Below are 113755 nucleotides of genomic sequence, written 5' to 3' on the forward strand. Positions count from 1 at the left end.
TCGACTTCTACAACAACCCGCTGAACGCCGAGCGCTCGTACGGCCTGCTCAATGCCTCGGTGGCCGTGGCGACCGCCGATCGGGACTGGTCGCTCTCGGGATGGGTCCGCAACGCGGCGGACAAGCGGTACGTGACTCAATCCAATACCCGGGTCGCGGCCAACCCGTCGCGGATCGGGTCGATCGGGACGCCGCGGATGTACGGTGTCACGCTCAGCCGCCAATTCTGATCGGCGCTCGGCTGGGGAAGGTCCCGATGATCAACCGCAGAGGGTTGGCCGCGATCGCGGCCCTGGCGACGGCCTTGCCGGCCAGCGCCAGCGCGGCGAAAGCCGCGAGGGGCGAACCGCAGGTCGACCGGTTGCGATCCGAGTCCGTCCCCGGCGAGGTCGCCGTCGGGATCTACCTTCCGCCGGGATACGGCGCGACGCCGGGCAAGCGATATCCGCTTCTCCTGCTTCTGCATGGCGGGGACGGGAGCGAACGGGATCTGGCCCGTTTCGCACCCGTCATCGATCAAGCCATCGGGGACGGGCGCACCCCGCCCTTGGTGGTGGCCATGCCGAGCGCGCGCCGGTCGCTCTATATGGACTACCGCGACGGCTCCGAGCGTTGGGAGACCTTCATGGTGTCCGAGCTGCTGCCGCATCTGCACGCGACGCTCGACGTCTCGCCCGCGCGCAAGGACACGCTCGTGGGCGGATGGTCGATGGGCGGGCTGGGCGCCTTGCGACTGGCGTTCAAGCATCCGGAAATCTTCAGCGCCGTCGCCGCGCTGGAACCGGCGATCGAGCCCGCCCTGACCTGGGACGCCATCGGTCCGCGGGTCAAGTTCTGGCGGTCGGACGACATCTATCGGCGGGTCTTCGGCGCGCCGGTCGATACCGCCTTCTGGGCCGCGAACAATCCCGCGACCATCGCTCACCGCGACCCGCGACGGCTGATCGACCTCGGCGTCTATCTCGACGTCGGCGACCAGGATCTGCTGTATCTCAACCAGGGCGTCGAGTTCCTGCACCGGGTGCTCTTCGACGCCGGCGTCGCCCATGAGTACCGGCTCGTTCAAGGCGGCGAGCATGTGGGACCGTCCCTGTCGCCGCGCCTCGCCGACGCCCTCGGCTTCATCGGCCGGCGGCTCGATCCGCCGGCCTGGATCGACGCCACGGTCCTGGCGACCAGGGCCGTCATGGACGAGAAGAAGCGCGCCGCCGGTCTCCCGGTGGAGATCGTGGACCCTCGCCGGATCCGAGGCTCGTGATCTCCAGCCCCGCCATGCGCGACACATGTCGCATCTCGATAGGGAAGTATCTGATGTCCAACCGACAAGCTCCCGATCGGCGTGAACGCTTCTACGCGGCTCTGCGACGAGGTGTCGCCCTGGCGGTGGCTGCGTTGGCATGGGGCATGGCCTCCCAGAGCTGGGCGGCCTCATGCGAGGCGCTCGCCGACCTGCAATTGCCAGACACGGTGATCAAGAGCGCGACGACGGTTCCGGCGGGCGGGATGCCCGGCCTCACGCTCTCGCCTGAGACGCCCGCCTTCTGTCGCGTGGTGGCTTCGGTGAGGGCGGCGCCGGACTCCGACGTCGGCGTCGAGGTGTGGCTGCCCCTGACGGGATGGAAAGGTGTCTTCCACGGCAACGGCAATGGCGGCTTCGGGGGCGTTCTCCCCGCCGGATACGGCGCCATGGCCGCAGGTGTGCGCCGAGGCTACGCCAGCGCCGTGACCGATACCGGAACGGCGCCGGCGACGCCGCTCGAAGGCGACGCCCTGATCGGTCACCCTCGCAAGTGGCGAGATTGGGGGCGGCTCTCGGCGCACGTCATGACGGTCACGGGCAAGGCGATTGCCCAGGCCTACTACGGCGCAAAGCCCGAGCGCGCCTTCTACACCGGATGCTCCACCGGCGGGCAGCAGGGCCTGATCGAAGCGCTGTACTATCCGGAGGACTACGACGGCATCCTGGTAGGCGCGCCGGTGATCAATCGCACCTGGGGACACGCGGCGGTGCTGTGGAACGATCTGGCGGCCAATCTGTGGCCGGGAAGCCACCTGTCGGACGCCAAGTTGCGGACCCTCAACACCGCGGTTCTGGCGCGGTGCGGTGGTCGCGGAAGCGGTCTCGCCAGCGATCCGTTCCTGGGGGATCCGCGCGCCTGCCGGTTCGATCCGGCCACGCTTCTCTGCAGGGGCGGGGACGGTCCCAGTTGCTTGACACGGCAGGAGGTTGCGACCGTCCGCGCCTTCTATTCGGGACCCACGGATCGCAGGGGGCGCGCCAAGTTCTTCGGCTGGCCGAAGGGCAGCGAAGCGCCGGGACACTTCGGTTGGGACTTCCTGCAGTCGCGGCCCAAGGGGCAGCCACCGTTCGTCAGCCTGTTCAAGTGGGTGTTCGGGGCCGATTGGAACTGGGCGGGATTCCAGGTCGAGCGCGACATGCCCAAGGTCGACGCGGCGCTGGACGCGTCGGTGAACGACGCCACGCGGGGCGATCTGCGAGCCTTCCGCGCGCGCGGCGGTAAGCTGATCGTCTATCATGGGTGGGCCGACAGCCTGGTGCCGCCGGACCAGACCATCGCCTTCTATGACCGCGTCGCCAGGGACGCGGGCGGCATCGAGAAGGCGCAGAGCTTCGCCCGGCTGTTCATGGCCCCGGGCGTCGCCCATTGCGGCGGCGGGCCGGGGCCGGACGCTTTCAACGCCGCCAACGGCGTCGTTAGGCCGCCGCCATCGGCAACGCTTCAATACGATCTGTTCACGGCGCTTTCGGCGTGGGTCGGGAGGGGCGCCGCGCCATCCCGGGTCATCGCAACGCGATATGTCGGCGCCGCGCCAGCGGAAGGCGTCGCGCTGCAGAGGCCGCTCTGCGCCTATCCCGCCAAGGCTTGGTATCGCGGCGTCGGCGACACGAACGACGCTCGCAACTTCGTATGCTCGGTGGCCAAGCCAGCTTTGTCGAAACAGCCTGACGGACCGTCTCGGGGCGGCGTGGACTAGTCGCCGCGCCGTCGATGTCTGCTTTGCGCGCCGACGCCAACTTCCACTATTGGCGCACCGTGGTTCATCGAGGCCACGGGGCCAGGATGCTTATCAGCTCGTGGTTCGACACCCGTAGAAATCTATCGCCCGACTCTCGCGATCAGGTGCTTGAGCGCGCGCGAGATGTGCTTCTCGACCGCGCTTCGCGAAATTCCAAGTTGCTCAGCCGTTTGGGCGTGGGTCAATTCTCCGAACTTATGCAGCCAGAAGACGCGCCGCGTCTTGAGCGGTAAGTCGGCTAGCGCCTCGGTCAGCCGCTTCAGGCGCAGGCGAGCGCAGACGGCGGCTTCGGCGTCCGGTGTGTCCGCGATATCGGATCCGCCTAGGCTCGTGTGGCTTACGCGCCGCCAGGCGGCGTCGCGAGCCTCGGCGCGTCGCTGACTGCGCAGCTGATCCAACAGCAGGTTCGATGCAAGTCGATAGAGGTAGGCGGACGGGTTCTCGATCACTTCGCCCTCCACCCGTTGGACCTTGAGGTAGAGATCCTGCATCAGGTCCTCCACCTCTCCGCGTCGGCCGGTCCGGACGGAGAAAAAGCGACGCATGTCCTCACGTCGCGCGAGATAGGCGAGGACCAGGGGACGCGTCGATGGCGTAGGGGGAGCGTTCACGGCGCGGGGCGTTGGGCGGAGGATGCGGGGCTGAAGCGGCGGGCGAGCGGCGCGCCGCGCGTCACGTCATGCGGCCGAGCACGTCGGTCTCGCCGCCGCGATCGGTCAGGCGGTGTTTCAAGGCGCCCACGACATGCAGGAGCGCGAAGCCCAGCAGCGCGTAGGCTAGAATCCTGTGAAGCCACTGGAAAACCGCGAAGCCTACATCGCTCTTGGGCAGCAGTTCCGGCAGCCTCGTGAAGAGGAATGGCACGCCGTCGCTGTCGACGTAGGAACTGGACATCGCATAGCCCATCAAGGGCACGACCAAGGCCAGGACCAGCAACGCCCGATGGGTGATATGCGAGAGGATCGCCTCCCAACGCGAGAGGCCGCGCGGCTCGCCGGGAAAGGTCGAACGCCCGCGCACGATCAGCGCCACGATCGCGATCAGGAAGACCGTGACGCCCAGTTGCTTGTGCACGGGATAGAGCGCGAACTTGATCGGGGCGGCGTCCGGAAGGCTCGTCATCCACCATCCCAGGGCGATCAGGCCGAGCAGAAGGATCGCGCGAAGCCAGTGCAGGGCGCGCATGGAGGAGGGGTAGCGGCGCGGCGTCGCGTCTTCACTGGGAGAGGTCATCAAATTTCTTCCTTCGATACCCATCGCCAGGCCGGATCCAGTCCGCCGCCGAGCGCGGCGTAAAGCTGGATCATGGCCGCAAGCTGGTCATGCCTGAGCGCCAACAGCGCCTGCCTGGCCGCGTAATCGGCGCGCTGTGCGTCGAGCAGTTCGAGACGGCTGTCCAGGCCGGCGCGATATCTGAGATCCGACAATTGCAGACGCCGACGCGCCGCTTCCGTGACGCCCTCCTGGACATATGTCTGGTTGGCGTAGGTGGCTTGCGCGGCCAGACCGTCGGCCACGTCTCGGAAAGCGACCTGGATCTGTCGCTCGTAGGCCGCTACGGCGATCGACTTACGAGCCTCGCTGAGGGCCAGCGCCCCCCGCAACTGGCCTCCCCGGAAGATGGGCTGGGTGATCTGGGGCGCGAAAGACCACGCTCGGCTCGCCGGATTGAATAGCGCGCCAAGGTCCGTGCTGGCGCCGCCGAACGCGCCGCTCAGGGTGATCCTCGGCAGAAAAGCGGCGCGCGCGGCGCCGACATCGGCGTTGGCGGCGCGCAGGGCGTGCTCGGCCTGGGCGATGTCCGGTCGTCGCGTCAGCAGCTCGGCCGGCAAGCCGGGCTCCAGCTGTGTCGGGAGCGGCTGACCGGCGAGCGGGATCGGGGCGGCAAGCGAGGGCGACGCGGGGCCGCCGATGACAAGCGCCAGGGCGTTGCGGGCCTGAGCGAGGCCCCGGCGGCCAGCCTCCCGGTCGGCCTCGGCTTGGCGGACCAAGCCTTCCGCCTGGGCGACGTCCAGGCCGCTCGCCTGCGAGGCCGCCTTCAGCCGTTGAGCGATGTCCAGCGAGGCGCGCCAGTCCGCCAGGGTGGACTCGGTCAGGGCCAGTTGTTCTTCGGCCAGCCGCTCGTCGAGATAGGTCGTCGCGACCGCCGAGATCAGCGCGATCCGGGCGGCGCGCGCCCCCGCTTCGCTCGCCAGGTAGCGTTCAAAGGCCGCGCTGGATTCGGCGCGCACACGCCCGAACAGGTCGAGTTCGAAGGCGGTCAGCCCGACATTGGCCGCATAGGTCATCGACCGCCCTTGAGCTGGGGACCGGTCTTCGGTTCGCGACAGGTTGGCCTCCAGTCCAGGGGCCTGGGCGGCGCGGGCGATGCGGCTTTCGGCGCGCGCGGCCTCGACGTTCAGCAGGGCGGTGCGCAGGTCGCGGCTTTGGTCCAGCGCCTGGTCGATCAGGGCCTGCAGTCTGGGATCGCCATAGACCTGTCGCCAGGCCAGCGACCGCGCCTCGGGCATGCCCGTCGCCACGCCGCCTTCAATGACGGGGTAGGCGGTCGCGACCGCCGCCGCCGGCAAGTCCAGGCGCGGCGTGGTGGAGCAGGCGGCCAGCAGCGCCGCGCCGCACAGGATCAGGCAACGCATGGATCAGGCCTCCTCGGCCGGGGCGGCCCGGCGGCGATCGGACAGGCGCTCGGCGGCGCCGACGACCAGGACGAAGAACAGGGGGACCAGCACGACCGTCAGCACGGTGCCGGTGATCATGCCGCCAAAGACGCCGGTGCCGATCGCGTGCTGGGTCTCGGCGCTGGCGCCCGAGGCGATCACCAGCGGAACGACGCCCAGGGTGAAGGCCAGGCTGGTCATCACGATGGGCCGCAGGCGAAGCTTGGCGGCATGGATCGCCGCCTGCGAAAGGGCCATACCCTGGGCGCGGCTCGCCTTGGCGAATTCCACGATCAAAATGGCGTTCTTGGCCGACAGGCCGATGATGGTGATCAGACCGACCTTGAAAAAGATGTCGTTGGGCAGGCCCCGAATGAGCACCGCGGCCAAGGCGCCAACCAGGCCAAGCGGAATGGCCAACATCACCGACAGGGGGATGGACCAGCTCTCGTAGAGGGCCGCAAGCACCAGGAAGACGACCAACATCGACAGGGCAAGCAGGGCAGGAGCCTGAGCGCCCGCGAGCTTCTCCTGCAACGATTGGCCGGTCCAGGCGACCGTGTAGCCCTGGGGAAGCTGGGTCGCGAGGCGTTCCAATTCAGCCATGGCCTGGCCGCTCGAGGCGCCCGGCGCCGGCGACCCCGTCAGCCTGACCGACGGATAGCCGTTGAAGCGCGTCATCTGGGCCGGCGCCGTGGTCCAGACCGGCGTCACCACCTCGGAAAGCGCGACCATCCCGCCGGTCTCGTTCCGAACATACAGCTTCAGCACATCGCTCAATTGCATTCTGAACGGCGCGTCGGCCTGGACGATAACCTGCTGCAGGCGGCCGCCATTGACGAAGTCGTTGACGTAGCTGGACCCCAGCGCCGTCGAGAGGGTGTCCGCGACCGCTGGGAAGGACACGCCGAGAGCCTGGGCCTTCTGGCGATCGATCTCCAGCCGCGCCGTCGAGCCGGGCGGAAGCCCCTCGGGATAGACGCCGGTGACGAGCTTGCTCTGGGCCGCCAGCTCCAGCAGCCGGGCCTGCGCCTTGCCCAAGGCTTCGGGACCGCGGTTGGCGCGATCCTGCAGCGCCAGGGTGAAGCCGGAGGAATTGCCCAGTTCGTCGATCGACGGCGGCATCACCGACATCACCTGGCCCTCGCGCTGGACCATCATGGCCTCGGTCGCGGCCTTGACCTCGCCGGCGCTGGTCGCGCTGTCGCGGTTCTTCCAGTCTTTCAGCATCGTGAAGACCATCGCCGCGTTGGGGCCCTGGCCGGCGAAGCTGAAGCCGGTGACCGCCTGGGTGGTCTCGATGCCGGGGCGTGTACGGGTGTAGTGCTCGAAGCGCGAGACAGCTTCGTTGGTGCGCCGGGCGGTCGCGTCGGCCGGCAGCTGGAACGAGGTGATGAAGTAGCCTTGGTCTTCCTCGGGCAGGAAGGCCGAGGGAATGACCGCAAAGCCGGCGGCCACGATCGCGACGACCACGGCGAACGCCGCCATGGCGCGCCCGCCACGGCGCAGGACGCCGCCCAGCAGACGCTCATAGCGCTCGGTCAGCCGGTCGAGGTGGCGGTCGAACCAGGCGAAGAAGCCCGTCTTCGGCGCGTGACCGTCGATCGGCTTCAGCAGGGTCGCGCAGAGAGCCGGGGTCAGCGATAGCGCCAGGAAGGCCGAGAACAGGATCGAGACGGCCATCGACAGGGTGAACTGGCGATAGATCGCGCCGACCGAGCCGTCGGCCAGGGCCATGGGAATGAAGACCGCCGACAGCACGGCGGTGATGCCGATGATCGCACCTGTCATTTCCGACATGGCCTTGCGCGTGGCTTCCTTGGGCGAAAGACCCTCGGTCGCCATGATGCGCTCGACGGCCTCGACCACGACGATGGCGTCGTCGACGATGATGCCGATCGCCAGCACCATGCCGAACATGGTCAGAACGTTGATCGAGAAGCCGGCGGCCAGCATCACCGTGAACGCGCCCAGCAGCGCGATCGGCGCGACGATGGCCGGGATCAGCGTGTAGCGGACCTTCTGCAGGAATAGGAACATCACCAGGAACACCAGCGCCATGGCCTCGACCAGGGTCTGGACGACCTTCTCGATCGAGACTCGCACGAACGGCGCGGTGTTGAACGGGATGCCTAGTTTCATGCCGGCTGGAGCAGCCCTCTGAAGTTCGTCCAGCCGGGCCTGGATCGCCGCGGCCGTCCGCACGGCGTTGCCGCCCGGCGAGAGCTGAACGCCCAGCGCGGTCGCCGGCTGACCGTTCTCGCGGCTGGCGAAGTTGAAGTTCGCGGAGTTCAACTCGATGCGCGCCACGTCACCCAAGGTGACGCGCGCACCCGAGGTGGCGGCGCGCAGCACGATGGCTTTGAACTGCTCGATGGTCTGCAATTGACCGTCCGCGGTCAGCGGCACGGTCACGCGCTGGTCCTGGACCGTCGGTTCGCCGCCCAGGGCGCCGGGCGCCAGCTGCTGGTTTTGCGCCGCGATCGCCGCGGTGACGTCGCTCAGCGAAAGATTGAGGCCGGTGAGCTTGTTCGGATCGACCCAAATCCGCATCGCGCGCTCCGAGCCAAACATCTGAACGCGTCCGACGCCGGGAATGCGCTTCAGTTCGTCGGCGACGTTGCGAACCATGTAGTCGCTGAGCGCGACCTCGTCGTCGCGCCCATCGACGCTCCGCAGGCTGACCATCATCAGGAAGTTCGACGCGGCGCTCTCGACGCTGACGCCCGTCTGGCGCACGGCCTGGGGCAGGCGGGGCTCGACCGTCTTCAGACGGTTCTGGACGTCCACCTGGGCGAGTTCGGGATTGGTTCCCGGCTTGAAGGTCGCCGTGATGGTCGCCGAACCGGACGTGTCGGTGGAGGCTTCGAAGTAGAGCAGGTTCTTGACGCTGGAGAGTTCGCGTTCGATCAGGCCGACGACGGAGTCGTTCATGGTCTGCGGCGTCGCGCCGGGATAGCTCGCGTAGATGCTGACCGTGGGCGGGGCCACGACGGGGTAGCGCGCCACGGGCAGGCGCGGAATGGCGATCAAGCCGGCCAGGATGATCGCGATCGCGATGACCCAGGCGAAGATCGGGCGCTCGATGAAGAACTTGGGCATGGGACTAGCGCGCCTGGGTTTGGAACGAGACGGTCTTGACCCGAGCGCCGGCGGCGACCCGGTCCTGGCCTTCGACGATCACGCGCTCGCCGGCTTTCAATCCCCGGGTCACGACGTAACGACCATCCACGACGTCGCCGACCTCGATGGCGCGGGTCTCGACCTGCCCTTTGGCGTTCACCAGGCTGACGTTCGGCTTGCCCCCGCTGTCGCGCAGCACGGCTTGCTGAGGCGTCAGCACCGCGCCCTGGATCGGCGCACGTGGCAGGCGGGCTCGGACGAACATGCCGGGCAGCAGCGCGCGATCGGGATTGTCGATCTCGACGCGGGCGACGGCGTCGCCTGTCGCGGGATCGACCGTAACGCCTGAGAACAGGATCTTTCCCTTGCGGGGATAGGGCGCGCCGGATGGCGTCAGGATTTCCACCTCGCGACCGGCTCCGCCGCCCGCCATGGCGCGCAGCGCTTCGAGACGCGCGGACGGCTGGCGCACGTCGATATAGACCCTGTCGATCTGGTTGATGGTCGCCATGGGAGCCGCACCCCCTGTGGCGACCAAGGCGCCCTCCGTGACCTGGGCCTCGCCGATCCGCCCAGCGATCGGCGCCGTGATTGTCGCGAAGCTCAGTTCGACGCTGCGACGGCGCAGAGTCGCGCGCGCCTCGGCCAGGTCGGCCTCCGCCTGCGCCTTGGCCGTCACGGCGTCATCATAGCTCTGGCGGCTGATGGCGTCGGCTTCGACGAGCGGCGCCAGGCGCGCGACTTGCGCCCTAGCGCGGTCCGCGACGGCGATCGCGCGAACCAGCGCCGCCTGGGCGCCGGCGGCTTCGGCCCTGTAGGGAGCCGGGTCTATCTGGAACAACGGCTGGCCGGCCCGGATCTCGCTGCCTTGCGTAAAGTATCGCTGTGTCACCACGCCTGACACCTGCGGACGGATCTCGGCGGTCCGGAAGGCCACGACGCGAGCTGGCAGCTCATCCACCGGGGTGACGGTCGCGATCTCGGCGGTGGCCACCGCCACGTCGGGCGGCGGCGCGAGGGCACCGACTTCCGCCTGGCCGCAGGCGGAGAGCATGGAGGCTCCCAGCAAGAGGGCCGTGGCGGCGCGACGACGATGGCGATCCATGAGAAACGGGCTCCGAGCCCCGCCTTCCGGGGCGCCGAGGCCTATGCCCGAGCGCGGTTGCGCGACCATGGAGGCTGTGTTGCGACTTCGTGGAGAGCTCTGGCGTGGACCGGGGAAGGGTGGTTAGTGCCTGGACGATCCGGTCACGGCCGCATTGGAGACCTTTTGAACGCCCTGGTTCTGATCGTGGAAGACGAGCCCGAGATCGCGGAAATTCTCGTGGGCTACCTCGAACGCGAAGGGTTCAGGATCGTCACGGCGCGGGATGGTCTGACGGCGGTCGACCTCCACCAGGCGCTTCGCCCCGACATCGTTCTGCTCGACGTCGGCCTGCCGAAGCTGGATGGCTGGGAGGTGCTGGCGCAGCTCCGCAGGCGAGGCGGCACGCCCGTCATCATGCTGACGGCCTTGGACCAGGATCTAGACAAACTGCAAGCGCTGCGGATCGGCGCGGACGACTATGTGGTCAAGCCCTTCAATCCGCTGGAGGTCGCCGCCCGCGCCAAGGCCGTGCTGCGTCGCGCCTCGGGCAGGGACACCGCGTCCGTGGCGCGAGCCGGGCCCCTGGACGTCGATCCCGTCAACCACACCGCGACGGTGAACGCGCCCGACGGCCCGCGCCGCCTGACCTTGACCCTCACCGAATTTCGTTTGCTGCTCCACATGGCTCAGGCCCCGATGCGGCTCTACACGCGCGCCGAACTGCTGGACGCCTGTCTGTCCGGAGGTGACGCGCTGGAGCGAACGGTGGACAGCCATCTGAGCAAGCTGCGCAAGAAACTCGAGGCCGCGGGCGCTCCGGCGATGCTCGGCAATGTCCGGGGGCTCGGATACCGCCTGCTGGGGGACCAATGAAAGCGCAGAGCCTTTCGCAACGTCTCAACCTGGCGATCGTCGGCATCACGCTGGCGACCCTGATCCTGAGTTTGGTGTTTGTCTTCGCGGCATATGGATTGCTCTTTCAGTTCGCGCCCAAGCTGATTTCAGCCGAGAACGCTTTGTTTCCCGCGCCTGTCGAGTGGGCCATCTACTCTGTTTGCGTCGTGCTCGGCAGCATCGCCGCCAGCGTTGTCGCCACGCGTGTCGCCCGACGGATGGTCGAACCGCTCGAGACTCTGGCGGAGGCGGCGCGCGCGATCGCCGACGGAAATCTGTCGGCCAGGGCGACGCTCGTCGCTCCGGCGCCGACCGAAGCCAGCCAGATGATCGCCGACTTCAACGCCATGGCCGATCGCCTGGAGAAGGCGGTCGACGACATCGTCACTTGGAACAGCCTGATCGCTCACGAACTGCGGACACCGGTCACGATCCTGAAGGGCCGCCTTCAGGGTATCGCGGAGGGCGTCTTCCAGCCTGACCCAGCGCTTTTGCAGTCGCTTCACCAGCAGGCCGACGGCCTGGCGCGCCTCGTGGAGGATTTGCGGGTCGTTAGCCTGCTCGACAGCGGGCGGCTGCAACTACGGCCGGTCGAAATCGACTTGGCCTCGGAGATCGAAGGTTTGGCGCGTCTCATCGAGCGCGATCTCGACAAGGCGGGCTTTGGTCTGCGCATGACGCTCACCAGCGGCCGATGTGTCGCCGATCCCGTGCGCCTTCGCCAGGCCGTGCTCGCCCTCGTCGACAACACGCTGAAGTACGCGGAGCCCTGCGTCCTGGAGATCGCGGCGCGCGTGTCGGACGCCGAAGTCGTGATCAGCGTCATCGACCAGGGGCCCGGAATGCCGGAAGGTTTCACAAAGCGCGCGTTCGAGCCCTTCCGACGCGCGGAAGACGTCGACGGCAAGAGCGGGTCGGGTTTGGGCCTCGCCGTGGTCCGCGGTATCGCCGAAGCTCACGGAGGGGAGGTGACCTACGAGCGGCGCGACGGCCTTTCAGCCTTCACGATCGTGATGCCCAGGATGAACCGGTCCGGTCTGGGAGCCGAATAGGTTCGAATATGTCGCCCAGGCTGTCCCGCGCGAAGCTGGCCCAATAATCGGGCGTAACGTCGAACAGATGACGCTGGGCGGCGTGAAGCCGTCGCCAAACTGACACGTCCGGCCGCTAGTGCAGCGCTTCGAGGAGCCGACAGTGGTAGTCGGCGGAGCGTGGCGCGATGGCTTGGCTGCGAGACATCGACAAGTGGTTTGGCGAGGCGGTCCTGCCCTTCGCGCCGACCTATCGCGCCTACGCCCGCAAGCTCACCGGGGATCCGGTCGAGGCCGAGGATCTGGTGCAGGAAGCCTACGCCAAGGTGCTGGGCCTGCCCGACTGGCGGCGGCTGGAGCAGCCGGAGCGCTTCGTCCTGACCATCATCCGCAACTTGGCCTTCGAGCGGTTCCGCCGGGCCAAGGTGGTGGGCATTCGCCAGATCGGGGTGCTGGAGATGGAGGCTCTGCCCGACCCAGCGCCGGACGCGCACGCCGTGGCCAGCGCCCGCGAGGAACTGCTCAGGGTGCTCGAGGCGGTCGATCGGCTGCCCCAGCAGTGCCGAAAGGTGGTCACCCTGCGAAAAATGGAGGGGCTCTCGCCGGGGCAGATAGCGGTTCGGTTGAACTTGTCCATCTCTACCGTCGAGAAGCATTTGGCCAAGGGGCTGGCGTTGCTGACCAAGTCTCTGGCGGCGAGCGAAGGTCGAAGGATCGGGAGTAAAGCGGGTTCATGGAGCAAACGGGCGATCAAGACAGAGACGCGCTGATCGCCCAGGCTTCGGAATGGCTGGCGCGTCTGGACGCCGGCCGCGCCGACCCCGCCGAGTTCGAGGCCTGGCGCGGCGCCGAACCGCGCCGCGCCGCGGCCTTCGCCGAGGTCGCGGCCGCCTGGAGCAAGCTGGACGCCCTGCGTGGCGCCGAACCGCGCCGGCGGCCGGCGATGAGCCGGCGCGCCTGGCTGGGCGGAGGCATGGCCCTGGCCGCCGGTCTGGCCGGCGCGGCCTATCTGGGGCGCGACCAGCTGTTGCGCGCTCGCACCGTCACCGGGATCGGCGAGCGCCGCACCCTGGCGTTGCCCGACGGCAGTTCGGTCGAACTGAACACCGACACCGAGGTCCTGTGGAGGTTTGATCGCCACCGTCGCCGCCTGTGGCTGGAGCGCGGCGAGGTCGCCCTGACCGTCGCCCAGGATGCTCTGCGGCCGTTTGAGCTCTTCACCCAGCAAGGCCTGGCGCGGCTGGCCTCGGGCCAGTTCAACGCCCGTCTGCGGCCAGCGGGTCTGGACCTGATCGTCTTGGCCGGCCAAGCCGCGATCAGGACCGCCGCCGGAGAGGCTCGGGCCGCCGTGGAAAGCGCTACCGACGCTCGCCAGGCCCTGGCCGTCACCGCAACGGGGGTCGCCATCGCCGCCGCGCCCGAGACCGAGGTCCAGAACGTCCAGGCCTGGCGCCGCGGTGAAATCGTTTTCGAAGGTCAGCGCCTGTCCGAGGCGATCGAGGAATACAACCGCTATCTCGTGCGTAAGCTGGTCATAGAAGACCCCAAGGTCGGTCGTATGCGCCTAGGCGGCCGTTTCCTTACGGATAATCCCGAAACCTTCCTGGAAGCCCTGAGGACAACGTTCGGTCTACGGATCATCGAGGATGGTCCGTCACGAATTCTTCTCAAATCCCGATAGAGGTTTCTCGCGCCCCTTTCATCTTGTCGAGCGAGACGCCGATTTTCCGGCGGCGACAATGGGGCGAATACGATGACCAAGTCTTGGGCGCGCATGGGCGCCTGTCTGCTTCTGGCCACGACGGCGCTGGCCACCGTGGTTCCGGCCGTGGCTCACGCCCAGGCGGCCGCGCGGGTGGAGTTCAACATCCCGGCGGGCGACACCGCCCAGGCCCTGACGGCCTTCTCGCGCCAAGCCGGCGTACAGATTCTGTTTCCCTACGACGCGGCCTCCAAGCATCGATCGGCCGGCCTGCAGGGGACCTTCGGCCGCGAGGACGCGGTCCGCAGGCTGATCGAGGGCAGCGATCTGGAGGTCGCCTCGGCCACTGCCCAAGTGATCACCTTGCGCCAGCGGGGCGTCGGCCCTTTGGCCGCCGGCTCGGCCGCCACTGAGGTGTCGACGGTCGAGGAGCTGATTGTCACCTCACGGGCCGGCTCGGACGCCCGCACGCGCCTGGCCACCAGCTACGCCGTCACCACCATGAACGAAGAGACCTTGCGCCTGCGCTCGCCGATGGGCGTGGCCGACGCGCTGAAGTCGGTGCCCGGCTTCTGGGTCGAGGCCTCGGGCGGCGAGGCCAGCGCCAACATCCGCGCCCGTGGCATCCCGCAGGAAGGCTTCTCGGCCATCGCCCTGCAGGAAGACGGCGCGCCGGTCCAGCATGACGGCGGCCTGGGCTACCTGAACGCCGACCAGTCGTTCCGGCTGGACGAGACCATCGACCGCATAGAGGTGGTGCGCGGCGGCCCGTCCTCGATCTTCGCCTCGTACGCGCCCGGCGGCACCGTCAACTTCATCACCCGCAAGGGCGAGGCGCAGGAAGGCGTCGTGAAGGTCCAGGCCAGCGACTACGGCCTCAAGCGCGTCGACGCCTACTATGGCGGTCCGGTCGGTGACTGGCGCATGGGCGTCGGCGGCTTCTGGCGCGAGGACGACGGTATCCGTGACCCGGGGTTCACGGCCAACAAGGGCTACCAAATCCGCGCCTCGGTCGGCCGCGACTTCCAGCGCGGCAGCTTCGACTTCAACATCAAACACCTGGACGACAACGTCATCCTGTTCGCGGGCGTGCCGTTGAAGTTCAACGCCGCCGGCGAGCCCAGCGCCGCCCCAGGCTTTGATCCGCTGACCGGCACTTTGTCGGGGCCCGAGACCAACAAGCTGACCCTGCGTGGCCCCAAGGGACCGTTCGACTGGGACCTGTCGCGCGGCACCGAGGTCAAGCTGACCCAGGCCACCGCCGCCCTGAAGTACGAGATCGCCGACGGCTGGCACCTGCAGGAGACGCTGCGCTACCGGACCTCGGAGTCCAAGCGCATCGGCCTGTTCCCGAACACGCCGGTGACCGGCGCGGCCCGCATCGCCCAGTACAGGGCCCAGATGCTCGCGGCGACGCCAGGCGCGGTCGACGTGCAACTGCGCTACGCGACCAATCCCAGCGAGGTGTTCAGCACCGCTGGCGCCGGGCAGAACGGCAACGGCCTCGTGCTGGACGGTTCGTTGCGCTACGTCTCGGTGCCGCTCGATGAACTGATCAGCGACACCCGGCTGGTCCACAAGTTCGACTTCGGCGGTCAGACTCACGACGTCGCGGTCGGTTTTTACCGCGCCCATGTGGAAGAGGCCTTCAACCGCTACTCGGCCAACGCCCTGCTGGACGTGCGCGAGAACGCCCGCCGCCTGGACCTGCTGGCCGTCGACGCCTCGGGCAAGATTCTGTCCAGCCTGACCGAGAACGGCATCAGCCGCTACGGCGCCGAATTCGCCAACGGCGACGGCAAGTCCAACACCACGGCGCTGTACCTGACCGACGAGTGGCAGGTGACGCCGGCCCTGCGCATCGACGCCGGCGTGCGCTGGGAGCGGACCGAGTTCGAAGGTCGCAGCGAACGCACGGCCACCATCAACCTGGGTCAGTCGGCCTCGGCGGCCGACGACACCGTGCTGGCCGGTTCGGGCGTCTATGACCGCCTGGACAGGAAGTTCGAGCACAGCGGCTGGACCATCGGCGTCGACTACCGGATCAGCCCGCACATGGGCGCCTTCGCCCGCTACACCTCGGCCTTCCGTCTGCCGTCTCTGGGCGACTACATCACCAACGCCACCAACGTCTCACCGTTCGTGCAGACGATGGATCTGATGGAAGCCGGCTACAAGCTGACCACCGGCAAGCTGGACCTCTACGCCACCGTCTTCCACACGGCCTATGACGCCCTGACGTTCGGCAGCGCGGTGTTCAACCCGACCACCGGCTTCTACGTCACCCAGACCAGCATCACCGATACCAAGACCCTGGGCCTGGAACTGGAAGGCACGCTGCGTCCGACGCCGTGGTTCGACCTGGGCTTCAGCGCCACGATCCAGAACCCCGAGTTCGGCGACTACAAGTTCGAGGAAACCTGCACGATCTCGGCCTCGGATCCGACCTGCCTGGTCAAGCCGCCGGCCACCACTGCCAGCCGCACCCGCGACTTCACCGGAAACCAGCTGATCCGCGTACCCAAGACGGCCTTCCGCCTGACGCCTGGCTTCAACCTGATGGATCGCCGGCTGCGGATCGAGAGCAGCATCGAGCGCTATGGCGACCGCTTCTCGGACGCGGCCAACACCTCCAAGCTGTCGGCCTACACCCTGGTGGGCGCGACGGTGCGGTTCAACGTCAACGACGCGCTGTCGGTCTATGTCTACGGCACGAACCTAACCAACGAGCTGGGCCTGACCGAAGGCAACCCGCGCGCCGGCCAGATCATCAGCGGCGAGGCAGGGGCTCTGTACGGCATCGGCCGTCCGGAGTTCGGCCGGGCCTTCAAGGCGGCTCTGCTCTACCGTTTCTGATGAGCGCCGCCTGACTTCCTTCCCCTGAAACTTGGGCGGCCGCAGCCTCGGCCGCCCATCTTTTCTGGACTTTCGACATGCTCCGCTGGCTCGCCTTCGTCCTGCTGCTCATCGCGTCTCCGGCTCTGGCGCGGGAGATGGCCAAGCCCGACCTCGTCCTGACCGGCGAGATCACCGGCGCCGATCACCAGACCTACAAGCCGGTGACCTTCGACGTGCCAGCCGGCGTGACGCGCCTATCGGTGGCCTTCGACTACACCGGTCGCGAGAACCGGACGGTGGTGGATCTGGGCCTGCTGGATCCCGTCCGCTTCCGAGGCTGGAGCGGGGGCAACAAGAAGGCGTTCTTCGTCTCCGCCGAGGCGGCGACGGCCAGCTATTTGCCGGGTCCGCTGCCCGCCGGGAAATGGACCCTGCTTCTAGGCGTGCCCAATGCACGGCCGAACTCCAAGGCGACCTATCAGGCTAGGGTCTGGTTCGAGCGGACGCCCACGCCGCTGCCCGCTGCTCTGCCCCCAAACACCTTTCCCAGGGCCACGACGCCCGGCTGGTATCGTGGCGACCTGCATATGCATACCGCCCACAGCGACGGCGGCTGCGTGACCGGCGATGCCCCACGCGCGCCGTGCCCAGTTTATCGCACGGTCCTGGCCGCCCAGGCCGCCGGCCTCGATTTCGTCGCCGTCACCGATCACAACACCACCAGTCAGGCCGAGGCGCTGGCCGAGCTGCAGCCGTCGTTCCCTGACCTGCTGCTGATGAGCGGCCGCGAGATCACCATCTTCCAGGGCCACGCCAACGTGTTCGGCCCGACGGCCTTCATCGACTTCCGCCTGGGCTCAAGGACCGTGCCGACCATCCGCGACCTGCAGCGGGCGGTGAAGGCGGCTGGCGGCGTTTTCTCGATCAACCACCCGGCCGTGCCGTCGGGCGAGCAGTGCATGGGCTGCGGCTGGACAGCCAAGGACACCGACTACGACGCCGTCCAGGCCATCGAGGTCGCCAATGGCGGCAACGAGAAGGCGCAGGGCGGCTTCGAAGGCCTCCTGTCAGGCGTGCCCTTCTGGGAGGCCCAGTTGAACCAGGGGCGCCGGATCACGGCCATCGGCGGCAGCGACAACCACGACGCAGGCATCCCGCACGACCAGCCCACGGCCGTTGGTCGCCCAACCACGGTGATCCATGCCGAGGGATTGTCGCCCGAGGCTCTGTTGGCGGGACTGCGCGCGGGCAGGGTGTTTATCGACCTCGACGGGACCCGCGACCGGGTGCTGGATCTCTCGGCCGCCGTCGGAGGGCGCGGCGCGGTGATGGGCGGGGCGCTGACGGCCAAGCCCGGCGAAACGGTGACCTTCGTCGCCAGGGTCGCCGGCGTCGATCCGGCCGGTCTGGAGGTGATCCAGGACGGCGCCAGGATCGCCCCGGCGATCTCGGCGGCAGGCGGGTTCGAGGTTCGGATGGGCGCGCGAGCCGGTTGGGTGCGGGTCAATGTTCGCGATAAGGCCGGCCGGCTGCTGATGATCGGCAACCCGATCTATCTAACGGTGGCGCACTAGGTCCTGCGAAGGTCCGCATCGCTAAGATCGAGATGGATCCGCGACAAAGACCATATCGCGACCGACACGGCGCGAGCTCTTCGAGGCGCCGGACGGGCGTCGTCGGTCCGTTCGGCGCGAAGCGGGCCGTGATCGTGGCGATCGACGAGCCCACCGATGTAGTCGTCGTCGACATCAATCTCGGATCGTCCGTTCGTCCGACGGGGTCAGGAGGGGGTGTCGGCCACCAGGTAGTTCAGGGCGAACAAGGCGTCCGGCTGGTGGATGTTGGGCTCGCGTTCCTGAAGCACCAGGCTGCCGGAGATGGTCTGGTTCCAGCTCTGCCGGCGCGACAGGCAGAGCGCGAAGGCGCGGGCGTCCAGGTGCAGGCGCAGCTTGGTCGGCTGGACGGTCTCCGCGTCGGTGCGGACCGAGAGGTCGAGCTGCTTGCGGTGCGCGCCGGCGCGCGCCCGCTGCTCGGTCAGCTCGTCGTAGAGACGGAATTCGTAGTCGACGTTGAGTCGCACGCGTCGGGCGGCCAGCATGGCCTCCAGCGCCGCTTTGGCGCGGGCGAAGGCAGCGTCGAGCTGGTCGTCCTCGGGGACCGGGTCGGCTTCATAGGGATAGGGCTCGGCGGCGTGCGCGGCCTGAACTTGGCCCAGTTCGCTCAGGGTCGGGGTCAGGTCCGGCGCGACCTCGCCCGTCCCGACGTTCAATCTCCGGCCGCCTTCGAGGGCGACGAACGGGACGAAGGCGCAGCGTTCCGCCGCCTGGTCCGGGGTCGGCTGGGCGATCAGGCGGGACAATTCGGTCAGTCGGCCCGGAATGAAATAGGATCCGCCGGCCAGGAACACTCGCTTGGGCCGAAGGATGCGCAGCGAGGCCTCGAGCTTGGCGAGGGCGGCGTCGATGATCCGCGCCTGTTCGGCCTTGCGGTCAATGTTCAGGAAGCATTGCGGGTACTCTCCCGCGGCGCCGCAGACGAGGGCGGCGACGTCGATGGGCCCGAACTCGCGATCGCAGAAGGCCTTGATGGCCTCGAAGTGGGCGGCCGCCATTGGGTTGTCGACCTGATTGAAGAAGACCTGGCCGTCGGCGGCGACGATCAGGCTGGTGTCCAGATCGTAGTCCAGGTCGGTCTCGACGCCGGCGTTGCTGGTCTGGAACTGCGGCACGACCACGAGCCGCAGATCGCGCACCTCTAGAGGCGTGAAGGGCTCCGCCTCGATGACCGTCCTAGCGCCCAGCGCCCGGAGACGACGGCGCAGGGTGTCGTTGGCGTAGGTCTTGATCAGGAAGGGCGCCTCGAGCAGACCCGAGTCGGCGAGGAAGTCGGGGTCGAAGTGATCGCTGTGGATGTGGGAGATGTAGACGAGGTCCGCGCCACGCACGCGATCGATCAGGTCGCGCCGGTCGAACTCGGGATACGAACGCCAGCCGCCGTGGTTGGCCTGGCCCACCCAGGGATCGCAAACCAGCTTGGTCGTCGCGGTTTCGACGATCAGGAACGAGTTGGAGACGTGAGTGATGTCCATGCGCGGGCCCATTCGTGGTGGTTCGGTGCGTCGCTCGGAACAGTGTCATGAGTCCGCTCGAGGCGGTTGTCATCCTATTTGTCGTCGAGTCCGCAACGCGAGAGCCAGATCCTCCCGAGTATAGATGGCCATCGTCGGCGATCTGGCGCTAACGTGTGCTCGGCTGATTTGGGAGGGGCGCGACGCCCCGGATCGACCTCCCGAAATGGCGGATCAGGATTTTGAGAGACGCCGCATGAACACCCCTTCCTTCGTCGACCAACTGGACGAGATGGAGGAGCGATGCCGCGCCATGCCCGAACTCTATCCCGAACTCGAGGCGTTGTGGGATCATCTGGTCTCGGAGATGCCCAGCACCCAGGTGCTCGTCGAGCGCAATCGCTTTCGCCTGCGAAACCTGCCGCACATGCGCCAGCGACGGCCGCGTCTGCTGATCGGCCTGATCAACGATGGCGGCTATCCGAATTTCCAGACCTTGCCGCTGCTGCGGTTCGCCGATGTCGTCACCTTGACGACGCAGGCGGAGCAGCAGGCGCACGCCGACCGTCTCCATCTGAACCTGCTCGGCACGCCGCTTCCCGAGGTCATGCGGGCCCTGCCCGAGGGGTTCACGCCCGACTTCTACATTGATCCGCAAATCTGCGGGGCCAGTTTCCCGCCCTTGGGTCTGGAGGACATGCCCTGCGTGACGATCGCCGGATTCTGTCACCACTTCCGGGCGCTGCATCTGCACAATACCGGCTATCTCTATGACGTGATCGCGCCGCTGTCGCCGCTGTTCAGTCGGTTGATCGCTCCCATGCTGCCGGAGCGGGTGGTAGTGGATACGCCCTTCGGCGCGAACTGGGGATCGTTCGAGCATATCGCCCGGCCCTCCGGGCCGCAGTCGGAACGCGACATCGACATGCTGATCTGTTTCGGCGAGTCGCAGTCGGAACTCTATGGCGACTACCGGAACCTGTGCGTGGCCCTGGCGCGGCGGTTCCAGGCGGCGCACGGCGACCGATACAACATCGTGTTCACGAGCAACCTGTCCAAGATGGACTACTTCTCTCACCTGGCGCGCGCGAAGATTTGCCTGAACGCGGTGGGTCTGCACGGTCCCTACAACTATCGGAACCTCGAGGCGGTCAATCACGGCGCGGTCGTGATGCAGATCGAAAGCCACTACGAGGTCGGCGAGCAGCCGCTGGCGGAGTTCTTCGTCCCGGACGAGGAAGTCGTTCTGTTCAACGCCGACGATTTCGAAGCCAAGGCCCTCGACTTGCTGGAGAGCGAGGCGGATCGCTCGCGCATCGCCGCGGCGGCCCAGGCGCGCGCGGCGCGGGACTACACCTATCAGGCCGTCTATAGCGGCTTGATGAGCAAGGCGATGGAGGCCGTCCAGGCGCGGGGGACCTTGCCGCGTTGCGCGCCGGGCGAGAGCCAGCTTCGGCGGGCCTTGTCGCTGTTCCATGCCGACGACGCGGACAAGCGGCTCGCCGGTTTCCTGGCCGCCCTGGGCGACGTTCCGAGCATGGGGGCGTCGGAATACTCCCTGATCCTGGCGTTTCATGACGTGCTGTCTCTCGCGCCGGACCACCTGCGCAAGGCGGTCGCCGAACGATACGGTTTCCCCGTCGGGGCGGCTCCATCGCCGCGGGCCGTGTTCGCGCGGATCGCCGCGCCGGGGCCGGTCGATCGTTGGAACCTGCTCATCCAGACCTGGGTGGCGTCGGGCGAGCTTGATCTTGAGGGCGCCCGCGACGTGCTCGAGGCGTTGGCGCGGACGCCGGGCGGCCTGAAGGCCGAGCGGAGCTTCGTGGCCTTCCCCGCGGCGCTGGAGACGCGTCTCGGGCGGCCGTGGGAGAAGCTGAAGCTGCATCATCTGTGCAGCCGTTTTCTGCATTCCGGCGCGAGCGACGCGCAAAAGGACGCGATCTTCGTCGACTGCATGCGGGATCTCGTGGATCTCATCGACACGTCCGCCAGCACCGAGGTCGCCTGATCAACCTCGCGCCGCTCAGGCTACGCGGGAAGAGCAGGCGGCCCTGAGGGTCCGGCGTCCGGTGGTCCAGCCGTTCGGGCGGTCCTCCTACACGCCGGCCGCCGACGGCCTGGTCGAGAGCGCCCGCCGCGACGCCGATCGTCGCCGGGCGGCGATCGAGGCGGACCTGCAGGCCAAGCTGGCGGCTCTCGGTCCCGCCTCCGACGGCGCGCCTCGCCGCTGTCCGCCGACGCCTCGCCGCTAGAATCCAGCTCTGCTTCAAAGCTCGGCATTCCAAGCGCGGTCGAAGTGTTGTCCTAGAGTGCGATATCGTGAGCGTAGTTCTCTTCTTCCTTCAGCTGCGCGCCACTTCACCTAGCGAACGTCTGGTTTCTGGAGGCGGTCCAACGTCGGCTCTTGGCGCTGCCGCGCTCGCCCCCATCAGTTCGTTGATCTTCGTCATGGCGTCGACGAATGTGGGAGGCAGACTCGTCCGACGAGGAGGTCTTCGATGCGCGCTGTTCATCGCCACACTGAGCGTCACCGCGTATCGCGGATCGGCTGGCTTCGCGCTGCGGTGCTTGGCGCCAATGACGGCCTGGTCTCCACAGCCAGCCTGATCGTCGGTGTGGCGTCAGCGGCCAAGTCGCCGGGAGAAGTGGTCGTCGCGGGTGTCGCGGCGGTGGTGGCCGGCGCGATGTCCATGGCGGCCGGCGAGTATGTGTCGGTGAGCTCGCAAGCCGACACCGAGAAGGCGGAGCTGGCGCGCGAGGTCGCCGAACTGCGCGATCTTCCCGAGGCCGAGCACGAGGAGCTGGCCCAGATCTACATCGGTCGGGGCGTCGAGCCGGACACCGCGCGCCTGGTCGCCACCCAGCTGATGGCCAAAGACGCCTTGTCGGCCCACGCCCGGGACGAGCTGGGTCTTTCGGATCTCACCGGCGCGCGGCCGATCCTGGCGGCCCTTTCGTCCGCCGGCAGCTTCGCCGCCGGCGCCGTGCTGCCGTTGGTTATTGCGGTGAGCGCGCCCCGCGCCACCCTGGGCGTCGCCGTGACGGTCGCCTCGCTCTGCGGCCTGGCCGTCCTGGGCTATGTTGGCGCTCGGGCTGGGGATGCGCCGCCTTGGCGCGGCGTCGTCCGGGTCACGCTCTGGGGCGCCGTGGCGATGGCCGTGACAGCGTTGATCGGCCGTTTCGTGGGCGCGGCGATCTGATCGACGCGCCCACCCGGTTCTAGTGGAGCTTGGCCTGGGCCTGGCTCAGGAGCGCCGCGGCCTGGGCCTTGCGGCCCTTGTCGGCGACCTCCCGTCCGGGACGCGCCGGCGCGGCGATCGCCTTCTGCAAGGCCTTGCTGGCGCCGGCGTAGTCGTTCTGGCGCATCAGGAAATCGCCGTAGAAGAAGTTCGAGTCGACGCCGTTGGGATTGGCCGCCAGGGCCTTCTGGAGGTAGCCACGCGCCTTGCCGGGATCGCCGAAGCCGATCGGGAAGCCGGGCACCTGGGCGTAGAGCGAGCCGAGGCTGGTGTAGACCGAGCCGTCGCCGAGCGCGGCGGGATTGATCCTCTCGGCCCGTTCCAGAAGCGATCTGGACTCCTTGGCCAGAGCCAGGCCGCCGAGCCCGCCCTTGGCGCCGGCCTGGGTCGCCTTGGCGATGGCTTCCCAGACCAGGGGCTCGGCGCGGCCGGGGTTCTGCTTGGCCAGGGCGTCGGCGTCAGCGGCGACCTGCGCGGCGGCCTCGCCCTGGGCGCCCTTGTCGGTGATTTCGTAGTTGGCGTGGGCCCAGGCGTGGGCCAGGCCATCGAGGCGAGTGTCGAGCGCATCGGCGCGGGCGGCTCCGGCCAGAAGCGACAGGGCCAGGCCGAGGGCGAAGAGAGGTTTCCGGGTCATGTAGGGTCCTGGAGATCTAGCGGGCGAAGAGCTGTGCGGCCTTGCGATCGTTGGCCGACAGGGCGCGATCGACGAGGCCCGGCAGCAGGGCGTTGAGGCGGACGAAGAAGGCTTCGGGAAAGCCCAGATAGACGTCGCGACGACGGGCGCGGATCGCAGAGACGATCCGGCGGGCCGTGGCCTCGGGCGGGTCAATGTGCATTTGGGTGAGCTTGGCGAACTCCAGCACGCGGTCCGACACCATCGCCGTGCGAACCGCGCGCGGCGCCACGTAGGTGACGTCTACGCCCGTCCCGGCCAGCTCCCGGCGCAGGGCCTGGCTGAAGCCGCGCAGACCAGCCTTGGCGCTGGAATAGGTGGCGAAATGCGCGAAGTTGATGGAGCCGAAGATCGACCCGATGTTGACGATCTGGCCGGCGCCCCGCGCCTTCATCCCCGGGGCCGCCGCCTGGGCGAGCCGGACGGGCGCGACCAGGTTGATCAGATAGCCCGACAACAGGTGCGCCGGATCTTCCTGCTCCACCGGCCCGAAGTGCTGGACGCCGGCCAGGTTTACCAGGATGTCCCATTGACGGCCTTCGATGGCCTGGGCGGCGGCCTCGATCCCACTGGGCGTGGAGAGGTCGTGCGGCAGGAACTCCGCGATGTTCGCGTCCGGTCGCGAGCGACCCAGCGCGACGACGCGCGCGCCCTCCGCCGTCAGCTGATTGGCGACCAGGCCGCCCAAGCCGCCGGAGGCTCCCGTGATCAGGACGGTCTTGCCCTCAAGCATGGGCGACCTCGCGGGTGTGCGGGATCGAGAGGAAGACGTTGGCGAAGCGTTCGAAGATCGCCTTGGCCACCTCGATGATGGCGGCCTGGTCGGCAGGGTCGTCGACCTGATCCATCAGCTTCTGGAAAAAGGTCAGGTGCTCCATGTCCAGCGCCCCATGCGAGGTCAGGTAGCTGAAGCATTCGGGACCTAGGCCCAGGTTCTTGGCCACGGCCTCGGCGCCTTGGGTGGCCAGGCGCACGCTGGTGCCCTCCAGCACGAAGACCATGCCGAAGAAGCCCATCGGATTGGCGTTGCGGATGTAGTCGTAGGCGTAGTCGGTCATGGCCAGGGTCGCCGAACGCGGCGCGCCAGTCCGTACGGCCTCGGCGTCGCCGCCGCAGTTTTTGATGTCGCTGAGGATCCAGTGTTCGTGGCCGGTCTCCTCGACGATGTATTCGTCCAGGGCCTCGACGAACCGCTGATGGGCCTCATCCATGCCGGCGCGGGCCTCGCGCATCAGCGGCACGGTGTGCTTCACGTGGTGATAGGCCTCCGTCAGGTAGGCGATGTAGGTCTCGCGCGAGATGCGGCCCGTCAGGCCATCCTGGATCTGCGGCGTCGAGGCGAGGGCCATCTGGCCGTCGACCGTCTCGGTCACGAGGCGTTGGTAGAAAGTCACGCGTGGTCTCCTGTCGTGGAAGCTTCCAGGAAGTCTCGATGACGGGCGTTGAGCACCGCGCGCCGAGGACGTCCGTTGTTGGTGAGTTCGCCGGCGGCGGGGTCGAGCGCGTCCCGGAGGAGCCAGCGGCCAACCCTGGCGTACGGCGGAAGGTTGGCGTTGGCCCGGCTGACAGCGCCGGCGATGGCCGCTTCGTCCATGCCCGGAATGAGCGGCACGATCAGCGCCGAGAGTTCGGCCATGGCCTCGCCGAGCACCACGGCCTGGCGGATCTCGGGCTGGGCGGTCAGCTCGCTTTCGACCCACTCCGGCGCGACGTTGCGCCCGTGGCTCGTGATGATGGTGTTGAGGCGGCGACCCGAAATGCGCAGGAAGCCATCGGCGTCGATCTCGCCAAGGTCGCCGGTGAAGACGGGACCGTCACGCGTGACTCCGCCCGCGTAGCCGAGAAAGCCGGAATTCCCGACGACGATCTCCCCATCGTCGATCGTCACCTGAAGGTGCGGCAACGGACGCCCCACGGTTCCGGCCTTGCGTGCCGCGGGCGTGTTGAGCGCGACGACCGAGGCGCACTCGCTGAGCCCGTAGCCCTCGTAGACGGGCAGGCCCAGCTCGTCGGAGCGAGCCAGAAGCGAGGGGGCGACCTTGGCGCCGCCGACGGCGACCAGTTTCAGCTCGGGCAGGCGGACGCCGGTGAAGGTCATGACCATCATCAGGGCGCGAAGCAGCTCCGGCACCAGGATCAGGCTATTGGCATGCTGCTCGGCGATGGCCCCGGCAAGTTTCGGCAGGTCGGGCCGGAACGGATCGGCCAGGCCCAACTGGTCGGGCGGCAGAATGTGATAGCGGCCGCCGGCCAGCAGGGTCGTGTAGAGTCCGGCCACGTTCTCCAGCAGGATGGACAGCGGTAGCAGGGGCAGGTGCAGGCCGGCATAGTCCGCGCCGATCGCTTCGACGAGGCCGCCAGCGACCGCCTCCATGTGCTGGCGCGACAGGCAGACGCCCTTGGGCTGGCCGGTGGAGCCGGAGGTGTAGGTGACCTTCGCTGTGCCTGGCGGCAGCGGGCGGGCGGGCAGGTTCAGCGGCGTCACGCGCAGCGGAGTCGAGGCGATGTTGAGGTCGCAATTGGCCGCGTCCGAGAGCTCGACCAGCAGGCTGGCGCCGGCGTCTTCCATGGCGTGGTGACGCTGGGCGTCGGTGAAGAAGCCGGGCAGGGGAAGGCTGGCCCAGCCCAGACGGGTCAGGGCCAGGTCCAGGATCACCCAGGCGGGGCCGTTGGGGAGCCGCACGGCGACCGGCGAGCCGGGCCGGAGCAGCGGCGCCCACAGGAAGAGGTCCCGAGCGGCCGCCGCGATGGCGGTCTCGAGCGCGCCGTAGGTGAAGGCGGTGGTCTGGTCGCTTAGCGCGATGGCGCCGTCGTTCAGGCGGGCTCGCTGGGCGACGGCGGCGAGGACGCGGCTCATGGGCGATTTCCCAGACGGGGGTGTAAACGGGAGCAGACGCCGTCGATCGCGGGCGGCTGAGTCATCAGCAGCTGGGTCAGCGGGGCGAGGGCCGGGGCAATGGCGCCGGCCAGCACTTCGGGATCGCGCTCGTAGTAGCCGCCCCAGTCTTCGGCCTCGGCGCCCAGCCGGGCGGGATCGGCTGTGGTCAGTCGTCGGGTGGGAAAGCCGATGCGGCTGAAGGTCCGGCGCAGCTGGCGTGTCGCGGTGGCGACGGCATGGTCGCAGCCTTGCTGATGCAGATGCCGAGCAAGGGCCATGAACAGGAAGAACGAGGCGCCCGCGCTGGCGGAAGCCAGGTTGCCGATCTCTGCAATACCGTTGCGAGCGGCGCCGAGCGCCACTTCAATCGGTTCATCCAGATAGCGCTCGAGGAACAGCGGCCCCGTTCCCGCCAGCCGGAAGCCGACGGCGGCATGGATCTCGCCACGGGCGTCCTGGACGCTCATCAGGGTGGGATAGTGCGTCCGGATACGGCTGCTGAAAGCCTCGGCGTAGGTCGCCTCGATATAGGCCTCGACCCGTTCCCGCTCGGGACGGAAATGCTGGTGGATCGAGATGACTCGCGGCTCGACCGACGTGAAGCGGCGCACCCGATCGGCGTCGAAACACAGACTGCCGATGTTAGCGCCGTCGTTCATCATCGTGACTTCAAGCAAAGGGACCTCCTGCCTAGGGGCGGCGCTCAGGCGCTTTCGACCGGCAAGGACGACGCGCCGGGGAGGGCGCCTCAAAACTTTCGGTGGTTGCGCCACGCTGGAGGTTCGGAAAGATTGTCGCAGGCGCGGATTCCCGGCGCCGCCCCTTCGAGGAGCGCGACCGCGCCTTGGACGACACCGACGTCCATCCCCTGCTTTCCGCCTACATGGAGCGGCGCGAGGACCTGCTGCGGTATTTTCGCGTGCGTCTGCGGTCCGAGGAGGCGGCCGAGGATCTGGTTCAGGACATCTATCTGAAGATCGTCGACCGACGGGGCGAGGTGATCGAGAACCCGACGGCCTACCTCTACCGCCTGGGCACGAACCTGATGCTGGATTGCATCAAGGTGCGACGGCGAGCCGAGGCGCGTGACGCCCAGTGGCATGGGGCGAATGTGTCTGACGTGGGGGGCGCCCAGATCGCGGAGGAAGCGCCAGCCGACGAGGCCGCGGCCGCAAGGCTGCAGCTCTCCAGGATCCTGGAAGCCGTCCAGGCCCTGCCGCCTGCCGCCCGAGAGGCGTTCCGCCTGCACAAGCTGGAGGGCCTGAGCCACGCCGAGACGGCGGCGGCGATGGGCGTGTCACGCTCCAGCGTCGAGAAGTACATGATGGCCAGCCTCAAGCTGATCATCGCCAAGGTCGGGCGATGGCCATGAGGGGGCCATGAGTGGGGCCATGAACGCGGCGCGCGAAATTCTTTTGAGGCGCCTGGGGCAATATGGCGTCTTTGGGGCGAAGGGCGAGGCGGATGGCCTCCCAGAAAACGGCGAAGTCGGATGAGCGGTCAGGATCTGGAGACGAAGGAGGGGGCGCGCGACGAGGCCGTCGCGTGGCTGCTCCGCGTCCAGTCGGAGACCGCGACGGCCGAGGATTGGACCGCGCTCGCCGACTGGCTGGAGGGGTCTGAAGCGCGACTGGCCGCCTTCGAAGAGGCCGAGCTGATCGCAGCCGATCTCGAGCTGAGGAAGGCCGAGATCGCACAGGGCCTCATGCCACCCGCGTCGAACGTCGTGAACTTCCCGAAGCGCACGCCGGCGCCGGCGCGGCGCGCCTGGATCGGCGGTTTAATCACCGCCTCGCTGGCCGTGCTGGTTGGCGGGCCGGCGTTATGGACGGCTTCGCAAGGGCGCAGCGTCACCTACGAGACCAGGCCTGGCGAGACACGTCGTATCGATCTTGCCGACGGCACCCGGATCACCCTGGACGGCGGTTCCAAGCTCGTCGTGCGGCTGGGGTGGCGGAAGCGTCAGGTGGAAATGGGTCTTGCCCAGGCGAGTTTCGATGTCGCCAAGGATCCGTCTCGCCCGTTCGTGATCGGGGTCGGCGACCAACGCGTGCGGGTCGTGGGCACCGAGTTCAACATCCGTCGCGACGACAAAAGCGTCCGCGTCACCGTGCGGCGCGGGGTGGTCGAGGTCGCGCAGCGGGGCGGGCAGGGCGCCGCACCGGTTCGCCTGACGGTGGGTCAGGAGCTGCGACACGTTCAGGGCGCGCCGGGATCGGAGATCCGGCGGGTCGCGCCGGACGGCGCCTTCGCGTGGGCGCAGGGTCAGCTGGTCGCCGACAACGAGACCCTGGGCGACATAGTCGCCGATCTCAATCGCCGCTTCTCGACGCCGGTCCGGATTTCGCCCCAGGCGGCGGCGCGCCGGTTCTCAGGCGTCATCGCGCTGGACGACGAGGACGTGGCTGTCCAGGTATTGGCGCGTTACGCCGGTCTGACTGTTGATCGCGTGAATGGGGAAATAGTCCTAAGGTGACGCCCTGACCGTGTCGAAGGGGCGTGATCTTGCATAACCTCGCGCGACGGCGCCTGGGCATGGCGTCGGCGGTCGGCCTGATCGTCGCGCCTGTGTGTGCGTGGGCCGGTGAGGCCGCGCCCTTCGCCGTGCCCGCCGGCCCGTTGAAGGCGGCCGCGACGGCGTTCGCCCTGCAGGCGCGCGTGTCGATCGACCTCAGTGCGGCGCAGGGGTGCGGGCTGTCTCCCGGCTTCCAGGGGCGCGCGAGTCCGGACGAGGCGCTGAAGGCGCTGCTGCGCGGAGCCGGGTGCGAGGCGCGCCTGATCGCGCCGAGAGCATACAGGATCGTCCCCACGTCGGCGCCGGCGCGCGTCCTGGCGCGTCCCGCGGCGCCGGCGCTCCAGCAGCCGAGCGAGGACGCGCCGCCGCTGTCCGAACTGGTGATCGTCGCTACGCGCCGGCTGGCCGTGGCCGATCGTCTGGCCTATTCGGTCAGCGCGCTGGACGAGCGCGCCATCGCCGCGCGCGGCGTCCGTGACGCCGCTGACTTGGCCTTGACGGTTCCCTCCATGACGGTGACCAACCTCGGACCCGGACGCGACAAGGTGATCCTGCGCGGCCTCTCGGACGGTCCCCTGACCGGCCAAACCCAGTCGATGGTCGGCATCTATCTCGATGATGTACGGCTGACCTACAACGCGCCCGACCCGGATCTCCTGCTGGTCGACATCGGCCAGGTCGAGGTGCTGCGCGGCCCGCAGGGCGCCCTCTACGGCGCGGGGTCGCTGGGCGGGGTTCTGCAGCTCAGAACCCATGCCGCCGATCCGGAGGCCTTCGACGCTTCGGCTTCGCTCACGGCGTCGACCACCCAGGGCGGCGAGGCCGGTGGACTGGCGTCGGCCATGATCAATCTGCCGCTGCTGAACGGTCGGGCCGCGGTGCGGCTGGTCGGCTATGCCGAGCGGGACGGCGGCTATATCGACGACCTGGGGCAGGGGCGGTCGGACGTCAACACCACCCGCCGCAGCGGCGCTCGTCTCTCGACACGGGTCAAGCTTGGCGCCGGCTGGACGGCGGAGGCCGGAGTGACCAGCCAGTGGATCAATTCGAGGGACACCCAATACGCCGAGCGTGACGTGGGGACCTATGCAAGGCGCAACCAGATTGCCGAGCCTCACGACAACGACTTCCTCGAGGTCCACATCGGCGCGCACGGCGGCCTGCTGGGGCAGGACGCGAAACTGACCTTAGCGGCTGTCCGGCATGACTTGTCCAGCCGCTACGACGCCAGCGCCTCGCCGCCGGTTTCAGTCCCCCTGGGCGCGGCGGTGGCTTTCGATGACGACAACCACGTCGGCGCGGTGGTGGCCGAGGCGTCGTTGGCGTCGCGGCCGGGCCGGCGAATCCAGTGGCAGGTCGGCGCTTTCCTGGCCCGCACGCGCCAAGGCCGTGACGGTTTGATCTTCCTGGCCGATCAGCCGACCACACCCCTGGCGCGCGAGACCCGCCGCGACGTGCTGGGCGAGGGGGCGCTGTTCGGAGAGGCGATCGGCGATTTGGGTCGCGGCTGGAGCCTGACCTTGGGCGGACGCCTGTTCGCGACCCGGTCCGAGGTATCCAGCCACGCAACGGCGGCGGGCGCGGGGGCGCTGTTCCGGGACGCCCAGAGCTATGTCGGCTTCGCGCCCAAGGTGGTGGTGTCGTTCGCGCCGAGCCCCTCGACGCTGATCTACGCGCAGGCGGCGGAGGGCTATCGATCGGGCGGCTTCAATACGGCGGCGATCCCGTCGCAGACCTTCGACACCGCCGGCGGCGAGCCGCAGCGCCGCTATGACGGCGACGAGCTCTGGAGCTACGAAGGCGGGGCGAAGGCGGCCTGGCTGGATGGACGGCTGCGCGTGAGGCTGGCGGCGTTCCTGGCCTCTTGGAAGAACATCCAGAGCGACCAGCTCCTGCCCTCGGGACTGCCCTACACCGCCAATCTCGGCGACGGACGCAATGTCGGGGTCGAATTCGAAGGCGGCTATGTGCGCGGCGGCCTGCGACTGGACGCCAGCTTCCTGCTGAACCATCCGGAGCTGGAGTCGGTGAACGCCGCCTTCCCGGGGCGCAAGGATCTCGGTCTGGCGGGGGCGCCGAGAGGTTCCGCCTCGCTCGCGGCCAGCTACGAGCGGTCGGTAAGCCAGGTCTGGCGAGCGGGCGTCGATGCGCGGGCGGCCTATATCGGTCATTCCCGCCTGAGCTTCGACGGCGCGACCGCCCCGTCCATGGGCGGCTATGCAACGACCCGGGTCGCCGCGCGGCTGTGGTCGGACCGCCTGAGTCTTGGCCTGACTGTCGACAATCTGTTCGACAGCGCGGGGGACACGTTCGCCTACGGCAATCCCTTCACCTTGAAGCAGTCCAGGCAAAGCACACCCCAAAGGCCAAGGACGGTGTCTCTCCAGATCTACGTTCGCTACTGATGAGCATGCGTTAGTCTCGACGGCGCGCTGTTCATATCACTGACGTGCAGGTCGATGAGGTCGCCGGAAGTCTGAATGCCTTCCAGCTCGCGGGAGATTGGCTTGATGCCGAGGTCCGGAGCCCGTTTTCCGCGACGAGCCCAAGCCTTCAGGCTCCGCTCTTAGCTTTTCGAATTTGCCCGGCGAGCATCCGCAGGAGCCTAACAGTGGCGTCTGCCGGCACGGTCTCATACTTCAACGCATAGCTGAAGGCTGCGGCAAGAACAGCTAGGTCGCCGCTAGCAGCATCGTGAGCCCATTCACGGCAGGCGCCAGAGCCGCGTTGGTTCGCAGCAGGCTGGCGCTTCGATTGCGTCGGAGCAGATCGGTGGCGAGGGATGGTCGGTGGGGCTTCATCGGGAGGGGCCAGGTACATAGCGAAGGCGACCGACGCCGCGACGCTAGGCCCGATACAATTCGTGGCGGTTTGAAGGGTTTGTACGCGGTGGGACCGCGATGAGGGCTCTGCTTTACGGGCCGGAACATCAGACTTGACGGGCCTTTACCCCACTTAACGACAAACGGGCGCGCGCCTCTCCTAGGCTGCTGGACGACACCAAACCCAGCGGAGGGGACGCCATGCGCCAGTTGGAAACCGTATCGATCCCAGGCTTCATGCTCGTGCCGGCGAACGCGCCGAACCTGGCCGTTTTCATGCCTCCGGGCCGTGGGGCCATGGCGCCGGGAGCGGGGACCGTCGATCGTGATTGGCCCGGCCAAGATCAGGTCGCCATCCCGTCCGACCGAGGGCCGGGGCTGCTGCCGTGGCAGACCAAGCGCGTTCACGACTATGTCGATGCGGAACTGCATGGCCGGACCTCTCTGAACGTGGCGGCCGGCCATGCGCGCCTGAGCCCCGGCTATTTTTCGCGATGCTTTCGCCGCACCTTCGGCGTCACCTTCTCGCGGTTCGTGGCCAGCCGGCGCATCGAACGCGCGCAGGACCTGATGATGCAGGGGGGCGGGAAACTCTGCCAGATCGCTCTGGCTTGCGGCTTCGCCGACCAGGCGCATTTCACCCGTATCTTCGGCGGCTTCGTCGGTTGCTCGCCGGCCCGCTGGCGACGCCAGTTCGCACCGCCCGGGGCTGCGCTCGAGATTTGAACGCGCCGCCGGTGAAGGGGGCGTTTGCGGAAACCTTGAGTTTCAAGCCGCTCACTCGCGGCGCCGACTTGCACGGGCTAGATGGCCGCTAGGCGTGGGGCCGCGTCGCAGTTGTTTTTCAGGAGTATGAGTATGACCACCAGCCACTGGACCCGCCGACACGTCCTGACGTCCGGCGCGGGCGTCCTGAGCGCCGCCATCATCGCGCCTACGGGGGCGGCCTTTGCCGCGGCGCCCCAGTCCGAGGGCTATGCGACTGTCCCAGGCGGCAAGATCTATTGGCGGAAGTTTGGATCAGGCGGCCAGACGCCGCTGCTCACGCTGCACGGCGGACCGGGCTCGTCGCACAACTATCTGCTGCCGTTGCAAGCCCTGGCGGACGAGCGTCCCGTCATCTTCTACGATCAGCTGGGCTGCGGCCGCGCCGACGCGCCCGAGGCCGACAGCGCCTACTCGATCCAGCGGTCTGTCGAGGAGGTGGACGCGGTGCGCTCCGCCCTGGGCCTGGATCGGGTCGTGCTGCTGGGCCATTCGTGGGGCGCCCTGCTGGCCGTCGAGTATCTGTGCCAAGGCCGGGGTAAGGGCGTCGATCGCCTTATCCTGAGCGGCGCCATGGCCAGCATTCCCCAGGTCATGGCCGGCTTCGATCGCCTGTTCGCCACCATGCCGGACGGCTGGGGCGACAAGATCCACACGCTGGAAAAGGCCGGCAAGACGGGCACGCCCGAATATGCCGAACTGGTGCAGAAGTTCTACGACACCTTCGTTCTGCGTGTCCCGCCGAGCCCCGAAGTGCTGGCGACCCTGGAGGCGCTCTCCAAGTCGCCCGCCTATCGGGTGCTCAACGGCCCCAACGAGTTCACCATCGTCGGCAAGATCAAGGACTGGGACCGTCGCAAGGACCTCAAGGCCATCACCCAGAAGACCCTGATCACCACCGGCGAATTCGACGAGGTCACCCTCGACTGCCACGAAACCCTTCGCGACGGTATCGCCGGCAAGGCGCGCCTGGCGGTGATGACCGGCTGCTCGCACCTGACGATGAATGAAAAGCCCGCCCAGTATAACGCCCTGCTGCGCGGCTTCCTGAACGAAGCTTGAGGCGACCGGCCGGCGGCGGGACATCCGCCGCCGGCTCGGCGCTCAGCTCTGAGGGATCACGCCGGACTTGGCCAGGCGATCGGCCATGCGCACGAGTTCGGGCAGGGATTCAGCCTCCATCTTCTTCATCACCTGGCTGCGATGGAGTTTGACCGTCGCTTCGGTGATCGCGGCGCGCTCGGCGATCTGCTTGTTTAGGAGCCCCGCCGCCACGAGGCCGAAAACCTGTCGCTCACGTTCCGACAAGGTGGCATAGCGCGCGTGCAGGGCCTGATTGAGCTTGGCCTCGCTGCGGCGCGCCTGGTCATTGGCCAGGGCTCGGTTGACCGCTTCCAGCAAATCCTGCTCGCGCACGGGCTTGGACAGCACGTCGACGGCGCCGGCCTTCATCGCGCGCACGGCCATCTGGACATCGACGTGAGCGCTGATCAGCACGACCGACTGGGCCATGTCGGTTCGAGCCAGGGCCTCCTGGAACTCCAGACCGCTACGGCCCGGAAGCCGAATATCCAGCACGATGCAGCCCGCGCGCTCCACGGGACCTGCGTCGAGAAACGACTGCACCGATCCATGGATCTCGGTCGCCAGGCCCACGGACTGGAAGAGCGCCCTCAGGGCCTCGCGGACGCTTTCGTCGTCGTCGATGACGACCACGAGGGCCTCGCTGTCCTTAGCGTTGGGAAACATGAACGCCGTATCCTTCCGCCAGGGGCAGGGTGAAACTGAAGACGCCGCCTCGCGTCGCACTATTGGCCGCCCAAATCCGACCTCTATGGGCCTCGATGATCGACCTGCAGATCGCCAGGCCCATCCCGATACCTTCGGCCTTGGTGCTGAAGAACGCCTCGAAGAGCCGATCGGGATCGTCGGTCCCCAGACCTGGCCCGGTGTCGGTCACGCTCACCAACGCTTCGCCGTCTCGGGTTTTTCCGCGGACCGTCAAGCGCCGGGTAGCGACGGCCGTACCGGCCATCGCCTCGACCCCGTTCATGATCAGGTTGAGGAGCACCTGCTGAAGCTGGGTTGCGTCACCAAGGATGGCGCTGGCCCCTTCGTCCAGCTCGGCCTTGGCGACGACGCTATGACGCTTGAACTCACCTTGCAAGAGATCGAGGACCGGCTGGACGACGTCCTCCAGGCTGACCCGGTCCATCCGAGGCGCGGACTTGCGGGCGAGGTTGCGAAGACTGGTTATGATGTCGCCCGCACGGTGGCCGTCGCGCACGATGCGCTCCGCGGCCTGGCGAGCCATGGCGATGTCCGTCTGGGCGCCGTCGAGCCAGCGCAGGCAGGCGCCGGCGTTGGTGACAACGGCCATCAACGGTTGATTGACTTCGTGGGCGATCGATACGGCCAACTCGCCGATCGTGGTCATCCGCGTGACGTGGGCCAGATCGCTCTGACTTTGCCGCAGATCCTCTTCGGCGCGCTTGCGGTTCTCGATGTCGACATTGACACCGAACCACTGGGTGAGATTGCCCTGCTCGTCGAAGAACGGGCAGGCGCGGATCAGGAACCAGCGGTATTCTCCGTCCGCGCGGCGCAGGCGTAGCTCGGCTTCGCCCGGTTCGCCCGCGGCGATAATCCCGGCCCACATCTCCATGATGGGCTCGCGGTCATCGGGGTGAATGTAGTCGGCGAACTTGAAACCCAGGACGTCGTCCAGCTCCGCGCCTGCATAGTCGAGATACTGCTGGCTCCAGAACCGCGTGGCGCCCTGCGCGTCGGACGACCAGGTCAGGCCTGGGATCGACGAGACGATCTGCTGGAGCTCGCGTTCACTGTCGCGTAGCGCCACTTCGCTGCTGGAGAGGGCGTCTTGGGCGTCCTTGCGATCTTCGATGTCAATATTGACCCCGAACCATTCCACCACGCGTCCGTAGCAGTCGACATGTGGGCTGGCCCGGAAAAGCATCCAGCGATAACTGCCGTCCGCCCGACGCAGGCGCGCCTCGTGCTCGTGCGCCCGCTCTTCGGTCATGGCGGTGACCCATGCGGCCAGCAGACCTGCGGCGTCATCGGGGTGCAGGGCGTCGGCCCACGCGCCGGCGAGGGCGCTTTCGGCGTCGACACCGATGTAGTCCAGATACTGCTGGCTGAGGAACGTGATCGCGCCGTCGGCGCCCGCCGACCAGACCAGGCCAGGAACCGCGTTGATGATGTGCTCGAGGCGGCGCTCGTTGTCACGCAACGCAGCCTCGCTGGCGAGTAGGGCGCCCTCTACGCGCTTTCTATCCTCGATATCGACGACGATGCCGTACCATTTGAGGACGTTCCCATCGTTGTCCAACAGCGGGTTCTGCCGAAACGCGAACCATCGGTATTGGCCATCGCGGCCCCGCATGCGGCCTTCCGTTTCCTGGGGGCGCTTTGAGCCGACGACCTCGTTCCAGGTCGCGCGCAGGGCCTCCAGGTCTTCAGGATGGAAGAGGCGATAGAAGCCATCGCCCTCGATCTCCTCGAAGGCGACGCCCGCGAAATCCAGGAACGGCTGGTTCCACGAATCCAACATGCCATCGGGCTCTGTCGACCAGACCATAGCGGGGATGGTGCTGATCGTCAGGCTCAGCGCCCGCTCGCTCTCCCGCAGCGCGGCCTCGCTTTCTCGCAGCGCGTTCTCGGCGCGCTGCAGATCCTCGATGTCGAGATTGCATCCGAACCAGCGGACCGCCCCGTTGGCGTCGGTGATTTTGCGCCCCGCGAAATAGAACCGCCGGTACTCCCCGTCGAACCGGCGGATCCGGGCCTGGGCAAGCGAGGAATCCTTATCCTGCGCTTCGCGCCAGGCCGTCAAAAGGCCGTCGACATCGTCGGGATGGATGACGTCGGTAAAGCCGAAGTCCAGGATCGCCTCGGCAGGACGACCAACGAAGTCGAGATATCTCTGGTTGGCGAAGTCGGCGGCGCCGCCGTCCTTGGCCGACCAGATCAAGACCGGAAGGGAGTCGAGGATCAGGCTTACATTGCGTTCGCTGGCCACGAGCGCAGCCTCGGCGCGTTTGCGATCCTCGATATCCATGTTGACGCCGTACCAGCGAACAACATCGCCCTCGGCGTTGAGCAGTGGACTGCAGCGGCAGATCAGCCAGCGATACTCGCCGTCGGCGCGCCGCGAACGGCCCTCGATCTCGCCGCCGGTCTTTGACGCCATCATCGCTTGCCATTCGGCGAACATCCGATCGACGTCGTCAGGATGGAACTGCGCGAGGAAACCCGTGTCCATCAGCTCCTCTGCGGAGCGACCGGTGAAGTCGACCATGTTCTTGTTGAACATGTCGGCATAGCCCTCGGCCGTCGTCGACCAGGCCATGCCAGGAATGGTGTCGAGCATCATGCTCAAGGCGCTCTCGCTCTCGCGCAGGGCCGCCTCGCTGGCCCTCAGGGCGTCTTCTGCCCGCTGCAAGTCCTCGATATCGACGTTGCAGCCAAACCAGCGGACCAGACCGTTGGCCTGGGTGAGCTTGCGACCGGCGAAATAGAACCAGCGATACTCCCCGTCGGCCCCGCGGATGCGGCCCTTCAGCGCGGTCTGGTCGGCCTCGGCCAAATCCCGGGTCCAGATCTCCATCATCCCTGGCACATCGTCGGGATGGTAGAGGTCCAGGAAACCCCATTCCAGAATCTTGTCGGCCGGCTCGCCCGCATAGTCGCGCCAGCTCTGGTTTATGAACTCGGCGCTACCGTCCGGGCGGGCCGACCACACCAGGACGGGCAAGGAATTGACGATGAGGTCGAGGTTCTGCTCGCTCGCCAACAAGGCGGCCTGGGCTTCCTCGAGCGCGCTCTCGGCGCGCTTGCGGTCCTCGATATCGGTGCCGACGCCGTACCACTTGATGACATTGCCGTCGGCGTCGAGCAGCGGGTTCTGCCGCAGCACGAACCAGCGGTACTCACCATCCGCGCGACGCATTCGTCCCTCGACATCGCGCGGTCGCTTGGTGGCCATGATCTCCTGCCAGGAGGCCAGCAGGTGGGCGGTGTCATCGGGGTGAAAGATCGGCCAGAATCCCTGGCCGCTGATCTCCTCGGCGGTCCAGCCGACATAGTCGACGAAGTTCTGGTTGCAGAAATCGATCAGGCCGTCCGGCGTCGTCGACCAGGCCATCGCCGGGATGGTGTTGATCGTCAGGTGCAAGCGCCATTCGCTCTCCGCCAAGGCTTGGGCGGAAGGTGGCGCGGCGCGCTGGTCCTTCGGCGGGCGGCGGTCGCTGAGTTCGCGCATCTCCCGGCAGGCGAGGCTGGTTTGCGCGGCGGCGATCTTGAGCTTCGAGCGCTCCTGTCCGGTTGGGAAGGCCTCGCGGCGCGCGCCGGCGAGAATTTCGCCGATGCCGGCGCTAACGCCCAACGGACATCGAACCACCGACACCGATTGGCCGCCCAGAGGAAGCTGAACCCCCAGTTCGCCGTGGTCGGACCAGGCCTCCAGCGCCACGCGGATGTCTTCTGAGGAGCATGTGCGGGCGAAATCCGGCGCGAGGCGCAGAAAGACGTGCGTGGTGTCGTTGAAGCGCAAACCCACGAAATCCAGCGCGAGCATTTCGAGCAAGGTCTCGAGCACGCTTTCGGCGATGGAGGTGGGGTCCAGGCCTGTCCAGGCGTCGGGCAGACCTCCCAGGCGCTCAAGGTCGTATTCGAGCTGTTGCAGGGTCCGACTTTCGGCCGACGGCGGCATGACGTGCGGAGGTGCCACAAGGAGCCCTTTGTCTTGTCTCTCCGACGCAGGCTTAGACTATCGTGATCAAAGCGCGGCTTCCACCTCAACCAAGGTCTAGTCAGGCTCGACGAAAGGCTAGGCGCCGAGGGCGAGGCGCAAGGTTTCAAGGGGTGTGGAGAGGCCGGTCGAGGCGCAGCGGTGTCGGATTGGGCTTCTCCTGCGGAGCGCCTTTTGGGGTTTGCTTCGGCCTGGCCATAGGGGAACTAGACGAAGGTCGAGTCCTATATGCCTAAAGGCGAGAAAGGCGCGACCATGGGCGAATTGAAGCTCGATGCTTGTGAGCGCTACCTTCGGTTATCAGGACTCAAGGAGGGTGGCGTGTCGAACCGTTCGAATTCCACCCACCCGGCCTGCGACGACGCGGCCCTGCGCCGCATCATGGTGTCCGGCTCATGACGCCCGCGCCGACCTTCACCTTCGGAGACTATTTGTTTGTGCCAGGACGCCAACTGCTCCTGAAGAGCGGTGAGGTCGTCCGCGTCGGCTGCCGCGCGCTGGATCTGTTGACGGCTTTCGTCCAGCGGCCGGGGGAGCTTCTCACCAAGCAAGAGTTGCTGGAAGGGGCCTGGCCCAGCACCACCGTCGTCGAGGGCAACCTGAAGGTCCACATCGCGGCTCTGCGCCGGGCGCTCGAAGATGACGTCGACGCCGCCCGATACATCGCCACCGTGAATGGCCGAGGCTACCGCTTCATCTCGCCGGTCGAGACAGGGGAGGCGCTATCTGCGGGCGGGGCGGCGGAGAGAACGTTGACCGGAGAGGTCGAAACCGCGCCAGTTGGTCCAGCACCCGGAAGCTTTGAGGACGTGATGGCGTTGCTGGCGCGGACGATGCGCTCCATGGTCATCGACGTGCCGGGCCAGCCCGACCGGGAGAGCGCCCAAGGCGCATCGCGCCGGATCCTGTTCATCGAACTGACGTCCAGGGAAGAGGCTTGGATAGAGGACCTGTTCGCACAACGTCTACGAAGAGTATCCGCGACGCGGTGAGCGTCGCGGATGTCTTAGGAGTCCCGACCGGTCTTACTTGGCGACCTTGCGATCCAGGAAGTCGTGGATCAGCGGGGCCATCTCGCCGAGGCGATCCTCCAGGGCGAAGTGGCCCGAGTCGAGAATGTGGACTTCAGCCTTGGGCAGGTCGCGCAGGTAGGGATGGGCGCCGGCCTCGGGGAAGATCTTGTCGTTCTTGCCCCAGACGATCAGCATCGGCGGCTGGTAGTCGCGGAAGAACTTCTGGAAGTCGGGATAGAAGGGCACGTTGGAGCCGTAGTCGCCGAGCATGTCCAGCTGGACGTCGCGATTGCCCGGACGGTCCAGAAGCGCCTGGTCGTGCACCCAGTTGTCGGGGCTGATGCGGCTCACGTCGCCCATGCCGTCGGTGTATTGGAACTTGGTGATGTCCAGGGTGACGAGGTTGTTCAGCGCGTCGCGGTTCTTCTGCGAGCGGTCCTTCCAGTAGACCTTGATCGGATCCCAGAACGGCGACTCCAGGCCTTCGGTGTAGGCATTGCCGTTCTGGACGATGAAGCCGCTGACACGCTCAGGGTGCTTCAGGGCCAGGCGGTAGCCGATCGGGGCGCCGTAATCCATGACGTACATGGTGTATCGCTTCAGACCCAGCTGGTTCACCAGCTTGTCCATCACGTCGGCCTGGTTGGCGAAGGTGTATGAAAACTGGGTGTGGTCGGGCGCGTCGCTCTCACCATAGCCCGGATAGTCCGGCGCGATGACGCGGTACTTGTCGGCCAGCAGCGGGATCAGGTTGCGGAACATGTGCGACGAGGTCGGGAAACCGTGCAGCAGCAGGATCACCGGACCGTCGGCCGGGCCGGCCTCGCGATAGGCCACCCTCACGCCGTCGACCGTGGCGGTCTTGTAGTGGATCACCGGCGGAGCGAGGCGCGTGGCGGCGGCTTTGGCGGCTGGCGCGGCGATCGCGTGCGGGGCGGCCGCGAAGGTCGCAGCGGACAGAGCGATGGCGGCCAGGGCCGCAGACGTGAACAGGCGAGTCATGGATAGCTCCTAGGGTTTTGAGGATCTTCGGGAGAACTTCGGGGAGGAGGGGTCTCGTCCCGCGCATGCGCGTGGCGAGATCGTCTGGCGGGCGACTACTTGGTCGCGTCGGCCGCCATCGCGATGAAGTTGGCGACGTAGCCGGGTTTGGAGAGCATGACCGCGTGGCTGCTCGGCGTTTCGACGAGCGTAGCCTTCGCCCGCAAAGCCATGGCGCGTTGCGCGGCCGGTGGGATCATCATGTCGTGCGTCGCCAGCAGGTAGTAGCTGGGCTTGGCCTTCCAAGCCGGCGCGGTGATCTTGGCGCCGACCGCGCCCAGGCCCCACGGAACCTGCGAGGCAGCCATGAAATGGGTGATCTTCGGATCGACATCGGCGGCGAAGGCCGAGGCGAACTGCGCCGGATCGATCTGAATGAAGCCGTCCTTGGGCGGCAGCAGCGGCGCGGGCGGCGCGCCCGGGACCGGCGTGCTGGCCAGCTGCAGCACAGACTCGCCGGCGTCGGGGGCGAAGGCGGCCAGATAGACCAGGCTCTTGACCTTGGGATCGGCGCCGGCCTCGGTGATCACCGCGCCGCCATACGAGTGGCCCACGAGGATCACCGGGTGCTTGGCCTGGGCGATCGCCTGACGAGCCGCCGTCGCGTCCCCCTCCAGCGTGATCGTCGGGTTCTGGACGATAAGGACCTCGTAGCCCTTCTTTTCCAGCAGCTCGTAGACTGGCCGCCAGCCCGAGGCGTCCACGAAGGCGCCGTGCACCAGGACGATGGACACCGGCCTTTCGGTGGCGTCGGCGGCGAAGGCCGCCCCGGCCGGTGCGGCGGCGGCCAGGGCCGCGATCACTCCAACGACTGCGCGCTTCATTGAACTTCTCCTAGGGGATGACCGAGCCCGGGGCGGACGTTGGCCAATAGGAATAGTCCCTTGAGGGCGGATGTGTGGTTAGGTGTGGTAAAAGTCGGTCAATGGTGGCGTGATTGGAGTTGTTTGGTAAAAATAGGCGGTCACTTCTATTGAAGTGAGGTGTATAGACAAGGTGGTTAATTGGAATCTATGATCGTAAGTGCGGAAATTTACCGGGATTTACTGGATCGATGGGGCGGGGCGGGGAATGGTCGATACGCGCCGGGCGTCCCTGAGGATGCCGACCGAGCGCGGACCATTTCGAGGAAATCCCATGACCACGTCGCCGAAGCCAAAATCGAGCGTCCTGCCTACAGGTGGCGGCGCCGCCCTGATCGATCCCGCCGACGCGGCGCTCCTGCTGCTGGATCACCAGTCGGGCCTGTTCCAGACCGTCAAGGACATCTCCGTGGCGGACCTCCGCCGCAACGTCGAGATGGTCGCCCGCCTGGCGACACTGCTGAACATCCCGGTGATTACCACCGCGTCCGAGCCGTCCGGCTCGAACGGTCCGCTGATGCCGGAGATCCACGAACTGGCGCCTCACGCCGTCTATGTACCGCGCAAGGGCGAGGTGAACGCCTGGGACAACGGCGACTTCGTCGGCCAGGTCAAATCGACCGGCCGCAAGACCCTGATCATGGCCGGCGTCTGGACCAGCGTCTGCGTGATGTTCCCGGCCCTGGATGCGGTGGCTGCCGGCTATGACGTCTACGCCGTCGTCGATGCTTCGGGCGATCCTAGCGAGATGGCCTCGCGCACCAGCCTCGCCCGGTTCGTCCAGGGCGGGGTCAAGCCGACCTCGACCAACGCCCTGCTGAGCGAACTGCACCGCACCTGGGCGCGACCGGAAGCCGCCGAACTGGCCAAGCTCTATGGCCTTGCGGCGCCGAACTACGCCGCCGTCATGGAAAGCTTCCAGAAGGCTCAGGCCGTGGCCAGGGCCTAATCGTACTGGTGAGGCGGGCGCCGGCCCGCCTCTTAGCTAGCGCCCGGTCAGCTTGAACCGGAACATCCGGCTGGGGCCGTCCTCGGGCACGAGATAGAGGTCGCGGCCCTGCAGGGCCATGCCTTCCTCGGTGTAGCGGACGCCGCGGTCAGTGGCGCCGGCGGCGCGGCTGTCCATCAGCGTCATCGACGGCCAGGCAAACCAGTCTATTGCGCCGGCCTTGGGACCGAGCGCGCCGGAGCCAACCAGGCGGCCCTGCTCGAACTTCATATCCTGATAGCGGGTCGGGGAGGGGTTCTGGATCACCCGGACCTGTCGACCCCGGCGGTTGAACACGTAGAGCAGGCGGCTGTCCCAATTGCCGGCGACCAGGCCGCGACCTGACGCCGCGACGCAGCCGATGTGGTCGGCCACCGAGATTTTCCGACGAATGGTCAGCGTCTTCTTGTCGATTTCGACCAGGACCGCCGAGCTGTTGGCCCTGTACTCGGCCACCGGAACCCAGATCGACCCGCCGTGCATCGCCATGCCGCCGGGATGGTAACGGACGCCGTCGATGATCTCGAGACGGCGCTCGAACTTGCCGCTGCGCCGATCGAACTGGTGGATATAGCCCCTGTGCTCGCGGGTATCGACGGATGTGACCCAGATATGCCGAGCGTCTAGATCCATGCCCTGGACGTGAAACAGCTCGCCGTTGAGCGGCAGCACATCGACGAGCCGGGCGCGTTCGACCCCGTCGGGCTGGGCTCTCGTGGCCGTGGCCGCGCCGGTCAGGAGCAGGATGGCCGCCGATGCGGCAAGAACGCGGTCGAGGATCATCAGGCCTTCCGGAAAAAGAGCGGGACCGGCCCTGGCCGGCCCCGTAGTCGTTGGGGATCAGAGGGGGATCAGAAGGTCGTGAACTGGAAGCCCAGCCAGACCGTGCGGCCGTTGTTCTTGATCTGGTAGGCCGGGCCATAGTTGGTCACGCCGTAACGGTCGGTGATGTCCTGGTCGAGCATGTTGCGGCCCTCGACCATGACGCGGAAGTTTCGGCTCACCTGCCAGCTGGCCTGAAGGTCCAGCAGCGGATCGTACTTGGTGCGCCGGTCGTTGGCCGGATTGTAGCTGAGGCTCGGGACCGACGATTGTTCCTGCAGGTAGAGGTTCGCCGCGAACGGGCCCTTGTTGTAGGCCAGCGAGGCGTTGAAGAAGTGGCGCGGCGCGTTGTCGACCAGGCGCGTGTCGCTCGGCGGCGTCCCGCCGCCGCCGTTGATCGCCGTGATCTGGTAGACGAGGTAATCGTAGGAGAGCGTCAGGCCCAGATTGCCGAAGCGCTCGGGGATCCACGGCAGCTGGGGATCCGACCAGACCGCCTCCAGGCCGCGGACCTTGCCGTAGACCTTCTTGCCGTTCACCTCGCGGACATTGCTGGTGTAGGTGATCACCTCGCGCACGCCATCGGGACCGATCGACTGGCTGCTGCTGCTGGCCGAGATGTCATGCAGATCCTTGGCGAACCCGCCGAACGAGAGATAGGCCGAGCGGCCGTAATAGTACTCGGCCGAGGCGTCGAAATTGGTCGAGCGGATCGGCATCAGATAGGGGTTGCTGTAGCTGATCGAGCGCGTAACCGGCGTGTCGTAGCTGGTGATCAGGCGGCGCGAGGCGCTGTTGATCGCCGGCCGCTCCAGGGTCTTGGTGAAGGCCCCGCGCAGCTTCAGGTTCGAGGTCACGTCGTACGAGCCGTAGGCGCTGGGCAGCACGTGCCAGTAGTTCTGCTCGTAGTGGCCCTGGATGAACTTGCCGACGGTGTCGGGCTCGTACTGGTCGAGTTCGCGATGGGTGTGGGCGGCGCGAACGCCGGCCGACAGGCGCGCACGATCCCAGCCGAACGAGACGATGCCATAGCCCAGGCCGATCTCTTCGGAGCCGTTGAAGTTCTGGCCATAGCTGTCGGCCGGATCGGCGGCGTAGAGGCGGTTGGCGTCGGGGGAGGGCGTTCCGCGCGTGTTCACCAGGCTCAGGAAGGTGTCGACGTTCCAGTCCACCGGCTGGAACAGGGTCACGTTGGAGGCGCTGGTGACTTCCGAGAGCAGCACACCGCTGCTCGGCAGGATCCGGGCATAGCCGCGCTGAACGTTGCTGCGGTCCAGGGTCTTGAGCTGCGCGCCGAGCTTGAAGCCCAGGCCATTGTCGGCCAGGTCCATGTTGTGGGCGTAGTCGATGCGGGCGAAGTAGTTCTGGTCACGGCTCAGGGTGTCACCGACCGTCACCTTCGAGTTCAGGCGATAGTTGGCGGGCTTTGAGGTCTGGGCGTTGGATCCCGGCGTGAACGACAGCTGGTCATCGCCGAAGCTGTAGCCGACCGGCGTGGTCAGGGCGCTGGAGGCCAGCACGAAGCCGCTGGTGGCGATCGAGCCGGCGAGGACGCGGTTGTAGGTCACGCCCACGCGGACCGAAAGGCTGTCCTTGTCGTTGATGGCGTAGTCGCCGCCCAGCTGGACGATGTGGTCCATCAACTTGGGGTGACCGGCGTTGAAGCCGTAGGACGCCGAGGCGGCGTTGAACTGACCGCCGGTGGAAGTCGGATTGACGGCACCGGCCGCCGCGACGCTGACCGTCGAGGTGCGCTGCTCGGTGCGGAAGTCATGCTCCAGATAGAAGTACTCTCCGAACAGCGAGAGCTTGTCGCTGGGCCTGTAGTCCAGGCGCGCCATGGCCGAGACGCGCTGGCTGGCGCTGTAGGTCTCGCCCTTGGTCAGAGCCCCATTCGGGACCAGGGTCCCGTTGATCGTGTTGAAGCTGGCGACCGAGACAGCGTCCTGACGCGAACCCAGTCGGTCGAGGCTGGCGCCCATGGCCAGGCCCCACTTGCCCGCATCATCCAGGCCGCCCTTCCAGGAGCCGGCCAGGCGCACGGGCTTGCGGGTCTTCAGCACTCCATCATTGCGGTTGTTGGCGCCGACATAGGCGCGAAAGTCCGCGACGTGCTGGCCGTTGTTGTCCAGACCGCTGATCGTGGTCAGGGCCACGTGGGCGGAGTTGGCGTTCTCATCCAGGTCCGGCGTGACCGTCGAGGTCACGGTGACGTTCTTGATGAAGTTAGCCGACAAAAGCTCGGTCGAGGTGGCGCGCGAGCCGTTGACGTAGTCGGTGAGCAGGACGCCGTCGACCGACTGAGAGGCCGCGGCATTGTTGAGGCCGCGGATCTGGACATAGCGGTTTTCGCCGCTCTGGGTCTCGTTGCGGCGCACCCCCGGCAGGCGGGCCAGGACGTCCGAGACGTCAAGATTGGGCAGGCGCTGGATTTCCAACTGGGTGACGGTATTGACCACCGTGTCGCTGCCCCACTTCAGGTCGCCGGCGCGCGGGCCGCTGGTGACGATGATTTCCTCCAGGGCCGTGGCCGCGTCGCTGGCGAGCCGAGCGTCTTCCCGGCCGGACGCGCCCTGCAGCATGATCATCTTGCCGTCGTCGCCGACGATGCTGAGGCCGGAGCCCGCGATCAGCTGGGTCAGGGCCGCGCGCGGCTCCATCGTGCCCCGCACGGCGGGCGAGCGCCGGCCCGCGGCCGCCTCGCCGGGAAAGAAGATCTGCACGCCGGCCTGACGGGCGAACTGGTTGAGCGCCTCGCCCATCGGCTGGGCCTTGATGTCGAAGGCCCGTTCGGCCGCGACGCTGACGGCAGGCGTCATCACGATCGCGGACGTGACAAGGAGCGCCGCGAAAAGCGGCGTGCGTGCGTAAGCACCACGGTTCATGGTCGAAGATCCCTTGGCCAGGCGCCCGTTCGCGCGCCCCCTCATCTCCAAGGATGGTCGGCGACGAAAACGCCTCCAAATCGGCTCAGGAATTTTTTAGCGACAGCAGCATGACCTGCTGGGACGGGGTCACGCGGACGTTCATCGTCGTTTCGAGCGCCAGCAGGAACGCGCTGGGATCGTCGGCCACGAACCGCCCGCCGACTCGCAGGCCAGCCAGTTGCGGATCGGCCAGGACGATCTTGCGCACGAGGTGGCGGTTATATTCCTCGATGGCGCTCGACAGCGGCTCGTCCACGAACAGGATCTCGCCACTGCGCCAAGCCAGGACCGCGGCGATGTCCTGTTCGGACAGAGGGCGGGCGAGGGGGCGTTCGGGGGTGAGGGCCAGGGCGGTGGGACCGCGAACCGGTGTGGCGGAGGGGCTAGCCGAAATGCCCTCGGCGCTGGCTTCGCCCTTCAGCACGACGAGATCCAGGAGGCCCTCGCGCAGGCGGGCGTTGTAGCGGCCGGGGCCCAGGCGCGCGCCGACGGGGCCGCCCTTGAGGTGGACCGGCCGGGCGTTCGCGGCGATGTCCAGAGCGATCTCGCCCCGCTCGAGCCAAAGGCGGAGGCCTTCATGGCCTGACTTCCAGGAGGCGGCGCTGTCGGTATTCAGCGTCAGCCCGCCGGCGCCGGCCAGGTCGACATGGCGCATGCCCCCGACCGGCGTCGAGGCGCGGTCTCGTGCATTGACCTTGCCGGCGATCAGCGCGCCGCCGCCGAGCGAAAATACGGCCAGGCCGGCGGCGATCGCGCCCCGGCGTGTGGGGTCGACCTTGCGGGAGCGCTTGACGGCGGGCGCCTCGGCGCCGTCGGCGGCGGCGCGTCGCGCCGCGTCGGAGACCCGGATAAAGGCCAGGGCGTGGCGAGGATCCTCGGTGCGCCAGCGCTCGAACGCCGCCTCGTCCAGGGTTCCAAGGTCAGCGCGCGCCAGCCACTGCGCGGCCGCGCGCAGCACCGGATCGCTTCCGGTCTCTTCCGACGCTCGCCGCTTTTCGAACACGCCCGGAGCCGCCCTTTCATCCGCCTATCTTAGGAAGATGGTTGGGCGCGCGAACGCCACCACATTTTACGAGCGCTCGACCGAATTTTTTCGGCGGCTCTCTTCGGCTTTGGCCGGACGATCGGTCGCGGGCAGGGCTGGCGTCGCCGCGAGCGCTTTGGCGACGAGGTAATGGGCGCGAGCCAAGCGCTTTTCCAAGGTCGACGGACTGACGCCAAGCTGCTGGGCCACCTCGCGCGGCGAGCGCTCCTCGATGCGCCGTAGAACGAAAACACGGCGGCAGCGCTCGGGCAGGTCCTTCAGGGCCGCGTCGAGGCGAGCTAGCTGTTCGCGGCCCGAGACGACCCGGAAGGCGTCGGGGCTTTCGTCGACGACGTCGAAGTCCTCGGCCAGGGTCATTTGCTCGAAGCGGGCGATCTTGGCGCGACGCAGCTTCTCGAACGCCAAGTTGCGCATCATCCGCAGCACATAGGCGTGGGGCGCCTCGATCTGCGCCCAGCCATCCACGGTCAGGAGCCGCGCGAACGCCTCCTGCACCAGGTCGCGGGCCGCATCGGAATCGTTCACCAGCTTGCGCGCCGAGGCCAGCAGCATCGGCTCGAGCGGCAGGATCTGATCCATGAACCATTGGTCGATGGGGCGAAGGTGCGACAAGGCTTGGCCGTTCTGCATCGGATCGGCCGTCGCTAGGCGCGATCGGTGTCAGTCACGTGACAGTTTGGCGATTGTTTCGACGGGGCGGGCCTGCTGCTCCCGGACTTCACCACACCTTACAGCGCTTTACTGTCACCGGCGTGGCGGCCGAGCCATCGTGCGGCCGAGCCACAAGCAAGGGGCGCTCGATGCCGCGACTGCCGAATCCGTCCGACCTCATCCTGCGTCGCGCCGATGTCGGCGACGTCTCGATCTTCTACAGGGAGGCCGGCCATCGGGATCGTCCCACGATCCTGCTGCTGCACGGCTTTCCGACATCGTCGCACCAGTTTCGTCACCTGATCCCGCGTCTCGCCGAGCTCTACCATGTGATCGCGCCGGACCTGCCGGGTTTCGGCTTCACGACCGCGCCCGAAGGATTCGACTACAGCTTCGCGAGCCTGGCCGAAGCCATGGCCGCGTTTACCGACGCGATCGGCCTGGACCGTTATGCGATCTACATCTTCGACTATGGCGCGCCGGTCGGCCTGCGCTTGGCGATGGCCCGGCCGGGCGCGATCACGGCGATCATCTCGCAGAACGGTAACGCCTACGAAGAGGGGCTCAGCGACGGGTGGGCGCAGACCCGCGCCTATTGGGCCGATCCCTCGACGATCAATCGCGAGGCGATGCGGGGTATGTTCACCGTGGAGGCGATGCGCTGGCAGTACACCCATGGCGCGCCCGACGAGACCCAGGTAGCCCCGGAGGGTTACTGGCTGGACCACGCCTTGCTGTCGCGTCCGGGCAATGCCGACATTCAGCTGGACCTGATCGCCGACTACCAGAACAACGTCGCGCTCTACCCCCGCATCCACCAGTATTTCCGCGAACGGCAGCCACCGCTTCTGGCGGTCTGGGGTGACAAGGATCCCTTCTTCCTGCCAGCCGGCGCGGAAGCCTTCCGGCGGGATCTGCCCAAGGCCGAGGTGCGGTTCCTGGATACCGGTCATTTCGCGCTCGAGACGCACTGCGCCGAGATCGCCGATCTCATGCGCGACTTCCTGAGCCGTCATAGCATCCAGTGACAGGACGGCTCGACGTCAGGCCTGGGCGAGGCGCTCGCGAAGCGCGCGGTTCTCGGCTTCCAGCGCCTCCAGCTTGTCGTGGAGCGGCTGGACGGCGCGCGAGATCTCCGCTTCGGTGAAGCGCGGGACGATGTGCTGGGGGCAGTTCCAGTCGAACGCGGCCAGCTTCAGTCGGAAGATCCGCTCCGGCTTGGCGCGGTAACCGGGGGCGGCCACCTGTTCCAGAAGACCCGGCTCGGCGTCGAGCGCCAGGCGCTCGGCGTGGGCGAGGATCTTCAACCGCGCGCGCCGGGGATAGTCGACCAGGATCAGCGCCACTTTGTCGTTGGCGTCGAGATTGCCGACGCTGATGTACTGGCGGTTGCCGCGAAAGTCCGCGAACGCCAGCGTCGTCTCGTCGAGCACCTTGAGAAAGCCGGCCGGGCCCCCGCGGTACTGGACATAAGGCCAGCCAGTTTCCGAGACGCTGGCCATGTAGAAGCTATCGCGCGCGGCGATGAAGGCTACTTCGTTCTCCGTGAACGCCTCCATCCGCCGATCGACCTGGCCCGGAGTCCACAGTCGATCGACGCCCATCTCGGCCTGGGCGGCGCGGACGCTCGCCGAGGTGGCAAGATCCAGGAAGCTATATCGGCTCACGCAGCGGTCCTCATCGCGTAGGGGAGCGCGACCGGTCTATTCGACCAGGGCCGCGTCCAGGGTGATCTCGGCGTTGAGGAGCTTCGACACCGGGCAGTTGGCCTTGGCGCCGGCGGCCAGCTTCTCGAAGGTTTCCTGATCGGCGCCGGGGATCCGGGCCTTCAGGGTCAGGTGCGAGGCGGTGATCGCGTAGCCGCCATCGACCTGTTCGAGCGTGATCTTGGCGGAGGTGTCCATCTGGTCGGCCCGCAGGCCCGCTTCGCCGAGCACCAGGGAAAGCGCCATCGTGAAGCAGGCGGCGTGGGCCGCGCCGATCAACTCCTCGGGGTTAGAGCCCGGCTGCCCCTCGAAGCGACTGGCAAAGCCGTAGGGGTAGGTCTGCAGGGCGCCGCTCTCCGTAGAGATCGAGCCTTTGCCGTCCTTGATGCCGCCGCTCCAGGCGGCCGATCCGGTTCTGACGATCTTCATGGCGTTCTCCTCGTGTCTCGAAACGCCAGCGATGTAGGCCATGATCTGGCGGCGCGGGCTTGAATAAAAAGGTGGTCCTGCCTCTCGGCCGGCCGTGGGTCAGAGGCCGAGGTCGCTCAAGCCAGGATGGTCGTCCGGTCTGCGCCCGAGCGTCCAGCGGAACTTGCGATCGGTTTCGGCGATCGGGTGCTCGTTGATGCTGGCGTGCCGGTTCTCCAGACAGAGCGCCGCCTACCGTCTGGTCTTGCCGCGTGGCGCGATCTCGATCCGGCCGTCCGGCAGGGGAACCAGGCGGACGGGATAGAGCGTGGTCAGGGTCGTGGCGAACCGGGCCGGATCGTCGGTTCGGAACGCCCCGCTGACCCGTAGCGCGGCGACCTTCGGATCGATCACGACGAGCTTCTCGCTCGTGTACTGGTTCATCTGGGCGATGGCTTCGGCTAACGAGACGTCGTCGAACTGGATCACCTTGTGCTCCGCGTCGGGCGCCGCCGTCTTGGTTTGGATGACGTCGTCGGATTGGCCCCGGCGGGCGATGAGCTCCTGCCCGGGCACGAGGATCTTCGGGGCGCCCGTCACCGCGCTCGGATCGCTGCCGACCGTGACGCCGAGCGATCCTTCGTCGAGGCGAACACGGGTTTCGCCGTCCCGGACCTGGATGTTGAAGCGCGTGCCGAAATCCGATACCACGCGTTCGCCGGCCGCGACCCTGAACGGGTGGTCCGCGTCGTGCTGGACCTCGAACATCACTTCGCCACGGGTCATGCGCACCAGGCGCTGCCCATTGGCATAGCCGACGTCCACGGCGCTGTTGGGCGAGAGCGCCAAGCGTGTGCCGTCTTCCAGGCGAACATTCAGGCGCTGTCCGGCGGTGGTCGCGTAGTCGTTCTGGCCGAACCGGCTGAGATCGCGCGCTTCCACGCTGGCGACCTGGGTCGGAGACGGCACGGAAGGCCCGCGACCCACGCCCATGAACAGCACGCCGCCGACCACGGCTGCGGCGACCGAGGCCGCGGCAAGGTACCAGGGAGCGGGAGAGGGGGCTCGTCGGACGCGCAGGGACAGCGCGTCCTTTCGCAACGGGGCCAGCATTTCGTCGGCCTGCGGATCCTCGAACACATCCCAGAGGTCGCGGGCGCGTTCCCAGGCGGCGCGATTGGTCGGGCTAGCGTCCAGCCATTGGGCGAAGGCGGCGTCATCGTCGGTCGAAGGACCGCGCTGCAGGCGCTCGAGCCACAGGGCCGCGGCCGCCTTGGGGGGCAGCTGTTCCAGGTAGGCTGGGGAGCGCGGGTCGGGGCTCATGCCGCGTCTCCCTCAAGCATCAGGTGGTCGACCGCGCGGGCCATGTCCTTCTCGACCGTGCTCAGCGAGACCTTGAGACGGGCGGCGATTTCGCCGTAGCGCAGGCCTTCCAGTCGGCGCAGGACGAAGACCGTACGGGTGCGTTCGGGGAGCGTCATCAGACTTGCCGACACAGCGCGGAGCCGCTCTCGCGCGAGGAGTGCGCGCAGCGCGTCGGCGTCCTCGGCCTGATGTCCTTCGGGTTCGAGGGCGATATGGGCGTCAGCGCGTCGAACACTACGCCGCCTGTAGCGGTCGGCCAGCACGCTCTCGGCGGTGCGATAGAGATAGCCTTCGAAATGCGCCACATCGTCGGTCGTGTCGCGCTGCGTGACCCGAAGGAACGTATCCTGCAGGAGGTCCTCGGCTTCGCTTGGATCCGGCACACGCCGCCGGAGCCAACCCAGGAGCTTGCCCCGCGCATCGCGAAACTGCCGCGCGACGGAGTGGCTGGATTTCGACTGTGGATCGCCGTCCGACATAGACAAAGATCTGGCCCGATCATCTTGTAAAATCAGAGCTCCGTCAGGCGTGGCGTACATGGGAGGCGTCCCTTCATGCCTCCCGGAGACGCACGCCTAACGAAAACCCGTAAAGCTTCGCGCGATTTTCTAGAACCGCGCCGTGGCGCTCAGTTCGAACCGGCGCCCGCGTGGATCGCCGTAGAAACTGTATTCCAGGCTGGTCGAGCCTTCGAGCGGTGGGGCGTGTCCCAGCAGATTTTGGACGCCGAACCGGATTTCGATGTCTCGGGCTAGGCCTTGTCGGCCACCTATCGGCAGGCGCCACGTCGCCGCGGCGTCTAGGTAGACCTGCGCGGGGACGCGACTGGAGGCCAGGTCGCGGGCGGTCTTGGTGCTGGCGTAGGCCGCGAAGACGGCGTGGTAGTCGCCATAGTACTGCCCATCCAGCTGAACCGTAAGGTCGCCTCGCTGCCACGCCGCTCCTGCCGCACCTCGCCAACGCAGAGGACCTTCAGCGGTGTTGGTGTATTCGACCTCCGCGTCATCGGCGGTCTTCTTTCGCTTCAGGCGCGGTGTCCATGTGACGCCGCCGTAGAGACGCAGCCGGTTGTCGGGACCGAGGCGAAAACCTTGGTCCACGTGCATGTCGACGGCGTCGACGGTGGTGCGGCCGATATTGATACTCGTCGTGTCCGCCTGAGTGATGACGCCGCCCGTATAACCGGCGGCGGCGTCCGCGGGCGTCAGCGGATCGCGCACGATGCGTCTGGGATAGAGCGCCTCGTGGGCCAGTAGGTAGTCGAGGCCGCCGAACACGCCGATCTCGGCGCGCTTTTCCGTGTGGGTGTAATCGACCGATAGTCTCGGACCATGACCGCCGTCGGGGTTCACGACGAAGCCGGCGGCGGTGGTCCTGGCCTCCTCGGGGCGAAGGCGCGGCGAACCGCCCGAGAGAACGACTAGGGGCTTTTCGAAGCCCAGGCGTTTGCCGCCGCGTTTGGGGTCCGTGCTGCTGGTCGTCGCACCGTTCGGCAGGCCATAGGTGTAGGAGACCTGCGCCATCTGCTGCGGTGTGGGGGGAAGCACGCCCGTGGCGAGGCTGGCGCGCAGCATGAGGCTATCGCTTGGATAGACCCGAAGACCCGTCGTGTAGACCATGACGCCGCGGTCGTAGCCTGTGCGCGGCCCCCCGAGCACGGCGCCCGGGATGTCGGCCCGGATCTTGTCGTGACGGGCGGCCACCTGCAGTTCCAAGCCGCGAAGCAGCGTGAGGTCCGAAGCGCGCGAGACGATCGGCGCGCGAAGCTCTCCATAGAGAGACGCCGTCACGAGCGAGAACGATGGGTCCGCGAGCGGAGTGATGTCGGGTTGGCCGGCGACGTCCCAGGGCGTGATCTTAGCCTTCTCCTCGCGGCGTTCGGCCACCAGCGACAGGGTGACGTCGCCGGCGTCGCGGCGCAGGATCGGACCGCCGAGCCTGACGGTCGCGTCCTGCAGGCGAAGTCGCCGCTCGAAACGGATCGGGTGGGGGACCTTGTAGGCCTGCAACGCGGCGACGAAGCTGTCCCAGGCGCCGAACGGATTAGGCGCTGGCTCACCATTCGGGCCGGGCTGCATCAGAATCAGCGAGAGGTAGAAGTTCTGGTCCAGCGCCCAGCCGTCCTGCCGGACCCGGTTGCGGGTTTCGCCAACGGCATAGGTCGCGCCCCCGCGCCAGTCCTTTGGCAGGTCGAAGAGCAGGCTGGCGGAGGTTCGCGTCGCGCGAAGGCGGTTGCGCGTCTGCGAGTCGAGGCCGACCGTCGGAAAGCTGAGGGCGACCGGTTGACCGAACGGGTAGTTCGGCGCCGCGAGCGCGCTGCCCTGGCCTGACCCCGATCGCCTTCCGGTCTGCCAGCCGGTGATGTCGTAGCCATAGACGGACCGACCCTCGTTCTCCCATCCGATGAAATCGAGGGTGGCTTCGACATGGTCGGTGAAGCGGTGGCGCATATTGACCAGCAGGGAGGTCACGGTCGTCTCGCTGACGAGGCTGCGCAGCACGCCATTGCCGTCGGGCGACAGTCCGGCAGGAACCTTGCCGGCGTTGGCGACAAGGACCGATCCATCACCAGCGCCGGAGCCGCTGAGGGGCAGATAGGTGAAAGTCGCCCCCAGGGAGACGCCTCCCAGCGCGGCGCTGAGCCTCAACGGGTCTCCGTTGAGGCTGCGGACGAAGACGCCGTTGGTGATCGGATTGTAGGTGTCGGCGTCGTTGCTGGCGATCCGCTGCCTGAGGGCCCTCAGGGCGAAATCTCGGTCGCCGACCCGCAGGCCATCGCTCTCGGATCGGGAGACGTTGATCATGATGTCGGTCGCGCCGCCGTCGGGCGTGAAGCCAATCCTGCCGTCGACGCGACGGCGCATCGCGTCGCCACGATCGGTGACGCCGTAGGTGGCGCTGACCTCGGCGCCTCGGTAATCGCGCTTGAGGATCACATTGACCACCCCGCCCGTGGCGCCCGGTCCATAGATCCCACCGGCCGTTCCGGTAAGGCTCTCGATCCTGTCGATCGCCAGAAGCGGCAGGCCGTTCAAGTCCGACTGGAAGACGTTCATGTCGTAGCTTTGCGAGACCGTGCCGGGCATACGCGTCCCGTCGACCAGAACCAGGGTCTGGGTTGGACCCAGACCATGAAGGTCGATCTCGGATCTGTTGGCGGCGAATTCGGCCCGGGGATCGCTGGCCGGTCCGAGCCGCTCGGCGTTGCTGGTCTGCCGGCTTCGCAGGAACTGGTCGAGATTGTCCGCGTGGGACGTGCGAACATCCTCGGACGTCGCCACGCGGTAGCCTTGAAAGTCGTTCTCGCTTCGGCGGATGTCGGCATTCTGGGTCTTTCGGCCCAACACCAGCAGCTCGGGCACCGCCGTCGGCTGCTCCGGGGGCGGCCGGAAGACGATGTAGACGCCGTTCCCGACACGGCGATAGCTCAGCCCTGTGCCCTCGAGCAGGCGCGCTAGGATCGGCTCGACCTGCAGCGATCCCGCGATGCGCTTGTTATGCAGGTTGCCGACGACGTCGGGCGCGAAGAGCAGATCCGAGCCGCTGCGGACCGAGAGATCCCTCAGGGCGTCCGCCAGTCGTCCTTCCTTCAGAACGATCCTGGCGCCGCCGAGGAGGCCCCGGGCGTCCGCGTTCGACGCCAGGCTCAGGGCCGCGGCGAACGCCAGGATTTCAAGTTTGCGTCGCCCCAATTCGCCGTCCCCAGAACGTCATCACAATCGAGGACCCTGGCGGCCGTGACCGCGCCGAAGGCGCCGCCAACGGACGAGGCATAGGTCACCGAACTCGGAGGTTCCGAAAGCGCGACCAAGTGCTCGCGAGATATCAAGGCCTTGCCACGTCAGAGATGCCAACTCTACGGGCGACCCCATCAGGTTCCCACATCTCGAGATTACCGCGCATCGACGGAGCACTCCGGTAAAGAGATGTAAAAGGCGCCGTCGGCTTACGGGTTTTTCCGAGCGCTGCGTCTCCGAGGGGGCAAGGACGGATCGACGCCGCCGAAACTCTCGGCAGCGTCTCGAACCCGGGTCGGAGACCTTCTGATGACGCTCCAGTTTGAACAGCCAAGGTCGTTCGCCTTCGGTCCCTTCGTGCTCAATCCCGAGCAGCAGATGCTGGTCGAGGACGAGACCCCCGTGGCGTTGGGCGGACGAGCGTTCGACCTCCTCACGGCGCTGGTGGAACAGCCCGGCGTGGTCCTCTCCAAGAGTGAGCTGCTGGCGCGCGGGTGGCCGGGCCTGGCAGTCGAGGAGGCCAACCTGAAGGTCAACATCGCCTCACTGCGCCGCGCCCTTGGCGAAAAGGCCGGAAGCCTCCAGTACATCGCCACCGTGATCGGCCGTGGCTACCGTTTCGTCGCGCCCGTCCGGACAAGCCAGCCAGGGCGCGCCGTCGCCGAACGCCGTCCTGTCGGCGGTCAGAGCAACCTGCCGCCCGCGATCGCCGGCATCGTCGGGCGCGCCGGCGACATCGCCCAGATCCAGAAGGGCCTGGAAGCCGACCGGCTGCTGTCGATCGTCGGCGCCGGCGGCATGGGCAAGACGACCGTGGCGGTCGCGGTTGCCGAAGGGTTCGCCGGCCAGGTCAGCGATGGCGCCTGGTTCGTCGACCTGGCAAGCGTCGATGACGCCGCCCAGGCGCCCGCCGCCATCGCCAGGGCTCTCGGCCTCTCGACCCAGGGAGCCGACGCCCGCGCCGAACTTCTGGATCATCTGCGTGGGCGCAGGCTGCTCCTGGTCCTGGACAACTGCGAACACCTGATCGAGGCGGTCGCGTCGTGTGCGCAGCAGCTTCTCGCCGAGGCGCCGCAGGTCAGGATCCTGGCCACCAGCCGCGAGCCTCTACGGATCAATGGAGAGCGGGTCTATCGCCTCCCACCGCTCGACGCGCCGCCCATCGAGGAAAGCCTTCAGGCCGCGGCGCTTCTGGCGTTTCCCGCCGCGCAACTCTTCATCGAGCGCGCCGCCGCCCGCAACAGGGCGTTCCAAGTCGAGGACGAGGATGCGCCGATTGTGGCCGAGATCTGCCAGCGCCTGGACGGCCTGGCGTTGGCGATCGAACTGGCGGCCAACAGCGCCAGCGCCTTTGGCGTGCGCGAGCTCCTGGGCCTTCTCGATGGCCGCTTCCGTCAGCTCGGCGGGCTGCGCTCCTGGCCCGACCGTCACCAGACCATGACGGCGGCCATCGACTGGAGCTACAACCTCCTGTCCGAGGAAGAGCGGGTGGTCCTGCGGCGGCTGTCGGTGTTTCCCACCACCTTCACGCTGCGGTCGGCGTGTCGGATCGCCGAGACCGGCTGCGAGTCGACCAGTCCGATCGAGACCCTGGCGGCCCTCGTCGACAAATCCCTGGTGACGGCCGAACTGGGTGGCAGCGCCGTCTCTTACCGTCTGCTCGACACCACGCGCACTTACGCCCAGCGCAAGCTCGCCGAAAGCGACGAGGACCAGTGGGTTCGCCAGCGCTATGCCGATAGCCTCAACGCGGACAACTGACCCGACGCAACTCTCCTAGCTTTCTCAACGGACGAGATTTCCCATGCCAGAAACCACCTCGACGGCAGATCTTGACCTGGACGCGATCCAGGTCCGCGAGACTGGGGTGGGCCTCTTTCAGGTCGAGATCCAGGCCCGTGGGGCGCGCTTCCTGGCCGATGAGCCCGTCGGGTTTGGGGGCATGGGATCAGGTCCCGACCCCTATGATCTGCTGGCGGCGGCCCTTGGGGCGTGCACAACCATGACCTTGCGGCTCTATGCCCGTCGGAAGGCCTGGCCTTTGGAAGAGGTCTCGGTGCGTGTCTCCCACGCCCGCGATAGCCTCACCGCCCGTGACGCCTTCAACCGCGAAATCACCGTGACCGGCGCCTTGGATGAGGCGCAGCGCGTCAGGCTCGGGGAGATCGCCGATCGCTGCCCGGTCCACCAGACACTGGCGCGAGGCGCCGATGTCGTCACTCGGTTCGTCGCCCCGGCGGCGCTTGGCGAGAATGGCGGAACTGGGCTGCATATGCGCCACATGAGCGAGGCGTGCGAGCAGGGTTAGGTCGAAGCGGCGACTGCGAGGATCGGCAAAGGGGCTGTAGCCCACGCCGTAGTCGGCGACGACCGGCGCGTCGCGGTCCAGCAGGTTGCGAATCCCAAACCGGATCTCAATCTCTCGCCCCGAACTACGGAGAAGCTCCGCACGACCGCAGGAGGGCCCCTCTATCGCAAGCTGGGCGGTAGGTCGTCCATGCTCTCGCGGATTTGCGGGCTTGGGCCGACGCGGGACGAAGCGCCATACGGCCGACCTCCGCGGTGGACATCCAGCGCCGTTAGGTCTGACGAGTAAGCGTCCCTGTCCTGTTCGCAAATAGGCGCCTGGCGTATACACTGCGGGTACAGTGAGGGTGGCTTTAGGCGTGTTTTTCGCACCTCGGGCTCAGCTAACTCATTGAAATCATTGAATCGGATTTCTGTCGGTCCAATTATCCAGCTGGGCGATTGGCGCGTAATTATTGAATAAAATAAAAGACTTATGACGAAGTTTTCCATTGCGCCCATGATGGACTGGACCGACCGGCATTGCCGGTCGCTGCATCGCGTCCTGTCGAGCCGGGCGCTGCTCTATACCGAGATGGTGACCAGCGGCGCCGTCGTGCATGGCGATCGCGAGAAGCTGCTGGGCTACGATCCTGGCCAGCATCCGGTGGCGTTGCAGCTGGGTGGATCGGATCCGGCCGAGTTGGCGCATGCGGCGCGGATCGCCGAGGACTACGGCTATGACGAGGTCAATCTGAACGTCGGCTGCCCGTCGGACCGGGTGCAGAGCGGGCGCTTCGGCGCGTGCCTGATGCGCGAGCCGGATCTGGTGGCCGAGTGCATGGCCGCGATCAAGGGCGCGGTGAAGGTCCCGGCCACGGTGAAGTGCCGGATCGGGGTCGACGACCAGGATCCGGAAGAAGCGCTGTTCGGCCTGGTCGACCGCTGCGCGGCGGCGGGGATCGACACCTTCGTGGTCCATGCCCGCAAGGCCTGGCTGCAGGGGCTGTCGCCGAAGGAGAACCGCGACATCCCGCCGCTGGACTACGCGCTGGTCTATCGGCTCAAGCGCGAGCGGCCGAACCTGACGATCGCCATCAATGGCGGCGTGCCCAGCGTCGACGCGGCGCTGGAGCACCTGGCCAATGGCGTCGACGGCGTGATGCTGGGACGGGCCGCCTATCACGAGGCGGGTTTGCTGGGCGAGGTCGACCGGCGGGTGTTCGGGATGGATGTCGCCGACGTCGACAGTTTCGAAGCGGTCGAGCGCTACCGGCCATATCTGGCGCGAGAGTTGGCGGCGGGCGTGCACCTGGCGGCCATGAGCCGGCACATGCTGGGCCTGTTCCACGGCCTGCCGGGCGCGCGGGCGTGGCGTCGCATCCTGACGGTCGAGAGCGTCAAGCCGGGCGCGGGTCTCGATGTGGTGGACCGCGCCTTGGACGCGGTGCGCCTGGCGCTGGCGGCGCGCGAAGAGCGGGCGGCCGAAACGGCCGCCTAAGCCGGCTTTTGGCCGTCGTGCCTTAGTTACGGGTGCAGGATCAGCGAGTTCGGGGTGGCCTCGAACCGCGACAGGCGGCCCAGATAGCTCATGCCCAGCAACGAGTTCTCGAGGCCCTTCTCGATGACCAGGGCGTCGACGTCGCGGACTCGGGCGCCGGCGACGGAGACGCTGGCCAGGTGGACCGAGGCCGCGCGCGTGCGGCCGTCGGCGGTGATGACGTTGTAGTCGTAGTTCAGCTTGCTGGTGTCGATGCCCAGGCGCTGGGCGTCGGCCATGCTGAGCGAGACGGCGGTGGCGCCGGTGTCGACCAGGAAGCGGACGGCCTTGCCGTCGACATTGCCTTGAGCCCAGAAGTGGCCGTCATGGTCCTTGGTCAGCTGGGCCGCGCCACCTTCAGCGCCGCCCAGGGTGGCCGCGGCGGCGGTCGGGGCGCGCAGCTCGGGGCGACGCAGATCGTCCAGCGAGACGACGGCCTTGGCCGCGCCCACCGCCGACAAGGCGCCCACGAAAGCGATCGCCGCGAACCTCAACATAGAAGACACCCTCGCCTTGCCGGCTTTGAGACCGCTTTTGCGGCCGTTGTCTAAATCACTAGCAGGCAGGCGTTTTCAAGGCGTGAATCGGAAGGGGATTTTCACGCCGTGGTTACCAAAGCCATAACAAGACTAAGTTAGTGCTTATCGATGTTCATATTACGGTGGTTTAATAAACCAGATTACATTGATGTAATACTTTTCCTGTCCTGGAATTAACTTCGGAAACTTTGTGCTCGGCGTTATTACTCGCGGCGACAATAAAGTGGCTTATCGAGGGAAAACGCCATGAAAACGCTGATCATCGCAACTGTCGCCGTTGCGTCGCTTGCTGGCGTGGCTCACGCCGGTCCGACGACCAATCTGCAGTTCCTCGAGGCCGCGCGCTGCCGTGGCTTGGCGGGGTCCGAGAACCTGGGCAAGCTGGACACCGCGTCGCTGGACAGCTTCCTGCGCGCCGAGGCTGGCAGCCGCGACATCGCCGTCCGGACCTCGGCCCAGAAGAAGATCGCCTCGGCTCAGAAAGAGGCCGACGGCGCCGACGCGGACAAGAAGACCAAGTTGCTGGCCGAGCGCGAGGCCAAGTGCGGCGTCTATATGGGCAGCGGCAAGTAGACGGCCTCAGCCCCTGGTGGCCGCCATCAGGGCGGCGACCGGGTCTGGGCGATCGGGGAGGGCGGCCATGATCGTCGCGCGCTCTTCGTCGCTCAGCCGGGCCCAGCCGGCGATCTCCGGCAGGGTTCGGCGGCAGCCCAGGCAATAGCCCGTCGCTCCATCGACCGCGCAGACCTTCACGCAGGGCGTGACGATCGGACGGGGCGGTGGGGCGGAGACAGTCATCACGGCAGTTCTGAGCGTCTGAACGCCCGAGCGCAAGCATCGGCGGCGGCGGCCCTGTCGTGTCCGGATCACGAGAGAGAGGGAGATATCTCCATGCGTAAGCTCACAGTCATCGCCCTGATGGGCGCGGCCTTGGCCAGCGCGGCCGCTCCGGCGTTCGCCCAGTCGACCCGCTGGACCGACGCCGAATATCTGAAGGCCGGGCGTTGCCTGGGCCTGGCGCAGTCGGCCCAGCTGGGAACGGTCGACGCCTCGGGACTCACGGCGCGGATCAAGGATCAGGCCAAGGGACGTGAGCCGTATGTCCTCGACCGGGGTGAAAATCTCCGTGACGAGGCGCGCCGCGCCGGCGGCACCCGCAACGAGGCCGTGAAGGCCAGGCTGCTCGCCGAGCGCGACGGTTCCTGCAAGGCCTTCCTCGGAACCTCGGTCGCGGCGTCCGGCGCGTCGTCCTAGGCGGCGACGTCACGCTTAAGGGTGTTCTGGGGTTGCTTTGGGCGCGGACGGGTTTAAGTCCGCGCTCATGACCGCTTCCCCGTTCGCCGACATTCGCCAGCTCGCCGTTTCGCCGCCCGCGCCGGGACCGTTTCCGACGCTGGAGCAGGGCGGGCGTCTGGCTGAGATCTCGGCCTGGTTGACCGCCTGGAGCGGCAAGAGCCCGCCGGCCGTCAATCGTCCGGTGGTGGCGCTTTACGCCGGCGCGCGCCAGGGCGTGGGTCCGCGCGGCTACGCCCGTGATCGCCTGGAGGCCATCGCTTCGGGCGGCGCGACCGTCTCGCGCATCGCCGGCGTGCAGGGCGCGGGCCTGGAAGCGTTCGACCTGGCCATCGACCGCCCGTCGCCCGACTTCATCGACAAGCCCTCGATGAGTGAGAAGGAAGCCGCCGCGACCATGGCCTTCGGCATGGAAGCCCTGGCCAAGCAGCCCGACATCCTGATTCCTGGCGTCATCGTCGCCAATGGCGCCCGCACCGCCGCCGCCGTGTGTCTGGCGCTGTTCGGCGGCGAAGCCTCGGACTGGTCCGACGATCCCGAGCCGGTGGCCGCCGGCGTGGCGCGCGCCAAGGCGGAGGGCATGGGCGAGGACCCGCTGGAGATCCTGCGCCAGCTGGGCGGCCGCGAGACCGCCGCCGTCGTCGGCGCCATCCTGGCCGCCCGCGTGCAGAAGATCCCGGTGCTGCTGGACGGCTACGCCGCCTGCGCCGCGGCCGCCATCGTCCGCGCGGTCGAGCCGGCCGCGATCGACCACTGCCTGGCCGCCCATGTCAGCCCGACCAAGGGCCACGCCAAGCTGCTCGAAATCCTCGACAAGCGCCCACTTCTGGCGCTCGATACGGTCGACGAGGAAGGGGTCGGCGGCGCCTCGGCTCTGGCGCTCGTCAAATTGGCCTGCGAGGTCCGGTAAAGCGTCTTCCCGAGCGTTTCGCGTGATGTAGGTGAACGCGGATCATATTCGCTTCCGTTGACGCTAGCGTCATCTTTCCAAACGTTCGTTCGACACCTATTGTGGCGTCCGAAACGCATGAACGGCCTTCTTCAGAAGGGCCGGCTGAACGGGAGCTCGCCATGAATCTCGACTTCTCGCCCGAGGACCTCGCCTTCCGCGACGAGGTCCGCGCCTTCATCGCCGAGAACTATCCGGCGGGCCTGCGGGAGAAGCAGGAGGAGGGCGAGGAGATGGCCAAGGAGGACTTCCTCTCCTGGCACCGCACCCTCGCCAAGAAAGGCTGGGTCGCTCCGGCCTGGCCGGAGAAGTACGGCGGCCCGGGCTGGACCTCGGTGCAGCGCTACATCTGGTCGGAAGAGACCGCCCGCGCCGACTGCGTGCCGATCCTGCCCTTCGGCATCAACATGGTCGGGCCGGTGATCTACACCTTCGGCACGCCCGAGCAGAAGGAGCGCTTCCTGCCGCCGACCCTGTCGGGCGACATCTGGTGGTCGCAGGGCTACAGCGAGCCGGGCGCCGGTTCGGACCTGGCCAGCCTGAAGACGAAGGCCGAGCGCTTCACTGGCGACGACGGCAAGGAATACTATCTGGTCAACGGCCAGAAGACTTGGACCACCCTGGCCCAGCACGGCGACTGGATCTTCTGCCTGGTCCGCACCGATCCGAACGCCAAGATCCAGGAGGGCATCTCGTTCCTGCTGATCGACATGAAGTCGCCGGGTGTGACGGTCCGCCCGATCATCACCCTGGGCGGCGAGCACGAGGTCAACGAGGTCTGGCTGGAAAACGTCAAGGTGCCGGTCGAGAACCGCATCTATGACGAGAACAAGGGCTGGACCTGCGCCAAGTTCCTGCTGGCCCACGAACGTAGCGGCATCGCCGGCGTGGCCCGCTCCAAGCGCGGCATCGAGCGTATCCGCCAGATCGCCTCGGCCGAGCTGTCGGACGATGGCGACGCCCTGATCAAGGACCCGATGTTCAAGCGCAAGGTCGCCGAACTGGAGATTGACCTGACGGCGCTGGAATATACCGAACTGCGCACCCTGGCGGGTGAAGCGGCGGGCAAGGGCCCCGGCCCGGAGTCGAGCGTCCTGAAGATCAAGGGCACCGAGATCCAGCAGCGGATCACCGAGCTCGTCCTGGAGGCGGCTGGCCACTACGGCGCGCCGTATTTCCGCGGCTTCCCGAAGGACGGCGACAACGCCCATCCGATCGGCCCCGACTTCGCCCACCGCGCCGCGCCGACCTACTTCAACGTCCGCAAGACGTCGATCTATGGCGGCTCCAACGAGATCCAGCGCAACATCATCGCCAAGATGGTGCTGGGGCTCTAGCGCCCGCGACTATCGCCTGGGTCGCCGCGCGGCCCAGGCCTTCGCTCTCTCATGATTTCAACGATCCGGCCCGAAGGCCGGACGACAGAAGAACGGAAACCCAGGGATGGATTTCAACTTCACCGAAGAGCAGTCGATGGTCCGCGACACGGTCGCGAGCTTCCTGCAGGACAAGTACGACTTCGAGACCCGCCGCAAGATCGTCAACTCCGAAAGCGGCTGGCGCGCCGACTACTGGAAGGCCTTCGCCGAGGAGTTGGGCATCCTGGGCGCCTCTTTCAGCGAGGAGCTGGGCGGCCTGGGCGGCGGCGCCATCGACAACATGATCATCATGGAGGAGTTCGGTAAGGCGCTGGTCATCGAGCCTTATCTGGGCACCGTCGTCATCGGCGGCGGGTTCATGAAGCACTCCGGCTATACGGGCGCGGCCTCGGTGATCGAGGGCATCGTCGGCGGGACCACCACCGTCGCCTTCGCCTATGCCGAGCCGCAGGCTCGCTACACCTGGCAGGACCTGAAGACGACGGCCAAGAAGGACGGTTCGGGCTGGATCCTGAACGGCCACAAGGCGGTGGTCGTCGGCGCGCCGTTCGCCAGCCACCTGATCGTCACGGCCCGCACCGGCGGCGCCAGCGCGACGCCGGCGGCGTCGGCGTGTTCCTGATCGACAAGAGCCTGCCGGGCGTCGTCACCCGCGACTACCCGACCGTCGACGGCAACCGCGCCTCGGAAGTCTATTTCGAGAACGTCTCGGTCCCGGCCGACGCCCTGATCTCGGAAGACGGCCTGGGCCTGGTCAACCAGGTGATCGACGAGGCCACCGCCGCCGTCGGCGCCGAGGCCGTGGGCGTGCTGCGCAAGCTGCACGAGGGCACGCTGGACTACGCCAAGCAGCGCAAGCAGTTCGGCACCGCCATCGCCAACTTCCAGGTGCTGCAGCACCGGATGGTCGACATGTTCATCGAGGTCGAGCAATCGGTGTCGATGACCTACATGGCCACCATCAAGGTCGACGAGAGCGCCGCCGAGCGGGCAAAGGCCGTCTCGGCCATGAAGGTCCGCATCGGCCGCGCCTGCAAGTTCGTGGGTCAGAACGCCATCCAGATCCACGGCGGCATGGGCATGACCGACGAGCTGGCCATCGGCCACTACTTCAAGCGCGCCAGCCTGATCGAGGGCCTGTTCGGCTCGGTCGATCATCACCTGAAGCGCTATGAGTCGCTGTCTTTCGACGCCGCGGCCTAAAACAGCCTACGGACCAACTGGTCTGAACCAGACGAGCCGCCTGCGTCACGCCGACGCGGGCGGCTTTTTCTTCGCCCCATCGTGGAAAGCCCGCCCCATCCGGGCCCGGCGCGCCGTTCAACGCTTCGAACACGCGCTCAGGAGGCAGGCGGATGACCGGCGAAGAGATCCATATGACCCAGGAAGCGGTCGCCCTGGTCGAGGCCAACGCCCGCCTGCTGATCGACCAAGCTCGCGAGGCCAAGCTGGCCGCCGCCCGTTTCGAGGCCGCCTTGGCCCTTGTCGTGGGCGTCGTCGCCAACGACCCGGAGCTCCAGGGAAGCGTTGCGCTGCAACGGATCGCGGGCCAGATCCGCCTGTGCGCCGACATGCCGGACTTGGCGGCCGAGACCATCGGCTGCGCCGAGGAACGGGTCTGCCCGAATATCCTGCGCGCCGCCGCCGAGGTGCTGGGCGACCTGGAGGCGGCCAAGTCCGCCGCCGCGGCCGATGGCGGTCCGGTGACGCTGCATTAGAGGAAACTACGTCGTGTGCGGACGTATTCCGGACTGTCGAAAAGGGCGCTCCGACGGGTTCGTCAGTAGGCTGATATGATCCTTATACGGATCATTTTGGCTTGATCCTCGGCGAATAGGGCGCATGCTTGGCCATGACGCGCTGACGACTAGGAGGGTGTGAGCCCCTGTAAGCCGCGCGCGTCTCCTGGTCCTAACGGCTATGTCTGGGAGACGCCGCCATGAACGTATCGAAGATGAACCACGCGATGTTCTCGTTCGCCCTGATGGGCGGCATGCTGGTGGGGGATCGGCCTACCGCCAAGCCTACCGCCTGGTTGTCCAGGCTGCTGGGACGCAAGTCCTGATTTAAGTCTCGAAGGGTCCCACACCCCTAAAGAAAGAGGCCTCCGTCGGTTCCCCGGCGGAGGCCTTTCGTTTGCCTAGTCGAGAAAAGCTCAGCTCTTCGGCTTGGCGGCCGTGTTGCAGTCGGCGATGGCGGCGTCCTCCAGCGGCTCGCCGCGATAGTTGAACGCGGTCAGTTCGCCGAGCTGGCCGGCCAGCTTGCGGCAGGCCCGGCCCACGGGCAGGGCCCGGACCTTGGTGGCGGTGCAGACATCGGCCTTGCAGCGCCAGACCGAGCCGTCCTGGATGAAGTGGTCCGTCGAGACGGGGGTCTTCAGTTTCAGCCAGGCGCCTTCGCTATCGGCGGCGAAGGCGGGGCCGGCGAACGAGCCAGCCGTAAGGGCGCAGGCCAGCAGGCCCGCGAAAGCAGCGGTACGCATTTCCTTGGTCTCCTATCCCCGCGCCGGATGGGAGATCCGGCGCATGAACTCTCACGGTCTCGAATGGCCGAGAGTTCTAGGGCATAGTGCGTCTCTTTTGAAAACTAAGTCAACTGGCTTAGCTCGGCCGGAGCGCCCGTTTGGTAGATTTCTTCGTCCCAGGCCAGCAGGGCGGGGGTGACGTCTTGCGCCATTTCGACCGATCGCCAGGCGTTGGCCAGGCTGGGCGGGGTCAGGCCCCGTTCGATCGTGTGGTGAATCAGGGCGAAGAAGGGGTCCCAGAAGCCGCCGGGGTTATGGAACACAATCGGCTTCTGGTGAAGATCTAAACGGCGCCAAGATAGCAATTCCACGATCTCTTCCAGCGTGCCGATGCCGCCGGGCAGCACGACGAAGGCGTCCGAGCGCTCGAACATCATCATCTTTCGCTCGTGCATGTTGTCGACGACGACCGTCTCGACATCGTCGAACGGCTGCTCGCGACCGCGCAGGAAGGTGGGGATGATGCCCAGCACCGCGCCGCCGGCCGAGTGGGCGCCGCGCGCGGTCGCGCCCATCAGCCCGACGCCGCCGCCGCCGTAGACCAGCTTCAGCCCGGCGCGGGCGAAGCTCTCGCCGATCGCGAAGGCGTCAGTGATGTAGCTGGGATCGGCGTCGTTCGACGATCCGCAATACACACAGACGGACGCCAGGCGGCTAGACTCGTCGGGCATCGTCGTCCACTCCACAAAGACGAAGGCGCGCGGTCTCGCGCGCCTTCGAGATGTTCCTATCTTGAGGCCGCATGATCAGGATTCGTTTCCAGGCTTTCAAGTCGTCGATCTTCCCTTTGGGTCTCACGGTGGGGTTGGCCGCGGGCCTGCTGACCGCGTGCGGCCCCAGCACGCCCGCCACGCCGGACAAGGTCGACGCGACCGACAGCGCCGAGGCGGGCTATGTGGCGCCGCCGACCCTGGAAGGCGCGCGCCGGACGGCGAACGGAATTTCGCTGTCGGGGAAGGGCGCGCCGGACTCCGATCTGCGCCTGGGCTCGCCGACCGGCGAGGTGGTGATGGGGCGGGCCGACGGGTTCGGCCAATGGAGCGCCACCGTGCCGAACGAGCCCGGCGTCCGCTTGTTCGGCCTGTCGACCATCCACAAGGGGCGGACCGTGCAGGCCGAGGGCTACGTGATGATCACCGAGGATGGCGAGGTTGCTCTGCTGCGGGCGGGGGCCGGCGCGCGTCGCCTGGCGGCCGAATCGTCGTCGCCGCGCATCCTGGCCGTCGATGTCGACCGCGAGGGCGGGGCGGTGGTCTCCGGCGTGGCCGCGCCGAGCGCCGGCCTCAATGTCCGCGTCGACCGCATCACGCGCGGCGGCGGCCGCGCCGATGACAGCGGGCATTTCTTCATCTCGCTGACCGGCCTGCTGTCGACCGGAAACCACGATATCCAGGTCGCGGGCGAGGGCGGCGAGAACGCCGTTTCGGTCGCGACGTCGCCGCCCGCGCCCCTGACCTATGGACCCGTTCGCGCCGACCGCACGCCGATGGGGTGGCGGATCGACTGGATGACTCCGGGCGGCGGCGTCCAGACCACGCTCCTGATCGGCGGCCAGGGTCGATGAGGGGGATGGGAGGGCCGCCCTCGGCTGGCCGCGCCGCCGTCCCCGGCGCGATCGCGGCGCCCGACCAGCCGGTGCGGTTCTGGCGGGCCATGGGCGACCTGTTCCAGCTGGTCCTGCGTTCCAAGGCCCCGGGCTTGCGTTGGCGGGTGACAGTGGCCCTGGCCCTGACCCTGCTGGGCAAGGCGCTAGGCGTGCTGGCGCCGTTGATGCTGGGCAAGGCGGTGAACCAGCTGTCGGCCGGGCACGGCTCAGGCGCGGGAGGCGCGGTCGCGGCCGTCACCTGGGCCTTCGCGGGCCTGGCCGTCGGCTGGGCGCTGATCCGCTTTATCTCCGCCGGCGCCCCCCAGGCGCGCGACACCATCTTCACGCCCGTGGCCCAGGCGGCCCAGAACCGGGCGGCGGTCGAGACCTTTTCCCACGCCCTGTCGCTGTCGATCGACTTCCACCAGTCCAAGCGCACCGGCGCGCTCTCGCGGACGATCGACCGGGGCGCGCGGTCGATGGATTTCCTGCTGCGCAGCTTGGTCTTCAACCTGGCCCCGACCGGCGTCGAGCTGGTCATGGCCGCCGTGGTGTTGGCCAAGGCCTATGACTGGCGGTTCGCGGCCGTCGCCCTGGCGACGGTGGCCGTCTACGGCTACCTGACCTTTGCCATCTCGGACTGGCGGATCGGGCATCGGCGCGCCCTTAACGAAGCCGACGCGGAGGCCGCCGGGCGAGCGGTCGACGCCCTGCTGAACTACGAGACCGTCAAGTCGTTCGGGGGCGAAGAGCGCGCCGTGGCGGGCTATGGCAACGCTCTGGACCTCTACGGCGAGGCCCAGATCAAGGCGACCAACTCGCTGAACCTGCTGAACCTGATCCAGTCGGCGGTGATGAGCCTGGGCCTCGGCACGATGGCCGTTCTGGCCGGCGCCGAGGCCGCGGCCGGCAAGATGGGACCGGGCGACGTCACCGCCGCCGTGTTGATCCTGATCAACCTCTACGCCCCGCTGAACATCCTGGGCTTCGCCTATCGCGAGATCCGCCAGTCGCTGATCGACATGGAATCGATGCTGGAGCTGCGCCGCCAGACCGCCGACGTCGCCGACGCGCCGGACGCCCGCGACCTGCCGCCGTGCGCCGATCAGCGCGGCGGGGCGGTGACGTTCGAGGCGGTGTCGTTCCGCCATGGCGCGCGATCGGAGGGCTTGTCGGACGTCTCCCTGGCCGTTGCGCCCGGGACGACGGTGGCCATCGTCGGACCCTCCGGCGCGGGCAAGACGACGCTGGTGCGCCTGGCCCTGCGGATGATCGATCCGCAAGCGGGCCGTGTGACCCTGGATGGCCACGACCTGCGCGACCTGAAACAGGCCTCGCTGCGCCGAGCCGTGGCCCTGGTGCCGCAGGACGTGGCCTTGTTCAACGACACCCTGGCCGCCAACATCGCCTTCGCCCGTCCGGACGCCACCGAGGCCGAGGTGTGGGCGGCCGCCGAAGCGGCCGAGCTGGGCGACTTCATCCGCAACCTGCCCGAGGGCATGGCCACCAAGGTCGGCGAGCGCGGCCTGAAGCTGTCCGGCGGCGAGCGCCAGCGGGTCGGCATCGCCCGCGCCTTGCTGGCCGAGCCGCGCGTCCTGATCCTGGACGAGGCGACCAGCGCCCTGGACAGCCGCACCGAGGCCGCGATCCAGGCCACCTTGCGCAAGGCGAGGGCAGGGCGGACGACCCTGGTGGTGGCCCACCGCCTGTCGACGATAGCCGACGCCGACGAGATCGTCGTGCTGCGCCGGGGCAAGATCGTCGAGCGCGGTCGCCACGAGGCGTTGCTGGAGGCCGGTGGCGAGTACGCGGCCCTGTGGCGTCGCCAGACGCGGGAGCGCGAGCCGGTTTAGTGGATTTCACCGGCTGGGAGGCGGGTCTATATCGAGCGTGTCGCCTCTGAAGGAGCCTCGCCTTGCGCTATCTGCACACCATGGTCCGCGTCCGCGATCTGGACGCCTCGCTGCGGTTCTATTGCGAAGGCCTGGGGCTCCAGGAAGCCTACCGCATGGAGAACGAGAAGGGTCGCTTCACCCTGGTCTTCCTGGCGGCCCCGGAGGACCTGGAAGCGGCCAAGGAACGCAAGGCCCCACTGGTCGAGCTGACCTACAACTGGGACGACGAGGAATATCTGGGTGGCCGCAACTTCGGTCACCTGGCCTATCGGGTCGACGATATCTACCAGACGTGCCAGCGCCTGATGGACATGGGCGTGACGATCAACCGCCCGCCGCGCGACGGCCACATGGCGTTCGTGCGTTCGCCGGACGGCATTTCGGTGGAGCTGCTTCAGGATGGCAGCCTGCCGGCGGCCGAGCCCTGGGCCTCGATGCCCAACACCGGCGCCTGGTAGCGCGCGGTCAGACCAGCCGGGTGCGGGCCAGTTCCTGAAGACGGCGCGCGGGCGCGTCGGAGATGGCGGCCCACAGCACCCGGGCCAGCTCCATCCGATAGGCGGTCGCATAGCCGGTGACGAACGGCGAGCTGCCGCCGGCGACCACTTCACGGTTCAGGGCCTCGGCCAGGGCTTGGCGCACCTTGCGCGCCTGAGCGTCGTAGGCGCGTCCGGCCCCGGCGATCCGCCGGTCGATCTCGAACCCGGCGTGGATGGCGGTGGTGACCAGGGCGGGAAGAGCGGCGAAGTCCGCATGGGTGACGACGCGCATCATGAAGCTGGGCTTGGTGGTGTCGGCGCCGATCTTCTCGTCGGTCAGCTCGAACTCCATCGCGGCCACGACGCGTTGCAGCGTCTCGGGCCAGTGATCGTCAGCGGTTGTCATTCCAAATCCCCCCGGGGCGCTCCGATAGCGGGGTTCGACGAGATGGAAAAGGCGATACCCGACACTGTCACCTATTTTGGGGGCAGGCGGGCCCTGGAAAACCTCGCCTCGAGACGCCAAATCCCGACGGCTCCGTTGGTTGAGCTCATGACGAGGTTCCCCGCATGTCGGATCTGTCCGCCTTCCCGATCACCCAGCGCTGGCCCGCCCAGCATCCCGAGCGGATCCAGCTCTATTCGCTGCCGACGCCCAATGGGGTGAAGGTGTCGATCATGCTGGAGGAGACGGGGCTGGCCTATGAGCCGCACACGATCGACATCGGCGAGGACGAGACCTGGGGACCGGAATTTCTATCCCTGAACCCGAACGGCAAGATCCCGGCGATCATCGATCCCGACGGACCGGGCGGCAAGCCGCTGGGCCTGTTCGAGTCGGGCGCGATCCTGATCTATCTCGCCGAAAAGACGGGCCAGTTCATTCCAGCCGATCCCGCCGGGCGCTACGAGACCCTGCAATGGGTCTTCTTCCAGATGGCCGCCATCGGCCCGATGTTCGGCCAGGTCGGCTTCTTCCATAAGTTCGCGGGTCGCGAATACGAGGACAAGCGGCCGCTGCAGCGCTACGTGACCGAGTCCAAGCGCCTGCTGGGCGTGCTGGAAGGCCGTCTGGCGGATCGCCAATGGATCATGGGCGACGACTACACGATCGCCGATATCGCCAGCCTGGGCTGGGTGCGCAACCTGGTCGGCTTCTACGGCGCGGGCGATCTGGTGGACTGGGCTTCGCTCAAGCATGTGCCGCGTTGGCTGGAGGCGGGCCTGGCGCGGCCGGCCGTCCAGCGCGGTCTGGAGATTCCCAAGCGCCCCTGAAACCCTGAGTGGGCGCCTGCGACCAATTGGCCAGGGCGTTAAGAATTAAGGTCTGATTAACCACGACGGCCCGACTTTGCAGGCGTCTTCTTTTGAAGGCGCCCCACCATCACTGACTTCCACAGCCCGGCCGCAAGCCGGGCTGTTTTTTTGGAATTAGGCGCTTGCATCGGCGCGGTCAGGCGGCTATCACGCGGCCTCTTCTGAGAGCGACCTGTTCCGCGGTAGCTCAGTGGTAGAGCAGCCGGCTGTTAACCGGCTGGTCGTAGGTTCGAATCCTACCCGCGGAGCCACTCACTTTAATCGCTCGCTCGGAAGCTTCCGAACAAAACTGGTGTCCGGGTTTCGCCTGTACGCGGCCGCGCGTTTTTGACCCATGCCTTGTCGTCGTGGTGGGTTGCATCGACTCGAAGCGGCGGCTATCACCCGGCCTCTTCGAAAGAGCGACCTGTTCCGCGGTAGCTCAGTGGTAGAGCAGCCGGCTGTTAACCGGCTGGTCGTAGGTTCGAATCCTACCCGCGGAGCCACTCTTTCTCAGACTTTCGAGCGGTCAGCTTGACCGTCGAAAGTTGAACCCTTCCCCGAAGACTTTCTGAATATTGATCCTAGTCCCACGAGGGCTTGGAGCGAATGTTCAGCGGCACGTCGCCTTCGGCGCGGACGGCGACCCGTTCGCCCTGGCGCTCGAAGATCAGGTCCACGGCAGCCGTCCCGACGCGCAGGTGTTCGACGCGCAGGCGATCGATGCCGATCGGCAGTCGTGGGTCCACCAGAGAGATCTCGCCGCGATTGGCGTCGATCGTGATGCCAAGGCACGCCTGCAGCATCATGAACACCGATCCGGCCGCCCAGGCCTGGGGCAGGCAGGCGACGGGGTAGGCCACCGGCGGTTCGCCGGGCGAGCGAGGGAAGCCGCAGAACAGCTCGGGCAGGCGCATGGCCATGCGGCTGGCGGTCTCGAAGAGGTCGGCCGTCAGCTTCACCACGCCGTCGCGCTCGCCGTATTGGGACAGGCCCATCACGCACAGCGCCGTGTCATGCGGCCAGACTGAGCCATTGTGGTAGCTGATCGGATTGAACCGCGCCTCGCCCGTGGCGAGCGTGCGTACGCCCCAGCCCGAATTGAAGTTCGCAGACAGCAATTGATCGCTGACCTTGCGGGCGCGTTCGGGCGAGGGCAGGCCGCAGAACAGCAGGTGGCCGGGGTTGGACGACAGCACCCGACACAACTGGCCCTGGCCGTCGACGGCGATGCCGTAGAAGCCTCGCTCCTCCATCCAGAACAGCGCCTCGACCTTCTCGCGTAGTCGCTCGGCCTTCTGGCGCCAGATCGCCGCCTGACCGATCTCGCCACGGCGCTCGGCCAGGCGCGCCATGCCGCGATAGGCCGCGAAGGCGTAGCCTTGAACCTCGACCAGGGCGATCGGTCCCGAGGGGTATCGGCCGTCGGCGTGGAAGACCGAATCTTCGCTGTCCTTCCATCCCTGGTTCGAAAGGCCGCTGTCCTGGCCGCGGGCGTAGTCGATCAGGCCATCGCCGTCGCTGTCGCCGTCGTTCTCGATCCAGTGCATGGCCCGCTGCAGCGCGGGCCATAGCTCGTCGATCAGCTTGTCGTCGCCGGTGCGGGCCTGGTAGGCGCCGGCCAGGGCCACGAACAGGGGCGTGGTGTCGACCCCACCATAGTAGCGGCCGAACGGCACCTCGCCCATGGCCGGCATCTCGCCCTTTCGGGTCTCGTGCATGATCTTGCCGGGCGCGCTGTCGCGGAAGGCCGAGCGCTCCTGGGCCTGATGGGCGGCCAGGTAGCGCAGCACGCCCTTGGCCAGGGACGGCTCGAACCACAGGATCTGCCAGGCGGTGATGATCGCGTCGCGCCCGAAGGCGGTCGAGAACCAGGGGATGCCGGCATAGGGATAGGGGCCGGTCTCCATGCGGGTGGTCAGCAGGGCCAGGTCCGAGCGGGACTTGCCCAGCCACTCGTTGAACAGGCGGCCCGAACTGTGCAAGCGCGCGCCGTGCCGGCGACGCGAGCGCATGTCCCAGCGCGCCCGGGCGGCGGCGTCGCGGAAACGCTCGCGGCTGGGCACGTGGCCATTGGTGACGCCGATCTCGATATAGAGCTCGGTCTCGCCCTCGGCCTGCAGCGAGAACATGAACTCGGCCTTGTGGGCGCCCAGGCGGAAGGGGGCGTGCGAGAACGAAATGAACGAGGCGCGCTCGACGCCGTCCAAGCCGATGTAGCTGTAGGCGACGCGGCGGCCGTCGATGTGCGGCGGCCCCTTGATCCCGCGCTTGGCGCGCTGGGTGCCGCGCACCTCGAACATGTCGTGGAAGTCGGCGTCGAATTCGATCGCCATTGGCAGCAGGACGGTGTCGCGGCTGTAGTTGACGCAGCGGATGCGCTCGTACAGCCGCTCCTCCCACAGGAAGCGCTTGCGCTCGATGTGCAGCACGCCCGGCGGCCCCATCCGCTCGCCGGGATAGGGCAAGGCCTGGTTGGTGCTGTTGCACGTGAAGAAGACGTTGTCGTGGGCGACAGCCGCCGACAGCAGCGATGGCGCTCGGCCGCCCAGGCTCAGGCGGTAGAACGACAGGATGCGGGTGTCGTTGTGGAAGAGGCCGTCGCCCTGACCCGCGATGTCGCCGAACTGGTCGGCGACGATGAAGGTGTCCTTGTCCTTGAGGGCATAGAGATTCTGCGGCGCGCGGACTTCCGCCGTCACGCCGTAGTCGACCGGTGCGTCCAGCGCCGGCGCGAGATTCTCCATGGCCCCTCCTTTTGGTGTCGTTTCAGGCGCTAGCGGCCAGGTCGACGAGGGATGGGTAGACGGCGGCTCCGTCGCACAGCTTTTCGTAAAGCGCGACGTAGCGCCGAGCCATCGCCTCGGACGAGAACCTTGTGTCGAAACGCCGACGCACCAGGTTTCGATCCAGGTCGCTCGCGCGAATGATGGCTTCGGCGGCCTGGTCGTCGTTGTCGACGATGAAGCCGGTCACGCCATCGTCGATCACCTCGGGCACGGAACCGCAGCGATAGGCCACCACCGGCGTGCCGCAGGCCATGGCCTCGATCATCACCAGGCCGAAGGGCTCGGGCCAGTCGATCGGGAACAGCAGGGCGTCGGCGCCGCCCAGGAACGCCGATTTCTCGCCGTCGCCGATTTCGCCGATGAACTCGATCAGCGGCTCGCCCATCATCATCGGGGCGATCTTGTCCTCGAAATAGGCGCGGTCGGCGGAGTCGACCTTGGCGGCGATCTTCAGGCGCTTGCCCAGGCGCTTGGCCAGCATGATCGCCCGATCGGGCCGCTTCTCGGGCGAGATGCGGCCAAGGAACGCCAGATAGCCGTCGCTCTTCTCCGAGAACTTGTAGAGGTCGGCGTTCATGCCGTGATGAACCGTGCCGGCCCAGTTGGCGAAGGGCAGGGGCCGGCGCTGGTCATCGCTGATCGAGACCAGCGGGAACTGTGGCCAGCGCTTGTAGACGCCGGGCAGATCCTTGAGATCCAGGCGACCGTGCAGGGTGGTCAAGGTTCGCTCGGCCCGGTCGGCGAAGAACGGGAACTGCACCATGTCGGTGTGGAAGTGAACGACGTCGAACTCGTTGGCCAGCGCCCGGACCTCAGCGATCTGGGTCAGGTGCGCGGCAAGGTCGGACTTCAAGGGCGCGGGATCCAGGCGGATCGCCTGGTCGCGGGTGGCGATCAGCCTGGCCTTGGTCTGGGCGTCGGCGCTGGCGAACAAGGTGACCTCGTGGCCGAGGTCGACCAGGGCGTCCGTCAGGTGCGCGACGACGCGCTCGGTGCCGCCGTACAGGCGCGGCGGAACGGCCTCATAGAGGGGAGTGACCTGAGCGATCTTCATGGGCGGACCCTGGCGGGAGGAACTGGAACGCGGCGCTGGTCCGCTCCAAATCAGTTCCGTCGATCGCGATTGGTTCCGTCGATCGCCTTCTTACGGCCTTATTGCGGACTGGCGCTCCGGTCCAGGCGCTCTTGACGCTCACGTTCCTGGCGTTCGTCACGCTTGCGGCGCCGATAACGGCTATAGACCTTCCGGCCCACGGCATCGATACGCGGCAGGAAATAGATCACGACGAGAGCGCAGATCGCGGCCGCGATCACGACGGGCGCATTGAACATGGCAGTTCCCCTGAAGCCTACTGTTAGGGCTTCCCCCCTTGGTCGACGATGCGCTCGCCGATAAGGCCTTATTCACCATAAGGCGAAGCTGATCAATCGATGTTCCGTGACAGTCGCTGTCACCACTTCTGATGATTGTCCTTTGGACTTTTCACGCATGTGTCCGCAAACCGATGACGCTTTTTAGGCCTTCGCGAGGCCGTCGGGAGGCAAGCGCGGCTTGGGATCGCATTGCGTTTCGGCGACGGGCGGACCTATAAGCCTGCTCGAAAGTCCAGTCCTTCGAGGGATTCCATGAGCACCGACTTCGCCGCCGCGCGGCTGAACATGGTCGAGAGCCAAATTCGCACCGCCGATGTCACCGATCTGCCGCTGCAGGACGCATTGCGCGTCGTGGCGCGCGAAGCTGTCGTACCGACCTCGAAGGCCTATTTGGCCTATGCCGACGCCGACATCGAATACGCGCCGGGCCGCTGGCTGTTACGGCCGCGCGAGGTGGGCAAGCTGCTGCAGGTCCTGAAGCCGCGCGAAGGCGAGAAGGCCCTGGCCATCGCCGCGCCTTACGCGGCCGCCGTTCTGGAAAAGATGGGCCTGTCGGTCACCCGCCTGGAAGGTGATGACCTGAAGGCTGTGCCGGCCGGTTCCTACGACGTGATCATCTGCGAAGGCGCCGTGGCGGTCGCGCCCAAGGCCTGGCAGGACGCCCTGGCCGCCGGTGGCCGTCTGGGCGTGATCGAGCGCACCGGTCCGGTCGGTCGCGCGACCATCTATCTGCGCGCCGAGGACGGCGTGGGCCGTCGCCAGGCCTTCGACGCGTCGCCTCCGATGCTGGCGGGCTTCGAAGCGGAGGCCGGTTTCAGCTTCTAGTCCGCAACCTTGTCGCAACGTCTGCGTGAAAAAAGCTTAACTGGCGGCGTCTGGCGGTCCGACTTACACGCGATCATATTGTGGCAGGGCGCGACCTTCGCGTGATTGGGGATAGAATCTTGATGTCGAACCGTCGACGGGCCGGATTGCTGGCCGCCGCTTGCAGCGCTGGCCTGATGGCTGGCGTGTTTTCCGCCGCGCCCCTTTCGACGGTAAGGGCCGAGACCCTGGCCGACGCGATCGCCCTGGCCTACCAGACCAATCCCACGCTCCAGCAGCAGCGCGCCAGCGCGCGGATCACCGACGAGGGCGTGGTGCAAGCCAAGACCGGCTTCCGCCCCACCATCGGCGGCGAGCTGGACGTCACCGGTTCGAACACCAATCCGCCCGGTTCCGGCGCGGATGTGAAGTTGTCGGGCAGCAGCGCGACGGTCTCGATCAGCCAGCCGCTCTATACGGGCGGCCGCGCCAGCGCCAATCTCAGCGCCGCCGAGGCCGACGTGCTGGCGTCCCGCGAGACGCTGCGTTCGGTCGAGCAGAGCGTGCTGGTCAACGTCGTCCAGGCCTATGTCGACGTCCGCCGCGACCAGGAACGCCTGCGCATCGCCAAGGAAAACGTCGCCGTCCTGCAGCGCCAGCTGGACGAATCCAACGCCCGCTTCGACGTGGGCGAGATCACCCGCACCGACGTGGCGCAGTCGCAGGCCCGTCTGGCCGCGGCCAAGGCCGGCCTGTCCGCCGCCCAGGCCCAGCTGGAAGTCAGCCGCGCGGGCTACGCCGCTACGGTCGGCCAGACGCCCAGTGAACTGGCGCCCGAACCGACCCTGGCCGGCCTGCTGCCGGGCTCGGTCGACCAGGCTTTCGAGGCGGCCCAGACGACCAACCCAGGCGTCACCTCGGCCAAGTACAACGAACAGGCCGCCGCCGCGCGCGTGGCCGTGGCCAAGGCCGGCTATCGTCCGACCGTCTCGGCGCGCGCCGGCCTGGGCTACTCGGCCAGTCGCGCCTCCGGCGTCGGCAGCCAGTTCGACGACTACAGCCGCAACGTGTCCGGTGCGATCACCGCGTCGGTGCCGATCTTCACCGGCGGCCTGACGACCTCGCTGGTCCGCACCGCCAACGAGCGCGAGAACGCCGCCCGCAGCGCCACCGAAGGCGCCAAGCGTACGGCGATCCAGCAGGTCTCGAACGCCTGGAGCAATCTCCTGGCCTCGCGCGCCCAGCTGGTCTCGAACGAGGAACAGGTCCGCGCCACGCGCATCGCCTTCGAGGGCGTACGCCAGGAGCAGCAGGTCGGCCTGCGCACCACCTTGGACGTGCTGAACGCCCAGCTGGAACTGTCGAACGCCGAACTGGCCTTGGTCGGCGCGCGTCGCGACGAGTATGTGGCGAGCGCTGTCGTGCTGCAGGCCATGGGCCAGCTGGACGTTTCCAAGCTGTCCTCGACCACGGCGGCCTATGATCCGAAGACGTCCTACAATCGCGTGACGCACAGCGTGGGCTGGGTGCCGTGGGAGCCGGTCGTTCAGACGATCGACAAGGTCGGCGCGCCCTCGACCAAGCCGCAAGGCGGTTCTAAGTAGGATCGGCGCCCGCGTCGATTCCGCTCAGGCGCGGACTTGCGCTTGCTTAAGACGCGTAAGTCTGCACCATCGCGGACAAAGCGCGTCCTAGAGCGCGCAAGGATTCGTACCTCTTTACGACGGCGTCGCACATGTCCGATCAGAGCTCTCAAGAACCGACGATGGAGGAGATCCTCGCCTCCATCCGACGCATCATCTCCGAGGATGATGCGCCGGCGGAGCCTGCGGCCGAAGCCGCGCCCGAGCCGGAACTGGAGGCCGAGCCCGAACCGGAACCCGAGCCGGTCGAGGAGGACGTTCTCGAGCTGACTGATCCGATCGCGCCCGAGGCCGAGCCGGAACCCGAGCTGCCGCCGCTGGAGACCGTCGGCGACATCGACGTCTATTCGCCGCCGCCGCCCGAGCCTGAACCGGCCCCCGCGCAACCGGTCTTCGATCGCGACGAAGTGGCCGACAACCTGGTCGGCGATACGGCCGCCTCGGCCGCCGCCAGCGCCTTCGGCAGCCTGAGCTCGGCTCTGCTGATGCCCAAGGACGGCCGCACCCTGGAGGACGTCGTGCGCGAGCTGCTGCGCCCGCTGCTCAAGGAGTGGCTGGACCAGAACCTGCCGCGCATCGTCGAGACCAAGGTCGAGGAAGAGGTACAGCGGATCGCTCGCGGCCGCGGCTAGGCGTCTCGACATCCCGAAAATCGAGGCGGTCGCCGCGGCGGCCGCCTTTTTCGTTGCGAAATACCCCAGAAAACCAAGGTCCGCCGGTTTCGCGCCGGGGCCGCAGATGGCATATCCGCTCCGCCATGCTCGAAAAGACCTTCGATCCCAAATCCGTCGAACCTCGCCTGTACGCCGCCTGGGAGGCCTCCGGGGCCTTCAAGCCCAGCGAGGACGCAAACGCCGAACCGTTCGTCATCGTGATCCCGCCGCCGAACGTGACGGGCTCGCTGCACATCGGCCACGCGCTGAACAACACGCTGCAGGACGTGCTGACTCGCTTCCACCGCATGCGCGGCAAGGCCGCCCTGTGGCTGCCGGGCACCGACCACGCGGGCATCGCCACCCAGATGGTGGTCGAGCGCCAGCTGGCCGCGGCCGGCAACATCGGCCGTCGCGACATGGGCCGCGAAGCCTTTGTCGACAAGGTCTGGGAATGGAAGGCCGAGAGCGGCGGAGCCATCACCAATCAGCTGCGCCGCCTGGGCGCGTCGTGCGACTGGTCGCGCGAGCGCTTCACCCTGGACGAGGGCCTGTCGGCCGCCGTCCGCAAGGTGTTCGTCCAGCTCCACAAGCAGAACCTGCTCTATCGCGACAAGCGCCTGGTCAACTGGGACCCGCAGTTCCAGACCGCCATCTCCGACCTCGAGGTCGAGCAGAAGGAAGTCGACGGGGCCTATTGGCACTTCGCCTATCCGCTGGCCGATGGCGTCACCTACCAGCATCCGATCGCCTTCGACGACGCGGGCAAGGCCACCGAGTTCGAGACCCGCGACTATATCGTCGTGGCGACCACGCGACCGGAGACCATGCTGGGCGACACCGGCGTCGCGGTCCACCCCGATGACGAGCGCTACAAGGGGCTGGTCGGCAAGTTCGTGACCTTGCCGATCGTCGGCCGCCGCATCCCGATCGTCGCCGACGACTACGCCGACCCGACCAAGGGCTCGGGCGCGGTGAAGATCACGCCGGCCCACGACTTCAACGACTTCGGCGTCGGCAAGCGCGCCGGCCTGGAAGCGATCAACATCCTGACCCCCGAGGCCAAGCTGAACGACGCCGTCCCGGCCGAGTTCGTCGGCCTGGACCGCTTCGTCGCGCGCAAGGCCATCGTCGCCCGCGCCGAGGAAGAGGGCTGGCTGAAGGAGATCGAGAAGACCCGGCACATGGTCCCGCACGGCGACCGTTCGGGCGTGGTCATCGAGCCCTTCCTGACCGACCAGTGGTACGTCGACGCCAAGACCCTGGCCCAGCCGGCCCTGAAGGCCGTGGAAGAGGGCGAGACCGTCTTCGAGCCCAAGCATTGGGAAAAGACCTACTTCGAATGGCTGCGCAACATCGAGCCGTGGTGCGTCTCGCGCCAGCTCTGGTGGGGCCACCGCATTCCGGCCTGGTTCGGCCCGGAAGGCTCGATCTTCGTCGAGGAGACCGAGGAAGCCGCCTATGCGGCCGCCAAGGCCCAGTTCGGCGAGAACGTCGTCCTGAGCCAGGACGAGGACGTGCTGGACACCTGGTTCAGCTCGGCCCTCTGGCCGTTCTCGACCCTGGGCTGGCCGGAAAAGACCGCAGACCTGGCCAAGTTCTATCCGACCAGCACCCTGGTGACCGGCTTCGACATCATCTTCTTCTGGGTCGCCCGGATGATGATGATGGGCATCCACTTCATGGGTGAAGCGCCGTTCAAGCAGGTGTTCATTAACGCCCTCGTCCGTGACGAGAAGGGCGCCAAGATGAGCAAGTCCAAGGGCAACGTGATGGATCCGTTGATCCTGATCGACGAACTCGGCTGCGACGCGGTGCGCTTCACCCTGACGGCGATGTCGGGCCAGGCGCGCGACATCAAGCTTTCCAAGCAGCGCATCGAGGGCTACCGCAACTTCGGCACCAAGCTGTGGAACGCCTCGCGCTTCGCCCAGATGAACGAGTGCGTCCGTGTCGAGGGCTTCGACCCCGCGACCGTCCAGCAGCCGATCAACAAGTGGATCCGCGGCGAGACGGTCAAGACCGTGGCCGAGGTCACCAAGGCCCTGGAAGCGCCGTCGTTCGACGAGGCCGCCGGCGCTCTGTACCGCTTCGTCTGGAACGTGTTCTGCGACTGGTACCTGGAGCTGGCCAAGCCGATCCTGAACGGCGATGACGCCGCCGCCAAGGCCGAGACCCGCGCCACGGCCGCCTGGGCGCTGGACGTGATCCTGAAGCTGCTGCACCCGGTGATGCCGTTCATCACCGAGGAGCTGTGGGAGAAGACCGCCGAGTTCGGCCCCGGGCGCGACACGATGCTGATCTCAGCCCAGTGGCCGGAACTGCCGGCCGACTGGATCGACGCCGAGGCCGAGGCCGAGATCGGCTGGCTGGTCGAGACGGTGGGCGAGATCCGCTCGATCCGCGCCGAGATGAACGTGCCGCCGTCGGCCAAGCCGGCGCTGACCGTCGTCGGCGCGGGCGCGGAGACCAAGGCGCGCCTGGCCCGTCACCGCGACCTGCTGCTGACCCTGGCGCGCCTGGATAGCGCCCGCGAGGCCGACGCCGCTCCAGCGGGCTCGGTCCCGATCGTGATGGGTGAGGCCACCGGCGCCCTGGCCATCGCCGAGTTCATCGACCTGGCCGCCGAGAAGGCGCGCCTCACCAAGGAAATCGCGGGCCATGTCGGCGAGATCGAGAAGGTCGGCAAGAAGCTCGGCAACCCCGACTTCCTGGCCCGCGCCAAGGAAGAGGTGGTCGAGGAGAACCGCGAACGCCTCGCCGAAGCCGAGGCCGCCAAAGCCAAGCTCGAGGCGGCTCTGAGCCGCCTGGAGTCGGTGGGTTAGGGGTTCTCTCTGCTCCCCCGCGATGCGGGGGAGCTGTCGCGGAGCGACTGAGCAACCATGTTGTTCAGGGTGCGACAGACCTCCAGGGGAGTTGCCTCGCGAGCACGAGGTTTGCGGCTTCGATGAGCTTTCGCATGACGGCGACGATGGCGACCTTGGGAGGTTTTCCGGCGTCGCGCAGGCGCTGGGCGAAGGCTTTGAAGCCAGGGTCGAAGCGCTTGGCGGCGATGGCGGCCAGGTAGAGCATGTGGCGCGGGCGAGCCCGTCCGCCGCCGATGAAGGCCTGGCCCTTCCATTGTCCCGACTGTCGATCGAAGGGCGCTACGCCGAGCAAGGCGGCGGCCTGCCCGCGCCGGAGGTTTCCCAGTTCGGGCATGCGGATCAGCAGGCTGGCGGCCACGATCGGTCCCACGCCGGGCAGCGACATCAAGAGGCGGTGACGCGTCAGAAGGTCTGGACAGGCCTTGATCTGCTCCAGGATCTGATCGGCCAGCCTGGCCTTCAGGTCCGACAGGCTCTGGATCTGCTCGTCCAGGGTCTGGATCAGGTCGGGCAGGTCGACGTGCTCCATGAAGGTCTTCATGGCCGCCGCCTGATCCGTGATCTGTTCGTAGGCCGTCAGGCGCTGGGCCAGTTCAACCAGGCGCGGGTCCTGGGCGGCGCGGACCGTGTCGACCTGGGCCGTCGCCGCCGCGATCAAAGCCGCATCCAGCGCATCGGTCTTGGCCTTCCAGCGCTTGAGCCGGGCGAACAGCCGAACCTCCAGCGGCTGATGGACCACGACCTCAAGGCCCACCGCTTCAAGCCGGGTCCGGATCTGGCGCTCGTAGCCCGCCGTCGCCTCCAGCCCCGCCCGAACGACGCCTTGCTCGGTCAACCAGCCGATCAGCGCCTCATGGCCCGTCTCGTCGTTGCCGAACCGGCGCGTCTCGCCCTGACCATGGACGGCGACGTCCAGCCAGCGCTTGCCTACGTCGATCCCGGCGATTTTCGTGTTACGCTCCACCCGTTCCATCGACCCATCCTTGTGGCTTCGGACCCATCCGTCCCTGCAACCATCCGGGTCATGAAACGTCGGCGGCGGCCCTGCTCAGTCCCAGCACTCAAACGCTCGGGGGCAAACGGCCCCTCCGCCGACAGCTCGCTTGGCGTTCCTCCGCCAAGCGAGCGTCCCGGAAGACCCCGTCACAATGCCACCAAATCAACAGACAAGGGGGCGAGTGCTCAAGCCGAGCTAGTCCCCTCCGGCCCTCTGGGCCACCTCCCCCGCGTCGCGGGGGAGGATATGGTGTCTATCGCCCATACACCGCGTCGCGCAGTTCGCGCGTCACCTGGCCGTTCATGCCCTCGAACGCGGTATTGGACATCAGCACCACGGTCAGGCCGTTCTTCGGATCCACGAACCAGTTGTGGCCATACACGCCGCCCCAGGCCAGTGTCCCGGCGGCCTGCGGAGTCTTGGCGACCGTCGGATCGTCCAGCACCGCCCAACCGTAGCCGAGGCCCCAGCCGGGGCCTTGCGTTGCCGCCTGCGGGCCGACCTGATCCTTGACCATCTCGGCGACCGTGGCGCTCTTCAGGAGCGGCGCGCCGCCTTTGCGGATGGTCTCCAGCAGCTTCAGCACATCCCCGGCCAAGCCGACCATGCCCGCGCCGCCTGACGGGAATTCCTCGGCATGGAGCGCGCGGCTCGGGGCGAAGCGGACGGCGGTCGGGCCGATCGGGACGTCCTGATTGTCGGTCATCGCGACCGGCGCCGGCTGGGCGTTGGCGTAGGGCGTGGCAAGGCGGGCGGGGACCTTGGCGACGAAGCCGGTGTCCCGCAGGCCGAGCGGCGCGGTGACGGTCTCGGACACGACCTCGGGCAGGGACTTGCCGGCGGCCTTCTCGACCACATCGCCCAAGACGTCGATGGCGACGGAGTAGCGCCATCTCGAACCCGGCGGAAACGCCAGCGGGGCCAAGCCGATGCGGCGGACGTTCTCGTCCAGGCTGATCCCGGACAGGTCGATGCCGTCCGAAACGCCCAGCGTGTGGTACGGATGCGAGGGGCCCTCGGCGAGGCCATAGGTCAGGCCGGCGGTATGGGTCAGCAGCTGGCGGATGGTGATGATCGGCGTCGTCCCGTCGGCCAGCTTCGGTTTGAAGTCCGGCAGATAGGTCGTGACCGGGTCCTCCAGCTTGATCTTGCCTTGCTCGACCAGCCGCATGACGGCGACGCTGACGAACGGCTTGGTCACCGACGAGAACCGGAAGAGGGCGTCCTCGGTCATCGGCCGGTTCGTCTCGCGATCGGCCAGGCCGGCGGCGCGGTGATAGACCAGCTTGCCGTCACGGGCGACCAGCACGACCACGCCCACTAGACGCCGCTCGGCGATGGCGCGATCGAGAACGCCATCGATCCGGGCCTGGAGCGCGGCATCCGGCGCCGGGGTCGAGGTGGTTGGCCGAGGCGCGGCAAGGGTGGCGGTCGGCGCCATCAGGGCCAGACCCATAGCGACAGCCAGCGGCTTCATCCAGACGCGCATCGCGACTCCCTCGTCTCGTTGGCTTTGCATTCGAACAAGGCCGCGCCGTCCGCAAGGGGCCTTGCGACATGACCAAGGATTAACTGGGCGGCCGGGCGTCCGGCTGGTCTTGTTCCAACGGTTTCAAGGGAGCGTGGTCATGGCGGCGAAGGCCTTGGGTCTGGGACTGATGATGCTGGGGCTCGTGGTCGCGAGCGCCCGGGCCGCGCCGGATCCGGTCGAGCGCGCCGACGGCATCGTCCGCCGCGCCATGGTCGAGCAACATATCCCCGGCCTGCAGATCGCGGTGGTCAAGGACGGCCGGATCGTCATGTCCCGCAGCTACGGCGTCGCCGATCTGGCCAAGCGGATGCCGGTGACCCCTGGGACGGTCTTTCCGATCAATTCCATCACCAAGGCCTTCACCGGCGTGGCGGCCATGCGGGAGGTCGAGGCTGGGCGGTTGGATCTCTCCAAGCCGATCGGAACCTACGTCGCCGATCTGCCCTGGCCCTGGCGGGGAATCGAGGTTCGTCGCCTGCTCAGCCACACCTCGGGCTTGCCGACCTTCGATGACAGCGACGGCGATGGGGTGGCCGCCTGGAACGCGACCCTGGCCAAGCCCATTCGGTTCCCGCCCGGCCAGCGGTTCGACTATAATCAGACCAACTACGCGCTCGTGCAGATGGCCATCAACGGTCTGCGCGGCCGCCCGCGCGATGCGACCTTGGCCGACGAGCAGTTCGCCTTGGCCGGCATGACCCACAGCGGCTTCGGCGACACTCGCGACCAGGACCCGAACCGGGCGACCTCGTACGGCTACCGCCAGGCCACGCCCGACCAACCGGTGGTGCGGACCGAGATCTTCTCGCCGCTGCACCGCGCCGCGGCTGGCATGAACAGCACCGCCGACGACATGGCCAAGTGGCTGATCGCCCTGCAGGACGGCAAGCTGTTGAGCCCCGCCGCCCGCCGGACGATGTGGACGCCGGTGGCCTATGCCGATGGCAAGGTCGGCCAGTGGGGCATGGGCTGGCTGGTCCTCGACCGCGCCGGGCATCGCGCCGTGGCCATGACCGGCGGCAGCCGTTCGGCAGTCTATCTTTATCCCGATGACAAGGTCGGGGTCGTCATCCTGACCAACCTGGCCAGCTCGACGCCCGAGGACCTGGTCGACGAGATCGCCCAGGGCTTCATCCCCGGCATGGCGCTGACCGGCGTTCCGGCCCTGCGCGCGGCGTTGACCGGCCAGGAGGGCGCGGACCCTTCCGCGACCGTCACCGCCTTCCGCGCGGCCAATCCTGGTTTCAATGCCGACGAGCACGAGCTGAACGACTGGGGCTATCGCCTGCTGGCCTTCGGCAAGCCGCGCTCGGCCCTGGCGGTCCTGAAACTGACGGCCGACCTCTATCCGGCCAGCGGCAACGCCTTCGACAGCTTGGGCGAGGCCTATGCCACGAACGGCGACAAGCCCTCGGCGATCGTCGCCTATCGCAGGGCGCTGGAACTGGATCCCACCAACAAGAACGCCGAAACCTGGCTGAAGCGCCTCGAAAAATCGGGCGGCTAGCCTTGTAACTTATCAATGTTCTCCTAGCGTCAAACGGACGTTTGCATCCGGCTTCCGGCTGTGCTCTGTCTTCATCGAACGCGCTCGCTCAACAAGGCGCGACACCATACCGGGAGAGTAGAAATGACCCAGGCCGCCCCTCAAGCCGCGCCCAAGCCGGCGCCGTGGCCCGCGATGTCCGTCCAGCAAGCCTATGCGCTGATCACCGCGCCCGGCACGCCCGGCGAGATGGAGGAGGTGGAGATCCGGGGGGTGAAGACCCGCACCTGGAAGAACGCTCCGCCGACCTTGCGCGACACCGTCGCGTTCGGCCGCGTTCATGGCGACAAGACCTTCCTGGTCCATGAGGACGAGCGGGTCAGTTTCGAGGCTTTCTATCGCGCCGTGACCCACATGGCCGCCGAACTGGAGGCCTTCGGGGTCCAGAAAGGCGATCGGGTGGCGATCGTCATGCGCAACCTGCCCGAATGGCCCGTGGCCTTCTACGGCGCGCTGTCGCTGGGCGCGATCGTCACGCCGCTGAACGCCTGGTGGACCGGGCCGGAGCTGGAATATGGGCTGGTCGATTCCGGCGCCAAGGTCGCCATTGTCGACGTCGAGCGCTTCGAGCGTCTGGCCGAGCACCTGAATCACTGTCCCGAGCTGAAGCGCGTCTATGTCAGCCGCTCGCGAGAAGAAATCGCCCATCCGTACGTGAAGCGGCTGGAAGGCGCGATCGGCTGTCCCAACGACTGGGCCAAGCTCGCGGAAAAGCCGCTGCCGACCGTGGCCATCGCTCCGGACGACGACGCGACGATCTTCTACACCTCGGGCACCACGGGTAAGCCCAAGGGCGCCATCGGCACCCATCGCAACATCAACAGCAACATCTTCGCCGCCGCCGCGGCGGGCGCGCGCAGCTTCCTGCGCCGTGGGGAGGCCCCGCCCCAGCCCGACCCCAGCCTGCCGCAGAAGGGCTCGCTGATCTCGGTGCCGTTCTTCCACGCCACCGGCTGTTTCGCCGTGCTGAACCCCTCGCTGTTCGCCGGCGCCAAGCTGGCCATGATCCGCAAGTGGGACCCGGACAAGGCGATGCAGCTGATCCAGGACGAGCGCCTGACCCAGATGGGTGGCGTGCCGACCATCGCCTGGCAGATCATCGAGCATCCCAACCGCGACAAGTACGACCTGTCGTCGATCGAGGCCGTGGCCTATGGCGGCGCGCCGTCGGCCCCGGAGCTGGTCCGCAAGATCAAGGAGGTCTGGCCCAAGTCCTCGCCCGGCAACGGCTGGGGCATGACCGAGACCTCGGCCACCGCTACCTCCAATTCGGCCGAAGACTACGAGAACCGTCCCGACAGCTGCGGTCCCGCCGTGCCCGTCACCGACCTCAAGATCATGACCCTCGAAGCGCCGTATCGCGAGCTGCCGATCGGTGAGGTCGGCGAGCTGTGGTGCAAGGGGCCGCAGGTGGTGCGCGGCTACTGGAACAAGCCCGAGGCCACGGCCCAGACCTTCATCGACGGCTGGGTGCGGACCGGCGACCTGGCGCGTCTCGACGCCGAGGGCTTCTGCTTCATCATCGACCGCGCCAAGGACATGCTGATCCGGGGCGGCGAGAACATCTACTGCATCGAGGTCGAGAACTGCCTGTACGACCATCCGGCGGTGATGGACGCGGCCCTGGTCGGCATTCCGCACAAGACCCTGGGCGAGGAGCCGGCGGCGGTGGTCACTCTGAAGCCTGGCGTCGAGGCCAGCGAGGCCGAACTGCGCGCCTTCGTCGCCGACCGCCTGGCCGCCTTCAAGGTGCCGGTCAAGGTGGTGTTCTGGCACGAGACCCTGCCGCGCAACGCCAACGGCAAGATCATGAAGAACGAGCTCAAGAAGGTGTTCGTGGAGGGCTGAGACCTTCGCGATCTAAGAGGGAAGGGCCCGCATCGCGTGATGCGGGCCCTTTTCGTTACACGCTGACCGGCGGCCTGCGGTGGGCCCAGGGCTGTGCCTCTTCCAGCTGATAGGCCAGGGCCAGTAGCGTGGCTTCGCCGCCCGCGCGGCCGGCGATCTGGACCCCGACCGGCAGGCCGTCGGCCGTCCAATGCAGCGGCACGCTCATGGCCGGCGCGCCGGCCACGTTCTGCACCGGGGTGTAGCCGACATAGGCGTTCAGGCGTTGCTGCAGGTCAGGGAACGGAACCCAGCCCGCGACGTGGCCCAGCTCGACCGGCGGCTGGCCGAGCACCGGCGACAGGATGACGTCGTAGGTCGTCAGCCAGGTGTCGTAGGCCTTCATGTCGTCGTTCAGGCGGGCGATGGCGGCGGGCAGGACGTCCGGCGTCAGCTGGCTGACCAGTTCGGCCATGGCCAGGCTGAACGGCTCCAGCACGTCGGTGTCGGGCTTGCGGCCTAGGGCCTGGCCGATGGCGGCGACCAACTCGGCCGCGCCGCTGGCCCACAGGACCGTGAAGTCGAAGCCGAAGCGCGCGCCGTCCATCGGCAGAGCCGTGGGCTCGACCGCGTGGCCCAGGCTTTCCAGCAGCTTGGCGGCGCCCTCGACGGCGGCGCGCACCTCCGGATCGGGCGCTTGGCCGCCGCCGGTGTTCATGACGAGGCCGATCTTGAGAGGCCTGTTCAGAGGCTGGGAGACCAGGCCGATGGGCGTGAACGGCGCGTCGGGGTCGGTGCGTTGGGTGGCCGCGAAAAGGGCCGCGGAGTCGCGGACGCTGCGGGACACCACGTGCGAGACCGAAATGTCGATGGCCCAGGTGCTCGGCCGGTTCGGCAACATGCGGCCGCGCGACGGCTTGAGGCCGAACAGGCCGCAGTTGGCGGATGGGATGCGGATCGAGCCGCCGCCGTCGCTGGCGTGGGCGACCGGGACCATGCCCGACGCCACCGCGGCGGCCGCGCCGCCGGACGAGCCGCCCGACGAGCGCTCCAGGTTCCAGGGATTGCGCGTCGGCGTAAAGCCCATCGGCTCCGTGGTCGGCAGGAAGCCATATTCCGGCGTCGCCGACTTGCCGATGGTCACCAGACCGGCGGCGTCGAACGCGTCGACATAAGGCGTCTGCTCGGTGTCGGGCCTCGCGCCCAGCATGCTCCGCGAGCCGTAGTAGGTGGGCAGGCCATTGTACGGATCCAGGTCCTTGACCAGGAACGGCACGCCGGCGAACGGGCCCGAAAGCCCGCCGGCCTTGGCCTTGTCGAGCGCGCGGTCGTAGTCGGGTGTGACGATCGCGCCGATTCGGGGATCCAGCGCCTCGGCCTTGCGGATGGCCTCCTCGACCACCTCGGCCGCTGAAACGGCCTTGCCGCGGATACGATCGGCGAGCTCGGTGGCGTCCGGAGTCCAGGCCGTGGTCATTCGTGTCTCCCTCAGACCGGCGTCTTCCGCGCCGGTGATCGATGTTCAGTTGACCTGGAAGAGACCTCGGCCGCAAGCCCGTGCTAGAGGGCGGTCTCGGGTTTCAGGGAGGCCGCGTGGCCAGGAAGCGGATCGATCAGCTGCTTGTCGAGCGAGGCGTCTTCGACAGCCGCGCCAAGGCGCGCGCGGCCGTGGAGGCCGGATGCGTGTCCGTGGCCGGCAAGGTCGTCGCCAAACCCGCCGAGACGGTCGACGAGCACGCCGAGATCGTCGCGCGGGCGGCTCATCCGTGGGTGGGGCGTGGCGCGCTGAAGCTGGTCCACGCTCTGGACCTGTGGCCGATCGCGGTCGAGGGGCGGGTGGCGATCGACGTCGGCGCCTCCACCGGCGGCTTCACCGAGGTGATGCTGTCGCGCGGCGCGGCCAAGGTGTTTGCGGTCGACGTCGGCCGCGACCAACTACACGCCAAGCTGAAGGCGGATCCGCGCGTGGTCGACTTGTCGGGCGTCGACGCCCGCGCGCTGGACGGGGCGGTGATCCCGATGGCGCCCGACCTGATCGTCAGCGACGTCAGCTTCATCTCACTGACCAAGGCCTTGCCGGCGGCGCTGAAGCTGGCGGGGGCGGAGGCGGACCTCGTGGCGCTGATCAAGCCGCAGTTCGAGGCCGGTCGCGAGCACGTCGGCAAGGGCGGCCTGGTGAAGGATCCCGAGGTCATCGCCCGTGTCGAGGGCGAGATCGTCGACTTCCTGGAAGCGTCGGGTTGGTCGGTGAAGGAGCTGGCCGAGAGCCCGATCACCGGCGGCGAGGGGCAGGTCGAGCGCCTGGTCTGGGCGCAAAAGAAATCGGCCGTCCCCCATTCCAGCTAGAGGAGGGGACGGCCGATCGTCTAACCACAAGGTGCTTTGAGAAACTCAGTCGACGACCTGGTACTTGCCGTTGGCGTCCGGGCAGACGCGCACGAAGCGCTTCTGGACGCGGCCGTCGGGCAGATAGATCGGGCTTTCGGCCAAGGTGCAGCCGTTGACGTCGGCCTGGCCGGCGCGATCGGCCACGCGATAGCCCTCGCGGCGCTCGTAGGTGTGTTCGTAGTAGCTGTCGCGATCGGCGTCGCGGCGGACCTGGTCATAGGGGACCGGGCGGTAATCGTCGTCATAGCCGTCGTTATAGGCGCGCGGCGGCGGGGGAGGCGGCGGGGGCGGAGCGATGTTGCTGCCCGGCGAGCAGGCGGCCGAGGACTTGCCGGCCATGCCGCCGACCACGGCGCCCAGCAGGCCGCCGACGACCGAGCCGTCGGTGCGATGACCGCGCGCGGCGATGCCGCTGCCCAGCGCCATGCCGATGGCGCCGCCGGCCAGGGCCCCGCCCGTGGTGCGGTTGGTCGTCGAGCGCTGGCACTGGTCGTAATAGTAGCCCTGGTTGGCGTAGGCCCCGCCGCCGTAAGGCGTCGTGCCATAAGCCTGCGCCGAAGCCAGGGTCGGCGTCAGTACGCCGCAGATGAGGGCGGCGGTGACGCCCAGGACGGTCTTCATCTTGGTGATCCTGCTCTTGGAGGCGGTCATGGTCATGAGAGAGCTTGTCTTTTTAGGGGCGACCTTCGCCGCCACGCCCATCCGTTGATATAGATATCGCGCGGCCAAGATGAACGGCGCCTGACCGGCATATTCAGCTTCGTTCACGCGCGGGGAAAATCGTCCGACGCCCACCCTCAAGCGCGGTTTTTAGGGTATGGACGGCCGATGCAAGACCTGACGATCAACGCCATCGGAGCCCAGGGCGATGGGCTCGCCCGTCTCGGCGACGGCAAGCCGGCCTTCGTACCCCTGACCCTGCCGGGCGAGACCGTGCGAGCGAACATGGACGGCGCGCGGGGCGAGGTCGTCGAGATCCTGAGCGCCAGCGCCGACCGCGTGGCGCCGCCCTGCCGTCACTTCGGCGCCTGTGGCGGTTGCGCCCTGCAGCATTGGGCGGCCGAACCCTACCGCGCCTGGAAGGCCGAGCAGATCCGCATCCAGCTGTCCATGGAGGGCCTGGAGACCGAGATCCTGCCGACCTTCGCCGCGCCGCCGGCCTCGCGCCGCCGCGTGGCCCTGCACGCTCGCAAGGTGAAGGGCGGAGCCAAGTTGGGCTTCAAGGAGCGCCGCTCCTGGAATCTGGTCCCGATCGAGGAATGTCCGGTCACCGATCCGCGTCTGGTGGCGGCCCTGCCGGCCCTGGCGCGCCTGGCCGAGCCGTTTCTGGAGCACCCTAAGTCGGCCCCGACCCTGCACGTCACCCTGACGGGCACCGGCCTGGACATCGACGTCACCGGCGTCGAGCGCAAGAGCGGTGGCCTGTCGGCCGACGCCCGCATGCGCGCGGCCATGGCGGCCGGCGAGGGGGACTTCGCCCGGGTCACCATGGCCGGCGAGATCGTCTACGGCGCGCGCCAGCCGCTGGTGAAGCTGGGCCCCGCCGTCGTCGCCCTGCCGCCAGGAAGCTTTCTGCAGGCCGTGCCGGCCGCAGAGCGGGCGATGGTCGATTTCGCGGTCGCGCAGGCCCAAGGCGCCAGCCGCATCGCCGACCTCTATTGCGGCGTCGGCACCTTCACCTTCCGCCTGGCCGAGGTCGGCGCGGTGCACGCCGCCGAGATGAGCCCGCCGGCCATCGCCGCCCTGAAGGCCGCGATTGGGGCGACGCCGGGCCTCAAGCCGATCACCGCCGAAGCCCGCGACCTGGTCAAACGCCCGGTGTTGAGCACCGAACTGGCCAAGACCGATGTCGTGGTCATCGACCCGCCCCGCGCCGGCGCCGCCGAGCAGACGGTCGAGATCGCCAAGTCCAAGGTGGCCAAGGTGGTGAGCGTCTCGTGCAATCCGGCGACCTTCGCCAAGGACGCCCGGGCCCTGGTCGACGCCGGCTTCCGGCTGGAGAAGGTGCTGCCCGTGGACCAGTTCGTCTGGTCGCCCCATATTGAACTGGTCGGTGTCTTCACGCGATGAGGCCAGGATGGACGAGCGACGCACCAGGACGGCCTTCGCGCTCGACGCCGTAGGGCAGCGGGCTAGGGCCGCGGTCAAGGCGGCCTGGTGGACGGCCACGGGCAGCCTCGCCCGCTCCCTGACCCAGCCGACCAAGGGCGACCAGGCCAAGCGCTTCTCGCCGACGTCCGCGCCGACCGTGAAGGGGTCTTTGCGCAAGGCCTATCTGGAAGCGTTCGAGAAGGACGCCCGCGATGTCGCCGCAGGTCTCTATCCCGCTGTCGAGGACAGCCTGGTTCGTCCCTCGGCCGCCCTGCGCGAGGCCGCCGACTTCATCGCCGACGCCTTCGAGGTCGACCAGCGCCGCCGCCGAGGGGATGGCGTCGAGGTTCGTGATGAAGCTAATAACCAAGCTTATCCAAGCTATTATCGCCAGAACTTCCACTTCCAGTCCGGAGGTTGGTTCACGCCGGAAAGCGCCCGGCGCTACGACGCCCAGGTCGAGGCGCTGTTCTCCGGCACGGCCGGGGCGATGCGCCGCCGAGGCCTATCGCTACTGGCTCGCCATTGGCGCGGCCGTGACCAGCGCGACGCGAGGATCCTCGACGTGGCCTGTGGTTCTGGCGCGTTCCTCAGAGACCTGAGGACGGCGTTCCCGCGCGCGGCGATCGCCGGCCTGGACCTGTCCGAGCCCTATCTGGCGCGCGCGCACAGGCGGGCGGGCGTCGGTGGGGTCAAGGCGAACGCGGAAGCCTTACCTTTCGCGGATTCCTCTTTGGATGCGGTGACTTGCGTCTATCTCTTCCATGAGTTGCCGCCGCGCGTGCGACCGGTGGTGGCGGCCAGCCTGGCGCGCGTCGTCAAGCCCGGCGGCGTGCTGGTCCTGGTCGACTCGATCCAGCCAACCGACGCTCCAGACCTCGCCAGATTGCTGGAGGCCTTCCCGGTCTATTTCCACGAACCGTACTACGGCAGCTATGCCGAGACCGACCTGCCGGCCCTGTTCGCCGCCGCGGGCTTGCGGGTGATCGGCGAGGATCGGGCCTTCCTGACCAAGGCCTTGCTGCTGGAGAAACCGGTCGGCTAAGCAAGGACCACCCAAGCCAGAATTGGGTCGAGGGCGGTGGTTTGCAGGCTTACAGTTTGGCCGAGGGAGCCGGGCGACGGTACGGGACGCTGGATGGCCTGCGCGGCGTCGCGGCGGTCGGCGTCATGCTCTACCACGTCGGCAGCTGGACAGGCCGCGCCTGGCTGATCCCGCACGGCTATCTGGCCGTCGACTTCTTCTTCTGCCTGTCAGGCTTCGTCCTGGCCCATGCCTACGGTCGGCGCGAGATCGACTGGCTGGGCTTCATGCGCCAGCGGCTGATCCGGCTGTGGCCGCTGATCGCCCTGACCATGCTGGCCGGCGCGACGGTAATCATCGAACATCGCGAGCGGGTGCCGGGATGGCTGGGCCTGGGTCTCTTGATGATCCCGCGCGTGTGGGCGGATGACAATGGCTTCTCACCACTTTTTCCTTTGAATCCGCCGGCTTGGTCGCTGTTCTTCGAGCTGGTGGTCGGGGCGGCCTGGTTCCCGATCCGCCGCCTGGGCGTGATGGGCCATGTGTTGATGGTCGTGCTGCTGATCCCCGTGATGGCCTATGTCGCCCATGGCATGGGTGGGGTGCTGACCGGTTGGGATCGCGGCACCTTCGTGATCAGCTTTCTGCGGACCATCTTCGCCTTCCTGCTGGGCTGGGGTTGTTATCGGATCCAGGCGTTCACGGCGCTGGGCGTCCCGGCCTGGATCCTGGCGATCGTCCTCTTGGCCATCTTGGCTTTTCCGTGGACGTCTCTGAATTGGCTGTATGATTTCGTCTGCGTCAGCGTGGCCTTCCCGCTGATGGTGCTGGCCGGCCGACAGGACCCGGACAGCTTTCAGGGCGCGCTGTGCCGCGTCTCGGGCGCGATCTCGTATCCGCTGTACGCCCTGCACTGGTTGGGCTGGGAGCTTTTGCTGAGGCTGTTCCGGGCGATCGGCGGCAAGGGCTATCCGGTCGGCTTCGCCCTGGTCGCGATCCCGGTGGTCATGGCCTTCGCCTGGGCGGTGCTGAAGCTCTACGACGAGCCGGTCCGGCGACGACTGAAGGCGCTCTAAAAATTCCTCTGCCCTCTGTCGGAAGCGGGCATAGTCCGGCGTCCTAGGGAGAGGAACGAGGATCGCGCCCATGCTCTACGCCATACTTTGCTACAACTACGAGGACGTGGTCTGCGGCTGGTCCAAGGACCAGGAGGACGAAGTCATGGGCAAGCTGGCCGTCGTCCAGGAGCGGCTGGCCAGGGAGGGCCGCCTCGGCCCCGTCGCCCGGTTGATGCCGACGACCGCCGCCACGACCCTGCGCAAGGACCGCGAGCCGCCGCTGGTGCTGGACGGCCCGTTCGCCGAGACCAAGGAGCAGCTGCTGGGCTTCTACGTCGTCGACTGCGACTCGCTGGACGGCGCGCTCGATATCGCCAGGGACCTGGGCAAGGCCAATCCTGGCGGGTCCTATGAAATCCGGCCGATCGCGCTGTTCAACCCAGCGCCGGCTCCGGAGACGCTCGGGGCGTGACCGACCTCGATTGGATCGATGGGGCGATCACCGCCGCCCGGCCCCAGGCCATGGCGGCGCTGCTGCGCTACTTCCGCGACATGGACGCGGCCGAGGAGGCGTTCCAGGACGCCTGCCTGCGCGCCCTGAAGAGCTGGCCCAAGAACGGGCCGCCTCGCGATCCGACCGCCTGGCTGATCATGGTCGGCCGCAACGCCGCCATCGACGCCGTCCGCAAGACCAGCCGCGAAACCGTCCTGCCGCCCGAGGAGATGCTGTCCGACCTGGGCGACGCCGAGGCCGAGGCGGCCGAGCGGCTGGACGGTTCGCACTATCGCGACGACGTTCTGCGGCTGCTGTTCATCTGCTGCCACCCGGACCTGCCGGCCACCCAGCAGATCGCCCTAGCCCTAAGGATCGTCTCCGGTCTCTCGGTCCGCGAGATCGCCCGCGCCTTCGTGGTGGGCGAGGCGGCGATGGAACAACGGATCACCCGCGCCAAGGCTCGCATCGGCGCTGGCGATGCGCCGTTCGAGGCGCCGGGGCCGGTCGAGCGCGCCGAACGCTTCGCGGCGGTGGCGGCGATGATCTATCTGGTCTTCAACGAGGGCTATTCGGCCAGCGGCAAGGCGATCGAGGCCCGGGGCGGCTTGTGCGACGAGGCCATTCGTCTGGCGCGGCTGCTGCTGCGGCTGTTCCCGGCCGAGCCGGAGATGATGGGCCTGACCGCGCTGCTCCTCCTGCAGCATGCCCGCTCGGACGCGCGCTTCGCCGCCGACGGCCAGGCGATCCTGCTTGAGGATCAGGACCGAAGCCTCTGGAATCGCAAGATGATCGGCGAGGGGCTGGCCTTGATCGACAAGGCGATGCTGAAGCGCGATCCGGGCCCCTACCAGGTCCAGGCCGCCATCGCCGCCCTTCATGCGCGCGCCGCCACGGCGGTGGAAACCGACTGGGCCGGCATCGACGCGCTCTACGCGACGCTGGAGATCATGCAGCCCTCGCCGGTGATCACCCTGAACCGCGCGGTGGCGACGGCCAAGGTGCGCGGCCCCGAGGCGGCGCTGGCCATGATCGAACCCCTGGGCGCGCGTCTCGACGGCTATTTCCATTTCCACGGCGCGCGCGGCGCCTTCCTGCTGCAGGCCGGCCGCAAGGGCGAGGCGCGCCAGGCCTTCGACCGGGCGATTTCGCTGGCCAACACCGCGGCCGAAGCGGCCAACATCCGCCAGTACCTCGACCGCGTGTCCGCCGAGGCGGAAAAATCCGCGAGTTGATGTCGGATCGCGGGGGGGCGGCGCGTCCTAGGTTCGGGACCGCGAAGGGCGGTCATCCCTGAAGCGCGAGCGAGGCAGGGGACAAAGGGAGAGGGCACATGTTCAAGATCATTCTGATCGCCGTCGGCGTCGCCATCGGGGGCGTGCTGGTCTTCGCCGCCACGCGGCCGGACCGTTTCGTGGTCACGCGGACCGCCGTGATCGACGCGCCGCCGGAGACGCTGGAGGCCATGGTCTCCGACTTCCACCAGTGGAGCGCGTGGTCGCCTTGGGAGAAGATGGACCCCGGCATGACTCGCACCTATGGCGGGCCGGCCAGCGGCGTGGGCTCGACCTATTCCTGGGTCGGCAATGACAAGGTCGGCTCGGGCGGCATGGAGATCGAGACGGTGACGCCGGGCCGCGAGGTGGTCTTCGGCCTGCACTTCCTCAAGCCCTTCAAGGCCGACAACACGGGCCGCTTCGTGTTCGAGCCGCAGGGGGCGGGGGGCACGAAGGTCACCTGGTCGATGGCGGGCAAGAACCCCTACATCGCCAAGCTGATGGGGCTGGTCTTCAACATGGACCAGATGATCGGCAAGGACTTCGAGAAGGGCCTGGCCGACATGAAGGCGATCGCCGAACGCCAGGCCTGACCAAGGCCGCCGTCGATCTTCGACATTGAGTTCTTGTTTTGTTCTTATTGGGCGCGCATAGTCGCGCCATGGCCGAGGCAGTGAAAGCCGCGCCGCCGCCCCGGGGGCGCGGCGCGAAGTCCAATCGAACCGGGCGTTTCGAGGCGCTCGAGCGCGAGGCGTTCGACGATGGCTGGGGCGAAGAGGAAGAGCCCAAACAGCTGAAGACGGAGCTTCAGCCCATGAAGTCGCGGACGATCATCGCCCGCAACCAGAGCCCGGACGTGGGGTTCGACCGTTCGATCAATCCGTACCGGGGATGCAGCCACGGCTGCATCTACTGTTACGCCCGTCCCAACCATGCGTATCTCGGTCTGTCGCCGGGCCTCGACTTCGAGAGCAAGATCTTCTTCAAGCCGCACGCGGGCGAACTGCTGGAAAAGGAACTGGCCAAGGCCAGCTACAAGCCGGCGACCATCCACATCGGCGGCGATACCGATCCCTATCAGCCCGACGAGAAGCAACTGCGGGTCACGCGGCAGGTGATCGAGGTGCTGGAGCGCTACAGCCACCCCTTCACGATCATCACCAAGTCGGCCCTGATCCTGCGCGACCTCGACATCTACAGCCGCCTGGCGGCGCGCAAGCTGACCCGGGTGGCGATCTCGATCACCACCCTGGACCGACGACTGGCCCGCAGCATGGAGCCGAGAGCCGCCACGCCCGGCAAGCGGATCGAGGCGGTGCGGCGGCTGACCGAGGCCGGGGTGCCGGTCACGGTGATGTTCGCACCGGCCATTCCGGGTCTCAACGACCATGAGGTCGAGGCGGTGCTGGAGGCCTCGGCCAAGGCCGGGGCGCGAGGGGCGGGCTATGTCGCCCTGCGCCTGCCGCGCGAGATCGCCCAACTGTTCGAAGAGTGGCTGGAGAGCGACTATCCCGACCGGGCCAGGAAGGTGATGTCGCTGGTGCGGCAGATCCGCCAGGGCGAGACCTATCGCTCCGGCTGGGGGGAGCGGATGGTCGGCGACGGCCCGGTGGCCGAGGTACTGCGGCAGAGGTTCCACCTGGCGGTGAAGAAGTTCGGGCTGGACCAGCCCTGGGCGCCGCTGGACGCCAGCCAATTCACCCCGCCCAGGCTGGGCGGGAGTGGGCAGATGGATTTGTTCGGCTGATGGGGGCGGGGAGGCCTTGACCCGGCCGCCCGCGCTGGCGAAGCAGGACCATGATCTCCGTCGTCCTCGTCGCTTCCGAAGACCTGCCCGGCCTGGCCGCCCAGATGGCCATGCTGGTGCCCGCCGCCGTGGATGGCCTGGTCAAGGACGTGGTGCTGGTCGGCGACGGCGAGCCCGGCGTCGAGGCCTTGGCCGAGGACAGCGGCGCGCGGCTGGTCACGGCCTCGGGCGATGTCGGCGCCCGGCTCGCGGCGGGCGCCGCCGTCGCGCGCGGCGACTGGATCCTGACCCTGCGCGCGGCCCCGGCCCTGCGCGAAGGCTGGCGCGAGCCGGTCGAGAAGCATCTGGCGGGCGGGGCGGGCGCGCCGGCGGCCCTGGCTGTTCCCGGCGGTCTGCTGAGCAGGCTGTCGCCGCGCCTGCACGGCGTGCTGGTCCGTCGGCTGGACTGGCCCGCCAATTGGCCAGCGAGCGGTGGCGACGAGAAGGCGCTGGCCAGGCAGTTGCGCGCCAAGCGGCTGGACTACTAGCCCTTCCCAGTATCGTCCTTCCCGCCGCGTGGTGGGATCCAGGGCTGACAATGCTGGTCGTCGCGATCTGAACGTCTGTCTGTCGGTCAGAAGCTCAAGGCGTGCTTCGACCCTTTGCTGACGTGCGCATCGTAGCTGTACAACCGTGACGAACTTCAGCGGCTGAAGCTAGGACCCATGCGCGACCCGATGCGAAACCTTGGAGCCTGGGGCGCGATCATTCTCGCTCCCGTGGGTGCCGGGATGCTATTCACCGCCTTCGGCCGCAAAGGCCAAACGTCACGACAGTGGGCCAAGGAAGCTGGCGTCGATCTCGCGACGTGGTGTGCATTGGGGGCCATTTTTCTCATTGGCGGCATTGCGCTTCTCGCCATCATCCGATGGTCCGACCGGAGATAGCGTGGAAGCCTAGTGCTGCAGGGGTTGGGCCGGCTACCGCAGCTCACCACCCCGAACAGACCCTCAGCACATCCGCGTTCCTCGCCTGCGAACGCCTTCTGTCGGTAGCGGTCGATCTCCATCATTCAGCCAGGAATGACGGGACTGTTTTGAACGGAGCCTACTGAGACGCCAGTTGGGTCATCAGCTGGTCGATCGAGGTCGGGGCCGCGATCTGCGGGTCCAGGCGGAAGTCGACGGTGCGCGCGCCGTTGGCCACGGCGTCCAGGGTCTTGTTCTCCGCGCCCATCAGCCGGCGATAGGTCCAGTAGCTGGCCATCACCTTCTCGACGTAGTTGCGGGTTTCCTGGAACGGCAGGCTCTCGATCAGCAACAGGGTGTCGCAGTCGCCGCCCAGCTGGGCCGCCGTCCTGTTGAGCGTGGCCGGACCGCCGTTGTAGGCCGCCACGGCGCGCAGGAGGTCGGGGCTCTTCACGCCCCGGTCCATCAACCAGGTGAAATAGTCCTGGCCGGCCCGCAGGTTGAAGGCGGGATCGAACAGCGGGGAGTTGTCGGCCCGCAGCTTGTCGTCGCCGACGACATCGGCGGCGGAGGCCGGGCGCACCTGCATCAGGCCCACGGCGCCGGCGTTGGACACCGCCAGCGGATCGAAGCGGCTCTCCTGGCGCACCAGGGCGTAGACCATGGCCTTGTCGATGGTGAAGCCGCCGACCGGATCCAGCGGGGGCAGGGGATAGTCCTCGCCGCCGACCCGGCGGACCGGGCGGCCGCCGTTCAGCGGCGCATTGGCGTTCAGGGCCAGGGCCAAGGCCGTCCAGTCGTCGCGCAGCGCCGGCGTCTCGGCCAGGGAGAGGCCGGCGCGCAGCTCCATCCCGGCCTCGCGCCAGCGCCCGATCTGGGCCAGGGCCGTGGCGCGGCGGGCGCGAGGATCGGAGGTCACCAGCCGGTCCAGCGAGGCGCTGTCGGGACCGACATAGTTGGCGCGGGTTAACAGGGAGGCGATGGGATCGTAGGTCTCCTCCACGGCCGCCGGAACGCCGGCCAGGGCCAACTGGCGGACGGCGATCATGCCGTAGAAGGTGTGGGGCGAGCGGGCGGCGTCCCGCAGCAGGGCCTGGGCCTCGCGGCCATGGCCGGCCTGGCTGGCCGCGCGGGCGGCCCAGAAGGCGCCAGCGGCGCGCAGCCATTCATCCTCGTGCTGGTCGCGGGCGACCTGTTCGAAATAGGCCTGGGCCTGGGGAAGGTCGCTCAGGCGATAGGCCGCCAGACCCGCGATCCAGCGCTCGCCGCCGGCCACGGCCAGGGCCAGCGCCTTTTGGACATCGCCGGAATAATAGGCTTCGCGCGCGGCGCGACCTTTGTCGGCGGGTGGCGGACCGTCTTCATTGGCCACGAACAGCGCCGGCGCCGGCGGCGCGGCGGCGCGTTTGCTAGCCGGCTTGCGCTTGATGGCCAGGGCGTAGACGCGGTCGGCGCCGGCCTCTTCGCCGTAGCGTTTCAACCAGTCCGTCAGCTCGTCGTAGCGGGCCGAATAGAGGCTGGGATGCATGACCTTGGCGAAGGCCAGGCGTCCGGCCAGGCTTTGGTCGCGCGCATTGGCGAAGGCGGCCTTGGCCGCGTCGAAGTCACCGCGGTCGGTCGCCGCGAAAGCGGCGCGATAGGCGCGAACATCTTCCGGGGACAAGGGATCGAGAGCGCCCGCACGCGCGAAACCCTGCGCGCTCGCGAGAGCGCACAGGAAGAGGGCCGAAAGCACGGCCAGAGTGCGAGACCAAAGCTGCAAAAGCGATCCGCGCCGCCCCCGCGGGCGCGTCCCCAATTCACCTAGTGGGCGAACTTCTAATGCGGGCGGTCCGGACGATCAAGTCGTTCGGTCAGGGTCAAAAGGTCCTGCCAGGCCTTCTTCTTCTGCGCGGGCGTGCGCAGCAGGAAGGCCGGGTGCAGGGTCGGCATGGCCGGCAGCTCGATCGAACCGTCGTCCGAGATCCATTCAAACCAGCGACCGCGCATCGACAGGATGCCCTCCTCGCGCTTCAGGATCGACTTGGCCGAAGCGCCGCCGGCCAGCATCAGCATCTTGGGCTTCACCAGGGCGATGGCGCGCTCGACGAAGGGCGCGCAGGTCGCCTGCTCCTGCGGCGTTGGCGTGCGGTTGCCGGGCGGGCGCCAGAAGACGGTGTTGGTGATGAAGACGCGGCCTTCCAGGCCCGCCGCCTTCAGCATGCGGTCCAGCAGCTTGCCGGCCCGACCGACGAACGGTTGGCCCTGCGCGTCCTCGTCCGCGCCGGGGCCTTCGCCGATGATCATCAGGGGCGCGTCGCCGACGCCCCGCGAGAACACGGCCTGCTTGGCGCCTTGCGTCTTCAGCGGACAGCCGTCGAAGGCGGCGATGGCGGCGGCCAGGCTTTCCAGGTCGTGGCAGGCGGCCGCGGCGGCCTTGGCCATGGCGACGGCCGAGCCGACGTCCGGACCGCGAGTCGCCGCCGGGCGGGCGATCGGAACCGGCGCGGGCGGTGGCTGGCTCTTGGCGCGCAGCATCGCCGCGCCCTCGGCCAGGCGGTCGATCGGAGCGTCCGCGTACGAAGCCTCGACGCCCGCGTCGGCCCAGAAGGCCAGCAGGCTTTCGACGGCGCGTTGATCGACGGCGAGGCTCATGAGACGGTCTTAGCGCGGAATGTCGTCCTTCTCCACGCTGCGTCGCAGCAAAAAAGCGAGATCAGACGCTTGACCGCCACTGCGTCACGTTCGGATAAGCTGTGATTCAAACAGTCATAAGACGGGCGCCGTGGAAGGCGACCGTTGGGCCCCGGGAGACCCCATGAGCGAAGACCTCGAACGCGAGTCGATGGAATACGACGTCGTCATCGTCGGCGGCGGTCCCGCGGGCCTCTCGGCGGCGATCCGCCTGAAGCAGCTGGCCGCCAAGGCCGGGACCGAGATTTCGGTGGCCCTGCTGGAAAAGGGCTCTGAAGTCGGCGCCCACATCCTGTCGGGCGCGGTGATCGATCCCAAGGGCCTGGCCGAGCTGTTCCCGGACTGGAAGGAGCTAGGCGCGCCGCTGGAGACGCCGGTCACCAAGGACCGCTTCAAGCTGCTGGGTCCGCAGGGCGAGCTCAGCCTGCCGATGTTCGCCATGCCGCCGTTCATGCACAACCACGGCTGCTACATCGCCTCGCTGGGCAACCTGACCCGCTGGCTGGCCGGCAAGGCCGAGGAACTGGGCGTCGAGATCTATCCGGGCTTCGCGGCTTCCGACCTGGTCTGGAACGCGGACGGTTCGGTCAAGGGCGTCGTGGTCGGCGTCGTCGGCATCGCCAAGGACGGCCACCACAAGCCGGATTTCCAGCCGGGCATGGAGCTGCACGGCAAGTATGTGTTCATCGCCGAGGGCGTGCGCGGCTCGCTGGCCAAGCAGCTGATCGCCAAGTTCAAGCTGGACGAGGGCAAGTCGCCCCAGAAGTACGGCATCGGCATCAAGGAGCTGTGGCAGGTCCCGCCCGAGCAGCACCAGCCGGGCCTGGCCGAGCATACGACGGGCTGGCCGCTGGATAACCAGACCGGCGGCGGCAGCTTCATGTACCACTTCGGGGACAACTACGTGTCCATCGGCTACGTCGTGCACCTGAACTACAAGAACCCCTGGCTCTCCCCATTCGACGAGTTCCAGCGTTTCAAGCAGCACCCGGCCATCCGTCCCCACCTGGAAGGCGGCAAGCGCATCGCCTATGGCGCGCGGGCCATCACCGAGGGCGGCTACCAGTCGGTGCCGAAGCTGACCTTCCCAGGGGGGGCGCTGATCGGCTGCTCGGCCGGCTTCGTCAACGTGCCGCGCATCAAGGGCAGCCACAACGCGGTCAAGACCGGCATGATGGCCGCCGAGGCCGCCTATGAGGCCGTCCAGGCCGGCCGGACCAGCGACGAGCTGACCGCCTACCAGACCGCCTACGACACCTCGTGGGTGGCCAAGGAGCTGAAGGTCGTCCGCAACGCCAAGCCGATGCTGGGCAAGTTCGGCACCGCCCTGGGCGGCGCGGTCAGCATGTTCGACATGTGGTGCACGCACCTGTTCGGCGGCTTCTCGTTCTTCGGCACCATGAAGCACGAGAAGACCGACGCGGCCTCGACTGGCCTGGCCAAGGACTTCCAGCCGATCGTCTATCCCAAGCCCGACGGCGTGATCAGCTTCGACAAGCTGTCCAGCGTGTTCCTGTCGGCCACCAACCACGAGGAAGACCAACCGGCCCACCTGAAGCTGAAGGACCCGTCGATCCCGATCGCGGTCAACCTGCCCAAGTACGGCGAGCCGGCGCGTCTCTACTGCCCGGCCGGGGTCTACGAGGTGCTCTACAACGAGCAGGGCCAGGATCCGCGCTTCCAGATCAACGCCCAGAACTGCGTCCACTGCAAAACCTGCGATATCAAGGACCCGTCGCAGAACATCGTCTGGACCACGCCGGAAGGCGGCGGCGGACCGAACTATCCGAACATGTAGGGATGCATGTGGAGATGAGAGCCTCCCGGCCGCTGCCGGGAGGCTTTTTCTTGCGGACCAAGGGGAAACCGCCGAGGGTGGCCGGATGACGCGTATCCAAGTCCTCCTCGCCTGTGTTTCGGTTTCCGCCCTGGCCGCCTGTTCGACCGCGCCCAGCCAGATCACGATGCGCGGGCCGGTCAACGCCAGTTCGGCGATGTTCGACACCCGCACATCCTACGGCCAGTTCCTGGCCGGCCAGGCGGCTCTGCGCGACGGCAAGTCTAAGGAGGCCGCCGGCTATTTCGGCACGGCCGCCGTGCTGGGCGACGATCCGGGCCTGATCCAGGAGCGCTCGTTCACCGCTTTGCTGTTGGCCGGCGAGATCAGCCGCGCCGCCGCCGCCGCGCCGACCGATCCGGATGCGACCGAAGCGGTCAAGCGCCTGGGCGTGCTGACCCGCGTCGTCGAGTCCATCGCGATCGGCAAGGGCAAGGACGCCCAGGCCCTGCTGAAGGCCGAGCCGCCCGGCTTCCCGCACCAGCAGGCCGCCGCGCTGCTGGCGCCCTGGGCCGCTGCCGCCGCCGGGGACCGCGAGGGCGCGATCGTCCAGCCAACCCTGCGCAACGACAAGCTGGTCCAGTTCTTCGGCCAGCAGGGCCAGGCGCGCCTGTTCGAGCGGGCCAAGCGCTATGACGAGGCCGAGACCGACTACAAGGCCCTGACCGCCAGCGCCGCGACGGCCAGCATCTTCACCCTGGACTACGGCGGCTTCCTGGAGCGTCGCAAGCGCCACGCTGACGCCGTGGCGCTGTACGACACGGCCTTGCGGGCCGCGCCTGCCGACCAGGGCCTGCTGAAGGCCCGAGCCCGGGCCGCCGCCAAGGGCGCGCCGCCGCCGCTGCCGACCGTCCGCCAGGGGGCGGCCGAGGGCCTGGTGGCCTGCGCCGCGACCTTCGCCGGCGAGCGCCAGACCCAGTTCGCCCTGGCCTATCTGCGCCTGGCCCTGCGCCTGGATCCGGCCCGCGACGAGGCCTGGGTGCTGGTCGGTGACTTGCTGAACCAGAACCAGGACCCGCAGGGCGCCATCGAGGCCTATGCGCATGTCGCGCCGGGCTCGCCGCACTACGCTTCGGCCCAGAGCAAGACGGCCTGGGCGTGGAACGACATCGGCGACAAGGCCAAGGCGCTGGAGGTGGCGCGCGCCACCGCGATCGCCGTTCCGAACGATCGCGACGCCGCCGTGGCCCTGGCCGACCTGCTGCGCGCGGGCGGGCAGTGGAACGAGTCCGTGGCCGTGCTGGACCCGATCATCGCGCGCGAGAGCGCCTCGCCCGACTGGCGGCTGCTGTATCTGCGCGCCGTGGCGCTGGAACAGGCCAAGCGCTGGCCCGAGGCCGAGCGTGACCTGCAGGCGGCGCTGAAGATCAATCCGGACGAGCCCGAGCTGCTGAACTTCCTGGGCTACAGCTGGATCGACCGCAACGAGCACCTGGCCGATGCGATGGGCATGGTCCAGAAGGCCGTCGCCGCCCGCCCGCAGTCGGGCGCCATGCTCGACTCGCTGGGCTGGGCCTATTACCGCCTGGGCGACTACAAGACCGCCGTCGAGAAGCTGGAGGCGGCCGTCGAGATGGAGCCGGGCGATCCGGACGTGAACGGCCATCTGGGCGACGCCTACTGGAAGGTGGGTCGCGCCACCGAGGCCCGCTTCCAGTGGCAGCGGGTGCTGAGCCTGGAGCCCGACGACAAGCAGAAGGCCGAGGCCGAGGCCAAGCTGAAGGATGGCCTGGGCGTGATGGGGGCGGCGACCAAGTCGACGGTGGCGCACAACTGAGCTATCGGCGTTGATCCGTCGTCCCAGCTGAGTCCGAGAGATCATGCGGCTGCCCCTCGCCACCCTGGCCGCTTTCGCACCCGCCAAGGTCAATCTGTTCCTGCACGTGGGCGGGCCGGACGCCGAGGGCTATCACCCGATCGCCAGCCTGATGGTGTTCGCCGACGTCGGCGACCAGATCGCGATCCAGCCTAACGACGCGCCGGCCTTCGAGACGTGCGGGCCGTTCGGGGCCGCAATCCCGGTCGACGGCGACAATCTGGTGGTTCGCGCGGCCAGGGCCTTTCACGTCAAGTTGGCCGGGCCGGTCCCACCATACCGCCTGATCCTGGACAAGCGCCTGCCGATCGCGGCGGGCCTGGGCGGCGGCTCCAGCGACGCCGGCGCGGCCCTCAAGCTGCTGCGCGACGCCCTGGCCCCCGAGCTCTCCGACGACGACCTGGAGCCGCTGGCCGCCAGTTTGGGCGCGGACGGCGCGGCCTGCCTGCGGGCCACGGCCCTGATGGCCGAGGGGCGAGGGGAGATCCTGTCGTCAGCGCCGAAGCTGCCCGACCTGAACGCCGTGCTGGTCAATCCCGGCGCGCCGTCGCCCACGGGCGCGGTCTATCGCGCCTATGACGCGGCCGTGCATCCGGACGGGGCCGAGCGGCCGTTCCTGCCCGCCGATCTGGAGAGCGCCGAGGAGCTCGCCGCCTGGTTGGCCGTCGCCACGCGCAACGATCTTGAAGCCCCCGCCGTCGCCCTGGAGCCCCGCATCGGCGAGGTGCTGGACGTTCTGCGCGAGGAGCCCGAAAGTCTGCTGGTCCGCATGTCGGGCTCGGGGGCGACCTGCTTCGCCCTCTGCGCCGGCGACATCGAGGCCGAGACCCTGGCCGAGCGCCTGCAGGCGATACGGCCGGACTGGTGGGTGCGGCGCTGCCGCCTGAGCTGAGGAGCTACGAATGAAGCGCCGTGACGTTCTCGCCGCCCTTGGTGGGCTGGCCGCCGCGCCGGGCGTCGCCTCAGCCCAGGTGCTGAACCTGCCGCCGACGCCGATCGTGCCCGGACCGGGCGACGTCCTGGTCAGCCTGGACACCAGCCTGGGCGCGATCATCATCGCCCTGAAGGCCAGGCAGGCCCCGCTGACCACGGCCAACTTCCTGCAGTATGTCGATCAGAAGCTCTACGACGGCGCCAGCTTCTGGCGCGCGGCCAAGGCCCCCAGTTCGGTCGACTACGGCCTGATCGAGGGCGGCTTGCAAGGTGATCCCACGAAGGTGCTCAAGCCCGTGGCCCACGAGCCGACGACCCAGACGGGCCTGCGCCATGTCGACGGCACGGTGTCGCTGGCCCGCAAGGCGCCGGGCACGGGCGACAGCGACTTCTTCGTCTGCGTGGGCGAGGCGCCGTACCTGGACGCCAATCCGGCCGCCAATCCCGCCGATGGGGGCGACAACCTGGGCTTCGCCGCCTTCGGTCAGGTGATCAAGGGCATGGAGATCGTCCGCAAGATCCTGAACCTGCCCACGCCCGGCGAGGCGACCAATCCGGTGATGAAGGGACAGATGCTGCTGCCCGTCGTGCCGATCACGACGGCGCGGCGGATCTAGATCCGGCCGACGCGACGGATCAGTTCGGCCAGATCGGGCGGGAAGATCGCCTCATTGCTCGCGGCGATCTCGTCGGCGGTCCACCAGCGGATGGCGCACATCACCTGGCGCTCGGCCTCGTCCAGCCCGATGAGCCGCGGCGCGGACGCCTCGCAACGGGCCAGGAAAAAGATGTCGGTGTTCTCCAGCGGCGCGCCCTCGTGCTCGAAGACCGCGCGGGCCTCGTGGATTGGACCGGTCAGCACGAGGTCGAGCCCGAGCTCTTCCAATAGTTCGCGCCGCGCCGCCGTGAGTGGATCCTCATCTGCCTCCAGCCCGCCGCCGGGCGTCGCCCAGAATGTGAAGCCGCCGTTCCGTCTTGTGATCTCGAAACGGATCAATAGCGCTCGGTCGTTCTCGTCGAGCAGCACGACCCGCGCGGCGCGTTGCTTTCGCAAGGGGGCGGCGGGATCCATGGCGGGACCATGGAGCTGCTCTCGAAAGCCGGCAAGGAGAGTCGCAAAGAGAAAGGGCGCGGAGATCGCTCTCCGCGCCCTTCGGCCTTGGGTGAAGCGCTACGCCAGCCTTAGCTGTGGTAGGCGCGTTCGCCGTGTTCCGAGATGTCCAGGCCTTCTTCCTCGGCTTCCGGCGACGCCTTCAGGCCGATGATCAGCTTGATCACGAAGAACACGATCAGCGAGGCGACCAGCGACCAGACGACCGTGACGCAGACGCCCTTCAGCTGGGCCAGCACTTGCGTACCCAGGTTGTAGACGGCGTTGTCGCAGGTCGAGATGTCGCCGTCCTTGGCGCAGCTCGTGTAGTCGACGATGCCGGCGCCGCCCCAGGCGGGGTTGACCAGCAGGCCGGTGCCGATGGCGCCGACGATGCCGCCGATGCCGTGGATGCCGAAGGCGTCCAGGCTGTCGTCGTATTTGAAGGCGTTCTTCACGACCGAGCAGAAGAAGATGCAGATCGGCGAGACGACCAGGCCCAGGATCACCGAGCCCATCGGACCGGCGAAACCGGCGGCCGGGGTGACGGCGACCAGGCCGGCGACGATGCCCGAGGCCAGGCCCAGGGCCGACGGCTTACCGCGGGTGGCCCATTCGACGATGATCCACGACAGGCCGGCGGCGGCGGTGGCGACGAAGGTGTTGATCATGGCCAGCGAGGCGTAGCCGTTCGATTCCAGGTTCGAGCCGGCGTTGAAGCCGAACCAGCCCACCCACAGCAGACCGGCGCCGACGAGGGTCAGGGTCAGCGAGTGCGGGGGCATCGGCTCCTTGCCGAAGCCTTGGCGCTTGCCCAGGACCAGGGCGCCGACCAGGGCCGCGATACCCGCATTGATGTGGACGACGGTGCCACCGGCGAAGTCCAGGGCGCCGAAGCCCCAGATCAGGCCCGACTTGACGGCCGCGGTCGGCGCCGTGGCGATCGCGTCGGGACCCGGCCACCACCAGACCATGTGGGCCATCGGATAGTACGACAGCAGCGGCCACAGGACGGCGAAGGCGACGATGGCGGCGAACTTCATGCGCTCGACCAGCGAACCGACCACCAGGGCGGCGGTGATGGCCGCGAAGGTCGACTGGAACGAGACGAAGGTGAACTCGGGGATCACCACGCCGGTCGAGAACGTCGCGACGTTGCTGGCCGGGGTCACGTCCTTCAGGAACAGACGGCTGAAGCCGCCGACGAAGGTGTCGAGGCCGCCGCCGTCGGTGAAGGCGAAGCTGTAGCCCCATAGCACCCAGGCGACAAAGCCGATCAGGGCGACGGTCGAGACCTGCATCATGACCGACAGCATGTTCTTGGCGCGTACCAGGCCGCCGTAGAACAGGGCCAGGCCCGGCAGGATCATCAGCAGGACCAGCAGCGAGGAGGTCAGCATCCACGCGTTGTCGCCCTTGTCGTTCTTGTCGACGATGGCGGGCGCCGGAGCGGCGGCGGGCGCGGGCGCGGGCGTGGCGGCCGGAGCCGGCGCGGCCTCGGCGGGCGCGGCAGCGGCGGCGGCCGGGGCGGGCGCGGCTTCCTGAGCGAAGGCGGTCGCTCCCAGCGGAGCCCCCGCGATGGTCGCGGCGAGCAAGAGCCCGGCCAGCGGTTTAAAGGTGAGTTTCATCGTCGGTATCCCCTTTTCCCGATGCGTTACAGAGCGGCCGAACCGGTTTCGCCGGTGCGGATGCGGACGGCTTCCTCGACATTGAGGACGAAGATCTTGCCGTCACCGATCTTGCCGGTGGCCGCGGCGGCCTTGACCGCCTCGACGGCCTTGGCGGCGGACGCATCGTCCACGACCGCTTCGAGCTTCACTTTGGGCACGAAATTCACCTGGTACTCGGCGCCCCGGTAGATCTCGGTCTGGCCCTTCTGGCGTCCGTAGCCCTTCACTTCCGACACCGTCAGACCTTCGACGCCGGCGGCGACGAGCGCTTCGCGCACCTCGTCCAGCTTGAAGGGTTTGACGACCGCTATGATCAGTTTCATCCGCCTTGCTCCGACCCGCTGCGCGCGGGCTTGCTTTGCTTGGTTGGTCGAAAGCGAAACCCGCCCCCGATGTGATCACCGCCGACGCCGCCATCACGCGCTGCATCGTTTCCCCGGCGCGGCCACGCTATCGGCGACGGTTCCATGACGGGCCCCGGGTGCAAGGTTTTGGAAACGAAATAGGCAAGGCGCCTAAAAAGCGTGCGCTCGGCGCTTCGATTGCGTCAGAAACCGGCGATTTTGACCCACGGGACGGTAGTGGCGCGCTGGGGGGACCTTGTCTTAGGCTGCGGGAATCCTATCGCCCCGCTTCGGAGCCAACCCAATGCCGCCCCTCGTCATGAAGATCGCGCCCTGGGCGCTGCTGGTGATGTCCAACGTCTTCATGACCTTCGCCTGGTACGGTCACTTGAAGGGCAAGCCGATGGCGCTGCCGGTGGCGATCCTGTCCAGCTGGTTGATCGCGCTTCCCGAGTACATGCTGGCCGTTCCGGCCAATCGCATCGGCCACAACATATATTCGACAGCCGAGTTGAAGGTCGGGCAGGAGATGATCACCTTGCTGGTCTTCACCCTGTTCTCGTATTTCTACCTCGGCGAGGCGATCAAGCTGTCGACCATCGCTGGGTTCGCGCTGATCGTCTCCGGCGTCGCGGTCGTCTTCTATTTTCGGTGAAGCTTATCCATGATCACGAGCCTGTGATCATGGAACCGACTCCCCGGTCCGGGCGTACACCGCTCGAACCGAGAGGAACTCAACCATGACCACTCATCGTCTTCTGACCGCCGCCGCCGCCATCGCGCTGCTGGCCGGCGCCGCCCACGCTCAAACGTCCAGCCCGGCCGCCGCTCCGGCGCCCGCCGCGCAGGCGCCGGCCGCCGCTTCGCCCGTCGTGGCCAAGGGCGACCTGATCGACACCGCCACGGCCTCGGGCCAGTTCACGACCTTCCTGAAAGCCGTTTCGGCCGTGAACCTCACCAGCGTCCTGAAGACCAATCAGAACCTGACCCTGTTCGCCCCGACCGACGCGGCCTTCGCGGCCCTGCCGGCCGGCGAGCTGGACAAGCTGATGCTGCCCGAGAACGGGCCGCTTCTGCAGAAGGTGCTGACCTATCACCTGATCAACGCCAAGGTGGACTCGACCAAGATCAAGGGCGCCAAGGGTGAGGTGAAGAGCGTCGAGGGCTCGCCCCTGCTGCTGGACGGCAGCGGCGCCCAGCCCAAGGTCGACGACGCCAACATCCTGCAGACCGACGTGATCGCCACGAACGGCGTGCTGCATGTGGTCGACAAGGTCCTGCTGCCTAAGGACGTGCCGGGCCTGCAGGCCTCGGCCGCGCCGGCGGCGACCGATGCGGGCGCGACCATGAACGTGGCGGCCAACGAGCAGATGGCTCCGGCCGCCCCGGCCGACCAGACCATGCCGGCCGATTCCAGCACGCCGTCGGCCCAGACGACCACGGCCGCGCCGGCTGCCGCGACCGACATGGCCGCCGATCCGGCCGCCGCCCCGGCCGCCCCGGCCGCTGGCGTCGACAGCTCGGGCGTGGTTCCGGTGTCGTCGCAATCGCCTGACGCCCAGGCCTCGCTGAAGGCCGGCGACGCGAATGTCGTCTCCAACGGCCCGGTCGCCGACACCAAGGCCAACCGCGCCAAGTATGGCGCGCCGATGTCGAACGCGGGCAAGCGCACCACGCCCAAGGGCAACTAAGCCTTCCAAGGCTTTCCTGTTGGGCGCGCGTCGGGCGGCGAAACCGCTTACACTTTCGCCTGACGCGCTCCGGACATCGCTTGAAGCAGCAGTCGGCGGGCCTTATGGTCCGCCGACTTTTTTCTAGGCCTGCTTCGATTGATGTCGCGCGAAAAACCCAAGTCCTTCCAAAGCCTGATCCTGACGCTCCATGACTATTGGAGCCGGCAGGGTTGCATCATCCTGCAACCGCATGACGTGGAAGTGGGGGCGGGGACCCTGCACCCGGCCACGGTGCTGCGCGCCCTAGGCCCCAAGCCCTGGAACGCGGCCTATGTGCAGCCCTCGCGCCGTCCGGGCGACGGCCGCTATGGCGAGAACCCCAACCGCCTGCAGCACTATTACCAGTATCAGGTGATCCTGAAGCCGAACCCCGAGAACATGCAGGACCTGTACCTGGGTTCGCTGGAAGCGATCGGCCTGGACCTGCGCACCCACGACATCCGCTTCGTCGAGGACGACTGGGAGAACCCGACCGTCGGCGCCTGGGGCCTGGGCTGGGAAGTCTGGTGCGACGGCATGGAAGTCAGCCAGTACACCTACTTCCAGCAGGTGGGCGGCCTGGACGTCTCGCCGGTGGCCGGCGAGCTGACCTACGGCCTGGAACGTCTGGCCATGTACGTGTTCGGCGTCGACAACGTCTACGACCTGCCGTTCAACGACCCGGACTCGCCGCTGGGCGCCACGACCTATGGCGACGTGTTCCTGGAGAACGAGCGCCAGCAGTCGGAAGCCAACTTTCACGGCTACGACGTCGCGGTGCTCAAGCAGCAGTTCGAGCAGATGGAAGAGCAGGTCCCGCTGATGCTGGCCCGCTCGTACCAGGACAAGGCCCTGGTGCTGCCCGCCTACGACATGGTCCTGAAAGCCAGCCACCTCTTCAACCTGATGAACGCCCGCGGCGCGATCGCCGTCGCCGAGCGCGCCAGCTACATCGGCCGCATCCGCGACCTCTGTAAGATGTGCGCCAGCGCCTGGGTCGAGCAGCAGGAAGCCGCGTAAGTTAGATGCCCCAACTTCTCCTCGAACTGTTCTCGGAAGAGATCCCCGCTCGCATGCAGGCCCAGGCCGCCAAGGACCTGGAGCGCATGGCGCGCGAGCACCTGGCCGCCGCCGGCTTCCTGCCCGAGGCCCTGAAGACCTTCGCCGGCCCGCGCCGCCTGACGCTGGTGGCCGAAGGCCTGCCGCTGGCCCAGCCCGACCGCAAGGAAGAGCTGAAGGGCCCGCGCGTCGGCGCCCCGCCGCAAGCCATGGAAGGCTTCCTGCGCAAGGCCGGCCTGACCCAGGACCAACTGGTCGAGCGCGACGGCGTCTACATGGCCTTCATCGAGAAGAAGGGCCGTCCGACGCCGGAGATCGTCGCCGAGATGGTCGAGGCCATCGTCCGCGGATTCCCGTGGCCCAAGTCGATGATCTGGGGGACCAAGAAGCTGCGCTGGGTGCGTCCGCTGAAGCGGATCCTGTGCGTGCTGGACCGCGAGGTCGTGCCGTTCGCCATCGAGGGCATCCCGAGCGGCGACGTCACCGAAGGCCACCGCTTCATGGGCGAGGCCAAGCCGTTCACGGCCAAGGACTTCGACGAGTATGTCGCGGGCCTGGAAGCCCACTTCGTCGTGCTCGACGTCGAGGAGCGCAAGGAACGCATCCTCGAGGGCTGCAAGACCCTGTGCTTCGCGCGTCACCTGGAATTGGTCGAGGACCAGGGCCTGCTGGACGAAGTCGCCGGCCTGGCCGAATGGCCGACCCCGGTGCTGGGCGACATGGATCCGGTGTTCCTCAGCCTGCCGCCCGAAGTGATCCGCACCTCGATGCGCACGCACCAGAAGTACTTCGCCGTCCGCAAGGCCGGCGAAGAGGGCCTGGCCCCGCACTTCATCACCATCGCCAACATCCAGGCGGCCGACGGCGGCGCGGTCATCGCGGCGGGCAACGCCAAGGTACTGTCCTCGCGCCTGTCCGACGCCCGCTTCTTCTGGGACGAGGACGTCAAGGTCGGGTTCGAGCCGTGGCTTGAGAAACTGAACGGCGTCACCTTCCACGCCAAGCTCGGGACGATGGCCCAGCGCGTCGAGCGCATCGTCGCCCTGGCGGCCGAGATCGCCCCGCTGGTCGGCGCCGATGTCGCCAAGGCGAAGGAAGCCGCGCGCCTGGCCAAGGCAGACCTGGCCTCGCAGATGGTCGGCGAGTTCCCGGAGCTGCAAGGGATCATGGGCGGCTACTACGCCCGGACGTTCGGTCTGGATCACGAGATCGCCGACGCCGTCCGCGATCACTACAAGCCGCAGGGCCCTTCGGATGCGGTGCCGACCGCGCCGGTCAGCGTGGCGGTGGCGTTGGCGGACAAGCTGGACACGCTGGTCGGCTTCTTTGCGATCGACGAGAAGCCGACGGGCTCGAAGGATCCCTACGCCCTGCGCCGGGCGGCGTTGGGCGTGATCCGGATCATCCTGGAGAACGGCCTGCGCCTGTCGCTGGCCAAGTTCGGCAAGGACGACCTGATCGCCTTCTTCGCCGACCGCCTGAAGGTCACTCTGCGTGACCAGGGCAAGCGCCACGACCTCGTCGACGCGGTCTTCGCCCTGGGCGACGACGACCTGGCGCGGATCGTCGCGCGGGTCGAGGCGCTGGACGGCTTCCTGAAGACCGACGACGGCAAGAACCTGCTGGCCGGCTACAAGCGCGCCTCCAACATCCTCAAGGCCGAGGAGAAGAAGGGCGCCCTGCCGACAGGCGAGATGCAGGCGCCGACCGCCGACAGCGACGCCGAGGTGGGTCTCTACAACGCGCTGCGCCTGCTGGATAAGCCGCTGAAGGACGCCCTGGCGAAGGAAGACTTCACCGGCGCCATGACCCAGCTGGCCGAGCTGCGCGGCCCGGTCGACGCCTATCTGGACGGCGTCTTCGTCAACGAGCCCGAGCACCGCGACAACCGCCTCAAGACCCTGGCGGCGGTCCGGGATGCGATGGGGCAGGTGGCGGACTTCGGGTTGATCGGGGGGTAACCCCAATCCGATTTCCCCGGCGAAAGCCGGGGCCCCGGCTTTCGCCGGGGAGGCGGGATCAGGTTAGGCCACCGCCGCGTCGAACTCGGCCTTCCAGTCGGCGAACTGGGCTCGGTCGTCCTGGTCCCACGGGTGAAAGCCGGGGCGGTACCAGGCGAAATAGGTCTTCCAGCCGCGGCGGAAGATCCCCGGATTTTCCCAGACGTACCGCGTCACCGCCTTCAGCGCCGCCTTGGGCTCGTAGCCGTCGGCCTCCAGCAGGCGGGCGGCGTAGCGGGTGATGTTGCGGGTGAACATAAAGGTCACGAACGCCATCGCCCGGCAGCGCATGCGGTAGCGGCGCAGCGGCGACCAGTCCTTGGTCGCTTCCAGGAAGACGTCGTAGGCCACGGCCTTGTGCTCGGTCTCCTCCATGGCGTGCCAGCGCCACAGCTGCTCGACGCCGGCCGGGGCCTCGTCGAACAGGTCGCGATGGCGGGCGTGCATCTCGGCCATCATGGCCGTGAAGTGCTCCAGCGAGATCGTCGACAGCAGCATGGCCATCTTGCCCCGCTCGCGGGCCAGCTTCACGCGGGCGCGGACCATCTCCTCGACCTCGGCGACCGGATAGCGTTCGCGGTCGATCAGGCTGTTCAGCTGGTGATGCTCGCGCGAGTGGATCGCCTCCTGGGCGATGAAGCCCTTGGCGTCCTCCAGCAGCTTGCCGGTCAGCAGGTGGCGGTAGTTCTTGACCGCGTCCATGAACAGCCGCTCGCCATCGGGGAAGGTCAGGGACAGGGCGTTGAACACCGCCGTGCCGACCGGGTCTCCGCCCAGCCAGTGGCCCTCGCGCACCGCCGCTAGGTCGAAACGGATGTCGCGCGGCGCGACGTGGAGGTCGCCGGGCGTGGTCTTTGTGTCGATCATGGCGTTCTGCGCTCCGCCGGTTTAGGGCTTGGTCAGCCTCTGTTGGGCGTAAAGTGAGTTATACTGACAAAAATGTCAATAGAGCCTTCCGCTCCTCCGAAGACCCGTGTCCGCCGCACGCCCGAAGCCGCGCGCGAGAACATCCTGGCCGCCGCCGAGGCGCTGCTGGTCGAGCACGGCCCACAGGCCATCAAGCTGGCCGACGTCGCCAAGGCCGCCGGGGTGGTCCACGCCAATGTCATCCATCACTTCGGCTCGATCTCG

At 67.7% G+C, this 113755-nt stretch carries 101 protein-coding genes, 2 tRNA genes and 1 pseudogene (2 of these 104 only partly in view); 62 read left to right on the forward strand and 42 right to left on the reverse strand.

Annotation, left to right across the window (positions count from 1 at the left end):
- The 3 genes from MZV50_RS11270 to MZV50_RS11280 form a co-directional block, all read left to right on the forward strand.
- A protein-coding gene (locus MZV50_RS11270; RefSeq protein ID WP_252634676.1) for a TonB-dependent receptor crosses the window boundary here: on the forward strand, positions 1-230 show its final stretch. 2038 nt of this gene lie to the left of the window's left edge; the window shows 230 of its 2268 coding nt (coding positions 2039-2268); its start codon lies off the left edge, out of view; the stop codon is at positions 228-230.
- A gap of 74 nt (positions 231-304) precedes the next feature.
- Positions 305-1258: an alpha/beta hydrolase gene (locus MZV50_RS11275; protein ID WP_252634677.1), complete on the forward strand. Its 954-nt coding sequence runs from the start codon at positions 305-307 to the stop codon at positions 1256-1258.
- Positions 1259-1311: 53 nt separating this feature from the next.
- Positions 1312-2997 (forward strand): tannase/feruloyl esterase family alpha/beta hydrolase, encoded by a 1686-nt coding sequence (locus MZV50_RS11280; protein WP_252634679.1) that lies wholly within the window; start codon positions 1312-1314, stop codon positions 2995-2997.
- Between the two features lie 122 nt (positions 2998-3119).
- On the opposite strand, the gene MZV50_RS11285 is transcribed toward MZV50_RS11280, so the two are convergent.
- The 5 genes from MZV50_RS11285 to MZV50_RS11305 form a co-directional block, all read right to left on the reverse strand.
- On the reverse strand, positions 3120-3650 hold the full coding sequence (locus MZV50_RS11285; RefSeq protein WP_289781918.1) for an RNA polymerase sigma factor: 531 nt from the start codon (positions 3648-3650) through the stop codon (positions 3120-3122).
- Positions 3651-3711: 61 nt separating this feature from the next.
- The gene (locus tag MZV50_RS11290) at positions 3712-4272 is read right to left on the reverse strand and encodes a cytochrome b (protein ID WP_252635228.1); all 561 of its coding nucleotides are present in this window, start codon (positions 4270-4272) and stop codon (positions 3712-3714) included.
- The gene (locus tag MZV50_RS11295) at positions 4272-5675 is read right to left on the reverse strand and encodes an efflux transporter outer membrane subunit (protein ID WP_252634682.1); all 1404 of its coding nucleotides are present in this window, start codon (positions 5673-5675) and stop codon (positions 4272-4274) included. Before MZV50_RS11295 ends, MZV50_RS11290 begins: the two co-directional genes overlap by 1 nt.
- Positions 5676-5678: 3 nt before the next feature.
- Positions 5679-8798 carry a multidrug efflux RND transporter permease subunit gene (locus MZV50_RS11300; protein ID WP_252634684.1) on the reverse strand — a complete coding sequence of 1040 codons (3120 nt, stop codon included), beginning with the start codon at positions 8796-8798 and terminating at the stop codon, positions 5679-5681.
- Positions 8799-8802: 4 nt separating this feature from the next.
- Positions 8803-9924, reverse strand: a complete 1122-nt coding sequence (locus tag MZV50_RS11305) for an efflux RND transporter periplasmic adaptor subunit (protein WP_252634685.1) — start codon at positions 9922-9924, stop codon at positions 8803-8805.
- Between the two features lie 165 nt (positions 9925-10089).
- Between MZV50_RS11305 and MZV50_RS11310 the strand changes: the two genes are divergently transcribed.
- From MZV50_RS11310 to MZV50_RS11335, 6 genes are all read left to right on the forward strand, one after another.
- Positions 10090-10779: a response regulator gene (locus tag MZV50_RS11310; protein WP_252634687.1), complete on the forward strand. Its 690-nt coding sequence runs from the start codon at positions 10090-10092 to the stop codon at positions 10777-10779.
- Positions 10776-11852 carry a sensor histidine kinase gene (locus MZV50_RS11315; RefSeq protein ID WP_252634688.1) on the forward strand — a complete coding sequence of 359 codons (1077 nt, stop codon included), beginning with the start codon at positions 10776-10778 and terminating at the stop codon, positions 11850-11852. The genes MZV50_RS11310 and MZV50_RS11315 overlap by 4 nt, the downstream gene beginning before the upstream one ends.
- 167 nt (positions 11853-12019) lie before the next feature.
- Positions 12020-12601, forward strand: coding sequence for an RNA polymerase sigma factor (locus tag MZV50_RS11320; RefSeq protein ID WP_252634690.1), 582 nt, complete (start codon positions 12020-12022; stop codon positions 12599-12601).
- Positions 12565-13512 (forward strand): FecR family protein, encoded by a 948-nt coding sequence (locus tag MZV50_RS11325; protein WP_252634692.1) that lies wholly within the window; start codon positions 12565-12567, stop codon positions 13510-13512. Before MZV50_RS11320 ends, MZV50_RS11325 begins: the two co-directional genes overlap by 37 nt.
- A gap of 72 nt (positions 13513-13584) precedes the next feature.
- On the forward strand, positions 13585-16389 hold the full coding sequence (locus tag MZV50_RS11330) for a TonB-dependent receptor (protein ID WP_252634693.1): 2805 nt from the start codon (positions 13585-13587) through the stop codon (positions 16387-16389).
- 77 nt (positions 16390-16466) lie between these two features.
- Positions 16467-17945: a CehA/McbA family metallohydrolase gene (locus MZV50_RS11335; protein ID WP_252634694.1), complete on the forward strand. Its 1479-nt coding sequence runs from the start codon at positions 16467-16469 to the stop codon at positions 17943-17945.
- A gap of 206 nt (positions 17946-18151) precedes the next feature.
- Here MZV50_RS11335 and MZV50_RS11340 read toward each other — a convergent pair whose 3' ends face one another.
- Positions 18152-19459 (reverse strand): MBL fold metallo-hydrolase, encoded by a 1308-nt coding sequence (locus tag MZV50_RS11340; RefSeq protein WP_252634695.1) that lies wholly within the window; start codon positions 19457-19459, stop codon positions 18152-18154.
- A gap of 235 nt (positions 19460-19694) precedes the next feature.
- Between MZV50_RS11340 and MZV50_RS11345 the strand changes: the two genes are divergently transcribed.
- From MZV50_RS11345 to MZV50_RS11355, 3 genes are all read left to right on the forward strand, one after another.
- On the forward strand, positions 19695-21446 hold the full coding sequence (locus tag MZV50_RS11345; protein WP_252634697.1) for a glycosyltransferase family protein: 1752 nt from the start codon (positions 19695-19697) through the stop codon (positions 21444-21446).
- 61 nt (positions 21447-21507) lie between these two features.
- On the forward strand, positions 21508-21690 hold the full coding sequence (locus MZV50_RS11350) for a hypothetical protein (protein ID WP_252634698.1): 183 nt from the start codon (positions 21508-21510) through the stop codon (positions 21688-21690).
- Positions 21691-21936: 246 nt separating this feature from the next.
- The gene (locus tag MZV50_RS11355) at positions 21937-22638 is read left to right on the forward strand and encodes a VIT1/CCC1 transporter family protein (protein WP_252634699.1); all 702 of its coding nucleotides are present in this window, start codon (positions 21937-21939) and stop codon (positions 22636-22638) included.
- Positions 22639-22657: 19 nt separating this feature from the next.
- Here MZV50_RS11355 and MZV50_RS11360 read toward each other — a convergent pair whose 3' ends face one another.
- From MZV50_RS11360 to MZV50_RS11380, 5 genes are read right to left on the reverse strand one after another with little or no spacing between them, the layout of a single operon-like run.
- Complete coding sequence (locus MZV50_RS11360) at positions 22658-23311, reverse strand: tetratricopeptide repeat protein (protein ID WP_252634700.1); 654 nt, start codon at positions 23309-23311, stop codon at positions 22658-22660.
- Between the two features lie 16 nt (positions 23312-23327).
- Entirely contained in the window at positions 23328-24083 is a 756-nt protein-coding gene (locus tag MZV50_RS11365; protein ID WP_252634702.1) for an SDR family NAD(P)-dependent oxidoreductase, read from the reverse strand.
- Positions 24076-24744, reverse strand: coding sequence for a TenA family transcriptional regulator (locus MZV50_RS11370; protein ID WP_252634704.1), 669 nt, complete (start codon positions 24742-24744; stop codon positions 24076-24078). The genes MZV50_RS11365 and MZV50_RS11370 overlap by 8 nt, the downstream gene beginning before the upstream one ends.
- On the reverse strand, positions 24741-26207 hold the full coding sequence (locus tag MZV50_RS11375) for an AMP-binding protein (RefSeq protein ID WP_252634706.1): 1467 nt from the start codon (positions 26205-26207) through the stop codon (positions 24741-24743). Before MZV50_RS11375 ends, MZV50_RS11370 begins: the two co-directional genes overlap by 4 nt.
- Positions 26204-26905 carry a thermostable hemolysin gene (locus tag MZV50_RS11380; protein ID WP_252634708.1) on the reverse strand — a complete coding sequence of 234 codons (702 nt, stop codon included), beginning with the start codon at positions 26903-26905 and terminating at the stop codon, positions 26204-26206. The genes MZV50_RS11375 and MZV50_RS11380 overlap by 4 nt, the downstream gene beginning before the upstream one ends.
- 167 nt (positions 26906-27072) lie before the next feature.
- Here MZV50_RS11380 and MZV50_RS11385 point away from each other — a divergent pair, with 167 nt between their 5' ends.
- The 5 genes from MZV50_RS11385 to MZV50_RS11405 all read left to right on the forward strand — a co-directional run bounded on the left by MZV50_RS11385 (position 27073) and on the right by MZV50_RS11405 (position 33392).
- Positions 27073-27600 (forward strand): RNA polymerase sigma factor, encoded by a 528-nt coding sequence (locus MZV50_RS11385; RefSeq protein ID WP_252634709.1) that lies wholly within the window; start codon positions 27073-27075, stop codon positions 27598-27600.
- 120 nt (positions 27601-27720) lie between these two features.
- Positions 27721-28704 carry a FecR family protein gene (locus MZV50_RS11390; RefSeq protein ID WP_252634711.1) on the forward strand — a complete coding sequence of 328 codons (984 nt, stop codon included), beginning with the start codon at positions 27721-27723 and terminating at the stop codon, positions 28702-28704.
- Between the two features lie 23 nt (positions 28705-28727).
- Entirely contained in the window at positions 28728-31148 is a 2421-nt protein-coding gene (locus MZV50_RS11395) for a TonB-dependent receptor domain-containing protein (protein WP_252634712.1), read from the forward strand.
- 618 nt (positions 31149-31766) lie between these two features.
- Positions 31767-32291: a helix-turn-helix domain-containing protein gene (locus MZV50_RS11400; RefSeq protein ID WP_252634714.1), complete on the forward strand. Its 525-nt coding sequence runs from the start codon at positions 31767-31769 to the stop codon at positions 32289-32291.
- A 132-nt stretch (positions 32292-32423) separates the two neighbouring features.
- Positions 32424-33392, forward strand: coding sequence for a proline iminopeptidase-family hydrolase (locus MZV50_RS11405; protein WP_252634716.1), 969 nt, complete (start codon positions 32424-32426; stop codon positions 33390-33392).
- Between the two features lie 42 nt (positions 33393-33434).
- Here the strand turns inward: MZV50_RS11405 and MZV50_RS11410 are convergent, their stop codons facing one another.
- Positions 33435-34079: a response regulator transcription factor gene (locus MZV50_RS11410; RefSeq protein WP_252634717.1), complete on the reverse strand. Its 645-nt coding sequence runs from the start codon at positions 34077-34079 to the stop codon at positions 33435-33437.
- The gene (locus MZV50_RS11415) at positions 34063-38064 is read right to left on the reverse strand and encodes a PAS domain-containing sensor histidine kinase (protein WP_252634718.1); all 4002 of its coding nucleotides are present in this window, start codon (positions 38062-38064) and stop codon (positions 34063-34065) included. Before MZV50_RS11415 ends, MZV50_RS11410 begins: the two co-directional genes overlap by 17 nt.
- A gap of 267 nt (positions 38065-38331) precedes the next feature.
- On the opposite strand from MZV50_RS11415, the gene MZV50_RS11420 reads away from it, so the two are divergent.
- Entirely contained in the window at positions 38332-38502 is a 171-nt protein-coding gene (locus MZV50_RS11420) for a hypothetical protein (RefSeq protein ID WP_252634720.1), read from the forward strand.
- Positions 38499-39095: a winged helix-turn-helix domain-containing protein gene (locus MZV50_RS11425; RefSeq protein WP_252634721.1), complete on the forward strand. Its 597-nt coding sequence runs from the start codon at positions 38499-38501 to the stop codon at positions 39093-39095. The genes MZV50_RS11420 and MZV50_RS11425 overlap by 4 nt, the downstream gene beginning before the upstream one ends.
- A gap of 33 nt (positions 39096-39128) precedes the next feature.
- Here the strand turns inward: MZV50_RS11425 and MZV50_RS11430 are convergent, their stop codons facing one another.
- Positions 39129-40118, reverse strand: a complete 990-nt coding sequence (locus MZV50_RS11430) for an alpha/beta fold hydrolase (protein ID WP_252634723.1) — start codon at positions 40116-40118, stop codon at positions 39129-39131.
- A 95-nt stretch (positions 40119-40213) separates the two neighbouring features.
- Complete coding sequence (locus MZV50_RS11435; RefSeq protein ID WP_252634724.1) at positions 40214-40981, reverse strand: alpha/beta fold hydrolase; 768 nt, start codon at positions 40979-40981, stop codon at positions 40214-40216.
- Positions 40982-41294: 313 nt separating this feature from the next.
- Between MZV50_RS11435 and MZV50_RS11440 the strand changes: the two genes are divergently transcribed.
- Positions 41295-41969, forward strand: coding sequence for an isochorismatase family protein (locus MZV50_RS11440; RefSeq protein ID WP_252634726.1), 675 nt, complete (start codon positions 41295-41297; stop codon positions 41967-41969).
- 36 nt (positions 41970-42005) lie between these two features.
- Here the strand turns inward: MZV50_RS11440 and MZV50_RS11445 are convergent, their stop codons facing one another.
- From MZV50_RS11445 to MZV50_RS11460, 4 genes are all read right to left on the reverse strand, one after another.
- On the reverse strand, positions 42006-42791 hold the full coding sequence (locus MZV50_RS11445; RefSeq protein ID WP_252634727.1) for a DUF6454 family protein: 786 nt from the start codon (positions 42789-42791) through the stop codon (positions 42006-42008).
- Between the two features lie 68 nt (positions 42792-42859).
- Entirely contained in the window at positions 42860-45649 is a 2790-nt protein-coding gene (locus MZV50_RS11450) for a TonB-dependent receptor (RefSeq protein ID WP_252634728.1), read from the reverse strand.
- 151 nt (positions 45650-45800) lie between these two features.
- Positions 45801-46760: a DUF4880 domain-containing protein gene (locus tag MZV50_RS11455; protein WP_252634730.1), complete on the reverse strand. Its 960-nt coding sequence runs from the start codon at positions 46758-46760 to the stop codon at positions 45801-45803.
- Between the two features lie 66 nt (positions 46761-46826).
- Positions 46827-47432, reverse strand: coding sequence for an RNA polymerase sigma factor (locus MZV50_RS11460; RefSeq protein ID WP_252634732.1), 606 nt, complete (start codon positions 47430-47432; stop codon positions 46827-46829).
- Positions 47433-47602: 170 nt separating this feature from the next.
- On the opposite strand from MZV50_RS11460, the gene MZV50_RS11465 reads away from it, so the two are divergent.
- Positions 47603-48481, forward strand: a complete 879-nt coding sequence (locus MZV50_RS11465) for an alpha/beta fold hydrolase (protein ID WP_252634733.1) — start codon at positions 47603-47605, stop codon at positions 48479-48481.
- Positions 48482-48496: 15 nt separating this feature from the next.
- Here MZV50_RS11465 and MZV50_RS11470 read toward each other — a convergent pair whose 3' ends face one another.
- From MZV50_RS11470 to MZV50_RS11490, 5 genes are all read right to left on the reverse strand, one after another.
- A complete protein-coding gene (locus tag MZV50_RS11470; protein WP_252634735.1) occupies positions 48497-49120 on the reverse strand; it encodes a pyridoxamine 5'-phosphate oxidase family protein in 624 nt (207 codons plus the stop codon).
- Between the two features lie 36 nt (positions 49121-49156).
- Positions 49157-49588 carry an OsmC family protein gene (locus MZV50_RS11475; protein ID WP_252634737.1) on the reverse strand — a complete coding sequence of 144 codons (432 nt, stop codon included), beginning with the start codon at positions 49586-49588 and terminating at the stop codon, positions 49157-49159.
- Positions 49589-49819: 231 nt separating this feature from the next.
- A complete protein-coding gene (locus MZV50_RS11480) occupies positions 49820-50890 on the reverse strand; it encodes a FecR family protein (protein ID WP_252634738.1) in 1071 nt (356 codons plus the stop codon).
- On the reverse strand, positions 50887-51471 hold the full coding sequence (locus MZV50_RS11485) for an RNA polymerase sigma factor (RefSeq protein WP_252634740.1): 585 nt from the start codon (positions 51469-51471) through the stop codon (positions 50887-50889). The genes MZV50_RS11480 and MZV50_RS11485 overlap by 4 nt, the downstream gene beginning before the upstream one ends.
- A 69-nt stretch (positions 51472-51540) precedes the next feature.
- Positions 51541-54624, reverse strand: a complete 3084-nt coding sequence (locus tag MZV50_RS11490) for a TonB-dependent receptor (RefSeq protein ID WP_252634742.1) — start codon at positions 54622-54624, stop codon at positions 51541-51543.
- A gap of 354 nt (positions 54625-54978) precedes the next feature.
- Here MZV50_RS11490 and MZV50_RS11495 point away from each other — a divergent pair, with 354 nt between their 5' ends.
- The 3 genes from MZV50_RS11495 to dusA all read left to right on the forward strand — a co-directional run bounded on the left by MZV50_RS11495 (position 54979) and on the right by dusA (position 58456).
- A complete protein-coding gene (locus MZV50_RS11495; RefSeq protein WP_252634743.1) occupies positions 54979-56430 on the forward strand; it encodes an ATP-binding protein in 1452 nt (483 codons plus the stop codon).
- A 43-nt stretch (positions 56431-56473) separates the two neighbouring features.
- Positions 56474-56977, forward strand: coding sequence for an OsmC family protein (locus MZV50_RS11500; RefSeq protein WP_252634745.1), 504 nt, complete (start codon positions 56474-56476; stop codon positions 56975-56977).
- A gap of 474 nt (positions 56978-57451) precedes the next feature.
- A complete protein-coding gene (gene dusA, locus MZV50_RS11505; RefSeq protein WP_252634747.1) occupies positions 57452-58456 on the forward strand; it encodes a tRNA dihydrouridine(20/20a) synthase DusA in 1005 nt (334 codons plus the stop codon).
- Positions 58457-58482: 26 nt separating this feature from the next.
- On the opposite strand, the gene MZV50_RS11510 is transcribed toward dusA, so the two are convergent.
- Positions 58483-59001 (reverse strand): TIGR02281 family clan AA aspartic protease, encoded by a 519-nt coding sequence (locus MZV50_RS11510; protein ID WP_252634749.1) that lies wholly within the window; start codon positions 58999-59001, stop codon positions 58483-58485.
- 279 nt (positions 59002-59280) lie between these two features.
- Between MZV50_RS11510 and MZV50_RS11515 the strand changes: the two genes are divergently transcribed.
- Positions 59281-59607, forward strand: coding sequence for a hypothetical protein (locus MZV50_RS11515; protein ID WP_252634750.1), 327 nt, complete (start codon positions 59281-59283; stop codon positions 59605-59607).
- Between the two features lie 6 nt (positions 59608-59613).
- Here the strand turns inward: MZV50_RS11515 and MZV50_RS11520 are convergent, their stop codons facing one another.
- Positions 59614-59832, reverse strand: a complete 219-nt coding sequence (locus MZV50_RS11520; protein WP_252634752.1) for a DUF1289 domain-containing protein — start codon at positions 59830-59832, stop codon at positions 59614-59616.
- Between the two features lie 93 nt (positions 59833-59925).
- On the opposite strand from MZV50_RS11520, the gene MZV50_RS11525 reads away from it, so the two are divergent.
- The 6 genes and pseudogenes from MZV50_RS11525 to MZV50_RS11550 all read left to right on the forward strand — a co-directional run bounded on the left by MZV50_RS11525 (position 59926) and on the right by MZV50_RS11550 (position 64720).
- Positions 59926-60288, forward strand: coding sequence for a hypothetical protein (locus MZV50_RS11525; RefSeq protein ID WP_252634753.1), 363 nt, complete (start codon positions 59926-59928; stop codon positions 60286-60288).
- Between the two features lie 67 nt (positions 60289-60355).
- Positions 60356-61237, forward strand: a complete 882-nt coding sequence (locus MZV50_RS11530; protein ID WP_252634754.1) for a nicotinate-nucleotide--dimethylbenzimidazole phosphoribosyltransferase — start codon at positions 60356-60358, stop codon at positions 61235-61237.
- A 161-nt stretch (positions 61238-61398) separates the two neighbouring features.
- The gene (locus MZV50_RS11535; RefSeq protein WP_252634755.1) at positions 61399-62613 is read left to right on the forward strand and encodes an acyl-CoA dehydrogenase family protein; all 1215 of its coding nucleotides are present in this window, start codon (positions 61399-61401) and stop codon (positions 62611-62613) included.
- 106 nt (positions 62614-62719) lie between these two features.
- Positions 62720-63858 (forward strand): annotated as a pseudogene (locus tag MZV50_RS11540) (acyl-CoA dehydrogenase family protein).
- Positions 63859-64010: 152 nt separating this feature from the next.
- Positions 64011-64373, forward strand: a complete 363-nt coding sequence (locus MZV50_RS11545) for a hypothetical protein (protein WP_252634757.1) — start codon at positions 64011-64013, stop codon at positions 64371-64373.
- Between the two features lie 221 nt (positions 64374-64594).
- The gene (locus MZV50_RS11550) at positions 64595-64720 is read left to right on the forward strand and encodes a hypothetical protein (protein WP_436792217.1); all 126 of its coding nucleotides are present in this window, start codon (positions 64595-64597) and stop codon (positions 64718-64720) included.
- A gap of 90 nt (positions 64721-64810) precedes the next feature.
- Here MZV50_RS11550 and MZV50_RS11555 read toward each other — a convergent pair whose 3' ends face one another.
- On the reverse strand, positions 64811-65137 hold the full coding sequence (locus MZV50_RS11555) for a CC_3452 family protein (protein WP_252634759.1): 327 nt from the start codon (positions 65135-65137) through the stop codon (positions 64811-64813).
- A 104-nt stretch (positions 65138-65241) separates the two neighbouring features.
- The gene (locus MZV50_RS11560) at positions 65242-65850 is read right to left on the reverse strand and encodes an LOG family protein (protein WP_252634761.1); all 609 of its coding nucleotides are present in this window, start codon (positions 65848-65850) and stop codon (positions 65242-65244) included.
- A 71-nt stretch (positions 65851-65921) separates the two neighbouring features.
- Between MZV50_RS11560 and MZV50_RS11565 the strand changes: the two genes are divergently transcribed.
- From MZV50_RS11565 to MZV50_RS11575, 3 genes are all read left to right on the forward strand, one after another.
- Complete coding sequence (locus MZV50_RS11565) at positions 65922-66743, forward strand: hypothetical protein (protein ID WP_252634762.1); 822 nt, start codon at positions 65922-65924, stop codon at positions 66741-66743.
- Positions 66671-68617, forward strand: coding sequence for an ABCB family ABC transporter ATP-binding protein/permease (locus MZV50_RS11570; protein WP_252634764.1), 1947 nt, complete (start codon positions 66671-66673; stop codon positions 68615-68617). The genes MZV50_RS11565 and MZV50_RS11570 overlap by 73 nt, the downstream gene beginning before the upstream one ends.
- Positions 68618-68679: 62 nt before the next feature.
- Positions 68680-69117, forward strand: coding sequence for a VOC family protein (locus MZV50_RS11575; protein WP_252634765.1), 438 nt, complete (start codon positions 68680-68682; stop codon positions 69115-69117).
- A 7-nt stretch (positions 69118-69124) separates the two neighbouring features.
- On the opposite strand, the gene MZV50_RS11580 is transcribed toward MZV50_RS11575, so the two are convergent.
- Positions 69125-69544, reverse strand: a complete 420-nt coding sequence (locus MZV50_RS11580; protein WP_252634766.1) for a hypothetical protein — start codon at positions 69542-69544, stop codon at positions 69125-69127.
- A 164-nt stretch (positions 69545-69708) separates the two neighbouring features.
- On the opposite strand from MZV50_RS11580, the gene MZV50_RS11585 reads away from it, so the two are divergent.
- The 3 genes from MZV50_RS11585 (at position 69709) to MZV50_RS11595 (ending at position 70940) form a co-directional block, all read left to right on the forward strand.
- Positions 69709-70413: a glutathione S-transferase N-terminal domain-containing protein gene (locus MZV50_RS11585; RefSeq protein ID WP_252634767.1), complete on the forward strand. Its 705-nt coding sequence runs from the start codon at positions 69709-69711 to the stop codon at positions 70411-70413.
- Positions 70414-70631: 218 nt separating this feature from the next.
- A tRNA-Asn gene (locus tag MZV50_RS11590) sits at positions 70632-70706 on the forward strand.
- Between the two features lie 159 nt (positions 70707-70865).
- Positions 70866-70940, forward strand: a tRNA-Asn gene (locus tag MZV50_RS11595).
- Between the two features lie 78 nt (positions 70941-71018).
- Here MZV50_RS11595 and MZV50_RS11600 read toward each other — a convergent pair.
- The 3 genes from MZV50_RS11600 to MZV50_RS11610 all read right to left on the reverse strand — a co-directional run bounded on the left by MZV50_RS11600 (position 71019) and on the right by MZV50_RS11610 (position 74555).
- Positions 71019-73181: an amylo-alpha-1,6-glucosidase gene (locus MZV50_RS11600; RefSeq protein WP_252634768.1), complete on the reverse strand. Its 2163-nt coding sequence runs from the start codon at positions 73179-73181 to the stop codon at positions 71019-71021.
- Positions 73182-73203: 22 nt separating this feature from the next.
- Complete coding sequence (locus tag MZV50_RS11605) at positions 73204-74277, reverse strand: glycosyltransferase family 4 protein (protein ID WP_252634769.1); 1074 nt, start codon at positions 74275-74277, stop codon at positions 73204-73206.
- Positions 74278-74375: 98 nt separating this feature from the next.
- On the reverse strand, positions 74376-74555 hold the full coding sequence (locus MZV50_RS11610; protein WP_252634771.1) for a hypothetical protein: 180 nt from the start codon (positions 74553-74555) through the stop codon (positions 74376-74378).
- Positions 74556-74849: 294 nt separating this feature from the next.
- Between MZV50_RS11610 and MZV50_RS11615 the strand changes: the two genes are divergently transcribed.
- The 4 genes from MZV50_RS11615 to MZV50_RS11630 all read left to right on the forward strand — a co-directional run bounded on the left by MZV50_RS11615 (position 74850) and on the right by MZV50_RS11630 (position 80522).
- Complete coding sequence (locus MZV50_RS11615; RefSeq protein ID WP_252634772.1) at positions 74850-75422, forward strand: protein-L-isoaspartate O-methyltransferase family protein; 573 nt, start codon at positions 74850-74852, stop codon at positions 75420-75422.
- A 116-nt stretch (positions 75423-75538) separates the two neighbouring features.
- Entirely contained in the window at positions 75539-77005 is a 1467-nt protein-coding gene (locus MZV50_RS11620; RefSeq protein ID WP_252635230.1) for a TolC family outer membrane protein, read from the forward strand.
- Between the two features lie 131 nt (positions 77006-77136).
- The gene (gene popZ, locus MZV50_RS11625; protein WP_252634774.1) at positions 77137-77676 is read left to right on the forward strand and encodes a pole-organizing protein PopZ; all 540 of its coding nucleotides are present in this window, start codon (positions 77137-77139) and stop codon (positions 77674-77676) included.
- Between the two features lie 125 nt (positions 77677-77801).
- Complete coding sequence (locus MZV50_RS11630) at positions 77802-80522, forward strand: valine--tRNA ligase (RefSeq protein ID WP_252634775.1); 2721 nt, start codon at positions 77802-77804, stop codon at positions 80520-80522.
- A gap of 64 nt (positions 80523-80586) precedes the next feature.
- Here the strand turns inward: MZV50_RS11630 and MZV50_RS11635 are convergent, their stop codons facing one another.
- Together MZV50_RS11635 and MZV50_RS11640 are read right to left on the reverse strand one after the other, a co-directional pair.
- The gene (locus MZV50_RS11635; protein ID WP_252630725.1) at positions 80587-81537 is read right to left on the reverse strand and encodes an IS110 family transposase; all 951 of its coding nucleotides are present in this window, start codon (positions 81535-81537) and stop codon (positions 80587-80589) included.
- A gap of 277 nt (positions 81538-81814) precedes the next feature.
- Entirely contained in the window at positions 81815-83050 is a 1236-nt protein-coding gene (locus MZV50_RS11640) for a serine hydrolase domain-containing protein (protein WP_252634777.1), read from the reverse strand.
- A 139-nt stretch (positions 83051-83189) separates the two neighbouring features.
- On the opposite strand from MZV50_RS11640, the gene MZV50_RS11645 reads away from it, so the two are divergent.
- Positions 83190-84599 carry a serine hydrolase gene (locus tag MZV50_RS11645; RefSeq protein WP_252634778.1) on the forward strand — a complete coding sequence of 470 codons (1410 nt, stop codon included), beginning with the start codon at positions 83190-83192 and terminating at the stop codon, positions 84597-84599.
- Between the two features lie 123 nt (positions 84600-84722).
- The gene (locus tag MZV50_RS11650; RefSeq protein ID WP_252634780.1) at positions 84723-86486 is read left to right on the forward strand and encodes a class I adenylate-forming enzyme family protein; all 1764 of its coding nucleotides are present in this window, start codon (positions 84723-84725) and stop codon (positions 86484-86486) included.
- Between the two features lie 55 nt (positions 86487-86541).
- On the opposite strand, the gene MZV50_RS11655 is transcribed toward MZV50_RS11650, so the two are convergent.
- On the reverse strand, positions 86542-87942 hold the full coding sequence (locus tag MZV50_RS11655; RefSeq protein WP_354668935.1) for an amidase: 1401 nt from the start codon (positions 87940-87942) through the stop codon (positions 86542-86544).
- Positions 87943-88058: 116 nt separating this feature from the next.
- Between MZV50_RS11655 and MZV50_RS11660 the strand changes: the two genes are divergently transcribed.
- A complete protein-coding gene (locus tag MZV50_RS11660) occupies positions 88059-88811 on the forward strand; it encodes a TlyA family RNA methyltransferase (protein ID WP_252634782.1) in 753 nt (250 codons plus the stop codon).
- Between the two features lie 45 nt (positions 88812-88856).
- Here the strand turns inward: MZV50_RS11660 and MZV50_RS11665 are convergent, their stop codons facing one another.
- The gene (locus tag MZV50_RS11665) at positions 88857-89510 is read right to left on the reverse strand and encodes a hypothetical protein (RefSeq protein WP_252634783.1); all 654 of its coding nucleotides are present in this window, start codon (positions 89508-89510) and stop codon (positions 88857-88859) included.
- Between the two features lie 171 nt (positions 89511-89681).
- Here MZV50_RS11665 and MZV50_RS11670 point away from each other — a divergent pair, with 171 nt between their 5' ends.
- From MZV50_RS11670 to MZV50_RS11710, 9 genes are all read left to right on the forward strand, one after another.
- Positions 89682-90923: a class I SAM-dependent RNA methyltransferase gene (locus MZV50_RS11670; RefSeq protein WP_252634784.1), complete on the forward strand. Its 1242-nt coding sequence runs from the start codon at positions 89682-89684 to the stop codon at positions 90921-90923.
- Positions 90924-90930: 7 nt separating this feature from the next.
- Complete coding sequence (locus MZV50_RS11675) at positions 90931-91989, forward strand: class I SAM-dependent methyltransferase (protein WP_252634785.1); 1059 nt, start codon at positions 90931-90933, stop codon at positions 91987-91989.
- A gap of 56 nt (positions 91990-92045) precedes the next feature.
- Positions 92046-93044 (forward strand): acyltransferase family protein, encoded by a 999-nt coding sequence (locus MZV50_RS11680; protein WP_252635231.1) that lies wholly within the window; start codon positions 92046-92048, stop codon positions 93042-93044.
- Between the two features lie 70 nt (positions 93045-93114).
- Positions 93115-93498 carry a YciI family protein gene (locus MZV50_RS11685; protein WP_252634786.1) on the forward strand — a complete coding sequence of 128 codons (384 nt, stop codon included), beginning with the start codon at positions 93115-93117 and terminating at the stop codon, positions 93496-93498.
- Complete coding sequence (locus MZV50_RS11690; RefSeq protein ID WP_252634788.1) at positions 93495-94754, forward strand: RNA polymerase sigma factor; 1260 nt, start codon at positions 93495-93497, stop codon at positions 94752-94754. The genes MZV50_RS11685 and MZV50_RS11690 overlap by 4 nt, the downstream gene beginning before the upstream one ends.
- 98 nt (positions 94755-94852) lie before the next feature.
- Positions 94853-95389, forward strand: a complete 537-nt coding sequence (locus tag MZV50_RS11695) for an SRPBCC family protein (RefSeq protein ID WP_252634790.1) — start codon at positions 94853-94855, stop codon at positions 95387-95389.
- A gap of 68 nt (positions 95390-95457) precedes the next feature.
- Complete coding sequence (locus tag MZV50_RS11700; RefSeq protein WP_252634791.1) at positions 95458-96543, forward strand: PA0069 family radical SAM protein; 1086 nt, start codon at positions 95458-95460, stop codon at positions 96541-96543.
- A 50-nt stretch (positions 96544-96593) separates the two neighbouring features.
- Positions 96594-97070 (forward strand): cell wall biosynthesis glycosyltransferase, encoded by a 477-nt coding sequence (locus MZV50_RS11705; protein WP_252634793.1) that lies wholly within the window; start codon positions 96594-96596, stop codon positions 97068-97070.
- Between the two features lie 177 nt (positions 97071-97247).
- The gene (locus MZV50_RS11710) at positions 97248-97469 is read left to right on the forward strand and encodes a hypothetical protein (RefSeq protein ID WP_252634794.1); all 222 of its coding nucleotides are present in this window, start codon (positions 97248-97250) and stop codon (positions 97467-97469) included.
- A gap of 160 nt (positions 97470-97629) precedes the next feature.
- Here the strand turns inward: MZV50_RS11710 and MZV50_RS11715 are convergent, their stop codons facing one another.
- Positions 97630-99288 carry a lytic transglycosylase domain-containing protein gene (locus MZV50_RS11715; protein WP_252634796.1) on the reverse strand — a complete coding sequence of 553 codons (1659 nt, stop codon included), beginning with the start codon at positions 99286-99288 and terminating at the stop codon, positions 97630-97632.
- A 20-nt stretch (positions 99289-99308) separates the two neighbouring features.
- Positions 99309-100124 (reverse strand): uracil-DNA glycosylase, encoded by an 816-nt coding sequence (locus tag MZV50_RS11720; RefSeq protein WP_252634797.1) that lies wholly within the window; start codon positions 100122-100124, stop codon positions 99309-99311.
- Between the two features lie 163 nt (positions 100125-100287).
- Between MZV50_RS11720 and MZV50_RS11725 the strand changes: the two genes are divergently transcribed.
- The 4 genes from MZV50_RS11725 (at position 100288) to MZV50_RS11740 (ending at position 105366) form a co-directional block, all read left to right on the forward strand.
- Positions 100288-101961, forward strand: coding sequence for an electron transfer flavoprotein-ubiquinone oxidoreductase (locus tag MZV50_RS11725; protein WP_252634798.1), 1674 nt, complete (start codon positions 100288-100290; stop codon positions 101959-101961).
- Positions 101962-102046: 85 nt separating this feature from the next.
- Complete coding sequence (locus MZV50_RS11730; protein ID WP_252634799.1) at positions 102047-103777, forward strand: tetratricopeptide repeat protein; 1731 nt, start codon at positions 102047-102049, stop codon at positions 103775-103777.
- A gap of 43 nt (positions 103778-103820) precedes the next feature.
- Positions 103821-104708 (forward strand): 4-(cytidine 5'-diphospho)-2-C-methyl-D-erythritol kinase, encoded by an 888-nt coding sequence (locus MZV50_RS11735; RefSeq protein WP_252634801.1) that lies wholly within the window; start codon positions 103821-103823, stop codon positions 104706-104708.
- A 10-nt stretch (positions 104709-104718) separates the two neighbouring features.
- Positions 104719-105366 carry a peptidylprolyl isomerase gene (locus MZV50_RS11740; protein WP_252634803.1) on the forward strand — a complete coding sequence of 216 codons (648 nt, stop codon included), beginning with the start codon at positions 104719-104721 and terminating at the stop codon, positions 105364-105366.
- On the opposite strand, the gene MZV50_RS11745 is transcribed toward MZV50_RS11740, so the two are convergent.
- The 3 genes from MZV50_RS11745 to MZV50_RS11755 all read right to left on the reverse strand — a co-directional run bounded on the left by MZV50_RS11745 (position 105363) and on the right by MZV50_RS11755 (position 107832).
- Positions 105363-105821, reverse strand: a complete 459-nt coding sequence (locus MZV50_RS11745) for an NUDIX domain-containing protein (RefSeq protein WP_252634804.1) — start codon at positions 105819-105821, stop codon at positions 105363-105365. The genes MZV50_RS11740 and MZV50_RS11745 overlap by 4 nt on opposite strands.
- A 110-nt stretch (positions 105822-105931) precedes the next feature.
- Entirely contained in the window at positions 105932-107467 is a 1536-nt protein-coding gene (locus tag MZV50_RS11750) for an ammonium transporter (protein WP_252634805.1), read from the reverse strand.
- Between the two features lie 26 nt (positions 107468-107493).
- The gene (locus tag MZV50_RS11755) at positions 107494-107832 is read right to left on the reverse strand and encodes a P-II family nitrogen regulator (protein WP_004623580.1); all 339 of its coding nucleotides are present in this window, start codon (positions 107830-107832) and stop codon (positions 107494-107496) included.
- A 325-nt stretch (positions 107833-108157) separates the two neighbouring features.
- On the opposite strand from MZV50_RS11755, the gene MZV50_RS11760 reads away from it, so the two are divergent.
- The 4 genes from MZV50_RS11760 to glyS all read left to right on the forward strand — a co-directional run bounded on the left by MZV50_RS11760 (position 108158) and on the right by glyS (position 112585).
- Positions 108158-108508: a DMT family protein gene (locus tag MZV50_RS11760; protein ID WP_252634807.1), complete on the forward strand. Its 351-nt coding sequence runs from the start codon at positions 108158-108160 to the stop codon at positions 108506-108508.
- Positions 108509-108593: 85 nt separating this feature from the next.
- Positions 108594-109544, forward strand: coding sequence for a fasciclin domain-containing protein (locus tag MZV50_RS11765; RefSeq protein WP_252634808.1), 951 nt, complete (start codon positions 108594-108596; stop codon positions 109542-109544).
- A gap of 141 nt (positions 109545-109685) precedes the next feature.
- Complete coding sequence (locus MZV50_RS11770) at positions 109686-110585, forward strand: glycine--tRNA ligase subunit alpha (RefSeq protein ID WP_252634810.1); 900 nt, start codon at positions 109686-109688, stop codon at positions 110583-110585.
- Between the two features lie 5 nt (positions 110586-110590).
- Positions 110591-112585, forward strand: a complete 1995-nt coding sequence (glyS, locus tag MZV50_RS11775) for a glycine--tRNA ligase subunit beta (protein ID WP_252634811.1) — start codon at positions 110591-110593, stop codon at positions 112583-112585.
- 63 nt (positions 112586-112648) lie between these two features.
- Here glyS and MZV50_RS11780 read toward each other — a convergent pair whose 3' ends face one another.
- Positions 112649-113491, reverse strand: a complete 843-nt coding sequence (locus MZV50_RS11780) for a metal-dependent hydrolase (RefSeq protein ID WP_252634813.1) — start codon at positions 113489-113491, stop codon at positions 112649-112651.
- A gap of 72 nt (positions 113492-113563) precedes the next feature.
- On the opposite strand from MZV50_RS11780, the gene MZV50_RS11785 reads away from it, so the two are divergent.
- Positions 113564-113755, forward strand: partial view of a TetR/AcrR family transcriptional regulator gene (locus MZV50_RS11785; protein WP_252634815.1) — the start only. The gene runs 417 nt beyond the window's last position; 192 of the gene's 609 nt are visible here — the first part of the coding sequence; the start codon lies at positions 113564-113566; its stop codon lies beyond the right edge, outside the window.

The organism is Caulobacter segnis, assembly GCF_023935105.1.
Lineage (GTDB): Bacteria > Pseudomonadota > Alphaproteobacteria > Caulobacterales > Caulobacteraceae > Caulobacter > Caulobacter segnis_B.

Coding starts and splice junctions, on each gene's coding strand:
- MZV50_RS11280 (WP_252634679.1), top strand. CDS start 1,312: ATGTCCAACCGACAAGCTCCCGATCGGCGTGAACGCTTCTACGCGGCT.
- MZV50_RS11290 (WP_252635228.1), bottom strand. CDS start 4,272: ATGACCTCTCCCAGTGAAGACGCGACGCCGCGCCGCTACCCCTCCTCC.
- MZV50_RS11295 (WP_252634682.1), bottom strand. CDS start 5,675: ATGCGTTGCCTGATCCTGTGCGGCGCGGCGCTGCTGGCCGCCTGCTCC.
- MZV50_RS11300 (WP_252634684.1), bottom strand. CDS start 8,798: ATGCCCAAGTTCTTCATCGAGCGCCCGATCTTCGCCTGGGTCATCGCG.
- MZV50_RS11305 (WP_252634685.1), bottom strand. CDS start 9,924: ATGGATCGCCATCGTCGTCGCGCCGCCACGGCCCTCTTGCTGGGAGCC.
- MZV50_RS11315 (WP_252634688.1), top strand. CDS start 10,776: ATGAAAGCGCAGAGCCTTTCGCAACGTCTCAACCTGGCGATCGTCGGC.
- MZV50_RS11320 (WP_252634690.1), top strand. CDS start 12,020: ATGGCTTGGCTGCGAGACATCGACAAGTGGTTTGGCGAGGCGGTCCTG.
- MZV50_RS11325 (WP_252634692.1), top strand. CDS start 12,565: ATGGAGCAAACGGGCGATCAAGACAGAGACGCGCTGATCGCCCAGGCT.
- MZV50_RS11330 (WP_252634693.1), top strand. CDS start 13,585: ATGACCAAGTCTTGGGCGCGCATGGGCGCCTGTCTGCTTCTGGCCACG.
- MZV50_RS11335 (WP_252634694.1), top strand. CDS start 16,467: ATGCTCCGCTGGCTCGCCTTCGTCCTGCTGCTCATCGCGTCTCCGGCT.
- MZV50_RS11340 (WP_252634695.1), bottom strand. CDS start 19,459: ATGGACATCACTCACGTCTCCAACTCGTTCCTGATCGTCGAAACCGCG.
- MZV50_RS11345 (WP_252634697.1), top strand. CDS start 19,695: ATGAACACCCCTTCCTTCGTCGACCAACTGGACGAGATGGAGGAGCGA.
- MZV50_RS11355 (WP_252634699.1), top strand. CDS start 21,937: ATGCGCGCTGTTCATCGCCACACTGAGCGTCACCGCGTATCGCGGATC.
- MZV50_RS11360 (WP_252634700.1), bottom strand. CDS start 23,311: ATGACCCGGAAACCTCTCTTCGCCCTCGGCCTGGCCCTGTCGCTTCTG.
- MZV50_RS11365 (WP_252634702.1), bottom strand. CDS start 24,083: ATGCTTGAGGGCAAGACCGTCCTGATCACGGGAGCCTCCGGCGGCTTG.
- MZV50_RS11375 (WP_252634706.1), bottom strand. CDS start 26,207: ATGAGCCGCGTCCTCGCCGCCGTCGCCCAGCGAGCCCGCCTGAACGAC.
- MZV50_RS11390 (WP_252634711.1), top strand. CDS start 27,721: ATGAGCGGTCAGGATCTGGAGACGAAGGAGGGGGCGCGCGACGAGGCC.
- MZV50_RS11400 (WP_252634714.1), top strand. CDS start 31,767: ATGCGCCAGTTGGAAACCGTATCGATCCCAGGCTTCATGCTCGTGCCG.
- MZV50_RS11405 (WP_252634716.1), top strand. CDS start 32,424: ATGACCACCAGCCACTGGACCCGCCGACACGTCCTGACGTCCGGCGCG.
- MZV50_RS11410 (WP_252634717.1), bottom strand. CDS start 34,079: ATGTTTCCCAACGCTAAGGACAGCGAGGCCCTCGTGGTCGTCATCGAC.
- MZV50_RS11415 (WP_252634718.1), bottom strand. CDS start 38,064: ATGCCGCCGTCGGCCGAAAGTCGGACCCTGCAACAGCTCGAATACGAC.
- MZV50_RS11420 (WP_252634720.1), top strand. CDS start 38,332: ATGCCTAAAGGCGAGAAAGGCGCGACCATGGGCGAATTGAAGCTCGAT.
- MZV50_RS11425 (WP_252634721.1), top strand. CDS start 38,499: ATGACGCCCGCGCCGACCTTCACCTTCGGAGACTATTTGTTTGTGCCA.
- MZV50_RS11430 (WP_252634723.1), bottom strand. CDS start 40,118: ATGACTCGCCTGTTCACGTCTGCGGCCCTGGCCGCCATCGCTCTGTCC.
- MZV50_RS11435 (WP_252634724.1), bottom strand. CDS start 40,981: ATGAAGCGCGCAGTCGTTGGAGTGATCGCGGCCCTGGCCGCCGCCGCA.
- MZV50_RS11440 (WP_252634726.1), top strand. CDS start 41,295: ATGACCACGTCGCCGAAGCCAAAATCGAGCGTCCTGCCTACAGGTGGC.
- MZV50_RS11445 (WP_252634727.1), bottom strand. CDS start 42,791: ATGATCCTCGACCGCGTTCTTGCCGCATCGGCGGCCATCCTGCTCCTG.
- MZV50_RS11450 (WP_252634728.1), bottom strand. CDS start 45,649: ATGACGCCTGCCGTCAGCGTCGCGGCCGAACGGGCCTTCGACATCAAG.
- MZV50_RS11460 (WP_252634732.1), bottom strand. CDS start 47,432: ATGCAGAACGGCCAAGCCTTGTCGCACCTTCGCCCCATCGACCAATGG.
- MZV50_RS11465 (WP_252634733.1), top strand. CDS start 47,603: ATGCCGCGACTGCCGAATCCGTCCGACCTCATCCTGCGTCGCGCCGAT.
- MZV50_RS11475 (WP_252634737.1), bottom strand. CDS start 49,588: ATGAAGATCGTCAGAACCGGATCGGCCGCCTGGAGCGGCGGCATCAAG.
- MZV50_RS11480 (WP_252634738.1), bottom strand. CDS start 50,890: ATGAGCCCCGACCCGCGCTCCCCAGCCTACCTGGAACAGCTGCCCCCC.
- MZV50_RS11485 (WP_252634740.1), bottom strand. CDS start 51,471: ATGTACGCCACGCCTGACGGAGCTCTGATTTTACAAGATGATCGGGCC.
- MZV50_RS11495 (WP_252634743.1), top strand. CDS start 54,979: ATGACGCTCCAGTTTGAACAGCCAAGGTCGTTCGCCTTCGGTCCCTTC.
- MZV50_RS11500 (WP_252634745.1), top strand. CDS start 56,474: ATGCCAGAAACCACCTCGACGGCAGATCTTGACCTGGACGCGATCCAG.
- dusA (WP_252634747.1), top strand. CDS start 57,452: ATGACGAAGTTTTCCATTGCGCCCATGATGGACTGGACCGACCGGCAT.
- MZV50_RS11515 (WP_252634750.1), top strand. CDS start 59,281: ATGAAAACGCTGATCATCGCAACTGTCGCCGTTGCGTCGCTTGCTGGC.
- MZV50_RS11520 (WP_252634752.1), bottom strand. CDS start 59,832: ATGACTGTCTCCGCCCCACCGCCCCGTCCGATCGTCACGCCCTGCGTG.
- MZV50_RS11525 (WP_252634753.1), top strand. CDS start 59,926: ATGCGTAAGCTCACAGTCATCGCCCTGATGGGCGCGGCCTTGGCCAGC.
- MZV50_RS11530 (WP_252634754.1), top strand. CDS start 60,356: ATGACCGCTTCCCCGTTCGCCGACATTCGCCAGCTCGCCGTTTCGCCG.
- MZV50_RS11535 (WP_252634755.1), top strand. CDS start 61,399: ATGAATCTCGACTTCTCGCCCGAGGACCTCGCCTTCCGCGACGAGGTC.
- MZV50_RS11545 (WP_252634757.1), top strand. CDS start 64,011: ATGACCGGCGAAGAGATCCATATGACCCAGGAAGCGGTCGCCCTGGTC.
- MZV50_RS11550 (WP_436792217.1), top strand. CDS start 64,595: ATGAACGTATCGAAGATGAACCACGCGATGTTCTCGTTCGCCCTGATG.
- MZV50_RS11555 (WP_252634759.1), bottom strand. CDS start 65,137: ATGCGTACCGCTGCTTTCGCGGGCCTGCTGGCCTGCGCCCTTACGGCT.
- MZV50_RS11560 (WP_252634761.1), bottom strand. CDS start 65,850: ATGCCCGACGAGTCTAGCCGCCTGGCGTCCGTCTGTGTGTATTGCGGA.
- MZV50_RS11565 (WP_252634762.1), top strand. CDS start 65,922: ATGATCAGGATTCGTTTCCAGGCTTTCAAGTCGTCGATCTTCCCTTTG.
- MZV50_RS11580 (WP_252634766.1), bottom strand. CDS start 69,544: ATGACAACCGCTGACGATCACTGGCCCGAGACGCTGCAACGCGTCGTG.
- MZV50_RS11585 (WP_252634767.1), top strand. CDS start 69,709: ATGTCGGATCTGTCCGCCTTCCCGATCACCCAGCGCTGGCCCGCCCAG.
- MZV50_RS11600 (WP_252634768.1), bottom strand. CDS start 73,181: ATGGAGAATCTCGCGCCGGCGCTGGACGCACCGGTCGACTACGGCGTG.
- MZV50_RS11605 (WP_252634769.1), bottom strand. CDS start 74,277: ATGAAGATCGCTCAGGTCACTCCCCTCTATGAGGCCGTTCCGCCGCGC.
- MZV50_RS11610 (WP_252634771.1), bottom strand. CDS start 74,555: ATGTTCAATGCGCCCGTCGTGATCGCGGCCGCGATCTGCGCTCTCGTC.
- MZV50_RS11615 (WP_252634772.1), top strand. CDS start 74,850: ATGAGCACCGACTTCGCCGCCGCGCGGCTGAACATGGTCGAGAGCCAA.
- popZ (WP_252634774.1), top strand. CDS start 77,137: ATGTCCGATCAGAGCTCTCAAGAACCGACGATGGAGGAGATCCTCGCC.
- MZV50_RS11630 (WP_252634775.1), top strand. CDS start 77,802: ATGCTCGAAAAGACCTTCGATCCCAAATCCGTCGAACCTCGCCTGTAC.
- MZV50_RS11635 (WP_252630725.1), bottom strand. CDS start 81,537: ATGGAACGGGTGGAGCGTAACACGAAAATCGCCGGGATCGACGTAGGC.
- MZV50_RS11640 (WP_252634777.1), bottom strand. CDS start 83,050: ATGCGCGTCTGGATGAAGCCGCTGGCTGTCGCTATGGGTCTGGCCCTG.
- MZV50_RS11645 (WP_252634778.1), top strand. CDS start 83,190: ATGGCGGCGAAGGCCTTGGGTCTGGGACTGATGATGCTGGGGCTCGTG.
- MZV50_RS11650 (WP_252634780.1), top strand. CDS start 84,723: ATGACCCAGGCCGCCCCTCAAGCCGCGCCCAAGCCGGCGCCGTGGCCC.
- MZV50_RS11655 (WP_354668935.1), bottom strand. CDS start 87,942: ATGACCACGGCCTGGACTCCGGACGCCACCGAGCTCGCCGATCGTATC.
- MZV50_RS11665 (WP_252634783.1), bottom strand. CDS start 89,510: ATGACCATGACCGCCTCCAAGAGCAGGATCACCAAGATGAAGACCGTC.
- MZV50_RS11670 (WP_252634784.1), top strand. CDS start 89,682: ATGCAAGACCTGACGATCAACGCCATCGGAGCCCAGGGCGATGGGCTC.
- MZV50_RS11675 (WP_252634785.1), top strand. CDS start 90,931: ATGGACGAGCGACGCACCAGGACGGCCTTCGCGCTCGACGCCGTAGGG.
- MZV50_RS11685 (WP_252634786.1), top strand. CDS start 93,115: ATGCTCTACGCCATACTTTGCTACAACTACGAGGACGTGGTCTGCGGC.
- MZV50_RS11695 (WP_252634790.1), top strand. CDS start 94,853: ATGTTCAAGATCATTCTGATCGCCGTCGGCGTCGCCATCGGGGGCGTG.
- MZV50_RS11700 (WP_252634791.1), top strand. CDS start 95,458: ATGGCCGAGGCAGTGAAAGCCGCGCCGCCGCCCCGGGGGCGCGGCGCG.
- MZV50_RS11705 (WP_252634793.1), top strand. CDS start 96,594: ATGATCTCCGTCGTCCTCGTCGCTTCCGAAGACCTGCCCGGCCTGGCC.
- MZV50_RS11710 (WP_252634794.1), top strand. CDS start 97,248: ATGCGCGACCCGATGCGAAACCTTGGAGCCTGGGGCGCGATCATTCTC.
- MZV50_RS11720 (WP_252634797.1), bottom strand. CDS start 100,124: ATGAGCCTCGCCGTCGATCAACGCGCCGTCGAAAGCCTGCTGGCCTTC.
- MZV50_RS11725 (WP_252634798.1), top strand. CDS start 100,288: ATGAGCGAAGACCTCGAACGCGAGTCGATGGAATACGACGTCGTCATC.
- MZV50_RS11730 (WP_252634799.1), top strand. CDS start 102,047: ATGACGCGTATCCAAGTCCTCCTCGCCTGTGTTTCGGTTTCCGCCCTG.
- MZV50_RS11735 (WP_252634801.1), top strand. CDS start 103,821: ATGCGGCTGCCCCTCGCCACCCTGGCCGCTTTCGCACCCGCCAAGGTC.
- MZV50_RS11740 (WP_252634803.1), top strand. CDS start 104,719: ATGAAGCGCCGTGACGTTCTCGCCGCCCTTGGTGGGCTGGCCGCCGCG.
- MZV50_RS11745 (WP_252634804.1), bottom strand. CDS start 105,821: ATGGATCCCGCCGCCCCCTTGCGAAAGCAACGCGCCGCGCGGGTCGTG.
- MZV50_RS11750 (WP_252634805.1), bottom strand. CDS start 107,467: ATGAAACTCACCTTTAAACCGCTGGCCGGGCTCTTGCTCGCCGCGACC.
- MZV50_RS11755 (WP_004623580.1), bottom strand. CDS start 107,832: ATGAAACTGATCATAGCGGTCGTCAAACCCTTCAAGCTGGACGAGGTG.
- MZV50_RS11760 (WP_252634807.1), top strand. CDS start 108,158: ATGCCGCCCCTCGTCATGAAGATCGCGCCCTGGGCGCTGCTGGTGATG.
- MZV50_RS11765 (WP_252634808.1), top strand. CDS start 108,594: ATGACCACTCATCGTCTTCTGACCGCCGCCGCCGCCATCGCGCTGCTG.
- MZV50_RS11770 (WP_252634810.1), top strand. CDS start 109,686: ATGTCGCGCGAAAAACCCAAGTCCTTCCAAAGCCTGATCCTGACGCTC.
- glyS (WP_252634811.1), top strand. CDS start 110,591: ATGCCCCAACTTCTCCTCGAACTGTTCTCGGAAGAGATCCCCGCTCGC.
- MZV50_RS11780 (WP_252634813.1), bottom strand. CDS start 113,491: ATGATCGACACAAAGACCACGCCCGGCGACCTCCACGTCGCGCCGCGC.